Origin of the sequence: Nocardia rosealba, from assembly GCF_020216065.1 — a bacterium.
GTDB lineage: Bacteria > Actinomycetota > Actinomycetes > Mycobacteriales > Mycobacteriaceae > Nocardia > Nocardia rosealba.
Map to the genome: position 1 here is coordinate 1 of NZ_JAIWNA010000009.1, position 115,343 is coordinate 115,343.

Genomic DNA, 115,343 nt, shown 5'->3' on the forward strand with positions numbered 1-115,343 from the left:
TGTTACGGCGGTTATAGCGGTGGGGAAACGCCCGGTCCCATTCCGAACCCGGAAGCTAAGGCCACCTGCGCCGATGGTACTGCACTCGACAGGGTGTGGGAGAGTAGGACACCGCCGGACAATCATTCACGAAAGCCCTCTGACTACGGTCAGGGGGCTTTCGTCGTATTTGGACCAATTCAGCCGCCGGCAACGGCCGGAATAATCATCACCTCGGTCCCTTTCTGGACCGCAGTCTCCTGGCCGTCGAGAGTCCGGCATTCGTCACCGTCGACATAGAAGTTCACATACCGGCGCAGCACTCCGCGTTCATCGCGCAAGCGCCGCTCCAGCCCCGGATACTGCTCGCGCAGCACATCGAGCACCTGGCGGAGGTCCGCCCCGTCGATGTCGAGTTCCCTTGCGCCGTCGACGTACGTGCGAAGCACCGACGGCAGACAGACGCGCGCCACGGCCCTTATCCGATCACCGCGGCGCGCACACAGAGCACGTCCGGCAGCTTGTCGGCTACCAGCCGCCAGTGATCGCCTTCGTCCGCACTGCAGTACACCTCGCCGTTGCGAGTGCCGAAATAGATGCCGGCAGGGTCGGCATCGTCAGCGCACATGGCATCACGCATCACCGCCGCCCAGAACGGCACCTCCGGCAGCCCATCGCTGAGTGCCGACCAGGTCTGCCCACCGTCCTCGCTGCGGTAGACGGCGCACTTCGCATCGGGCGGAAATCGAAAGCGATCCATGTCCGCGACCAGCGGGAACGTGTAGATCACGCCGGGCTGGCGAGGATGCGCGACGATCGGGAACCCGAAGTTCGACGGCGGCAGTCCACCATCGATCGACTGCCAGCGCTCACCGGCATCGGTACTACGGAACACTCCGCCGTGGTTCTGCAGATACATCGTGTCGGGATCCGCAGCATCCAGCGTCACCTTGTGCACGCACTGCCCCCATTCCGGTAACTCGCCCGGCATGAAGTCCGCTGTGACCCCTTTGTTCGTGGGTCGCCACGATTCCCCACCATCGGTGGTCTGATACACCCCACCGGTCGACATCGCGACAGCCATTCGCCGGGTGTCCGCCGGGTGCGGAAGGATCGTGTGCAGTGCGAGTCCGCCGCCTCCCGGCTGCCACTGCGTGCGATGCGGGTGGTCCCAGAGTCCGCGGACCAACTCGAAACTGCGCCCACCGTCCTCGGAACGGAACAACGCAGACGGCTCGACTCCCGCATACACCACATCCGGCTCCGCCTCGGTCGCCGGCTTGATCTGCCAAACCCCTTGCAGCGCAGCATCTGTGTCGTCCGGAAACGCCAGCGGCGCGTCGTCCGGCTCACTCCACGTCTGCCCGAGATCGTCGCTGACCACCATCGTCGGACCGAAGTGACTGTTCAACACCCCCGCCAGCACTCGCGGCGTCTCCGATCGCGTGTCGATCGCCAACGCCTTCACATCGGCAACCGGAAACTGCGGCGGCGATACCTCCCAGGTCTTCCGCCTGTCCCGGCTCCGCGCCAGAAACAGCCCCTTACGAGTCCCTATCCCGAGCAACACGTCCATCGCAGACCTCCAGTGGTAACCGCAACGCCGACGTCCGTCACGCTACTCCGGACCACCGACAATCGGAATGTCATTCGGGTGGAAACGGGGGATGGCGAGGTTCTGCATAATATCTCCGGGTCCTGATCTCGACTCAGCGGAGGGGAGTATGAGAATGCGCGAGTTCGTCTATGCCGCAGGGTTATTCGCGGTGGCGACAATGCTGGGATGCGGGCGCTCGATCGAGGGAACTGCGACAGCAACAGACCCCGACGCCACAAATGCAAAGACGCTCGAGGGGACCTGGACCGGTTCCTACACCTGCGCGCAGGGCGCCACCGGCCTCACCCTGACCGTGCGATCGCCTGACCGCGCGGAGTTCGAATTCTATCCGCTGCCGGAAAACCCCACGGTCCCGAACGGCCGCTTCGCCATGCAGTGGCACACCGAGCCGACCCGTTTCGTCTTCCGCCAAACGTCGTGGATCGACAGACCGGGTTCCTACCGGATGGTCGACCTGATAGCCGACCGCACGGACAGCACCACAATCCTGACCGGAACAGTGACAGGTGAAGGCTGCACGACTTTCTGGCTGAGCCGCGACCTGACCTGAGCGAACAGCGCACTGAGTTTCACGGCACCGAGCGGCCGGGTGTGATTTCGGACATGGACATTTCACGGATCCGGCCTTCGAGCGGGGGAAACCGGCATCGGTGACAATTCCCCCGATTCGCGCACTGCGCTGGTCACCTGACAGGATCACGCGCGTACGCACGGAAAGGAACACAGGGGTTGACGACGGACGCGCGAGCTGAGCTGGCGAATTTCCTGCTCGGCGACCGATTCGCCTGTCTGGCGGGTCGCTCCGCCTGGCGTCAGGGCGGAATCACCCATTGCCACTACGACGTGCTCGGCGGCGCAGAAGCAGCTCGTCTGATGGCCGCTGATCTGGCGGAGTTCGTCGGCGCCGCCGACTGGAGCTCACGCAAGTTCACAAGCTTCATCGCCACCTTCGAGCAGCCTCGCGGCGTGGACGAGCTCCGCTTCGAAGAGCTCCTGTGGCAGCACCTACAGCTCCTCCACGAGGCCGACGCGGACCGCTTCGCCTGGGCGGAAGGTTGTTCCGCCGACCCCCGGTCCGAAGAATTCAAATACAGCGTCGCCGGCCACAAATTCTTCGTGATCGGCCTCCACGAAACCCACCGCCGCCTCGGCCGCCGCCCACCCTTCCCGATGCTCGCCTTCAACTCCCACGAACAATTCGCCCGCATCAAAGCCGACGGCATGTGGGACCGCCTCGCCGACAAGATCCGTAAACAGGACATCATGCTCCAGGGCGACATCAACCCGAACCTGATGGAGTACGAAACCCTATCCGAGGCCCGCCGCTACTCCGGCCGCCCCAAGCCCCTCGACTGGCAGTGCCCGTTCAGCGCCCGTCCTGCAGCGGAAGAATCCGGCCCGGCCGAGGTCCAGCGCGCCTATATCTGACGGAATAGTGTGGCGAGAGTGCCCACGACACTGCTGTTCTGCTGTGACCCACTGAGCCCGCGAAAGGTCGACGACCATTTCGCCGAGCAAGCGGCCACCGCCCGAGCCGCCGGCGCGGCTGTCGCGCTGCTGGACCATGACGCGCTGCTGGCCGGGCAGACCGCCGCGGCCGTCAGCCGCGTGGCCCGGGACAGCGGAGAGCTGTGGTACCGGGGCTGGATGATTCCGTCGCAACGATATCGCGAACTGGCCCAAGCGCTTTCATCGCGCGGCTGCAGCCTGGCGGTCGCGCCGGACCAGTACGCCTCAGCTCACGAATTGCCTGGCTGGTATCCCTCATTCGAGGAATTGACGCCGCGAACCGTGTGGTCGCCGTCAAGGCCTGGCGAGATCCCCAATGAATCGGCGCTCGCACAGTTGGTCACGCCCCTCGGTGACGGAGCGGGAATCGTCAAGGACTACGTGAAATCCCGAAAACACGAGTGGGACACCGCCTGCTACATCCCCGATCTGCGCGATTCCGCCAACCTGAGACGGGTGGTCGAAAATTTCGTCGAACTACAGGGCGAGTTCTTGGCAGGTGGTCTCGTGCTGCGGCAATTCGAAGACTTCACCGATACGGCAGACACCCCCGCATCGGAGGCCCGAGTCTGGTGGCTCGACGGCGAACCCATCCTCATCGGCCCGCATTCCGACAACCCGGCAGCCCACGTCGAACCGGACCTGACCACAATAGCGCCGGCGGTCTCCCGCCTCGGTTGCCGCTTCATCACCACTGACATCGCTCGTCGCGTCGACGGGGTATGGCGGGTGATCGAAGTCGGCGACGCCCAGGTCAGCGACCTGCCCTCAACCGTCGACCCCGCCGCGCTGATCGGTCCGCTCGTCAAACCCTGATCGAGGTGAGCCAGGACGGCAGCGGTTCGCGGGCGGCGAGCCAAGCCTGGGGTACTCCGTTCGCCGTGCCGATTCCGGTATACGCGGCGACGATCCCTCCGGTGATCGCGCAGGTGGTGTCGATGTCACCGTCCGCCTCGATGCACGCGGTGACAGCAGCCGGGTAGTCGTCCAAATATGTTGCGGCGGACCACAAGGCGAAGGGCACGGTGTCCTGTGCCATCACTCGCGATCCGTTGCCCAGTTCGTGTGCGGCTTCGGCAACAGTGGCGCCGAGCAGCTCACGCGCCCGGTAGATGCCATGCGTCGTCTCGCCCGGTTCGAGCCGTTCCAGGACGGCGGTGAGGAATCCTGTGGCGGTGGGCTGAGCTTGGATGCAGCGGACGTAAGCGGCCTGCCCGGCCGCAACGGCCACGGCGACCGCCCCGAGCACGCCGTCGGGGTGCATGTGCGTCACCTGGGCGGACCGTACTGCTTCGGTAACAGCTCGTCGCGGATCGTCCCAGTAGTAGGCGCCGAGGGGCGCGACCCGCATAGCCGCGCCGTTGCCGCAGGAACCACGACCTTCGAAGGTGGCTGCGGATGTCTCGCGCCAGGGCGCTCCGTTGCGGATCCGACGAAGCGTCGTGACCGTCGCATGCCCGTAGTCGCGTTCCGGGGAGAACCGGCGCGCGAACTCCGCGGCGAGGCGATCCTGGTCGACGTGCTGGTGACGCCGCAGTTCGGCGGCCAGCACGCACGCCGTCTCGGTGTCGTCGGTCCAGTCCCACGGAGCCTGTGGCGGCCTACCCGACCGAAGGTCCGGAAGTGACCTGCCCATGATGAAGAACTGGGCCCCCAGTGCATCGCCGACCGAGAGCCCCTCGAGCGAAGCGAGCATCGGTTCCACACGATCATCGGAAGTATTCGACCGCCATCTCCATCGCATCACCGGATCATCGTGTCAGGAGCCTCGTCCGATCCGGAAGCGGTCTGTTTTGCGTCTGTATAAGTGAAAGGACCTGGGGCGAAGCGGCTTCGGTGCAGATCGGTAAGGGGAAGACATGTCCAATCTCGATGAACGGATGAGGCTGGCGGTCGAATGGTTCGAGCGTTACCAATTCTCCGATGGGGCAGGTGGGGCCGGGTGGGGCTGGATTCACGACGTGCCACCGAATCCGCAGAACACGGCCGAGGTTGTGTGCGCGTTGGCCGCGGCGGGGATCCCGGTGCCGCGGGCCGACGAAGTGCTGCACCTGGTGCGCAGGCAACGCATCGTGCCGCCCACGGCAGGCGCGGGCGAATTCACCGGGCCGATCGACATCGCGTGGCAGTTGCGGGCGATGCATTGTCTCGGCGTGCCGGACACGGATCCCGATGTGGCCGAATGTATTCGGCGGCTCATCGAGGAGCAGGACGCGGAGTCGGGCGGGTACCGGATGTCGGGGTCGATCGGTCCGGTGTCGCTCACCGCGACGTCCGCCGCGATGCACGCCCTCGCGCCCTATGTGGCGGCGAACGAAGAGGTCGCCAGGGTCACGCTGCGTGGTGTCACGTTTCTGGCGTTGACGATGCTGTCCGACGACGTCCGCGCCGAACCGCTGTATACCGCTGCGCACATCGTGTCCGTCCTGGCCCGTTCGGAATTCGCGTCGGTCGGTGGTAAACGGGCGCGGAGAGCGTCGGAATTGGCGATCGAACGGATCCTCGACTCCCTGGCCGACGGTGTGAATTGCAATGGGGACGAGTACTTTCTGCGCGGCGACATCGCACATACGTGGCGTCATCTCGGCCTGCATTCGGCGGTAGGTGCCCTGCTCGGCGCGGACGGCAAGTTGATCTTTCATCCGGCGGTTCGTGCCGCACTGACTTCGCTGTTCGAATTGCAGGAGATGTCGGTGCGGCTCCCGAGTCGTGGTGGGTTCAGGACGTCGAGTGAGGGTTTCGTCACCGCTTACTCGACGACATCGGCATTCGAGGCGATGGTGCACGCCCGGGCCGCGGTCGGCGAAACAGCCAATCCCGGAAAGATTTTCGATCTGATCTGCCGAGCGGACGGTGCGCATCACAGCGACGGGCAGGTGCTGGCGAAATGGGGACGGCAGCGGTTGATCATGAACAGCTTTGCCGGCTTCGCGGTCTTCCTCTTGGCTATGACAGCAGGACTGACCATTGTGGCCCATGGTGCGGAGCTGAATGCAAGGTACGAAAATCCGGACTGGCCGGTGAAGCTGGCAGCAAGAGCGCTCGTGATCTGGGGGACGACGGTGATCGCTTTCGGCACGCTCACCTGGCTCACCAGTCGTTTTCCCGCGTCGTCGTCGCGGGTGGTTGCGGCGGCCGTCTTCGGCGGGTTCACTGCTGTGGTGCTGCCCATCGTGACCTATGCGATTTGACCGTAGCCCGGTCCTCCTACACCCGCGCGTCGCCGTGGATCATGCTCACGGCGACGCTGGTGTGGGGTGCCTCGAGCGCCGCGTTGGCAGCCGTTGAAGGCGCCCTGACCTCCTCGGCGCTGGTTGCCGCGGGCGGTGGCGCGACGTTGCTGCTCATCGCGGGAGTTCGTCGTCAAGGTCCGCTGCGAATCCTGATGGAATCGCCGGCTCTCTACCTGCGGCTCGGCGCGCTCGAAGCGGCCAACCTCATGCTCTTCGTCGCCGCTCTGAAATGTGGCCCGCTGCCCGTTGTCGTTGCGCTGCATCTCATTGCGCCGTTGCTATTACTCGCCACCGAGATCGTGCGGGGTAGACGCCTGCTCACGCCGCTGGTGGCGCTCGAGTTTCTATTGGTCGGTGCTGCGGTGGCGGTTGCGGTGCCGGGTAGTTCAGCTGAAATCCGAATGGACAGAGCGCTCTTGGGTTGCGTATTGGCGGTCGGCAGTGCGGTGTGCGTCGCGATGCTTGTCAGCCTGATCGCCCGCGAGTCGGCACAACGGCCGACGATCGCATCAGCGGGTTGGCAACTGGTCGTAGCCGGGTTCCTCGGCGCCGCACTGATATTCACCGATCCACCCGACCCGCGCACAGCCGGTTCACTCGTACTCGTCGGCGCCCTACTGCTCGCCCCGGGATTTGTGCTGTATTGGCGCGGGCTGCGCGGACTCGACGCCACGAAAGCCAGCATCATCGGCCTCAACGAAGCGGTCTTCGCCGCAGTGGTGAGCGCGATATTCACCGATACACCGATCACTCTCGGCGCGGTGGTCGGCGGCGGGCTCGTCCTCAGTGCTGTTGTGCTGGACGATAAGTCGAGGCAGCTTCCCTAGCGGCCTCGACGAACGCGACGCAGGCAGCCTCGGATTTGTCGCCTTCGGCGTCGTCGACTCCGGAGTTGACGTCGACACCGAAAGGTTTGACCGCGTCGATCGCCGCACGAACATTGTCCGGATCGAGCCCACCGGCCAGGACTACCCGCTTGCCCCGATCCTTTTGCGACTCGACGATTTTGTTGCTGATGCGCCAATCATGGGTTTGTCCTGTGCCGCCGAGGCGGTCCGGTGTCCGCGAATCGAGCAGGATCACGTCGCAGTAATCCGCGACTGCCTCCACATCGGCAAACGCGCCTTCATCGAGAACATGCACCGCCCGAATGATCTCGCGGCGTCCGTCGGTGCGCGCATACACCTTTCGCAGACTCTCCGTGCTCACCAAACCGTGAACCTGAATCGCGTCGACGCCGATGCGATCGGCGAGAGCCAGGATGTCATCGGCATCCTCGAGATGAGTCACCAGCACGCGCTTCACCGGCACCGTGAGCTCGGCCACCAGCGCGGACAGCTCCCCAGCCTCCTCCGCGCTGATCTCGTCCTCGCTTAAGGCAGTAACGCCGCAGATGAAGCCCACGGCATCAGGCTTGGCGCGTAGAGCCCGGCGCAGATCGCCTGCTGACCTGATACCACAGATCTTCACCTGAACGGACTCTGTCATGCCGCCCAGCCTAGTGACGTCGCAGGCTATCCAGCCACCTGGGAGGGCTGAATCTCGGATGCTGTTCGACACTATCCGCCGGTGCTGATTCGACCGCGGCTCGTCGATGAACCAGTGCGGCTGTCAGCGTCGTTCACTGGGCTGTTGGACCGCGATCCCCGCGAGAAGAAGGGCACGAACAATGGCTGGCCGGTCCGGTGGTTCGTCGCCTGGAGTCTCCGGGCGCAGCACGTCGACCAGCCGATCAGGGGTCAGGGACCGTGTCTCAGCATCGGACAGAATGCCCTCCGCGCCGAGCCTGCCCGCCGACTCCAGCAGACGCACAGACAGCTCGTCGAGCACTTGCTCCCTCTCGATGAACAGGCTCATCCCGCAGCTCAGACCGTCGTCTCGGAGATCCTCGGGATAGGGCGCACGGGCCCAGGCGCCATCCTCGAACCAGTAGACACAACCCAGCTCGTACCCGGCGATCCGCTCGCGCAGTTCATCGAACGGAAGCCAGTCCGGCCCACCCGCCAGCATGTCGATCGGCGGCTTGTGCCACTTCACCCCGCTCGATTCGTCCTCTCCATAGAGCACGAACCGCCCTTCGCCGACCCGCGACATGGCCCACCAGGTGCAACCACCGTCTTCGTAGTGAAGGCCATCGTGATCGACCCACATGCCAGTGCGATAGGTGCTTGCCTCGGCCTCGGTGGTTGCGTCGATCGCGGCCAATAATGCCCACCGAGCCCACAACACGTCAGCTGGCGGAATGTCCCCGGGCAGCCCCGGAGTGTGAATTGGCATCATGCACCTTGCAATTGGGTGAAATTCGACGGGCCGCATATTCGACGGCGGCCTTTCGTCAGACGGGCAGCCGGTAACTCGTGAATGCCTCACCGGCCTCCGTCGTCGTACCGACAGTCCCGCCCAGCGTCAGCGTGACGAAGCGCAGTAGCTGGTGCTCATCGATCCCGCTGGATCCCGCCCGGTTCACCGCGTTCAACAGCAGATGCGCGATCCGGTCCGGATCGTTGTCCCACTCATCTTTCTCATAGCCGAAGTCGACTGTGAGCCCATGCTTTCGGCGAAGTTCGCCGGCGATGTCGGCGATCGCGTCGAACCTGGTCGAGCCCGTCCGCAAGCAGTGCAGACCTGATCCTTCGGCGTACCACCGGCATCCCGGTGGCGGATTCTCGGAGATCGCGCGCACCTGCGCTTCATCGTTGCTCCAGTCGAAGAACAGCGTGAATGCGTGCACCCTCGCGCCGCTCGCATCTACGAGGACGAGGTCTTGGCCGATCTCGTACCAGCGTCCGGGGTCTACCAGCCGGGCAGCGTCGAATGCGGCGGAACGGAGGTCGTCGACAACCGCCTCGGCACCGCTGGGGACGCGGACGACCCATCCACTCTCCACGGGCGTGATCGTCACAATGTCTGGCACTGAACAATCCTTGCACGACGGGTGGGTTCGATGACCGCAGGACAGCCGCGGTCCCGCCCTCAATGCTCCCGACCTTCGGATCGCCCATGACCTGCCGAAATCGCTACCGGCTCAGCCTGTCGATTTGTAGCGCCGAGGACCTTCCAGACGATAGCGTTTCAAGGGCTGATGGTCAGGGCGAGGAGTGGCGGTGCGGGGCGTGGTGGACGATACGGATCTCGTAGATCGCGCGGCGCGGTTGTTCAGGTTCCTCGCTCGAGTGCAGGGCGTGGGGGTGACGAGGGTCCAAGATGCTGCCGACCTAGGCGTGATCGAGTGGCTCGGTGCAATACCGGACCATCCCTCTATCCGGTTCACGCCGAACAACGCCGACGCCCCATTTCTCTTGCTGGACAAGGTGCGTCGAACTCCGGCTGTCGACGCACCTGAGGTAGCAGTCCGGGCTTGGTTGGCACCTGGCCGATTGGACGACCCCGATGACGAGCCGTCTTTGCTTCAGCGTCGACTGGACGGTACAGGTACTCGGACGTTGCTGTTGAGCGACCATCCGAACGTTGTGGAGGAGTTCGACGCCTGGCTTGCTCGATGGCGGGAATGGGCGGCTGGGGCGCACATCGAGGAAGCAGCGCTGCGCCTGTACCGCACCGTCTACCAGATGTATTCGGACGTGAATGCCTCGGCGGAATCCAAGGAAGCGGTGCTCGCGCTCGGCTGCCTGGTCTGGCGCAGGCCAGGATGGGGAACTGCCCGCCGCCATGTGCTGACCTTGCCGGTCAAGCTTGATTTCGACACCGATTCGGGGCGGTTGACGGTACAGGTGGACCGTGATGGCGGCCGGGCCGCGGTGGAACTCACCGATTTCCTGGATCCGTCCGAGATCGCTGATCCGGGTCTGCTCCGAACGGCCGAACGTGAGCTCGTCGACGAAGGACTCGAACCGTTCGATCGAGCGACGATCGCCGGACTGATGCGCCGCCTGCTCCACAGCCTCGGTCCTTCGTCGAGCTTCCGAGACGAGGACGTGCCCGCCACGGCCACTGACGAGCCGGTCGGCTTCTATGCCCCCGCGCTGATCATGCGGTCGCGCGGCAAGCGGGGCCTGACCAGGGTTCTGGACTCGATTTCCGACCGGATCCAGGACCAGCGGGAGGTGCCGAGCGGGATTCGAAATCTGGTCGACCCCGCCTATGCGCCGACCATGGTCAGGTCCGAGGAGAGCGGCGCGATCGTTCGTGACGGGGACGATTGCTTCTTGCCGCTGCCGTTGAACAGCGTGCAGCTCCAGATCCTCGAGCACGTCGATTCGCATGCGCACACGATCGTGCAGGGACCGCCCGGCACGGGCAAGACGCACACCGCCGCCGCGCTGATCACCCACCTGCTCGCCCAGGGCAAACGCGTGCTTGTCACCGCCCACACCGATCGTGCGCTGGAAGAAGTTCGCGGCAAGTTGCGCGAAGAGATGCGTGGGCTGTGCGTCTCGGTGGCCGGTGCGTCACGCGACAATTTCGACGATCTGAAACGTGCCATGGAGCGCATAGCGCAGGAAGCCGACCGCCACAACCCGCATCGTGCCCAGACAACGGTGAAAGCTGCGCAAGCCCGCGTTGCCGACCTGCGCGCTGAGCGGGCGGATATCCGGAAACAACTGCTGCGGCTGCGCGAAGCCGAGGTGGTGCAGCACCAGTGCGGTAGATATCGGGGGACGCTTACCGAACTGGTGACGCGCCATCGGGACGAAGCCTCGCGTTTCGACTGGATCACCGCTCTGGATCCGGTCGAACCCGGCACCGCGCTGCCGGTCTCGGCGGCGGACGTCGCGCAGTGGCGGGCGCTGCTCCTGGATTGCGCGCTCGATGACTCCGAAGCAGGGGCACCGGACCTGATCACCACTCATGATGTTCCGCCGGTCGATCAGATTGCACTGTGGTCCGAACGACTGCTGCAGGCCGAGGCGCGCGTCAGGTCCTGCTCGGAACAGGGTGCGCCACAGTGGACAGAGCGCATTGCCGCGTTGAATCTGCCGACGCGTGCGGAATTGCTGGCGATGGTACGGCGGCTGGACCGGGAGTTGGGTGACCTCGCGGCGAGTCGAGACGCCTGGGTTCGAGAAGCCTTGGCCGACATCAGTCTTGGGCGCGCCGCCCTGTGGCAGGACCGGGCGATGCGCCTGGCCGGTCTCACCCAGCCGGCGCAGCAGTTGGTCGCACAGGTCGGAATATCGCAAGTGCGCGTGAACGGTGGCGATACCGCTGCCATGGTGTCGCTCGCCGAAGCTGTTCGCGCGCATATCGAGACGGCTGGTCCGCTCAAGGTCGGTGCGGACGGAATGCCGAAGGCCGGTTTCGCGTTCGGTAAGAGCCGGGTGCTCAAGGACGCGGCGCCGTTGTTCGAGCACGTCCGGGTCGACGGGCGGATCCCGACCACGGCCGAGCAACTCGATGTATTCCTGCGTTTCGAGGAGATCGAACGACTGCTCGGGCAGCTCGACGAGGTGTGGGTGGGAACTCCGGCCATGCCTGTCACCGGGAGTCCGACGATCCGGCTGACGTGGCATCGCGAACATGCCGAACAGTTGAGGCGGTTGCTGAGCTGTGGCGCCGAGCTGGCCGAGGCAGGCAGGCAACTGCGCACCTTCGGCCTCCCTGAACCGGACTGGGCCGACGCGAACGCGCGCAAGCCGATCTTCGCGTCGTTCGAGGCCGTCACCGCGATCGACGAAAGACGAGCAGTACAACATCTTTTCGATACGGTGTCGGTCAAGCTGAATGCTGTGCGATTCCAGCCGCACGCGACGGCGAATCTGCAAGAGCTGCATGCCGCGATAGAACGCGGCGATGTCGAAGCCTACCGTCGCGCCTATCAGCGCCTCGGTGAACTGAACACGGTGCGGCGCAGGTTCGTTCATCGACACGAGCTCGGGGCGCGAATGGCATCGTTGCCGCGCCTGCGGGACGCGATCGCGGCAACGGCTTCCGATCCCGCGTGGGACAACCGCCTCGCCGAGATCGAAAATGCCTGGGAATGGGCAGGTTTGGGCCGATGGCTCGCGGCGCACGAAGACGACACCGTCAACGAGCTGTTCGGTCGGCTCGACGACATCGAGGCGTCCTTGCGCAACGAGGCATCCGAGCTCGCGGTGACCAAGGCCTGGGACTACGCGGTCGGACCCGAGCGGCTCACCGCGAACACCAGGGTGGATCTGCGTCAGTACGCCCAGCTGGTCCGGCGCCTCGGCAAGGGCACCGGCGCGCACGCGGATCGCCGTCGTGCCGAGATCCGGGAGACCCTGGCTCGTTGCCGCTCCGCGGTACCGGTATGGATCATGCCGATCTACCGGGTGGTCGAGCAGCTCGACATCGAACAAGACATGTTCGACGTCGTCGTTGTCGACGAGGCCTCACAGGCGGGTGTGGAGGCGGTGTTTCTGCAGTACCTCGCGCCACGGATCGTGGTGATCGGCGACAACCGTCAGGTTTCGCCGTCCGGTGTGGGCGTGAAGATCGACACCGTGAACGGGCTCGGCGAGCAATTTCTGGCCGACAACCTGCACCGGGCCACGTGGACCGACCCCAAGCGGAGCCTGTTCGACGAGGCCGCGATGCGCTTTCCGTCGCGGCTCACCCTGCTCGAACACCGCCGCTGTGTGCCCGAGATCATCGGCTTCTCGAACAAGATCGCCTACGAAAAAGACGATGTGCGTTTGGTGCCCGTGCGGTTGTACGGTGTCGATCGGTTACCGCCGATCCGGACCGAATACGTCCCCGACGGCGTCAGCACGCCGGGCAATGTGAACGAGATCGAAGCCGATCGGATCGTCGCCCGCATCCTGGAGTGCTTGGCCGATTCGCGATACGACGGGAAGACCTTCGGGGTGATCTCCCTGCTCGGCACCGCGCAGGCGGAAGTCATCTGGAAGAAGATGCTGGTCAAGGTGTCTCCGGAGGAGATCGACCGGCGTCGGCTGCGCTGTGGCGACGCGGCCGACTTCCAGGGCGCCGAACGGGATGTGATGTTCCTGTCGATGGTGAAGTCGGCCGGACCGGAGACCAGGCTGGTGGCCCGAGCCGACGAATCGGCGACCCAGCGGTACAACGTCGCGGTGTCGCGTGCGGCCGATCAGCTGTGGTTGTTCCACTCGGTCACCGCCGAGCAATTGAAGAATCCGGCCGACCTGCGCTACCAACTGCTCGACTACTGCCGAACGATCGAGACCGCGCCGCCGGAGATCACCACCGGGGTTTCGGAGCCAGTCCCCGAGAACAGGCCGGTGGCACCTTTCCGTTCGTTGTTCGAGCAATGCGTTTTCAACCGGATCGTCGGTCGCGGCTACCGGGTGGTCGCACAGTACGACGTCGGCGGACACGGGCTCGACATGGTGATTGTCGGAGGCCATATCCGGGTCGCTGTGCAGTGTGACGGCGACAGGTGGGCGGGGCCGATCGAATACCAGCGGTCGATGGCGTGGCAGCGTGATCTGCAACGGTGTGGTTGGCCGTTCTTCCGAATTCGGCAGTCGCGCTTCGTGTCCGATCCGGAGTCGAGCCTCGAGCCACTGTGGCAACTGCTCGACGAGGTCGGCCTGACGCCGGTGTCGGCCGAGGACCTGGTGCAAGCCGATGCGGCACCGATCGCGTCGGCGACGAGTGTCGGAACCGCTGAGCCGGTGATACAGCAGCCTGTCGTGGATCCGCTGGCCGACTTCGATTGGCGCAAACCGGAACCCGATGCCGGGGCTGGCGAAAACGAGCAAGTCTGTCCAGTCGAGGAGAACGTCGACATCGACGTCCCGATCGAGCCTCCGAACGCCGCCCCCGCACCCTCTGTTGTCACGGAAGAAGCTGGTGAGCAAGAATATTCGGCGTTCAATGGATTGGTGTCACCGCTGTCTGCCGCGTCGCCGATCGAGACGGTCGTGAGTGATCTGCTGCGCGTTGTCGAGGTGGAGGGCCCCGTGACCGCCGGTCGTCTGCGTTCGGTGTTCTTTCGCAACGTGGCGGACGACGACGAGCGAGGTGGCAGGGCAGCGTTGGACCGTGCACTGTCGGTGGCTGTCGAGCGTGGCGAGCTGATCGTGGACGACTTTCTGGAACTACCTCAGCCGCAATGGTTCACCTACCGATCACCGAGCCAACCGGAGGTGCGACGGCGGACGCTGGGAGCCCGTTTCATCGAGGAGGTGCCGCCGCGCGAACTCGCCCGAATCCTGGCCGATGCTGCTGAGACGACCGGTTGGGGCGACCGGCGTGGACTGATGCAGACAGCCGCGAGCGAGCTGGGTCAGGCGCAGTTGACCGATCGGGCCATCTCGATGTTCGCCCTGGTGCTTTCGAGCGCGCGTACGGCGCCCGCCGGATGAGGTGAGATCAGAGCAGGCCCGAGGGTGTTCGCCCGCGGAGGAACGCGGCGATCTGGATGAGCCGGTGCGGCGGCACGGTGAGCGTACCGACCCGCGACATCACTGACCGCAATTCGCCCACCGGATCATCGGATCCGGCCGCCCATTGTGCGATCGCCGCTGCGGCCTGCTCACGTGTCGCCCTCGTGCCGCCCACGGCTGCCGACACGAGCAGCAGGTCCTCAGTGGGTTCGCCGAGTGAGCGGTAGGTCAGCAGCCCGGCGTCGGCCGCGGCTTGGACTTCGTCGAGCAGCTCACGAGGATCGGTGACCCCGATCAGGTCGCCCACTTCGTCTCCGGTGGCAACGAATTCGAGTTTGGTCAACTGGTCCAGCAGGTCGGCGTACTCGGGCACCGCCTCGGCCATGTCCTCGACAGAGTCATCGTCGTCGGGATCGTGCGTGTCGGCACCTTCGCTGTCTGCGTCGTCGTGCGCCACCAGATGAACCCCGGATGGCGCGGCCGCTCCGACCGCATGGTCTTCTGCCGCGACGGCAGCTGCCTGACCGGCCCATTCGGTCAGGAACTGCGTCAATCCGGCGACATCCGTGCGCACAGTGTTGTCTGCCAGTCGATGGGCAACCGACAGGAAGGAACCATCGACGCCGGCGGCCGGATCTTCGATGGATCCGACCACGTAGGCGATGACGATGACGTGGGGCCGGCCAGCATGGGCAGAAGTCACGACGCGACCCAGCCGCCGGATCATCTCGGTGCGGTCGTGGCTGCGGGCGAGGAACAACCCGAGTTCGGCGTGCGGCACGAGCACCGTTTCGTCGGGCACGCGTTGTTCGACGAGCACCCGCACCGACCGTTCACGCAGGCCGGCCGACAGCGCCGATCGCTGCTCGGGCCGCAGCGCGGGGCCCGAGATGGCGGCGGTAACTCCGGCGGAACTCAGAATCTGTACCACTGTCCCCGCCGCCACCGCTCGGCCGGCGAAAACCACGGTCTGGGTATCGCGGAGTACGTCGATCGGCAGCGAGCGGACGAGGTCCATCTTCGCCCGGCATTCCGCCAGCAATGTCGCCCGGTCGCCGAGCGCTTGCACATAGCGGTTGGCATGGTGGGCCCCGGAGCCACGGCCTTGCCGGAGCTGTTCGACGAAAACGTGGAATTCCTCGGAGCGATCCGGTGCGCCGTAGCTGCCGGTCAATGTGTCGATCTCGCGCTCGACCAGTGATTGTGCCTGATTGAGGCGGGCACGTTCTTTGGGCGTCAGCTCGACACCGACCTGCACGACCGTGACCGGCGCGAGATGGCCGTCCGCGCGGGCACGCGGGTGATCACAGCCGGCGATCACGGAGCCGAAGTAGGGGAGAAGCACCGAGTCGACGGTGCGATCCCCGGGCGGGAGGGCATCGGTGAAGCCGAGCCGGTGTGGGAAGCGCTCCGTCAATGCCGTCGGCCAAAAGCCCGCGCCGTATCGATGCAGGTCATCGACGATCAGCAGGGCCCTGTGGTGATCGAGGTCGGCGGTGCGCAGGCGCGCCACTGTGTTGGCGGTGAGCACCGCTACGTGCCAGGTTCGGCTCGGCATAGCGAGGCTGCCGATCCGGCACGACGGCATCGTCTCTTCCATCGTTGCGAGCCAGCGTTCACGGGCGGCGTCGTCGGGGACTACGGCAACGACCGGGCTGCCTGCCTCGACCGCTTCCGCCGCGGCTCGCACACCGAGCACGGTCTTGCCCGTACCCGCCACGGCCTCGACGATGCCTCTGCGGCCCTTACGGTTCCACTCGTCGTAGGCAGCCTGTTGCCACGGGCGCAGCACCCTCACACCCTCCTCGCCAGGCCCGAACGGGGCCTCCGCTGACGAGGGTAGCGGCTCGAAATCAGCAGCTTCGGTCTGCGCCCGGAAACTTCCGATCGGTGAGATGATGAGAATCGGTTGATGGAGGTTTGCCAGGCGCCCGAAATGGGTAGCAGGCGCGGTGTGGAGGGGGTGTGGCACGAATGGCCGAGTCGTTCGTGTGGGTCCAGGCCGGCGACGAAGAATTCGCTCGCGCCAGGCAGTTGGAGCGGGTGTCACTGTTCGTCGAGCTCAACTTGGACCACGACGAAATCGTCCGGACCCGCGACCTGTTCGGCCAGCTCATCCGGGATCACCGACGCACCCACGGTCTTGCCCGGTTGATCGACCGGTTTCCCGCGCTCACCCTGACCACCCTGATCGGGCATGCGGGTCTGTCCTATGAGCAGGGGAAATACTGGGAGAGTTTCTGGGCGGAACTGGCGATGGAGCGCGAGCAGGAGTTCGAGAACCTGCTGCGGACCAAGCTCACCTCGCTGCTGCGCAAGTTCAAGCTGCGCGAATTCCCGGAGATCAGCAACCAGCAGTACGTGCAGACCATGGCGGTGCATGCCGGAGTCCCGGTGCACTGCCTCAACGACCTGGTCGACGTTATCGAACAGCACATTTCGCTCGGACGTGAACCGAGTGGTGCTGCCGTGTTCGAGTGGCTCACCCAGCCCGGTCTCGAGTACCGGATGAACCACCTCGATGTTCCCGTCCGCAACTTCCTGCAGTTCGGTGGTGAGGCCGCTGTCGACATCGTCGACCGGATCATCGAGTTCGCCGAATACGCCCGCGAGCATCCGGAGGTCGCCAACGACCTCGATCTCGATACCTCGACCACCGGGCTGCCGAGTGTCATGCTCGAAGCGTTGATCGACCGGTTCGAGGAGCGGCCGTTCGGGTCGAGCACTGCCGAGTCCGGTCGGGTCGGTCGATCACGCCTACCGGTGATCGCCTATTCGCGATCCGATGACCAAGTCGTCGTCGAGGTTCCGTTTCCGGACCGGGGCTCCGAATTTCCGTGGTTGGTTTCTTTCGACGGCGACAGCACTGAGGTGTACGCCGAACGAGGTTGGGGCCTGAGTGAAGGCGAGGTGCACCCGCCGACTCAGGTTCGGGTCCCACATCGAGTGCGCGAAGTGGTCCTGCGCCATGACGCCTCCGAGGCGCATCATCGGATTTCCTTGGTGGACAAGGACAATCCGCTCTTGCTGTTCGATCACAACGGCAAACCGATCTCCCGGCATCTCGCCCTGCCGCGTGGCGAGGTGATCGGTGTCCATCCGGCGACCGCGTCGCTGGTCGACGGGCACAGTGGGGCGCCGGTGTCGTTCACAGCCGAAGCTGTCCCCGCGGGCTGGCGCGACTGGCGAGCACGGGTCTACGACCTGGCGGCGGTCGACTCGGTGCGGTTGCGTCGGGATCACCTTCTCGGCCCGGTGCAGCAGGTTCGCCGGGTCGGTGCCGCCCGACTCGATCTAGCCGACCCGGTCGAAGGGGTCTTCACCAGATCGGGCTTGCCGGTGTACAGCGAACGGCCCGCCGTAACGCTGCCCGTCGCAGGTGCCGAGCCGGTTGCCTGGCGCGTGCGGGTGCGCCAGTCGGGGACCACCGATTGGCTGGCCGACGACGAATGGGAATCGGATACCGAACTCACCGAGCTCGACCCGTTCGACGGTCTCGCGCCGGGCCTGCTCGGCATGTTCGACATCGTCATCAGTGGGCCACTGGGGCAAGACATTCGACACAGCATGTTCATGGTGGAAGGGCTCTCGGTCGAGCACGACAGCATCTTCCGCATACCGACCCCGGACGGATTGTCCCCGGCGGCGACCGTGCTCGAGATCGCGCCGCCGTTGGCCCTCGACCGTGCGTTCGTCGAGTTTCCCAGTGCGCAGCGTGATTCGGAGTTTCGGGTATCAGCAGGGCAGACGGTCGAACGCCTGGTCCTTCGTCCGCCACATATCGAGTTCCGGGTCGACGACATCGGCGCCGCCGCCCGCTGGCGCACGGTCGCGCCGGTGCTGACCGTCGACGATCTCACCGAGCACCTGATCGTGGCGGTTCGAGTCCCCGGCGATGTCGAAGTCGACATCGCACTGTCGGATTCGGTGGGCCGGATTCGGCAGACCGAGGAGCCACAGGTCAACCGCGACAATCTCTTCCAGGTGTCGAGCCGGACCTTTGCCGACACCGCGCGCTCGCTGCGCACCGCGACACTGCTGGCCCGGATAGATACCCCGGACGGTCGGACCACTCAGGTCACCGTGGCCCGTGTGCAGCCGCGCCTGCTGTGCTCAGGACTCCGGTTGGACGGCGGCGTGCTGGTGTTCGAGGGCACCGACAGCGACGACCTCGCCGCGTTCGTCTGGCCGGAGACCGCGCCGTGGCGGCCACCGACACAGGTTGAGATCGTCGAGGGAAAGGCGCGCCTGCCCGCCGAATTCGTCGATGCTGGACCGCTGACCGTGCAGGTTTTCGTCGATGATCCATGGGCGGTGATCACCGCCCCGAGCCGCCCTGACGATACGGCGTACCACGTTCCGCAGCACGGCTGGCTGCAGGATTCGGACCCGGCACGCACAGAGCTGGCGAAATTCCTGGCCGGGGCGGGGGGTCCGCCCGTCTCGGGCAGTGCGCTCGCCGAGGTGTGGTCCGCTTACGCGAACTGTTACTCCGACAGCTCGCTCAGCCCGCTGGTTCGCGGTGGACTGCTGCGAGTTCTCGCGGCCGATCCTCGAAGCTCACTCGAGGCGTTGGAACGCAGCGCTCTTCCGCAGGCCCAGCTTCCAGCACTGCTGATCCGTACCGGGCTGGTGGACAAGGATTTCAGTTCGTACTTCCGCCTGGGTAAGCACGCCAATCCATGGCTCGGCTGTCTGATCGATATCGCCGACCTTCCGAATGTCGTGTTGCAGTCGGCCGAGGAGAGTGCCGAAGCGCTTCGTGCCGACCTGGCCACGCAGGGCGGTCCAGCCCTGGTCGAGCTGCTGTCGGGGAAATTGCGGGAGGTCTACACCGGCTACTTCGAGCGAAACACCATCGGGATGCACCGCATGGCGCCGGAGCAGATCGCCGCGCTCAGGGACGCGTGTGAGATCGTGCCCGGGGCGTTGCTTGATCCGGATACCCGAAGGGCTGCGATGTTCGAGGCGTTCGCCCGGCGGCTCGACTGGCAGTCCGATCCGGCCTCGCATGCCATGACCACCCACTCGGCTGCGTTGACGACCCCCTTGCGACGGGCCTCGCCGTGGGTATACGACGTGGTCAAAGCGCGCAGTGATGCGCTGACAGGGGTAGACACCAGCGAATTCCCCTGGATGCTGATGTCGATGCAGTCGCTGCTGTTCGCTGTCGTCGCCCGGTTGCGGGCTCGCTCGCTGATGTCGCATCCGGCGTTCACCGCGCCCATGCGGCAGTGCTGGGCCAGGCTGGCCGAATTATGTCCAGGACTGGTCGCTGCCGACCTGCTGATCGCCGATGCGCTCGCGTCCTACGTTTTGCACCACGATGTCATCAACAAGATCGGAGACCATCGGTGACCGACAGGCTGGATCCCCTTGCCGCCAGTGCCGACATCGAAGCAGGCTACAAACGCTATCTGAAAACGTTGCTGGCGTCGCGTGATCCGGCGCTGGCGAGCGCGTTCGACCAGGCGGTGGACGAGACCTCGCTGCTCACGAAGGGGCCGATGCTCGAGCTGACGCCCCCGTACGCACCGGGTGCGTCGCTGCGGTCACTGATCTCCGAGGGCGTATTGCACCCCGGCTTCGCAGAGTTCGGCGCAACCATCGAGCTGGACCGGGCGCTGTATGCGCACCAGGAGACAGCCGTTCGCAAGGTGGCGAGTGGCCGCAACCTGGTCGTGAGCACCGGCACTGGTTCGGGTAAGACGGAGAGCTTCCTGCTTCCGATCCTGAACTCTCTCATCGCCGAGAAGTATGCGGGCACACTCGGGCCAGGTGTTCGCGCCTTGCTGCTGTATCCAATGAACGCGCTGGCCAATGACCAGCTCAAACGCTTGCGGGGACTGCTCGCAGCAACCCCGGAGATCACTTTCGGACGCTATACGGGCGAAACCAAACGGCACCGCGCCGCCGCCGAGGCCGGCTACCACGCGATGTTTTCCGGTGCCGAGCGCCTGCCGAACGAGTTGCTCAGCCGAGAGGAGATGCGCGACAGCCCGCCACACATCCTGCTCACCAATTACGCGATGCTGGAGTATCTGCTGCTGCGCCCGCGTGACTTGGAGCTTTTCGATGGAAAGCACCAGGACACTTGGCGATTCATAGCGCTCGACGAGGCTCACGTCTACGACGGCGCGCAGGGATGTGAAGTCGCGCTACTGCTGCGCAGACTCCGGGATCGGGTTGCCGGCGGGCGGTCGCTACAGTGCATCGCCACGTCGGCGTCGTTGTCCGGAACCACGCCCGAAGCCCAGGGGATCGAGGCGACGGCGTTTGCGCAGAAGTTGTTCGACGTCCCGTTCGAGTTCGTGGCCGACGACCCGAGTCGTCAGGATCTGGTGACCGCCACCCGGATGCCCAGCCGTCCACCGGCGACCTGGAAGATCGACGACGACAAGCTGCTGACCTTGGCCGCGCCGGGTGCCGACCTTACCTGGATCGGTACGAAGGTGCCCTCCGGTGACATCGTGGACGCACTGCACAGCGAACGCCGGATCGCCGACCTCGAAAGTTACGCGGCGGCCGGACCCCAAAGCGTCCGTGAGCTCGCCGCGAAGTTGTGGCCGGACGACGCCCAGGCCCCACAGAAGCTCGAAGCCCTCGTCGCACTGGGTTCGAAAATTACCGACGAGACGAAGAAGCCGGTGTTGTCTGCGCGCTACCACCTGTTCGTCCGGGCGACGGAGGGCGCCTTCGTCAGTTTCGACGACAACGGCCCCACTGTATTGCTCGGCCGTCACGAGGTTGATCCGAATACCGGACGCGCGGTTTTCGAATTCGGTACCTGTCAGCGGTGCGGTGCTGTGCATCTCGCCGGGCAGCGGGAGCTGGTCGACGGCCGCGAGTACTTCCGCCCAGCCAAGGGGGAGAGCAAGGTGAGCTGGTTGGTGGTGACCGACAGCGACACCGGCGACCTCATCGACGAGGATGACGAAACTCTCGACGAGCAGCAGAGCAGCGCCGCAGGCACCGGCACCGGCACGCTGTGCACCGGATGTGGTGCGCGCGGGAGTTGCGCGCCGAAGTGCCCAGGCGGCCGGGTATTGCGGGTCCGGGAGCATCGTGCCGCCGCACGGGTGATGAGCAAGTGCACCGAGTGCGGTGCGCGGTCACGGCAGGTGATCCGGCGGCTGCGGACCGACACGAATGCCGCGCCTGCGGTCATCACGACCGCGCTCTACCAGCATCTTCCGGAAGCTGCGGACGGTACGGCGGATTTCGTCGGCGGCGGGCGGAAACTGTTGATGTTCTCCGACTCGAGGCAGGCAGCGGCCTTCGCCGCTCCCTATCTCGAGCAGACTTATGGCCGGATGCTGGAACGGCGCTACCTCACCGAGGCGCTTGGCCAACCGAAGAATGCCGGTGAGGCCCTGTCACCTGATGACTTGGCTGCTGATGCGAAAGCCATGGCGGTGCGCGCGCAGCACTTCGAGGAACGCGCCACCCGCGCCACGATCATGCGCGCGGTCAACCCCTGGGTGATGGCAGAGCTGATGGCGATGGACCAGCGTCAGTCGCTGGAAGGCCTCGGGCTCATGGCGGTTTCATTGTTCCGGTCCCGAAATGCCGAGATCCCGAAGGGATTCCGCAACCTGGGGCTCAGCGATGACGAGGTATGGGCCTTGCTGAACGAGCTCGTGAAGTCCATCCGGCTGCAGGGCGCGATGAGTCTGCTTCCCGAAGTCGACATCACACTGCCGATCTTCGAGCCTCGTGCCAGCCGGATCCGAATCCGTTCGCGGGATTCGGATCGGGATCGTCGTATCATCAGCTGGCTTCCTGGCGGCAGGCCGGGCACTGCGAACAACCGTATCTTGTTCCTGCGCAAGGTCCTTGCCGAATTGGGCAGGTCGGAACCGGCCGAAAAGGTGCTCGACGCATGCTGGAACTTTCTACTGCAGAACAAGTATTTTCTCGAAGAGAGCGACCGCGTTGCCGGTGTGCTGTACCAGCTGGACCAAGACCAGCTGCGGATCCGTCGTGGTGCCGACTGTGAATGGTTCCAGTGCGGGGCATGCCGCCGGATCACCGTCCACAATGTGCGCGATCTGTGCCCCCAGGGCAATTGTGACGGGCGGCTCGCGCCCCACGCGATTCCGGACCGCGACGAGGACATCAATCACTATCGGACCGCGTACCGGTCGTTGGCCATGTTGCCGCTGTCGGCGCGTGAGCACACCGCGCAATGGGAGGCCACCGCGGCCGCCGACATCCAACGACGATTCATCTCCGGCGAAGTGAATGTCCTGTCGTGCTCCACGACATTCGAGCTCGGGGTCGATGTCGGCGATCTGCAATCGGTGATGTTGCGCAACATGCCGCCGAAAACGGCGAACTACGTGCAGCGGGCAGGTCGGGCCGGGCGTCGCGCCACGTCGGCCGCACTCGTGGTCACCTACGCCAAGCGCAGTTCACACGATCTGTCGAAGTTCCAGAAGCCGGAGTCGATGATCGCCGGAAAGATGCGAATTCCGTGGATTCCCATCGACAACGACCGAATCGGCCGTAGACACGCCCATTCTGTCGCGTTGGCCGCCTATTTTCGTGACTGCTATGACAAGGAGGGCCGCGAGTGGGCCACGGCCGGTGAGTTCTTCACGCCGGAGAATGATGAGACCGAGTCGGCGGCCGCTCGAGTACGCCATTTTCTGACTCCTGTCCCCGATGCTGTTCGAAGCTCCCTACGGGCTGCATTGCCTGCCCACGTGCAGCGTGAGATCGGGGTGGAAACCGACGCCTGGGTCGAACATCTGTGTGCCCAACTCGCCGATGCGGAACACGACATCCGCACGGACATCGCGACTTTCGAAGACCTGATCCAACAGGCCATCGACGCGAAGAACCTGGCGCTCGGCAGTCGTCTGCAGAAGACCCTGCACACTGTCCAAGGTCGCCAGCTGCTCGGATATCTCGCCAACAAGAACGTCCTGCCGAAGTACGGATTTCCCGTCGACACCGTGGAACTGCGCACTACCCATTGCGAAGGTACCGTCGGCGCCAAGCTCGAACTCGCCCGTGACCTCGGGCAGGCGATCTACGACTACGCACCGGGTAACCAGGTGGTCGCGGGCGGCAAGTTGTGGACTTCGCGCGGTCTGCACAAACTGCCGAAACGGGAGCTGGAAACGCTGCAGTACCGCGTATGCAAGGAATGCAATCACTTCGAGTCAGGGCATGTGCTCGACCCGTTGTCGACCTGTCCGAACTGCCGGGCAGAATTCGACGCGACGAAAACCTGTGTTCTGCCGGAGTTCGGCTTCGTCGCCGATCGAAAGCCCGAGGATGTGAAAGCTGAAGCGCCCCAACGAGCATGGTCGGGCGCCAGCTTTGTGGAGACGGTCGGCGAGGGTTCGGAACCGGTTGTCTGGCCATCGAAAGACGATATGCAAGTGTGGGCGCGGTCGGGTACGCGCGCCAAACTCGCTGTGATCGGCGAAGGAGCGGGCAACGGATTCCGGCTGTGTGCTTGGTGCGGCTGGGCCGAGCCGATCAGGTTCGATCGCGCGCCGAGCAAAACACATGAGCGTCCGGCGACCGGTAGTCCGTGTGGTGGACCGCTCGATCAGGTCAACCTGGCCCATCGTTACGAAACCGACGTCGCGGAGTTCACTTTTGCGGACTTCCATTACACAGAGTCGGAAGACAAGTGGTTGTCGGTGCTGTACGCCCTGCTCGAAGGTGCTTCGGAGGCGTTGGAGATCAGCCGCGACGACATCGACGGAACGCTGTCCTGGAGTGCCGACCACCGTCGAAGCATCGTGTTGTTCGACACCGTGCCTGCCGGCGCGGGGGCGTCGAAACAGATTGCCGCGGAACTAGATCGAGTGTTGCGGGTCGCCGCGCAACGGGTCGCCACGTGTGACTGCGGTATCGAGACCTCGTGCTATGGCTGCCTGCGGTCCTACCGCAACGCCAGGTTCCATGATCAGCTGACCAGAGCGGGCGCGCTGGAAGTGTTCCACCAGCTCGGACTGGCACCCGAAGTCACCGATCTGTCGGTCGACAAGGCACCGGAATCCTGGGACGAGGACCCGCTGTATTCCTCCCAGGCCGTCCGGGACCTGCTCGCGGAGCTGCAACAGGCCGGTGTTCCCAAGCCCGAGGTCGGGATCGAGGCCGGACGGGCCTACTGGATGGTCGACATCGCCTGGCCGGCGGAGAAGGTCGTGGTCGTCGAAGGCGTGGACGACGATCGCGATTCCGGCTTGGCGGCTGACGGCTTCCGGGTCGTGCGGGTGGATGAGGCCGACGTCGACGAGCTGGCTGCGATCTTGGCCGGCGTGTAATGCCGCCGGGGCAGCGGTTTACGCTGCCCCGGACGCTCTAGCGATTGAGCAGTTCCGACTGCTGCCCGCTCCAGGTGACAACCAGCTCGTCGCGCGCACGACTGGCCGCCACATACAACAGCGAACGTTCGCGCTGCTGCGCCTCGGCCTGTTCCTCCTCGGGAATTCCCCGCAGCTGCGCCTGCGACGGCACATGCTCACGATCGACCCCCGCGAGCACGACGCAACGAAACTCCATGCCCTTGGAACGGTGCATCGTGAGTACCTGCACGTGCTCGCCCCCGGCGGGCTCGGCATCGAGCACGGTGGCATCGACATCGCGCTCGACCAGCGCACGCACGATCAGGTTCCGTTCGCTCACGCCACGGGTGAGCACCGCGATGCTCGACGGCGGCACGTCGTCGGCGAGCCAGCCCTTGACCCGATCGGCAATCGTCTGCAACTCCTCCATCAGCGACCGGCATTCGATCAGCTCTGGGTTCGGACCGAGCCGAGCACTGGTGTATCCAGCGGTCGACTCCTGCCCTTCCTCCAGGTCGCGATAGTCGGCACCGGCGAGAATGCTCACCGCGAAATGCAGGTTCTGCGCGGTGGTTCGATAGTTGAGCGTGAGCTTGCTCGACCGGCCGCCGCGGATATTGATGCCGAGCCGGTTCAGCACCACCGGCTGGCCGTAGATGCGCTGATGCGAGTCCTCGGCGATGAACAGGTCGTTGGGTCCCTCGGCGACCAGTGCGCGCAGCAACGCCCAATGTGTCGCATGAAGGTCCTGCGCTTCGTCGACGATGACGTGGTCGGCCAATGTTTCACCGGTCGTCTGTGCGTGCCACTGCAAGTAGGCGGCGGCGACCGCGAGGATTTCGGGGAAGCTGATGCGTCCGCCGGCCCGCCCCTGTTTTCTGAACTGTTCGACGAGCTTCCACACCGCGGCGCGCTGCTGTCTGGTCAACCGCACACCGCGACCGGCTCGAGGAACTTTGAGGTATTCCTCGAGTATGGTGACCCGATTGCCGAGCACCACGCTGGTGTATTCGGTCGACAGGAAGCCCGCATGGAGCAGTCGAGGATCCAATGTGCTGCCCGCGACGACATCGGACCAGCCGACATCCGGATTGGTGCGCACTCCGATCCGAGTGGGCGTGCCAGGACCGAACACCGCGTCGAACGCGGCATCGAGGTCTTTGCGACGGCTGAGTATCGCTGACGCAAGACTATCGATGCCGGCTACATAGACGCCCGGATCGCCCGGCTTCGCCGCGATGGTGATGTTCGGATCGAGCGCGAGCAGGTCGTCCTGCATCGCCTTGGCCAGCGTCTTGTTGAAGGTGGTGACAACGATCCGGGCGCCGGGATTCCGGGCGGCGAGATGCCGCGCACGGTGCAGGGCGACCACCGTTTTCCCGGTACCGGCTCCGCCCGAGAGCCGGAACGCCCCGCGGTGATCTTTCTCGACGAACCGGCGCTGATTGGGATGCAAGAAGGTGCGCCAGGCTTTGAAATCGCCCTCTTCGATGACACGACGCAGCTCGTCGTTGTCGTCGACGAGGGTGAACTGCATCTTCGTCGCGGGATGCTCCAGGGCTGCGAGGATCTGCTCGTTCTCGTCGAGGGAGTGGTCTACCGGCTGCTCGGTGAAACCGAGTGCGTCGCGGATGTCGTCGATCGCCCGGCCGACGGCCAATTCGAGCACGGCGTTCTGCTGCCAGGCTACGTCGGTGGTCTGCGCGACCGCGAAGACCGCGTCCTGATCCGGGGCGGCCAGCACCTGGGCGGCGAGTTCGGCATCCAGGCCGAGGCGGTCGGTGAGTTCGGTGAGGGTGTAGCTGGCGTTGGCAAGGTATCCAGCCGTTGGTTCGGCCGCCAGCGCTGCCGCCAGCACCCCGCCCGGGTCGGGAATCACGGTCCGCTTCTTACGGTCGGCGTTGCCGTCGAGCTGGCCGACGATCCCCTCGAGAACGCCGTTGATCGGATTCACCCGCAGGGTGGACTTCTCGGCGAGCTTGTTTGCCACGTCGTGCTTCCACGTGCCGAGGTAGATGTAGGTCGCCTCACCGAACCGGTCGTCGATGCGGAACATGATGGCGCGGTAGTTGAGGTCGACCCGTCCGGTGCGTACCCGCGGGTCGACCGCGCCCTTCAACGGCTCGATGTGCAGGCCGGGTGCGGTGTCGTCCGCGCAGACCTTTTTGAAGTAGTCGTAGACCTTGGCCTTGATCGATCCGTCGAGCTTCGGCATCGACTTCGTGTTCTGAGCCAGCACAACATTGGCCATTACAGCGCCCCTTCGGTCAGCTGGTTGAACTCCTGAGCCGCACCGAAATCGGAGTCGTCGATGCCGATGAGCGCGTCGACGAATTCCTGCCCGATGGCCAGCGGCGCCGATGCTGCGAACGTCTGGTTGGTCAAGGTGACCGGCGGAGCGGTGAGCTGCTCGCGCGCGAGTAGCTGCTGAGCAGTCGCCTGAACCTTTTGCGCGACTTTGGATTGCCAGGCGGTGAGGGGCCTGGCGAATTCGATGGTGACGGTGATCAGCGATTCGGTGCCCGACTCACGCACGGTGATCTTGCTGCCGTTGCCGGTGACACCGGACTGCACTTCGACCGCCGACGCCGACCGCGTGCTCGGAGCAACCGGCCCTGACACTCCACGTGGCGGCACGACGGCTGGTGGCCCGGTGAGCGCATCGCCGGAGAGTTCATGAGCCTTTTGCGCGCGCAAGGACAGCGTGGCCGAAACAGCCGACGCAGTGAGCATCGCCCGGGCGGCGGTGACCCATCCGCGTGCGCCGAAATGGTCGATCGCGGGGAGGTACTTCTCGCTCATGGCAGGGGAGAGCTGCCCGACACGGTCACCGTCGATGCGCACCTCGACCACCCGTTTCGTCGAACGCGCGCTCGCCTGATCCACGGCGACCAGGCTGACGATGACAGGCCGTTCGCCACCATCGGTGTGGAAGCGGGTCAGGACATCGGTGTGCTCGCCGGTCCTGAGTACCTGTACCGCGCTGCCCTCGGGCAGCATTGTGTACGGCACGACCGGTGGGTCGTTGAGCGGAAACATCGTTTCCGGGCTCGCCACGTAGAGATGGACATCGGTGCTGAGCCGTCGTTGCTCGCGCCCGTGATCGTCCCACTCGGAGTACTCACGTGCCCATATCCGGCCCTGCGCGACGGGGATGTACCCGCGGTTCATCAACTCGAGCAACGGACGGTGGTAGCGGATGGCGTCCTCGCGCGGGAGGTAGCCGATCGTCTGGTTCGCGAAGCGAACCGCGACAGCGTTGCGGTCGTACGGGTTGTCCGGTTCCGGTACGAGCTCGACCGTGCGGCGGGTTTCGGTTCCGCGCGGATCGAAGTCGTCGCCGAGCATTCCGAGGAAATTCGGCAGATACGACTGGGTGCCGACGACGTCCTGCGCGGCCCAGCCACGACTGGTCGTCCACAGTGAGTAGGGCTGGCGAGGTGCCGCTGGGGGATTCATCTGTTGCTCCGGGTGTGCAGGTGGTATTCGACGATTCAGGTGTTCGCCAGCAGTTCCGAACGGCGTCCGTTCCATGTCACCACCAGCTGGTCGCGCGCGCGGCTAGCCGCCACATACAGCAGGGACCGCTCCCGTAGCTCGGCCTCGCCCCGTTCCTCTTCCGGTGCTTCGTTCAGCACAGATTTCGCGGGCACGTGCGCGTCGTCGACTCCGGCCAGGATCACCTTGGCGAACTCCATACCCTTGGACCGGTGCATGGTCAGCACCTGCACATGCCCAGGTCCGGCGGGGTTGTCGTCGAGCACCCGGGCTTCGATGCCGCGTTCCCCGAGGGCGCGCACGAACTGGCTCCGGTCGTTCTTTCCCCGGGTGAGCACAGCGATGTTCGAGGGCTCCTCGCCCCCGTCGAGCCACTGCCGAACCCGCCCGGCGACCTGCTCGAGCTCAGCTGCCAGCGAATCACAGGCCAGCAGCATCGGTTCGGGCCCGGTTCGAGCACTGCGATATCCGTGCGTGGACTCCACGGCCTCTTCGAGGTCGTGATACTCGCCGCCGGAGAGGATGTCGATGGCGAACCGCAAATTCTGTGCCGTCGTACGGTAATTCAACGTGAGCCGCCGTGAGCGGCCGACAATTTTCACCCCGAGCCGACCGAGCACCACCGGTTGCCCGAAGATCCGCTGATGGGAGTCCTCGGCGATGAAAAGGTCGTCCGGCCCCTCCGCGACAAGAGCGCGCAGCATCGCCCAGTGGGTGGCGTGCAGGTCTTGGGCTTCGTCGATGATGACGTGGTCGGCAATGAATTCACCTGCGGCGCTGCGCTGCCGCAGGTATTCGGCCGCCAACGCGAGCACTTCGGGAAAGCTGACGGTTCCATCCATCCGGCTGCGGCGGCGGAACGCCTCCATCAGTTTCCAGACGGCGATGCGCTGCGCACGGTTGAGCCGTACACCACGCCCGGCGCGCGCGACCTTCGCGTACTCGGCGACGGTGGTCACTTTGTTGGCGAGCACCACCGCGGTGTACTCGCTCTCCAGAAAACCGGGCGTTACCAGGCGTGAATCCAGATCTGTCTCAACAGTTCTGGTGATCTCGCGCCAGACCTTGCCGGTATCGGTGCGACGAGGCGGCAGCGACGTCGCGCTCCCGAGAACCGTCGCGGAGATCGGGGCGAGATCGCCTGCCCGCGCCAGTACATCGCTGGCCAGCTTGTCGACACCATCGATGTAGATGCCGACCTCGCCGGGCTTGCTCGCGATCCGCACGCCCGGATCCAGTGCCTCGAGATCGGCCTGTAGCTGGCGCGCGAGCGTCCGGTTGAAGGTGGTGAGGATGACGCGGGCATTCGGGTTGCGCCGCCAGAGATTGCGCGCGCGGTGCAACGCCACCACGGTCTTGCCGGTTCCCGCGCCGCCCGACAGCCGGAATGCGCCGTTGTACCGCTTTTCCGCGTACGCACGTTGTTCGGGATGCAGGAAGGTGCGCCATGCGGCGAAACTGCCGCCCTCGATCACGCGACGCAGTTCCTCGGTGTTGTCACCGATGTAGGCGAACCGGATCTTCGACGCCGGGTGCTCGAGCGCCTGCAGGATCTGCTCGTCCTCGCCGAGGGTCGGGTCGACCGGATTCTCCGTGAGTCGGAGCTTGGCGCGAATCTCGTCGATGCTTGTGCCACAGGCCAATTCGAGGACCGCGTCCCCCTGCCACCCATCGATCTCCGCGGCGATCTCGTTGATCACATGGTCGTCGGAAGCCGCAAGCACTCGTTCGGCGAGGTTCGCGTCCAAGCCGAGGTCGTCGGTGAGCTGGGTGGTGGTGAAGCCGACGTCGGCGAGGTACCCGGGCTTCACGGCCGGTTTCGGCTGCTGGGTCGGCGCAGGTTCTTCGGTGTCGGCGATGATGAGCTCGAGGACGCCGTTGACCGGGTTCACCTTCAGTCCCGCCCGGGGTGCGAGCTCGGCGGCGGTAGCGTCCGGCCACGCACCCATGTAGACGTAGGATCCCTCCCCACCCGCGGGCGCTACGTAGAACAGAATCGCACTGTGCCCCAGGCCGATTCGTCCGAGCCGCACGCGCTCGTCCGTGGCTCCGGGAACTTCCTCGATGAGCGTGGACGCGGCAGGTTCGTCGTCCTGCACGCTGTAGAGGAAATCGTGCGCGCGCCGTTTGATCGCACCTTCGAGCTCGTCCGCGGACCCGCTGGTCTTGGTCATGATGACGTGCGCCATCACATCACCCCGTTCGTTTGCAGTGCTCGGACGAGTTCCGCCGGATCGGCTGGGCAGATCGTCCAGCCTTGTTCGGTCATCGTATTGGCCGCCTCGGGCTCCGCGAGGAGAACTCCGAGGCGGACGTCGGGCCAGCCCATGTCGATCACGTCACCACGGTCGGTCTCCACACCGAGCACCGGCACCGGGACGCCTGCCGCGGCCAGAGCGAGGACGAGTTCGCGTTCGGCATCGGAAACGGTGTCGTCGTAGAGCACCTGCCAGTCGGGCGTGAGCTCGGCGCTGCCTGCGTCCGGTCCCCGCTCCGGGACGGTGGAGTTCGCCTGGAGCAGGGTTCGGGTGGTGATCACGTGGTCGGCAAGTCCGAACCAGTTGGCCAAGCGCAACCACTCTTTCCACGCGCGACCGCCGTCGAGTTCGAGCTTCTCGTCCCGGTCATCGAGCGCGAGCACCGCGTCCAGCGTCTTCATGCCCTTGTTCGTGGCGGCGGTGATGGTCAACGGGCCGTCGCTGTAGGACCAGCAGTTGTACTCGCCGTCCGCCGGAGTCGAAGCGGTCCCGTCGATGAGGTCGAGCGCCCAGCTCGCGATGGCGTCGGCGTCGCCCTGGTGGCGGCCGTTGAGGAGGAACATCAGCGGAAGCCATCGCCCCACTGCTTCCCATGGCTCGCGTTCAGGCTCGAGCATGTACTCGATCAGCTGGGTGATCGGGTCGGCATGCAGCAACTTGAACAGTTTCGGCTTCAAGTTGCCGTGTTTGCGGGTCGGGCCTTCCAGCTTTTCGGTGAACCAGGTCGGCTTTTCCGTCCGCGCGGCTCGAAAGCGCTCGAGATCATCGTGGGAGAACGACCAGACCACCACGCCGCCGGAGCGCAGGATCTCACGTTTGTGGGCGTCGTCGGCCACTCGGTTGTGCTCGGGTGTCGCGTGGTAGCGGCGACCGTCGGCGAATACGGCGATGAGCGGGATATCGGGATCGCTGGTGCGCAGCTGGAAGTCGGGTTGGCTGTTGCCCATCAGCACTTGTGGCTCGAGCTGCCAGGTCCGGATCTTGGTGCCGGGCAGTTTGATCGTTGCGGTCGGGCCGTAGGTGCCCGGTTTTTCGGTGACCGTGGCGCCCATGGTGGTGAGTCGCTCGGTGAACGCGCGGTAGAACTCGCGTTCCAACGGCGACTCGGCGCTGCCTTTCGGTACCGGGGTTTCTTCGGTGACCGAGTCCAGCCAGCTTTTCGCGTCCGGTTCGCCGTCGCGGCATGCGAGCAGATCATCGAGCACCTTGGCTGCCGTGATCCGGGAAACCTTGTCGAGTTCCCGTGGCGGTGCGAACGGCAGCAGGCATTTGTGGCAGGCGAGCCGGTCGGTGCAGTCGCAGTTCTTGACCACTGTGCGTGCCGCCGCAAGTACCTCCCACACTTGACGTGGGTTGGCGAAGTCGGCCAGATAGCCGGTGCCACCGGGCACGGTGTCGTGGATGAGCAGGGCCCGCTGGTTCGGGTTGTGGAGGGCGTCGGTGATCGCGGCGACATCGAGATGTTCCGGGGAGCCACCGATCACCTGTCGCAGGCCGAGCAGGATCGCAGCGCTGAGGCTCGGATGGGCGAACGAGTCGTATTCGAGCCAGCTCGGCAGGTGCAGCAGCACAGCCTGGGTGCGTAGTGTCCGAGCCAGCGCGATCTCGCGAACGTGCTTCTCGTCATCGGCTTTGCGATACCGGCACCAGCTGCGGTGCTCATGTGGCTCGTTCCTGCCCGCTACCTTGTCGAGCTGCCCGCAACCGGAACACACGCGGAACAGCGAACCTGTGGTCGTGTTGCCCGCAATGGTTCGCTTGCCGCCCTGCGAGTTTCGCCTGCCCATGTTCAGCCAGCGAATGTCCATGCGCCGCAAGTACTCCGCGCCGAAGTCCTGCTCGGCGACGAACCACCGTTTGGTGACGTTGTCGGGGTCGATATCGGCTGCGGCCAGGACCGTGAACGATTCCTTGCGCCGTTCGTCACGGATGTCGTTGATCGCCGCCTCGTCGCGTCGCACCTCGGCGGACACCTTGGCCATCTCTACCACTTGAAGCTGTTGGCTGACGTCCGCGATTGCGCTGGTGTGGCATCGAGGGCACTGATTCGGTGGGGGTGTCGGGTCTGCGGTGTGGGTGATGCCTGCCCAGCCGCAGGACGGGCACAGCCGCCAGATCTGAATCGCGGATTCGCCCGCGCCGAGATCGATCGCGTCGATTTCCACGGCCAGCCCCTGCGCGTAGAAGGTCGCGCCAGGAGCCAGCTCGGTGAGTGCGACCCGAGAGCCGCGCTGGTAACTCGCTGTGTCCTCGGCGTATTGATTGGTGTCGGGATCGATCCAGGTGATGCCGACATCCAGCAGCACCGCGTCGTCGAGCAGCGTGTAGTTGGGCAGCACGCCATAGCGTTCGAGAACGCCGACCCAATGTTCGGTTGTCAGCGCGCTGATCGACTTCGACAACAGACGCAACGTGCCTCGGGCCGTGCGCAAATCACGCTTGTCGTCGTCGGTGGCGGCAGGGGAGTTGGCACGCTGTTCGAAGTCGGGAATGGCCGCGTCCACTGCCGTTCGCCGGTGCCGCAACTCGTTCACATCTCGATTCCAGCGATGCACGGCGTCGCGCAGCAATGCACCGAGTCCGCTGTGCTCGCCGAGCCCGGGCGGGGTCGCCCAGTCGCGGAGGTTCGCTGCGGTTTCCGTCCGGAGCAGATCGCCGAACTGCCCGAGGAATTCGTCGACCAACAGGTCGGCGTCGTCGTCAGCGGTCTCGATGAGGGTGCCCATCCAGGTACCGGAGTCGAAACTCGACAGCACGTTGGTCGCGTTGCCGGGATCTTCGGCTCCCGCACGCCGCGCGAGCCGGTCGATGATGTGCGCGATGTACTGGCGCTGCAGGATTTCCTCCGCGGTGAGGAAGGTTGCCGGGGGACGCACCTCCCCTTGGATCACCGACGTCGGGTCACCGAGTTTCGGCAGGTGCTCGCCGCGTCCGCGGACGAAGGCGAGCGCGAGTGAGTTACCCGTGAGGCGTCCTGCGCGGCCGACTCGCTGGAGATACGACGACACCGTTCGCGGCATGGAGCCCAGCATCACCGTCGACAGGTCGCCGATGTCGATACCCATCTCCAAAGTCGGCGTCGCGACCAGCACGTTCGGTGCGGTGGGATCGCTGGCCGTGGCCTTGAATTTGTTCTCGTACTCGAGCCGTGTCGCGGTGGGAAGCAAGGAGGTGTGTTCACGCGCGACCACCCGCTTCATCTCCGAGTTGTCGTAGAGGTCGCGGTAGAAGTTGTTGTGTTTGGCGGCCCGTGCCAGCCTGCCCGGGCATCGGGTCAACAGGCAGGGAGCACCGTCGAGCTGGTCGACGACGGCCGCGCTGCCCGGCGTGGGCGTCTGGCAGACATCGCAGACGAGCAGGTACCGCATTCCGGTGAGCCCGGCCGGGTCGGGGATACCCACCAGGACCGAGTCGTGCGTCAAAAGATAAGCAGTCAGCGACTTCTCGGTGTTCTCGGTGATCACCACGCGTTCTTCGGCGAACACTTCGAACAGCGCGCGTGCCAGTGATCCACCCTCGATGGGCGAGACGTTCAGGCAGCGCGAAGCCCAGCGGGCGTACCACGAGGCGGAGACGGTGATCGGGTCGAAGCCGTCAGGGATGGTCCGGCCGCCGAGCGCCGGGAAGGCCGGTGCGGGGCGTCCCTTGGGGAAGGCGGGCATGCCCTGGCCTTTGGGGCGGCCACCCCACACCCAGCGTCGGTTCGCGTCGCGTTGAACGTATTTCGTCAACCAATCGTGGGCGATCGCGCCACGGGTGCGCATGCGTTCGGCGACACCACGAACCCACTGGGTCACCGCGGCCTCGTCGGGCTCGGAAAAGGCGAGCTGATGTTCTGTTCGCTTCAGCGCGTCGGCGCCCAGCTGCGCAACGCGCCGGGGAGAACCGAGATCCACCTCCGACACCACACTGCCGGTGAGCTCGAGCGTACGACCGAGGCGAGACTGCAGGCCGAACTCGAGGTCGATATCGAATTGCAGGCGCCGGGCAACAGTCCTGGCCGCCTTCCGTCGAGCCTGGGCGGTGCTGTCGGGGTCCCAGAACGTAGCGAACTCGTCACGCTCGACGATGTCGGGCGCGAGGAGGTGATAGCGCCGTCGCGCGTCCTCACCTGCCCGGTCGAGTACCGCATCGCAGAGCTCGGCGAGGGTGAGCATCTGCTCGCCACTCACCTTGTCGCCCAGGGCATTCCGCAGGGTCGAGCGGAGGCTGAGGGTGTGCGACCTGGCCTGGACGAAACCGGCACGGTGGGCGGCGTCTTGGACGCTGTCGGTGAAGACGAGGGCCTTCTTTTCGCCGTCGGCCAGTTTCGCGTCACCGAACAGGTTCGACAGCGCCACCGACAACTGGGTGGCGATCGCGCTGCCGAGGAAGCGGATGCCGTCGTCGGCACCACACGCCGGGCACACGTCCCTACGCGAATTCTCGTCCGCCTCAGGGCCGCTCAGGAACAAGACAGGCAGCACCCGCCCGTCGAGTACCTCATCGCTGTCGGCATCGGGTCGTTCGTCGACGATCTCCCGGTCGTCGACGCGGAACCAGCGCAATCCCTCGACCAGAGTGTCGATTTCGGCCTCGGCGGGCGCGGAGATCAGCGCTCGGAACCGTGGACCACCGGTCGCGTGGTAGCTGCGCACGTCTTCGTCACCGGCATCCAAGGTGTGGCCGGTCGGTCCCAGCCGAACACCCCAGCCCGACCGACCGCAATGCCGGCAGTAGAGCGAGGGATAGTAGTCGACGGTGGTTCCGTCGAGTTTTCCGTCGTCCGGCCAGCGGAACTGCGGGGTCACCGCGGCCGCACGATCGATCCGGGACAGCTCCCGAAGCCACAGGTGCACATCGACATTCAGTGCCGACCGGCCGACCTCGGCGCGCACGTGCGAGAGCGCTGCGAGCAGGTAGCCGACGTAGCGCTCGCGGTTCGCGAGGCCACGGGTGAGGTCGCGTTCGCCGGTCTGGGCGGGCAGAACGGTGGCGGCCAATTTCGCGGTCGAGATGGCGTCGACCGCATTACGCAGGACCCGCGCGAAGGTTCCGTGCCGTTTGATCAGATCGAGCATCTCGGATTCGTCGAGCTTGTGCAGGCTCGCGGTGATCCGCTCGTGGGTGTCGTCGATGTCGGAGGTGTGCCGGAACAGCGTGGCGAGTACCGCCGCAGTGAGTCGCTTGTTCGTCACGGTTTGTGCTGTGGTGCGGTCGAGTTCGGCAAGGGCCTGATCGATCACCGGCTCGACTGGTGAGAATGTGCGATCCAGGTCGCGACGGCGCTGCGCGAGCCAGTCCTCGGTATCGAGCCGCGTTTCGCCGATCAGGGTCTCGGGTGTGAACGTCTCACCGAAAACGGTTTTCGCGAAGTCGAGCATCGACGTCGGCGATCCTTTGGACCCCAATGTCGCGGAGGTGGCAACCGGCGTGATCTTCCCGAGGGGCCGCGCCCGATCTGCTTCTGTGACAGGGGAACCGGCGTTCCAGTGTGATTTGACGGTCAGACCGAGCCGTCGCAGCAGCATCGCCACATCCGTGCCCTGCGCACCGTCGTAGGTGTGGAACTCGTCGAGCACCACGTACTGCAGCGAGTCCGCCGACTGCCGCCACATCGCCGCCCGGTCCGGCCGCAGCAGCATGTGGTCGAGCATCTTGTAGTTGGTGAGCAAGATGTCGGGCGGCGAATCGTGCATCAGCCGGCGATCGGTGATCAGCCCCGCCTCCGACACCATCGTGCGGCCGCCGGAGGATTGCTCACCGGTGTAGAGACCGGCCGTAATACCGGACAACTCCGAATGCTCGGTGATCATCTTCGCCAGTCGTTGCTCCTGGTCGTTGGCCAGGGCATTCATCGGATAGATGATCAAAGCCTTCATCCCGACCACGCCTGCCTTCTTGGCCCGCAGCACGTGGTCGAGGATGGGAATGAGGAACGACTCGGTCTTACCGGACCCGGTGCCCGTGGTGACCAGAGTGGGCAGGGGTCGGCGTTGAAACTTCGTCGACAGCCGTTCGAACGCGGCGGCCTGATGACCGTATGGTTCGAAATACTTCGGCCACCAGTCCAGGTGCATGCCCCAGTTGCCGCGCGCCGGGGCGAAAGGCAGCCGCAAGCGCACATACGGACCCTTGAAAAGTCCGTCCGCGGGATCACCGATGAAGTCGGTCAGCGCACCCTGGGTATCCGGATCGGTCAGCGCGAAGGTGGTGGTCAGGTAGTCGGTCAACCCTTCCCTCAGCCGTTCGGCCTGCAGTGTCGGAAGCAGCGCCCCCACGTGTGTGCTCCTCATCGTGCGTGACCGGCATGCGGTTCGGTCGGGTGTCGACCTGTGTTCATCTGGAACTATCGGGTTCGGATGCTAGTTGATTACGGGATTCGGGATTTCTCGATCGCGGTCGGCCGGCTCGCTGACTGCGGATGATGATCTCGAACACCCGTTGCCGGTAAACGTACACCAACTATTTGTTGGTTGACAATGTTTTCCCTTCGGCTTACGGTTTCGTCGTATCTGCACCGCGGGTCTCCGGATCGGAGCCTGTGCGCCTCGAAGGGATCTGCCGAATGTCGTTCGACCACTACGATTTCGCCCCACCCCCACCGGCAGTCTTCGGTCAGCGACAGCTCATCGAATCGTACTTGGACGCAATCCTCGACTTACGCCGCAAGAACCTCCCCGGCAAGGATGATCGCCGCGCTCATTTCGAAGGACTGCAGCGGTTGTTCGAGGTGGACCTTCCAGCGGAGCGGCCGGGCATGGAGAGCCGAAATATGCTGCGCTACATGCTGTTCAGGGCGGTCGACTCCGTCCATTCGATCACCACACCGTGGAGCGGGATCCTCGAGGGCGGACTCATCATCCGACATCCCCATCCCGATCCGCTATCTCCCTGACTGACAGCGGGTTTCGTGGTCGCGGCCTCAGTGTCCGAAGGCCGGCCCGGGGCGTGGGATCGGAAGACTCCATTGGTCAGGAAGTCGTGGCAGCCGTGGTCCAGGCAAGGAACTGATCCGCAGTGAAAATCGGTTTGCCGAATTCGGTGGCCTTGCGGCCTTTGCCGGACGTTGTCCCGGCTTCGGCCGCGATCAGCGCGTCGCATCGCTTCTTCGTCACGCTCGGCACCGGGACGAGACCGCACCTGGCCGCCAGTTGTTCCATGTCGGTGCGACTCCACTGGGTACCGGCGTCATCGATCACCGAACCGGTGAAGCAGATTCGCGCGCCGGCCGTGAGGATGTCGGCTATCGACACGCTGTGACGGCGGGATTCGTCGCCGAGAATGGGGTGACCGAGAGCCTGACCGAGGTCGGCCAGTCGAGCGTATGTCTGCTCGTCGAGCTGAATGCGGGGAAGGTTGTGGCGGAGCAATTCGGCGAGCGCAGCTTCAGGCGTCGACGCGGCGGGCGTCATGCCACCCGGCTGGAAGCAGTCGGGCGTTCCTCCCCGTTCGAGCGTGTACCCGAATCCATCGTTCGGGGTGGTGAAAACCTCGCCCTCGGTGCGAATCGCTGACGCTACGCGAGTGACGAGCGCTCGTGTGGCCCGTGCACGGGCGACTGCGCTCGGAGCTTGGAGGCCGGCGATCTCGGACTCCGACAAGTCGGCCACATCGAGAGATATGCCCAGCGGCATCGGCACAACCACGCCCAGGCGCTTGAGCTCGTAGTCGAGGTTGCGTAACTGATTGTCGATGTCGAGTCCGACCGGGCATCGGCCGGACAGATCCGGAGCCAGTGCTGCCCAGGCTTGGTCGAGGGTGGGTGCCAGTGCGACGTCGCCGGCGGTGATTCCATATGTGAGGCGGGCGTCACCGAGGTCGCGGAGGGGATTGACCAGGGTGCTGAGTTCGATTCCGTCGTCCGTGACCAACGCGATCTCGATCGGGCGCGGCCGCCACATCCGCCCTTCGTCGCCGACAGTGCAGATCCCTAGATAGACATTTCCGCGTGAAGTGGACGTCGTGCGGCTGGCGGCGAGGAAACGGCGGATGCGGATATCGGTTTTCAAATCCTTGGGCAGGACATCGCGTTTGAGGACCAGCCCCTCCATCGACGTGCACCGGCTGAGTGCGACATAGAGCTGACCATCGGCGAAGGTGCCGCCGCTGAGATCGACGACGAGCCGGTCCAGGGTTTGTCCTTGGCTCTTGTGGATCGTGATCGACCAGGCCAGCTGGAACGGCAGCTGCCTATATGTGCCGACGACCTGATGCCGGAGGGCGCCGTCGACGACTTCTGGTCGCGTGATCTCCCACAGGTGCGGTCGTGTATCGACCCGACTGCCGTCGGGCAGGTCGATGGTCACGACCGGGGAGCCGTGCTCGGTGCGATAACCGGTGATCCGCCCGATGGTCCCGTTCACCCAGCGATCGGCTGGATCATTGGTCAGCAGCATGATCTGAGCGCCGACCTTGTAGGTGATCACCTCCGCGGCGGGTCGGTCGAAGCCGTCGATGTCGCCGGATGTGGTGGCGCGATGGGTGAGTTCTCGACCGGGAACACGTGCGAGCATCGCCCGGTTGCGCGTCTCGGCGATCCGGTTGGTCGTGGCCAGAGTCAGCCAGTATTCGTCCACCGGCGGTTCGAAGTCCGGATTGGTTCGATTGTTCAGCTCTGCTCGAGCAGTTCCCGACAGGGCGCCGTCTCGGACCTCGTTGAGGATTTCGACCAAACGGGTGTCCCCGACCTGCCGGAAGACGGTTCTCAGTTCGACGACTGGGAACTGCTCGTGAACGTAGTGGTCGGCTGAGAAGAAGTACGGCGAGGTGTAGCGCTGCGTGAAGTAGTCCTTCTCGCCTTCGCTGACCACAGGCGAAAGCTGGAACAGATCGCCTACCAACACCAATTGCACACCGCCGAAGGGCCTGCCCCGCTTGGGCCCGAATCGTTCGAGCGCAACGGCGAGGCAGTCGAACAGGTCGGCCCGGATCATTGATGCTTCGTCGAGAATCAGCGTGTCGAGTCTGGCCAGGGTTTTCGCGAAGCGGCCAGGGAAGTAGTCGCTCGAACGGACATCGTCGACGGTTGTGCCCGCCCAGAACGAGAACAACCGGTGGATGGTGTAGCCACCGACATTGAGCGCGGCGATTCCCGTTGGTGCCGCGACCACGACATTACGGTTCGTCGTAGCGAGGAACGCGCGGATCAGCGTCGATTTGCCGGTGCCCGCACGGCCGGTGAGGAACAGGTTTTCCCCACTTTCCAAGCGGTGAAGTCCTTCGGCGAACTCCGGCGTGATGGTGAGCGACGCCACGGTCGGCTGACTACTCATGGCACGGTCTCGGGTTTCACTCGCTCGGCGAAGTCCGCGGGAAAGTCGGCGATAGTCGGGCTGTTCAGGTCCGCCGGCATGATCCATGGTGTTTCCCGGCTTTTCGGAGAAGTCGTTCGGCGCACACGCTGCTCCTCGGTGAACAGCCAAGCCGACCACACTGCGCCGATGTAATCGGCGACCCACAGCGCGCGATAGTGCGGTTCGTCGCGCTCAGGTGTACCGATCTCGGGCACCGGGAGGAAACTGGGAACGACCAGTTTGGTGCGTTTGCGTCGAGAATAGTCCGTGATCGCCGCGCAGATCCGCTCCTGCTGGTCAGCGGTCTGTCGGATCAGATCGTCGAACGCTTCGATCCGGAGCGCGTGCGAGAATGCCAGCGGTGGGTCGGTACCTTCAGTGAGAACCACTGCACGACCCCACGTGAGTGAGCGGACCTTCTTGTCGTGGTCGGGGTCATCGTGCGGAATGATGACAGCGTTGGTATTGCGCACGAAATCGTCGGTAGTGCGATCGGTCAGCCATATCGCGGTGAACTCGTACGGCGGATGCCGATCGACTACGGCGAAACCCAACATCATTCTCCTTGCTACAGCTCTCGGGTCAATCGTTGACGGTGTCGGGCCAGCGTGTGATCCGGGCCGGACCGGGGCCGGCGTTCGTATCCGTAAACCGTTGGAGTGCAACGAGATACACACCGGGCATCCGGCCGGAGCGGGATGTCAGAATCCGTGCGCCCACCAGAAAACCGCCGTGTACCGGCGCATCTACCGCGAAGCCTGTCACCGTGTACACGCCGTAGGCAGGTTCCTGGAAATACCCGACCACCGGATCCCCGTGGGTCAGCTCGGCCAATGCGGACGCCAATCCTGTAGGTGGATCAGCGACGTCTGAGGCGTCGGCGATCAGCTCCAGCAGATCCGGCACCGGGTTGAGCGTCGACGAGGCCGTATCGAGGGCATGGCCACCGATCAGCAGGCCGCCGTTCGCGCCGGAACGAACCACCGCGCCGTGCACGCTGAAAGTCCCGTAGAGCTCGGACCGGAACGTCGCGGCGGCAGGCTTGCCGGGAGTCAGCGCCGACATGGCGGTCTTCAGCATCTGAAGGTTCCTGCGGCGTGGAGGAAGGGGCAACGATGGCGAGTTCAAGTGATGTGGCTTTCTTCATTCGGAAGCGGCGAGGTGTGGACCGAGTGAACGGCGTAGCGACGACAAGCGGGATCGTCTCGAACTGACAGCGAATCGGAGCTGCCGGCACGGCGAACAGTGTGGCAGCAGAAGGCTGAAATGTCTTGTGTTCTAGGCGATTCCGTGATGCAGCCACCGCCGGGGCGGGCTGTGGATCGAGTGGATCAGATGTCGTATTGCGGACAGTAGCTGGTGACCGCGGCGTCGAGGAAGGTGTACGGGTAGCGCACTGAGGCGCGGTTGATCTCCGCCAATTCGATGTGCTTGGACGCGCTGTGCCCATGAGTAGCCAGCCACTGGCAGTTGGACAACGCCAACCGGATTGCGGCGTCTTGGGTTCGGCACGGTTCGTCGTCGAAATCTGCACGCCGCAGGAACATTCGATCCGCGTTGCTGCGTGCTGCGCAGGTTTCCGACGAGCCGCTGGACGAGCCGCTCGCCGGCTTCGCCCCAACTTGCGGGGCGAGTGCGGTGACGGCGGTGACGGTGCCCGCAGCGAGCAGGGCGGAGATGACACGTGAGTGACGCATGGGTTCCCTCTGATAAGGCGATGGGGCGGCGCCGAGATGGCGACGGAAAGTGTTGGAGCTCTGGGGTTCTGGCTGATCCAGTAGCTACCTTGTGATGATGTCGTCCAAGCTACGGCAGACTGAAAGCTATGTCAATCAGAGGATGCCGTGAAACCTTGCCATCGCGTTAACGGCTCTCAATGCCAGATGAATGCAAGCCGATCCCGTGCGCGCGTGGCCGCGACGTAGGCAAGCGCCTTGGCACGCTGCTTCGCGTCCGCGGTTTCGTAGGGGGAGCCTTGCTGGTCGAGTGCGGCTATGGGCGGCCGGCTCGGGTCGACGCCGGCGACGATCACGTTCGTGTACTCGAGACCTTTGGCGCCGGACATCGTCCGGACTGCAACCGGCATCCGCGAATCGCCGCACTGGTCATTGTCGACCGGGCAATCCGCAGCCCTGAGGCGGGACCGGATCGTGCTAGCCGTACCGTTGTCGAAGGTGAGTACCGCGATTGTGGTCACCGATGTGCCCGACCGCTGCCATTCGCGCACCGTGTCGACGACGCATTTCAGCATCGTCCTCTCGTTGGTGCACGGCACGAGGCTCGGTTCGGGGCCGAGACGGGCAGATCGGTAGCCGGACCCCGGCTCGATCCGGTCTTCGAGGTCCCGGAACTCGCTGCCCAGCAGGAAGCCGAGGGCGAAATCGAGGTTCTCGGCTGTGGTCCGGTAGTTCAACGTCAGTCGACGTGATCGCCCGCTGAGCGCAATATTGTGATCCGACAGCGCAATTCGTTCGTTGAAGATGCGCTGGTGGGGGTCGTCGGCGATGAAGATGTCATCGGGACCTTCGTCGACGAGCGCGCGGACGAATCGCCAATGGACCGCGTGCAGGTCCTGGCCCTCATCCACCAGTACGTGGTCCGCGAGTGCGGCCTCACCTGCAGCGGCAGCATGCGTGAGGTGACGCCCAGCCACGGCCGCGACCTCTTGATAGCTGTACCAGTCGAACCTGGCGCAGAACGTCCGGTAAGCGTCGAAGATTTTCCAGAGCGCGACCCTCATTGCTCTGTCCAGCCGGATCCGGCGTCCGCGCCGTTCCACCGTGGCGTATTCGCGGACCGTTCGGATGCGTCGTGCAAGTACTACCGCGACGTATTCGTTCTCCAAGAACCACGGTGTGGTCAGATGCGGCGGCAGGTGATGGTCGACCTCGGCGGCGATCCGTGGCCAGACGTAACGGTCCGGTCGATGCCCTCGCCATTGGAACTTCCGGTGGCCCAGAACATCCTGTGACGCCACTTCGACTTCTGCTGAGCTTTGTTGCAAGACCTGGACGGCGAGGCTGTCGATGCCGCCGACATAGATTCCCGGTTGCCCGAGCTTCGTTGCGAAGGCGACATCCGGGTCGAGGACGCGCAGGTTCTGTTCGAGAATAGTCGCCAGTTCCTTGGTGAAAGTCGTCAGCACCACGCGCGCATCCGGGTTGCGACGGATGAGATTACGTGCCCGATGGACCAGAATCACCGACTTGCCGGTGCCGGACCCACCCGAGACGCGGAACGAGCCGGGATAGCTCTGCTCGGCATAGCGTCGTTGTTCCGGATGCAAGAACGTCCGCCACGCGTTGGCATCGCCGCTGTCGATCACACGGCGCAACTCGGCTGAATCGTCGGCATAGGTGAACAGCAGGCGGGAAGCGGGGCGGTCGAGGGCCGCGATGATCCGGTCATCCTCGTCCGCGGCTGTCTCGGGCGGCGTGTGCAGTTCCAGCTGCTCGCGGATCAGTTCCGGCGACGCCCCGTCGAGGAGCTGCAGCAACGCTTGGCCTTGCCACCCCAGCTTCGCGGTGACCTCCCCGGCGAACCGAAAGTATTCGGTGCGATCGGTGATGAGGTAGGCGCGTTCGATGACTGTGCGATCGAGTCCCAGATAGGCGGCGAGTTCGGCCGGCGAGTGCCCGGCACGTTCGAGTAGAGGGTGAGCGGGGGTTCTTGGTCGGTCGCTCACGAGCGGCAGTTGGCCGACCGTACCCTCCAGGGCGCCGGACACCGGATTCACCCGCAAGGTCGCTCTGGTCGCCTGTCGGCGGGCTTCGTTCGCTGCCCACGTGCCCATATAGATGTAGGTGGTCTCACCACCCTCTGGGTCGACGCGGAAAACCACAGCGCGATGCGTGCCGTCCACGTACGCAGTGCGCACCCGCGAATCCTTCGCGCCCGGCACCCGCTCGGTCCATGGTTCGTCGTGTAGATCGCCCTGGAACAGCGACAGCAGGTCGAACACCCGTCGCCTGAGTGCCGGGGCGTGTGATTGTGCCGCAGCGGTGGAGGTGAGGACGATCCTCGCCACTATCGCACCCGCCCGGTCACGCCGATGCCGGAGTCGGTCGCCCGCGCTGCTGTGCCTGGCGGATCAGATCGACGATCATCTTGGTCGGCTCGGGAAACTCGTTCGCCCACAAGGCAAGGAAGGCATGCGCGACGTCGTGCGCCGACAAGAATCCGAGGTCTTCGCCGATCTGTTGAAAGATCAGGTGTACGTCGCGGTTCGTGGTCCTGCGGGTGCGAATCACTGAGACGACCTGCTGCTGTCGATCCAACGGCAGTCGCAGCGACAGTGTCAGTTTGGCCGCGAGCTCATCCAGGTTGGAACAGATGTCGTCGAGAACGGTGCGTTCCGGATCCGAATTTCCCGGCAGGAGATGAATCTGTTTGTCCTCGTCGGCCAGCTCGCCTTGGTCGCCGTCCAGAAAGCAGAGCGCCGGCTGCCACGTCGTGGGAATCGAATTGTGGTGCAGGGTAGCGTTCTTCGCTACCGCGGCGCCGCTCATCGCATGGATCTCGATCATGTCCAGTTCCACGCCGCCGTCCCTGCGCAACGCGGTCGCCACCAGGTCCCGGGCGAACTGGTCCTCGACGAAGACCACCACGTCCGCTTCGACCTGCCCGGTAATGGCACGAAGCGATCGCACATCGAGCTTGCCTTGGATCACCCGATCACCGAGCGCAGCCCAGATGGCCTCCGGCGGTAGCGGAGCCAAGGCATCGTTGGAGTGGGTGGTGAACACCACCTGGCACTTGCGGCGGTGGGCGACATCGATCAGATATTCGACCATCCGTTGTGTTGCCACCGGATGCAGCCCGTTCTCGATCTCTTCGATCAGGATGAGGCTGTTCTCCTCTGCGGCTTCGACTTCCGCGATGATTCTGATGACGCTGGCCTCGCCGGCGCCGAAGTGGAACTCGGAATAGCCGTCGCCCTGCGCGGTGACGCCGGAGAAGATGCTCAGCCGATCGATGTCATCGAGGAAGAGCTGCCGGAAGCCGGCCAACGGTTTGGCGAGCACCTTCTCGGCTTGATCGATGACGTGATCAGGAAGGCAGGTCTCACGAACGGCTTCGAAGGCACTGCCAACGGCTCGCCGTAGGTTCTGCCGTTCACTGGCGGGGACCGTCCGCTCCACCCCGAAGATGAGGACCCTCCGGTCGACCGCGGTCCGATTCCACTTGAGGCGTTTGAAACTCGCCGTTCGCAGGACCGGAAGCTTCCGATTCAGCCCCTTCTCGATGAGCTGGTACTCGATCGACCAGTTCTGCATGCTGTCGTCGTACTTGCCGCTCTTGGCGAAGAACCGGCTCGGCGGCACCGAGCTGTAGGGAAGGCCGGCAGCGCCGAGGATGGTCGACTTGCCGCCACCGTTGGGCCCGACAACCGCGGTAACCGGGAAGTCGAAACTCACCTCGATGTTGCTGAAGCCACGAACCTTTGCGAGCGTGAGCTTGCGCAGATACTGCCCATAGCTCTCCTTGGCCACCTTGCCCGCGAGCTCCTGAATGGTCCCATGCCGGATCTCGCTGCGAAACCGGTTGCCTGCGTTGATCACCCGAACCACCCCCAGCTCGTCACCTGGACGCAGCCGCGCCCCGACCCCTGAGGATGATACCGCGATCACCACCGCCGTTGATCGACCGAATCTTCGGCAGACTCTCGAGGCGTCGAAAGATGTTGTCGGACAGCGACTCTAGCTGAGCGCAAGGAGGTGGACGAACGGCGTGCACCAGGGTTGCGGGTTACAGCGATGCTGCGTCACCGCACAGGTGGGCCTGAGCGTCGGCGTCGACATTGCAGTGGTCATACTGCTGTTCACCAGAGCTGGTATCCGCCGTCCTTCGGCGCGAGTGTCCGGTGGACAACCGGATGCTATCGTGTCGGCCAAGTACAACCTGTCTCTTGGGGGCGAATTGACAGAGATGTTGCAGGCGGATATCGCCGCGCTGAGTACGATGAGCACAGCGCTCGAGGCGCATGCGACCGCGATCGATGGAATAGATATTTCGCTCGAACTGATCATGCCGGGGTCTCCTATTGTTCAGGTCGAGGCTGCCGCCAAGCAGGCGGTGCTCGGTGCATACCGTGCTCTATCGTCGAATATCAGGCATATGGCTGAGGTCACGCATGTCGCCGCTAATTCATATGAGAATGTCGATGGGTGGTTTGCCGATCAAGTCCGTGCTCTCGAGAGCGGACAGTGATGGCGACGATTAGCCATGTTCGCGCCTGTCAGCCGCTCAGTATGGTGACTTATGGCTCGCACCTGGCTGCGCAGAACACGTTCTTCGCACAGGTTGCTGAGCAGGTTGAGCGCGATGTCGACTCGGCGATGGACGGATGGCAAGGTGACGCCGCTGCCGCGGCGTCTGGACGTGCTGTAGCGGACAAGCTGTCTGCCACTAACATCGATGAGGTAACCACGCGGCTGGTCGGCCACTATAAAAGCTTCGGCGGCAATATGGAAGGTATTCGTGCCGCGTTGCTCCGGATCGTCGACGATGAGGTTCCGCAGGCGGGGATGACGGTTTCCGACGACGGCACTGTCACCGCTCCGACGGTGCCGGGCAGTGCTACGGATACCACGACGTTAATCCTGCAGATGCGACTTGATGGCCAAGCCGCCGGATATCAGACGCGCATCAAGGAACTGCTTCACGACTTTGGCCTGGCCGAGTTGGGCGCCGTACAGGCGATCCAAATTGAGGTAAGCGCTCTGCAAGTGTTGGCAAAATCACCGGCAGCCCCTATCCCTGAACCACCGACGATAGTAGTGGATGGTCAGACGTACAAGATTGGGCTGCCTGAGACTCCACATCTATCGACCGACCAAGGGTTCGTTCCTGGCTCGGCAACGCCGGGGATCGGCGACTATATTTCAGCGGCCAAATGGAAAGCGATGTTGAATGGTGGGGAGTTGGGCCGCTCGGACTTGGATGACTCTACTGCAGCTTACCGCCACTACTGGGAAGGTGGCGGCACACCGTTCGAATTCGACTACGAGGAGGCATACCGTGAGGACCCGAACATCAAAGCGGCGGTAGACAGCGAGATCACTCGTGCTGCGATGGCAGCTGATGCTCTTGCGCGCGAGGGAAACACCAACTTTCAAATGACCGGCACTGCGGCAGACATCGGGGGCGCTGGGGGAGACTATCCGGCCACTGAGAATTGGCAGAAGACGATCGGGGCCTATCAGCAATGGAGTCATTCCAATGTGCGGGTGGAAGGCGACCGTGTGGTAATGGATGTAACGGTCGAAGCGATGGACTACTACAATTTCAATCAAGGTGCTGAGGACCTGGCGACCGGAGCATCCGATAATGAGAATGGTAGATTTGCAGAGCTGGGATGGGCTCACGATTTCGAGACCAATGGCAAGGTGACGAGGACCGTGTCATGGGAGCTTGGTCAACCTCCGTCGACTGCGACCGTGTCGGAAACATCCGTGACAGAGCGTAATCCGGGGCGAGAAGATCGAGTAGACAACCGTGACTCTAGTGGACCCCGAACGCCGGTCGAGAACAACGACGAATCGGGAAGGCCGCGGAAATGACTGCACGATACCTCATTCCGCTTCTGGCGGCGATGCTCTTGGCTGCAATGGGTTGTAGCTCACCGGCCTCGGAATCATCTGAGCCCTCCGCCGAGGTTCGTCATGACCAAGAGCCGCTGACGAAGCGGTTCCCGTTGATAGATGAACCCGTATCGGTCAGCTGGATCACTTGGAACAACGAGGAGGGTCGTGTGCCTGGCCCGACTACCTACTGGATCCAAGCTGTCGTAGAGTTGCGACCCGAGATTGCCGACGAGATGCGATCGAAGTTCAACCTCTCCTCCTCGCAACCGAAGCCGTTCGAGCCCGCGCTGGAACCGAGTGTGCCATCGGTGAGTTATGTGTCCGGCCCTGAAATAAATTCTGCATTCAGCGTGAATGGATGGAAGTCCAGCGTGTACTTACAAGCTGATGGGCAGACGCTCCTCATCGACACAGTGGACTGAAGGAGGAGCAATGAGTGTGCCAGGGAGCGAGGACCAACTCGGATTAAAGGTTCGCCGAGCCCAAGAGGTGTTGGCCGAGATTCGCGGCGTGGGCACCTCTGGGAAGGTTCGAGTTGTTGTCGACGCAAACAACAAACTTCTCGACGTGTTCGTTCCAGGGCTTGATCTGGACACCACCGATGCGATCATCGCTGCGTACGGCGCAGCCGTCGCGGACCAGCAACCGAGGATCGCAGAAGCGACCCGCGAGATCACGGCTGACCCCCAATTCGAATCGGTCTCGGCATTTGTGCGCGCGTACTCGAAAAGTCCTGAACCAACGTGGACCGAGGAAGACGAGGATCGTTACTTCGAGGAGCAAAACCGTCGTGGGTGGCGCTGATCGAGAGCGTAGGCACCTTGTGGCCTACACCTGGATATCACGTGCTACCAGCTGTCGATCTCAGCCGGAATATGCTGTGGACTACGGACCTTGAGCCAGTTGCCATCGGCCTGACGATCGAATCGGGAGGTCCCCACGTCTCCTGAATAGACCCATAGCTGCTCGGGCTCGCTCGAAATCCAGCCGACGACATAACGGTGATGCCGACTGGTGCTGTACTGGTCGGTGTCACGGAAGACGATCTGACCGGTTCCAGTGTCGGTGATGGACACGAACATCGAAAGTGGCTCGCTCGGGTTCACCTCAGCCTGGAACCGCCCACTCGGCGACACCGCGGGTTTGCCTGGCTGCGCAAAAATGCTGTGCAGAGGCGCCTCTGTCGTCGTCTCAACACCATTGGCCCGCGAATGATCCGGGCCTGCACACGCTGTCGCACTCACTGTGGCGAGCGCCAGCAAGGAGGCGACCAGTCGAAATCTACTCATTTCGGGTACCCGGTCTGGCTGATTACCCGTCCTGAAGCGTCCATGATCAGGGTCGTGTTGGCATTCCAATTGATGTGAATGTCGTACGGATCCGCCTGTCCGAGGCTGATCGCTTCTGCAACTCTGTTCTTGTCCTGGTCGGACTCGTACTGCTTGTTGGCATCGATCGTGTCGTTCCAGGTGTAGCTGTTGAACATCGTCACTTCATACGTGCCGTCGCCTCTGTCGCGGACGGTGGAATTCGGAACGAATGTGAAGCCGCCGACGTCGTCGTTGGTGCCATGGAGGTACTGGTATCCGATGATCTGCTCACCATTCTCGATCTCCATTTGGAGTCGTTGTGGTGTGCCGGCCTGGGATGCGTTGCCGTTCTGCAAATACCCTTGCACTGCTGCCGCTGCTGCTGTCGTGACCGGTTCTTCGAGCTGGTTGCGGAGCAGTTGGTTGTTCATCATGTATTCCGACCACTTGGGGTCGCTGTTGATGTACCAATCCCCGCCGCCGGTCAGGTATCGCGCCAGGATCGCGCGGCCTTGCTCATCGGACGTGGTATCCCAGATGTCCCGGTTTATCGACTGCGGTGCGCCGGTAGCAATGATCGGCGACGCGTCGGGAAGATTCGTGAACGCTGTGGTGATCGCCTCGGCGACAGCTGCTGCAGCCGAGTGTGCCTGTGTCAGTGCTTGTTTCACCGTGACTGTCGACGCATCCGCGTCCATCTGGAGTGCTCCGGCTGCGGTCGAGTACGACGCCGCGTCCGGCAACTGCGACAGCAACGTCTGGTGTGTACTGGCCGAGATCGTCACTGTGCCGTCGTCAGCGACCTCATAGCCGTTTGCCTCTGCGGTTTTCACCGCGTTCACGACGGCAGATTTGGCCGACTCCAAGCTGCTCGCACCCGACTGGGCCGCCGCCGCGCCGTCCTGTAGGGCCGCTATGAAGGTCCTGGCTGATGTGCGGATCTGATCGTGCTTGGTTCGCATTGCTTCTGCCGCGGTTCCGGTCCAGAAATCTCGTCCCGCATCGACAGCGCGATCTTGGTTGTCGTCGAAGGTGAGCAGCTTCGTCGCCTGGGCGGACCAGGCATCGGCCCGCGTGGTCAAAGTTGCGGTGTCCCACGCGAGCACCTGCGCAACCGTCAACCCGGTGGCCTCGGCGACTGCCTGCTGCTCGGTGGTGCCAAGTGTCGTCACGACAGCGCCGACTGTGCTGCTGCAATGTTGCCGGCGTTCTGGGTGTCCTTGCTCTGGAACTCCGTGACTGCTTTCGAGGTAGCTGTCGACAACGCCGCGTACTCAATGACCAACGACTGCGCTGCCTGTGCGATTTTGCCGAGCGCTGTGGTCGCCGCATCTGGGATCTTCGTGCCGGGAAACGTCAGCGCAGTATTCTCGGTCTCCCCGGCGAACACCGCCGTCACCTCGGACTCGGCCTTGGCAAGAGTTGTCGCGAGCTCCCGTGTTCGTACCGGATCGAGATCCAGACCTTTTGAATCAGACACGATCCCCCTTCGCACGTTCCCCGGTCAGCGGCTACGCTATCGGCTGCTCAACGCCGTTGCAACAGTTGACGGATCAGGCCGACAAACACGAACACTCAACTCGTGGTGATCATCTCAGCCCGCCACGCGTCGGTGCGGAAGCGGTAGGCTCAGCGGTGGAGTAGCTAGAGAAGGTTGCTGTATGGGGGATGTCGACCCGGTCTCGGGGCAGATCGAAAGGCTCCAACGCGCCCTCACCGATGCCCGCGGTACGGCGACCAGTGCCGACGGAACAGTGCGGGTGGAAGTCGGCGCGAACGGTACGCTGCACCGTATCGAATTGGGCGTTGGCGGAGAGGATCTCGAACCGCGGCGGTTGGTCGAGACGATCGTCGAACTACATCGACAAGCCACTGTCGACGCGTCGGCATCGGTGTGCGACGCTGTTGCTTCGCTGAGTAGCGACCCCCGTTTGCGGGAAGACCGTCAAGAGGTTGCCGATCAGCTGGCCCGGCCACCATCGCCGAATGAAGGCTCCAGCCACGCGGCGCCCTCCGCACCGGCTGTTCCACCGAACGATTGGGCAGAGGAGAACACCAGGTCTGCGTCACCGCGGCGGGTCTCCCTGCCCGGGCCGACGCAGGACAGAGGCTTTGACCGCGATCGCAAAGGCGGGCCCGGGTTGGTACGACCACCGTCCCCCTCGGCATCTCGCACCGCACCGGAATCGCGGCTACCAAGTCGCACTGGCACCTGGACGAGCTCGGTTTCCCCGTTCGACCCGGTCACATTCTTTCCGACGGCCAGTCGTCATGTGAAGAACTCCGAACCGCACGTAAGTGGCACCGACCGAAGCCCGCTCGTCGATTCGGAATTCACTGACGTCGCGGATCGGACTTCACCGGAAGTCGACCGGGTCATTGCCGCGCAGATGAGTGACCTAGGCCAGGCCGATCGTGACACTGCCGATTCGGAGCCCATGGACTCAATCGCCGCGTGGGGCGATCCGGCGGACGAGTCCGATGCCGCCTGGGCATCCTGGCCGCAGGACGACTATGTCCAGACTTCCTGGGAATGGTGGGCTTTGCCCTCCACTGACTGACGGCGGTCGCCGGTAGGCTCAGTCTTCGTCAGCTATTAGCGATCTGGAGATCGGCGTCCGGGCTCTGGTCGACGATCAGTCGCTGAGACTGAGGCGATTAGGTTTTCTGACCAGCTGGGTGATTCAGTCGCTCATTGGACTCTCCATGTGGTGCAACCGGTTACGCCTGCCAGAACTGCTCGAACGCTGTCTGATCCTGGTCTGGCGCTCACGCGTTGTCTCGTTCCCCCGCTCGACAGCGACGACGGCGCCGTTTCCGGCTTCGAGTCGACTCCTCACCAGCTCCCGCAACTGTTCTGCGGTAACTCCCACTGTGCCGGTCAGACCGTTCTTGACGAGTTCTATAAATTGAGTGTTGTTCAGGTATCGATCAACTTGTTTGTAGCCGAGCAACCGGCCGGCTATACCATCCTGGTGGGTGCGACCGCTGAGGGTCGACTCATGCGATAGCAGCAAACGAACATACGAGACCGGGAGATACATTCCTGGGACGAGTTCGTCTGCGGGGCATGGTGATGGCCCGATAGGCCAATGCGCCAGCTTCACGAAGCACGGGTCGTGGCTCAGGCGCCAGTCGTCGGGCTCCTGAGCGGTCCGACTGAGAGTGCGCACCTGTTCGAGCCGCGTCAACTGCTCCATGAGACGGTCGTCCACCGAAAGAGAACGGTCGGGGTCGAGACGCTTGTATTGCACGAGAACGAAGCTCGCGGTTTGCTCGTGATAGTAGATGAGGTCGGTGCCGAGGCGGGCTTCTACAGGGGTCGCATTGACATTGGCGATCTCTACCCGTCGGCCCGATGCATCGGCGAATACGTGGATGTCGCAGCGTGTCGAAGATGATTGGGTCCAGTCATGAAAAACGGCATTGCCGAAAAACACTCGGGAATCATGGTCGATCAAGCTGTGCTCGACAGGGGCTGGAATCAGGCCGGCGAGATAGGGCTCATCGTTCGACGCAGGACGTTGCCACCCCGCGAGTTCGGTCGGCTGGATGCCGGCAATGCGCGCCGTCATACCGAGTGCATCACGTTCTTCCTGCCACCGAGCATCAGCTTCATTGCGGCTGTCCAGAATCACAGGGTTTGCGACCGCCATCAACCAGCCCACGAGGACCTCGAGTCCTGCGCTTCGACGTGTTATTTCTGCACGTACGGCAGCCCACGTGTCATTGCCGATCACGCCTACACCACCGATCCTGCAGGCAGACTGAAACTCTCGCTGCTGCGCTGGAGCCGCGTCCTTCAGAATGCCGGCATGACCACTGACAGGAATATCATCGAAGACCTCGCGTAACGGGTCGATGGTGATCGTTCTGTCGAATCGTCCTGATGCTCCTTGCTGTGCGACCACCCCGAGCCAGGCCAGGTGACGGTTGCCGCTGTCGTCTTCGCGGAGAATCATGGCCAGCCGCGAGTAGTGCCGGGGTTCGGCCGTGTTTTTCGCGAAGGCCTTGGTCAGCCGCTGCGTCGTCCGCAACTGCGACAGCTCGGCCAAAAGCGCTCTGTCACTGAGTGTTACGACAAAGACCACACCGACAGGGTATTCCATGAGACGGCTGCCGCGGGGGAGGCTGGGCTGCGTCGTGCACCCGAACCGACTGGCGGTCGTGGTGTCGAAAGGCGTCGGGCACTGCGACAATGGCCGCACAGTCCCTCATTCGAAAGGAACCAAGGGGAGCTCTGCCGGTGTTGTACCGCTGCTCGGACGTGTCGCTGCCGCTGTGTCGGAGGCGATCGTCCGAGTCCGTCCTGAAGTGACGGATGCGGACCCGGTAGTGCGACGCTCCGACCGCGCTGATTTTCAGTCGAACGCCGCGTTACCGCTGGCCAAAAGGCTCGGTATGGCACCAGCTCAGCTCGGTAGTGTGATCGCTGCCGATGTCGAGCGGGCCGATAACGCGATTGCCGACGTGCAGGTCTCAGGTCCCGGATTTCTGAACATCACGCTGACTGACTCGGCGATCTGGGAATCGGTTGCTGCGCGGCTGGCCGACGATCGGCTCGGCGTACCGACCACAGAGGAAGGGCGTCGGGTGGTCATCGACTACTCGGCGCCGAACGTGGCCAAGGAAATGCACGTGGGACACCTGCGCACCACCATCATCGGGAACAGCCTGGCCCCGGTCTTCGGGTTCCTCGGTGCCGACGTAGTGCGCGCCAACCACCTCGGCGACTGGGGAACCCAGTTCGGGATGCTCATCCAGTACATAGATGAGCACCCCGAATCACCCTGGCACAAAGATGAACTCGATCCCAACACTAGCTCGGTGTCGGCACTGGACAGCCTGTACAAGGCCGCACGCGCGCAATTCGATGCCGACGAGGAATTCGCGGACCGGGCACGGACCAGGGTGGTTGCGCTTCAGGCGGGCGATCCAGCAACCGTTGCACGGTGGCGCGAGATCGTGGCCGAATCGGAGAAGGCGTTCGGCGCGATCTACAACCGACTCGGGGTCCTACTCACTCCTGACGACTACGTCGGCGAGTCGTTCTACAACGATCAGCTGGCCGACACGGTGACCGAATTGGTCGACAAAGGAGTGGCGATCCATAGTGACGGCGCGGTCATCGTCTTGTCCGAGCAGGTCAACGGCCCTGACGGCAAGCCGGCCGTCCTGATGGCCCGCAAACGGGACGGTGGCTACGGTTACGACAGCACAGACCTAGCCACCATCCGATACCGGATTTCCACGCTCCATGCGGATCGTCCGCTGTACGTCACTGACTCCCGCCAAGCACTGCACTTTCAGCTGATATTCGAGGTCGCACGTCGGGTCGGTTGGCTTACCGAGGCGATCCAGGTCGACCATGTTGCCTACGGCACGATCCTCGGGCCGGACGGTCGGCCGTTCAAAACCCGTGCGGGTGGGACAGTTCGGCTGATGGACCTGTTGGACGAGGCCGTTGCCCGCGTGCGCGCGGTGGTCGCGGAGAAGAACCCGGATTTGCCGTCGGCAGAACTCGACACCATTGCCGAACAAGCCGGCATCGGAGCGGTGAAGTACGCGGATCTGTCGACTTCGCGAGTCAAGGACTACACCTTCGACCCCGTGCGGATGACCTCGCTCAACGGCAACACCGGTGTCTACCTGCAGTACGCGCACGCGCGTGTCCGTTCGATTCTGCGCAAAGTCGGTTCGACAACCCTGCCTCAGATTGACACCGGCGTCGCGCTGGAACCGGCCGAGCGCGAACTTTCTCTGATGCTCGACGGATACACCGATGTAATCGCAGAAGTCGCTGGCTCCCTCGGGCCGCACCGCCTGGCGGGCTACCTCTACGAACTGGCACGCAGCTACACCGCGTTCTACGACGCGTGCCCCGTCGTCGCCGCGGAGGAGCCGACTCGCTCAAACCGAATCGCGTGTGCCAGTTGACTGCTCGGACGCTCGAACTCGGTCTGGGGCAACTGGGGATCGCGGCACCGCAACGTATGTGACCGAGCGGCCGGGCGCACATCACAGCAGTGGTGCGTCCGGCCGGACGGGCTGCTGCGCTGACCCGGAGCACGTGATCGAGTTCAAACGGAGAGATACGGCAAGAAGGTTCGCCGAGTAACGTCAATGGCAGGTCGCCAGAAATTTACCGCGGCCCACGTTGCGGCCGAGTCGACCCGGGGGCCGCAGTGACGTAGCGATTTGCCGATGACTCGAGCTGGCTTCTGCCAACCAAGTCCGCCTGGTCGGGATGGTAGAGGGTCGGATTGGGACCAGGCAGGACCGCCGAACCGTGAGGGACGCGGAAATATGCTCTTGCGTAGGTACTTTCGTCGTCAACAGTGACGACGTCGCAAACACTGACCAGGTTCGATGGAATCTCGGCACCCAGGTGCCCCACGTGCGGCGTGAATAGCGGAACTGAACGGCAACTGATGTTTGTCAGTGCCTTGGTCGATAGTTCCAGTCATGAACATCAGAGCTGACTGGCCGCTTGAACTTGTGCTGGAGCGTGCCGCGCACGAGTCCGCCTCCGTCGAGGTGAAGGACGCGATCGACGCGACCGTTCGACACCTCAACAGCGGAAAGGGGCGTCAGCGGCGTGGCGGCAAAGCATTGATCAGGTCGCTGGAAGTGGCGCGGCTTCGAGCCTGCGAGGAGTCCGAGTGGCACACCGTTCAGCTGGTCCAGGATGCTCACGACTACTGCACTGGAAGAACTCTCAGACCGGTACTCGAAGAGCGATTCCGATTGTTCCAGGACGCGGGTCGTAGGGAAATCAATCGTGGCTGGGTCGCTGGGATGTTCGCGGCCGTCGCACAGGGCGTAGAAAGTATGGGTCGTGCAGTGCTCGAGAAGGGCGAAGCGCACACAGCGGCAGAGTTCTTCGCTGCTCTTACATCAGCGCTGGAAGACGGAAAATTCGTCGACGCGCCTACAGGTCACCCCGGTCGCTATCGAATCGTCCGCGGGACAGCCGAAACCGCGTTGTGGCTGGAACGGGTCTTTCGCGACCGTATCGATGTCGAGGACGCCGCTGATGCCGCGCGCCGCATCGTTATGACGCCCGAGGCGCTGACACTTCTGGCGAATGAGGATGCCGGGTTGCATCTGTTCAAGGCCGTCGAGCTGAAGCGAAAGTCGCAGAGCCTTACCGCGATTCGCAGAGTCATCGACGACATCTCGGCAACAGAGACCGACCTTCAACGTCTCATACAAGCTCAGCCCTGGATGTTCGGTGGGAGTTTCCTGGCTGCATCCGTTCGCCGTCGGCTGGTGCCGGGCGACGAGATGGACATCCCATTGCTTCGGGGGGACGGCAGCCTTCATGTGGTGGAGCTGAAGCGAGCCATGAGCGCTCACATCCTCAAACGACATCGTGGCGCTTGGGTGCCGACCGCCGAGGTCCATGATGCGGCTGCGCAGGCGATCAACTACTTGGTCGGACTCGATGAGAACCGGGAGCGGATACGCACCGAGTTCGGTATCGAGACCCGGCGGTCCAGCGCGGTTGTCGTGATCGGCCACCCGGCGGCTCACCCGGACGTTTCCGAGGAGACCGTGGCTGATGTGCTGAGGACCTTCAATTCGCATATGTGTCGGGTCGATGTGATGACCTACAAGGAACTGATCGACAGCGCCGAGCGGGCACTCGGATACGACACTCGCACGATGGCATAGGCGTTCTATCCCTGCGCCCAAGCCATGAACTGCCCTGCGGTGAAAATCGGTTTGCCGTACTCGAGCGTTATGCGCCCTTTGCCTGACATCGTTCCGGTTTCGGCGGCGATCACCGCGTCGCGGTCAGCGACCCATTCCCAGGTCGCCGAGTCAGCAGTCCGCGGAACGCGGGTGTGCTACCGTTGTTCCCGGGTTAGGCCGAATCGGACACCATGCCGTGACGGACGCATACCGCAGAATCATTCCATGCGCAGCGCACGCGACCAGCTGGTTTGCTGTCGTGCCGACCGTGCACGCACGCCGGTTCGGTCGTGTGAGCACCCGCGCCGAAGCAGGAGATACGTGCCGAAATGATCACACGATTTATCGCATACACCACGCCGAACAAGGCGCACATCTACGCTGTGAATACCGCTGACACCCACAATGCGGATGCCGATCGGCTCGAGTTGGTCACCACCATCGCCACCGAACCCGTGGCCTACACCCTCGGCAACGGCGAGACAGAGCACATCGACGATCCTGCTGGGCAGGTTGTCGGCGCGTTGAACGCATGGTTGCGCGACCGTTCGCCGTACTGGTACCACCGCGAAATCGAACACGTGACAACCGATGCGAATTTCATTGCTATCGAACGATATTTGACTGATCCGACACGCGACTTCAGCACCAACCTCGGCCCGCGGGACCCGCTGGCAAGCTGTGGCGTGTACTGGGCAGATCACGATGACACGCAGGTGCCGTACTTGCTGATCTTTGCTGACGTTCACGAACTCGGTGTGCGCGCTGAGACCTTCATCGATGGCGACGGCTGGCCTGTGTGGCGTATCGAGCTGTTCAACGAGATCCCGGAATCCGCTGGGGAGTTCGAACGTACATGGACGCTGCCAGCTGGTGTTCAGTTGCTTCACGAACTGCACACGGACCCGAATCTGATGAACGTCGACGTCCAGGCCGACGGGTGCGCATGGTGGGACAAGTGGCCCGTTTCGTTGGTTGGCGAGGTTGACGAGGACGGCATCCGCGAACTCGGACAGCTGGTGTGGCCCAACGCTGTTCATGCCGTCGGCGAAGGAAAACGCGTCCGCATTCATAACTGTGACGACGGTGTCACTGGGGTCGCATACATCTTGGACGTGTTCGATTGCGAGCCACAGCCGCAGGGCGAAATGCCGGGCAGCGTGGACGCACCGTTGGGGGATGCTACTTTCACCTTTCCCGAGTAGACGGACTGTGCGGAACGGTTCCGTCCGAACCGTCAGGCAGACTAAGGTCGAGGTTCGAGTCCGATAGCCAATACGCCTGATGTCCGGAGGAAAGCCTATGCCTCGCAACCTTGATGGTTTGGCTGTCGGGCAAAAGTGGGCGTACCGCAAGCGGCAAGTTGACCAAGTTACCTGCGTCGAGATTCTGAAGATCGGTACCGCGAAGCCCGCGCGAGTACAGATCAAGTTCTTCGACGACGGGTATGAGGGCCGCCAGGAATGGGTTCCGCCCGCGCGGCTGAAAGTTCGCTGGGCAGATGTTGATGAGTGGCTGGCCAGGGAGAACCGGTGGGCCGCCGTTTACGCCGCATCGGATCTCGAGGTCTGGGAGGAACATGCGTGGTACATGGTTTTCGACAACCTCCGCACGGTGCCGTTGGTCGCGTCGCTCGACTACCACGGAACTGCGGGCGTGCTGAGTATTTCGGACGTGGATGCCCTTACCGCAGGGCTCGAACTCGAACGGGATGCATTGGATGCAGACCCAGTTTCCTTCGTCGATTCGGACGGAACGCTGGTCGTATCGTGGACCGCGGGGGAGGGTATCGTGCGTCGTTTGGCCGGAAAATACGCTGACGTGCTTCTCGCGAAGATGGACGAGGAGGAACGCACCAGACGAAACGAGAGCCGATTCGGCTATCAGAGCGGAAAGCAGTGGATCAGCGCCGAGACCTGCGCCAAGGTCGACGCCGAGATGGAGATGGAACTCAGGCCCGCTCGGGAGCTCGTGTTGCAGTGGTGCGGTGCAGAAACCGCCGACAGGCACGATGAGCTCCTCGCGCTCCGGGAGGAGGTGGTTCGGCTCGGTGCTCTCATAGAGCGTGCGGTCGCCGCGTTGCGCCGAGGAGACCGTAGCGAAGCGGATTCCATCGAGCGGGAACTCGGGGTTCCGGTAGGAACCTTGGGATCCAGACCGAAGCAGTAGGCGCAGAACGCAGGTCAGGGTCTGTATCGATTCATCCCCGGTGGCATATGAGGACGCAAGTCCTCCGAGGTCGGCTCGCGGAGCTGCGGTGCACGTGCCCCGCGCAGAACGGGGTCGATCCGGTCGGCGTAGCTACGGCACCATGCCAACCATTCGTCCCTGCGGACAATGTCCTCGTCTGCTGTAGGTACGGCCTCACACTCATCGCAAAAGAGCCGGATCTTCTCGGCCTTCTCCCAATCGCTGAGCTGGGAGTCGAGAGCGGCAACGCGCAAGTTCTCCTGGAATCGGCCACGGGCTCGGTCCACGGCAGTATCCCAGGCCTGTTGCTCCTGCCGCAGTCGGCGCTCTGATTCTGCTTTTCGGTCACGCTTGGCATGCACCCTCGACATGAGTTCGGCGAGTATTGCCGGCAGCTTGTCCTCGATGGTCCAAGCCCTACGGTCCGACCAATTGCGGCGATCCCAGCGCGAGCTGAACAAAGCGACCGCGAGCCGTCCGGTTGGCACTATACGGCCCTCGGCCTGGACGCGTTGCCAGGCATAGGTTTTCCGGGTCCCCAGCTCTTCCTGCGACGGAAGGACATCACGTTTCTCGGTAACTTCGGTGACAACCAGGCGATACTCCTGGTCATCGTCCGTGATGACGACACCAACGTTCTCTTCCCGTGACCAGCGCACTTGGTAACCGCGGGTTGTGCACTCGGTCAGCAGCACATGGAGAAATCTGCGAACCCGTGGGATCAATGGCGCCGAGACTTCCCAGCCAGCACCAGGATCTTTGAGCCCGGCCAGTAGAGGATGCCATTCTTCGATGGTGTTCGGCACGATGCTCGAGTTCGTTGCCCCGACCGGTGGCTTGGCGTTCGGGTGTATGCCCTCTACCAGCATGATCAGCAAGCCGTTGCGGCCATATCGAGTCTTTTCGACTCGGCAACCAACCGGGATCATCTTGTGGCGCTTGGCGAAGTCCACCACTTTCCGCCATTCAGCGAGCGCGGACTCGTCCAGATCGTGGACGATGAACTGCTTGTTCGCAGTCAGTTCATCGATCAGGCTGTGGGCTGCCGCGCGGCGCTCCTCCGCAATCCGAGCCGTGGCGTGGGGTGGCGGGCGGCGCTGTGTACCCGATGCCGGGTCATGTCCCACCTCCAGCTTGCTGGGAGTCACATTTCGGGCAACCGCAGATTTCGTTGGCAACCGCGTCGCTTGTGAACCAGGCTCTCGTTTTCGAGCGGGTTTTCGAGATGCCCAATGGTCGTCCGGATATTTGCGGTACTCGAGATAGTGCCTACACGCGTCGGTGACTTCGGCGCGCCACACGCCGCCGTGCTTGGTCAGTACCACCAGGCCGCGCCATTCGAGCGCTCTTGCACTCACCTTGTAGGCGCTGCCGGTCATCTCTCCGTCCGGACAGCCGGCATCCACCCAACGCAATACGTCGAACTGGGTTTGATTGATCGGATCGGTACGCGTCACCATCAACGAATAGCCTCGCACGACAACGTGCGGATCGCACAATAAGAAGGCAGCGAGGTCAGTCGAATCGGAAGCCGAACAATCCGCCGGTGTCGGTCTCGTCGGTGCGTCGTTGGTCAAGGGTGTAAGGCCCGGCGTCGAAAGCTCCGTCGCTCTGTGCTTCGACGCTGTCGGGGAAGTCGGAGTTGAGCGCCACGATGTACTGGAATCCGTGTGCGTCGGCGAGTCGGGCGCCGATGTTCAGGCACGACGCCACCTGCCGCGAGTCGATCGCATCGAATAGGTGACTGTCGTGGACGAGGATTCGGGGTCCGCGTCCGGCCTTGATCGCGGCGAGTGTGCAAACGAGATCCAGCATGAAGGTTTCGACGCTTCGTACGCCGGTGCTCGCATCACCAGAGATCCGTGGCTCGACCTTGAGAATTCCCTTCGTGGAGGGGCCGATATGCAGCGAAGCCTCACGGTCGGAATAGATCTCGGCGCCGAGCTCGTTGAATAGCGAAATCGATTCGTCGAGTTGGTATGCGCGCTAGTGGGTTTCGGCACGTACGGCGGCGACCAGCTCAGCGGTCTTGATCTTGATGGTGTCGTTGATCGAGCTGATCGATTGGGCCGCGACGAGTCGGCGTTCGATGTCGGCGACGTCTGCTTCCAGTGCCGCGAGATCACGTTGGGCGCTGAGAAAGGTATCCAACGCGACAGTGTCGCGAAGTAGACGGAGGATCTGGGCGCGACGTCGATCAGCGATCTGCCGTTCGGAATCGATGGAAACCTGGCCGCCGGACGATTATGTCCCGACTTCCTGGGAGTGGTGGGTCGCACCCTCCACTGACTGACGACGGTCGCTGATCGAGCTAGGCGCGCTATGCGAGTTGACTGCTCGGACACTCGAACTGGGTTTGGGGTAATTGGGAATCGCCGCACCACAACGTATGTGACCGAGCCGCCGGGCGCCCGTCGCGACAGCTGGGTGTCCGGCCGATAGGTCTACGGACTGCCCTGTCAGGGAGTTTCAAGGCTCCGAATCAAACGTAGCCAATAGCGGCCTCACTAGGTCGAGATCGGATTTCAGTTTGGAGATGTCGGGGTCAGATTTTGAGTGTACGTACGCGTCTCTCCGGAGCCGTAAATATTGCATAGCATGAAAGGAGTCTTCACTGATAACGCCACTGCTTCTAGCTATTATTATGACCGACGAAGTGGCCAATGATTGTGACTCGGAAACTCGAGACTTTAGTTTCTGTACGAGTTCATTCCATCGCTGGATGAACTCAATATACATTTCGCCGACATTATTCGGTTGCTCCTGGAGAGAATCTTGCACGGCCAGTAGCCGACGCACGGCGCGAGGATCGTTGTCTATCACGGCTTCGATGATTTGATCTGAAAGCGTTCTCTTTTCAAGGCCGACACTCAGATTTTCGAGATAGGGTGACAGGCCTTGAGGAGTGGCGAGGTCCAATTCTTGTAGGAAAGCGTGGAGTTTATCTACTCTGCCGATTTCTGGTGATACCACGTTCGCGCCTTGCTTATCTTCGATATAGCCGATGATATGACTCGCGAGATCGTAGTGCGTTCGGAATTCCCGCCCAGCATGACTTGTTCGCCGAATTCCTGCCTCCTGCAGTTGTTCGAGAGCAATTTCGCCGGCATGCACCAGTCCATTCAGTTGATCAAGGAGAGCTAATTCCGCGCTGGACAAGCTACCTTGCACCGGCTTATATGCCAGATCATGTCCCACTTCTGACCATGCATGCATTAGTACGGATGCGACTTGAATTTCAACGCGTGTATGCGAGAGCGTGGCATCGTGGTCGCGCAGGTTAGCTTCACGGAGTTTGACTCGGTAATGAGTTGCAGAGTAACCGAAAAAGCGGTTCCTTGATGCATCGGGGACGCCTTGCGGAAACTCTTTGCGGTTCTCAAGCAGTTCAAAACAGCGTGTTATTATTCTATCTGCTCGGTCCCGTTCGGCTGGAAAATATAGCGCAACGCGAACTCCTGCAAGGTCTACGATATCAGCGAAAACCTCATCGACTGACGCGTATGGATTCTCTGCGTTTCGTCGAATGCACTTGTTTCGGAGGCTTTCTTCCTGCTTTACGCGGTGGCTGACTATGCAACGCACGCCAACTTCATTGAGCTCATCTCGAAGTTGCTCTCCGACGACCTCGGCGGCCCTCTCGAACGAGAGCTTCTCTCGACGGAATCTTTCGATGAAGTCATCGACTATTCCAACGCTCGCAACCCTCATCTCGACCGATTACCGATGATCATCTTCATGCGGATCAAACGCTCGACATCTTACGCCAGCAACGTCTCTCCAGGCAGCTGAAGCGCGCAAGTGGCTCAATCGGAAGTGGCTATGGCCCAACGACATCCAGCTCAGGTGGTCAATCCAAAGATCGAAACAGGTAGGGATCGGCCGGTCCGACACCGCCCGCCACGGCAGGGATTGATCGCGCTGGACCCCGGGTACCTGAGTGGCTGGGGCGGGCTCGATTCAGCCGTGGCTCTGAAAGACAGATTCGTCAGGAAGGCTGTGGGCGGTGCCGATGATCCCACCGACAACGCAGTTACACTCCTGGATCAGCGCATCGCCATTGCGCGCGACCAGCGCGACACTTTTCTGGCGGCCATCGGCAGACTGCAAGCCGTTGATCGGGCTAATGCGGGCGCGATCGGGACGGCAGGCGACGACATCTAAGTTCTGTCTCGAAGTGTTGAGACCAGGCCTGTGGCTCGTGCTCAACTGGGTCACAGCCACTGGTTGATGACCGCGATACGGATGGATGGATCCCCTGCGGACATGCCGGGCGGACTCAGTCTCCGCGTGGGTTCTCGGCGTAACAACTTGCTCAGAACTGCCAGCCTTCACGCAAGGCCAGCTCGATCGGCGGAATGCACTCCACCCCGAAGTCTTTCGCCACGTTAGGGATCTTGAGATTCTTCTCGGCGACGTTCAGACCCTTGGCTTTCTCGTCGGTGACCACGACGCCACTGTGCCGGTGTGCGTGCGCGATCACCCACGGGTCAGCGCCGTTCTGATCTCCCTGCACCCATCCTGGGTAGCGAGCGGCGATCTGCTGGACGACACTCACGTCCGGCAGTTGAGCTTCCTCGATGAACCCGCTAAATGACTTGCACCACAGAGCAAGTCCGTCACCAACCTGCTTGTCGAGTTCCTCGAGCACCTCGCGGGGCATGAAGGCGCGGCCATCGGCGATCAGAGCTTCCCACGCCGACCATACAGAGGGGAATACCGACCGTGGCGTGTATCTGTTCAGCAACACAATGACATTGGTGTCGATGATGTATGTCAACCGATCGCTCTCCGCGCCAGTTCCTGCTCGATTCGATCGATTGTGGGCAGCTTCGTTTCCAAGTAGTAGGTGGCATCAACGAGGGAGATCCGGCCGTCGTTCATGGCGTCGAGAACGGTGGAGACATACATTCCGCCGAGGTTGCGCAGCTTCAGAATGTGTGGTGGTGCGAATCCGGAGGGGTCCTCGTCGGAGCGCTTCCGCTGGGCCACCTCGCGGGCTATGGCCAACTGACCCGCCAGCTGGCTGCCATCGATGTATCCGAGTGTCTTCAGGCGGACAGCGACTGCGGACTGACTCACGCGGAACCGCCTGGACAGCCGGTCGAGACTTCCGATCGGGTCGTCGGTTTCGAGCTCGGCTGCGATAGCTTCTCTGGGTAGTAAGAAGGCAGAGGCGAAGCTGTTACACAGCGCCTCATTTCCTTCTGCCGTGAAAACGTCACATAAGCCACTTGTTCGACGGAGGAGATGGCCGAGTTCGTGGAACAACGTAAATATCCGGCGGTCGGGAGAGTCAGCGCCGTTCAACAGGATGATGGGCGCGGAGGGTTCGAAGATCGAGAGCCCGAGGAACTCGCTGGTAGGGATTCTGCTGGCTTGGAAAACCAAGACACCCATCCGCTCGAGAGCGTGCACCCATTCTCTGAGCGCCGCACCGACATCAGCAAATCGTCGCTGCTGGTCGATGCTCACGCCCGTGCGTTCGCGGACAGTTGAGGCGACGGCCTCGACTGTGGCCGCAGAAAGCTCGACCGTCGGCAGCTGTGGCAACTGCGGGTCGAGATCGAGCAACCGGGAACGTCGTTTGCGTACCTGCCGAATCTCCTTGTTGACCGATTCGCTGATCGCGTGATCGTGCTCGCGCCGGAAGTCGGGCATCTGGCGAACCACGCTGTCGACCGCGATCGGGTGCGGTGACATCAGGGCCGCCATGGTGGTGCCGAGGATCGAAGCGACGTGACGCAACTGGGTGAGAGTCGGTGGTATCTGCTCGCTCTCCCAACCGCTGACCTTGTCGGCTGAAACTTGGAGCCGGGCCGCAGCCCGCTCCAAGCTGAGCCCGGCATTCTCGCGGGCGGCAGTGAGGTTTCGGCCGTTGATCGGTACTCGAACGGGTGTACTCACGCCACGCCCCCTCTCTGGTCATCAAATGCGGAACCGCCGCGAAGTTCGACGATATCCGAGTCGCGGTCTAAGGGACAATCACCTGGCTGAGCTGCAAGTTCTCTTATTTCATAAGCGGCTGTGTTGGCTACCGGGGAGGTGTCCACGATGGTAGCCGCATCACCGATGCTGTGACGTCGAGCCAGGGGCAGCAGATGTCCCCGACGGGGTGTGCCGGAGATTTGAGGGAGGGGCGGTGGGTTCTGCAGAGCCGTGGCCGCCCGGTCGATCGAATAGGTTCTCGAGAACTGTAGGTCCCAATTCAGGCCGCTGTGGGTCGCGAACCGAACCCGGCCGTACTGCATGACCGGCAGCATCCTGTTGTTCTTGAATCGTCGATCTGGGCCGCCTTTCACATTGGCGAACTGCCAGGTGGTGTCGACCCGGATACCGTCGAGCGGCACGGGGCCGGATTCGATGAATCGGTGCACGGAGGTCTGCACCCAGAGGTTTGTGTAGCTGACATCGCTGTACCGCTTCCCGGTGCCGACGAGAAGCCGGTCGGGAAGAAAATACAGCCTGTCGTTCCCACATGTGATGGTGGGAACAGCCACATTCGTGACCAGACCGTGTGGGTTGTCGAATCCGACTGTGACAGGGGCGCGGCCGAGCACCGTCGATGCGTTGCCGTGGGTCTTGCGCTGATGAACCGTGGCCAGCCCCCCCTGCGCATTGACTCGCCATTTGCCCTGTGACGCGGCAAATTCCGAGGTTGCCTCGGTCAGCGTCGCGAACCACACGGCCGGTTGGTCGGTCACGTCGTAGAAGACCACGACGTTTTGCCTGGCCTGGTCGAAGAGTGACAGCCACCAGACCACCGGCACCGCGATAACGAGAATGAGCAAGCCGAGCGGAAACGTCACCAGGACGAGGATCCCGAATACGGCGGCGGCCCACGGCGCGGTCCGCGCCGTGGCGGCCGCGGAATTCAGCTGCTCGATCAGGTCGCCCGGACCGGTGGGTAGGAGCTGGATGGCGTCTGCGCCTGTGAGGTCGGCCATCGGGATGGGGTTCCCGGGTGGCTGGCGCGTGGTATTGATCTGGCGCGGCGGCAGGGTGCGCGCGCCACCGAGCGAAGCTCGGTAATACACCCCGTGCGCGCCCGCGTGCACATAGTTTCCTCGGGGCCCGCTGCCGATCCGAAACCCGGGGACTCCGGCGCTGACGCCGATGCCCGAGTTCGATAGATTGAACCGAAACGGACCGGCCTTCAGCGACTGCCGGACATAGATCCCCACCGCGTTCTCCTGTTCTCGAATTGAGCTCCGCAAGTCCTTCGGGGGTTCACTGGGCAGCCGCGCGGATGTCTTCCGGGTTCCAGACCTTTTTCGCGATGTCGCGGTATAGGCGTCCACGTTCAACGAGGTCGGCCGCGTGGAATTTCTCGTGTGGCTGGAACGGCAGGCCGCTGCGCGTCCGGAAGGCGCGAAAACCAGGGTTGTTCTCGTAGCAGAGTGGGTTCAGGCTGGCGGCCAAGAGGTTCTGGCCGAAGTAGTGGGGCAGCTTCTTCTGATAGGGAGCGTCCTTGTAACTGGCGTTGAACTGTTTGGGGAGAAGCAATAGTCCACCGACGCGGTTGCGGTGGCGGCTGAAGTCGGCCTCGTGGGGGAACTCGTCAGTGTGACGTTCGGGCCGGTTGGCCCAGATGTGCTCGATCTCGTAGCGGACTTCGCCGCCGGTGATGAGTTCGAGGTAGTTCGACGCCCTGCCCGACTCGACCGTGATGTGATCGGTGATCCTGGCCAGGACCCGATGCAAATGCGCGCGGTTCTGCTGATGGACATGCAACTCGTCGTTGGTGTCGAAGGTTTCTCGGATGTTGGTGAGCTGCCTGTATAGACTCTCGGCGAGGTCGTGCACGCTCAATCCGCGAATATCCCGCATGACATTGAACATTGCGTATTGCAGGGTCGAGTAGGCGGTCGAACGGAAGTTCCAGATGCGCCAGGTCAGCATGATGTCGATGTAGCGGCCGACGATCTCGAGTTTGCGGTCGATGGTGTCGGCGTCGTCACCCACCTCCAGGGGCGCGAGCAGCAGCTGATTCTGAAGCGTGAAGCCATGGTCGGCGTTGTAGCGGATGAACCGTAGACCGCTCGCTGGATCGAACACGTCAGATGATGCTCGGAGGATGCGCTGGTATTGGAGACTGTAGAGATCGAAGTCGCGGACGATGAAGGTGTAGTAGTCCTGTTCGGTGGCGAGGCCGACGCGTTCGTGGTCGTTGCGGAGCCAGCGGTGGAACTCGGTACCGATTCGGTCCCAGTCCTCGGCTCGCGCGCCTTTGCGCCGTTCGCGGATCTTGGTCGAGTACTGGCTGCGCAACCACGTCTTGAGGAAGTCCGAGCCACCGTCTTCGGCGTGGCCGTCGAGGTCGCGTAGACGCTGCCGCCAGATATCGTTGGCCTTGGTGCGAGACTCGCCGTCACGCATGTTCGCCAGCAGATAACCCTTGAGCATGTCCGCCGGGGTGAGTTTCAGGCCGCGGTCGTTCATGGTCTCAAAGATGGCGTAGGCGTCGTCGTCGGTGTACGCGGTGATCTGGACGAGTTGGACGCGATCCTTGAGCCAGTCGATGAAGAATGGAAGTGCTCGCTCGCGCAATTCGTCCGGGAAGATGCTGGTCAGCTCTTCGTATCTGCTGACCAAGGTGTGGACGGATTCAACAGCACCGCTCGGCGGTTCGTAGGCACCGTTATCGAACAGGGCCTCCATGCATTCGGCACGGTCGGGGACGTCGAGGTTGAAGGACTTCTCGCCGAACTTCTCCGAGAAGATCAGGTTGTCGATGTCGACCTGGTCGGGACGGCCCTGTTGGAGCCGACGGAGGAAGGTCAGCAGCAGTGTCAGGCTGGTGAGGCGTTGCTGCCCGTCGACGATGAAAGGCTGGCTACCCTTCTGCGACATGATGATTGAGCCAAGGAAGTAGCCAGGGTAGGTCGCTATGTCCTTCCGGACATGGCTTTCGTCATACAGGTCGGAGAATCTCGTGGTGAGGTCGGCGACGAGCTCGGCGAGTTGTTTGGACTCCCACTTGTATTCACGCTGGTAGTAGTCGATGGAGTACTTTTTCTTCTCCAGTACTTCGGCGACAGTCTTCGCGACACCGTCGATGCTGCGGTCATTCTCGATCACGTCATGCTCCCTCTATCGGTGTTTGCTGATCGCCGCTTGTTTTGCTGCGGTGAACTCCGCGTCGGTTAGTAGTCCCTGTGCATGGAGGTTCGCGAGTTGCTGAATCTCCTCGGCCAGGAAAGAACCTGCTGGGGAGGAAGATTGGGAGACTGGCGGCCTCTTCGACGCGGAGATCTTCGATTGGAGGGTGTTGAGTTGGGGTAGTGCTTGGTCGTAGAGCGGCCTTGGTACGGGAATAGTGTTCGAGAGCGCGCGTGGGTTGTTGTCTGTGTTGTTGGGGTTCTTGAGGGAGGATTTCCAGTAGTCGTGGTTCCGGGAGCCTTGATAGCTCGGGGTGAGCACCTCTAGAACACCCATCAGCAGTCCGCTGTTGTATTCGATGTTGGTGATTTCGGGGTAGTGGAAGGTTGTGATTCGGCCTCCGCCGAGGGAACCGGCCATCATGCTGGCGTTGAATCCGACCTTTGCGATGATCAGTCGGTCCTCGAAAGCGGCGAGTAGGCCGTCCGCGTCGCAGCTGAGGATGAACCAGGGGATCTCGTCGGGTCCGCTGTGGTCGTCGATGGCGCGCCAGTGCACGTCTTTGAGAGCCGCACCGATGACGATTATCTCGTTGCGGCGAGACTCTTTGACCTGTCGTTGGTGGCTGTGCATCCAGCCGCCGCGTGGGGCGTTACCCGGGTTGTCACTGGCCGCGTTGGTGATGGCCTCGCGGATCGCGGGGGGAAAGCCGGCCTTCTGTAGACAGTCGACGAAGTACGCCACGAACTTGTTGTCCTCCTCGTTTCCGAGGAGCGGGAACTTCACCACCTGCCGGTCCCGCTTCGTCACTGTCAGCACCGAGCCGGTGAACTTCTTCTCGATCCCGAACGCGGCGATCGTGTCGGCGTCGACTTGGAACGCTGGGTCACCACCCGCGCGGAGTTCGTGTTTGGCGAATCCGATCACCCTGGCGTTGGTGATGGCTAAGCCGTCCATGATCGGCTTGAGCCCATTGAGTCGTGCCAGCGCCCAGACTACCTCGCCTGGATATAGGTAGGGCGCCAAAGCTTCCATCCACTGGGCGGCGGTTTTCTCTTTGACCTTGGGTGCAAGCTGGGGGGTCATGCGAGTCCCTCCGCCAATTGGGTGAAGTGGATGTGAGCTTGGCGCATGTCTTGTTCCCGGTCTACCGGGGTGAAAGGCTCGGTGTAGGTGATGCCGTCGACAGTGAGATCGGCGGAGGAAAGCTTCCCCTTTTTGCGGTATTCGGAGGCTAGTTTGGTGGGGAGTTGGCGGCCGGTGGCGTCGTAGAGGGCTTCGCGTTCGTATTTTTGGAGGACTGGGAATTGGGTGCGGTAGATGGTTAGGAGTTCTTCGGCGGTGATGTTGAGCATTACGGCTACGATGGCGTCGATTTCGATTAGGGCTTGGCGGCGGTCGGCGTCGGTGCGGAGGGGGGTGTGCCAGGCCCAGTCGGGGGTGATTGCACCGAGGCCTGGCTTGCTGTCATGGTCTGGTGTGAGCCCGGGGACCCAGGAATCTTGCTGCCATGCGGGGTTGTAGAGCTCGGACCATAGTGGGGCATACTGAACGACAAGGCAATTGAGTCTCAAGGTACGCAATATGAGTGCGTCTTCTAGTACGTGGCCACGCACGTGGGGTAGTCGCCGCATCAACCCGTGCTTCAGTTCGGTTGCGCCACAGGCCTTGATGAGGAAGTCGGCCGGTACGGATGACCAGATCCCGGAGGCGACGACAAGATCTGTCGATGTCGGGAGCAGCGCAGTCAAGACTGTTCCGACGAAGGCCGGCCCTGGGGGGACGATAGCCGAATGCAAGGTGCGAACGGTGGCGGAGTCGGCCATCCGGCGCCAGGCCAAGCGGAAGTAGGACGAGCTTGGTTCGTTGTTCCACTTCGGGTAGGCGGCTTGGTATTCGGGGAGGGGGCGGGCGATCTGGTAGTTGGTTCGTGGGATGAAGTTGTCGGAGATCGAGGTGAGGTCGATGGGGGTGTAGTCGACGTTGCTTCGCATTGTCGGGTTGCCCTGTTGGTAGATCGGGCACGCGACGGTGAGGTGGGGGCCTTGGAGGATGGTTTCGTCCAGAGTGGCGGGGACGGCGGAGCGGGATTCAAAGTAGCCGAGTTTGCGGTCGCGGTCTTCTTCCCATCCTCGAGTCCACTGAAATTCGATGTCACCCAGGCGTGGTGCTGCGGCGATTTTATCGAGGACGGCCGCGCTCGCGCGGTTCACCGGGTACAGCATGCGGGCTTCGGCGGCGGGGGTGCCGGGTTCGTCGATAAGCGTGGCCCAGCCTGCAAGGTCAGCTTCGGTGATGTCGATGATGCGTTCAGGGTGGGGGCGGACGTCCCATTTGCCGTCAGGGTCTTTCACGCCAGGGACGATGGTGGAGCTGTTGTTGCCGGAGCGGCGGGCCTGGAGTGAGCGGGCGGGGACGTCGGGGTGATAGAGCGCTGCGCCCTGTAGGAAGTTGACGTCGGAGTCGGCGCCGTAGACGTGGACCCCGTACTGGCGGGTGTTGTTGATCTCGGAGAAGAGCTTGTGTTCGTTGCGGAATTGCCAGTGTCGCTTGAGCCTTCGGTAGCAGGCTCGTCGAAGTCCTTGGGCCCTGGCTTCGGTGAAGTGGCTTTCCGGGTGGATCAAGGATGTGATGCCCCGGGCGGAGGAGGATCGCCAGGTTCGTTCCATGAAGCAGCGGTACAGGTCGGGCTGGAGGCCGGAGAGGACGGGGCGGTCGATGCCTGATCCGACGTGCTGGTTTTGGCCTGCTTGTGCTGCTCGTTCATCGAGCAATGTCGAACGAACCTCGGGAATGGCAAGCGCACGTGCGGCTTTGGCATTCTTCTCGGCTTCCGGGGGTTTGTGGGCCAACTGCCACCACGGGTCGAACTCAGCCAGTACGCCCGCTTCATCCCAGTCGGGTCGTACCCAGGGGGGATTACCCACCTGCAAGTCGACCCCGCCACGCGCGAACAGCGGTGCGAAATCGAGCTCCCAATGGTGGAACCCTTGCGTGTGGGCGATCCCGGAAGCGATGTTCAGCCAAGGGAATTCAGCGGCTGCGGCTTCGGCGGACTTGGCTTGGGCGAAGACACGATCGTTGTCCTCGGCGATGTCGAGTTCGGACCAGTCCAAGTCGGAAGCGAAGCTGGTTTGGCCGTATTTCTCGAACTTGCCAGCCTTGGCGGTGGTGCCGAGGACCGCTTCGAGGCCGCCGACCCACTGGTCCCAGTCCGGTGCCGCGATGACGCCGGTGACCGGCCACGACCAGAGGGCACACCAGGCGTCCATCGCGCGACGCAACCGCTGGTAGGAGCCGTTCTCGTCGTTCAGTACCGCTTCGATCTGTTCCCGGGTGACCGCAGGAACATGGTCGATGGGTTCGCTGCGCCATAGGTGCAGGTCACGGCGGATTTCGGATTCGGCGATGGTCAGGCGGCGGAGGGTCAACTCCCATAGGGTCTCTACGCGTTGGGCGAGGGAGGCTAGGCGTTTGGTGATGTCTTTGGAGGGGGACTTGCGGATTTCGTTGCGCCACAGGCGGAGTTCTTCGCGCTGGTCGGGGGCGTAGGTTTTGGCTTCGGCGGTGTCGACTATCGCGCCCCAACCTTCGGCGGGGAGGAGGAAATGGTGGATGCCTGTGCCGATTTCGGTGCCGAGGGGGACGTCCTTGGGGACGGTTTTGAGCCAGGCTCTTTTCGTGAGGTCGGTGGGAGTGTAGACCGCTCGGCGGGCGCCGATCAGGGAGTTGCCTCGGCGGAGGTGGAGGCCGAACCAGGGGGCTTGTAGGCCTGCGACCATTGTGTCTAGCCAGAGGGAGATTTCGGCTAGTTCGACGGCTGTTGCGTTGAGGTCTACGCCGTAGACCTGGTGAATGGCGATGTGGGCCTTCACCTTTTGGAGTTCGATCGTGTACTGGTCGGCGTCGATCAGTTCGCCCAGGTCTTCTTGCTTGCGCTTCAAGTACTCGGCGGCGAGTTGGCGGACTGCTTCGATAGCGAAGGCACCGGACCCGAGGGCTGGTTCGCAGATGGTGAGGGAGAGGATTTCTTCGGGGGTGGTGCGGTGGCCGTCTTGGTCGAGGAGTTCCTCGAGGGCCTGGGAGACGACGAATTTCGTCAGGACTTCGGGGGTGTAGTACGACGCGGACTGTTGGCGTTCGCGGCCTGCGAGGCGGAAGACGAAGGTGCCCTTGGGATGGAGGACGGGCTTGAGTTCGCCGGTAATGGGGTCTTCGGTGCGGACGAAGTCGGATTCGGAAAGGTGGTCGGCGCGGTCGACGGGGACGACCCAGGAGCCCTTTTCGGGATTGCCGTCCTTGGCCACCTCATAGAGGTCTTCCTCGGCGAAGAAGCCGGTGTAGGACATCAGGCCCTCGTAGACCGCGCCGAGCTGGTTGATGCCGAGCTCGGCGTAGCTGATGAAGCCGCGGTCGCCGCCCTTGCGGGTCTTGCTCTCCTTGGTGAGAAGGAGGTGCGCCAAGACCTGCTGGGTTGCTTCGTTGCCGAGGCCGACCTCATCGATCAGAGCAGTTGCCCTGGGGGAGAACAGGTCTGCACGCAGCGGGTTGAACTCGAGGCCGGGAGCTGGGTCGTCTGTGACGTTCTCCCGTACCTCGGGCTTGTGGCCCTGGTCGACGAGGTCGAAGAGCTTCTTCAACGAGTCGTACAGATGTGTGCCGGTGCGGGCGTGGTGGGAGACCAGTTCGGTGAGGGTGAGTTCGCGGAGTCGGTCCAGGCCGTAGCCCTCCTCGTACTCGGCGGCGCCGGTGGGCAGCACCTGCATTTCCGGTGACGCCTCGGCGTAGAGCAGGAACAGGATGCGGTACAGGAAGCGCAGGGAGTGTTTGGCGAGGTCGTTGCCGTCGATGCTGTCCATCGGGAGATCGCGAGCGCGGCGGCGGCGCACGACCTCGTTGGCGATGATTTCGATGGACAGGCGAATGCCTTCGCGCAGGTCCTTGGAGACGCCGACGGTGTGTTTCACCGAGTCTTCGAGGACGCCGGTCCACCAGATGTTGCCGTCGGCGTCGGGGCGCAGGGACTGGTGGCCGAAGATGGCTGCGGCGCGGTCGATTTCGCCACCGCGGGCCTCGTGGCGGCGTTCGACGACCACCAGCAGGTCCATGGCGAGGTAGCGGCCTTCGGCCCAGCGTTCGGCTTCGGCGAGCAGGAGCCAGCGGCCCGCCTGGACGACGACGAAGGCTGGTGGGGTGTCGGAGCGGAAGGCGGCCGAGACCGTTTTCGAGGCCGATTCGAGGGGTTTGCCGTCTTCAGTGGCTTCGGCGATCAGGGTGCCGGTGCCGAGGAAGTCTTCGATCGACTCGACGGGGTTCGCCTGCAAGAACAGCACATTCGGCGTGCCGGCGAGTTGGGCGTCGGGGATCAGCAGTTCCGAACCGGCGCGTTCGGCGGCGAAGGGGGTGAGTTCGCCGTCGAAACCGAAAGCGGCGCGCACCTGGGCGTGTGCCTTCGGGGCGGAATCGGGGTTCTCGGCGAGCGCGCCCAATGCTGTGTGCAGTTCGCCCGCGCTGGCCAGGAGGGAACTGCGCACAGTTTTGCGGCCCTCTTTGGCCTCGGCGTCCCACCCCTTGCGCAGCTCCATCACCTTGCCGTGGAACGACTCCTTCACCGAATCGGTGGTGAAGTAGTGTTCGCTGATCCAATCCTCGCCGACGACGATGGAATCGAAAGAGGCCATGATCACTGGTCCTTGTCTGCGACGATCACCAACAGCGGGCGCACCAGCTGCTGGGTGGGGGCGAGCGATTCGGCGAGGCGCTGTTCCTCGGCGATGCGGCGGGCGTAGGTGTCGACCTTCTTTTTCTGGCTGCCGAACAGTTCGAGTTGTTCGGCGCCGGAATACCAGCGGTCGGCGCGTTGGCGCCATTGGGCCAGACGCTCGTTGGCGGAGCGTTCCTGCTGGTCGAGGACGAGTTTCATCGACTGGGTGGCCTTGTCGACGGCGACCGGGATCAGGTGCTGGAAGCGGTCCGGCTCGGGAATCGGGCCGGGGTTGGCGGTGTTCGGCTTCAAACCGGTCTCGGTGAGCAAGAAGTCGAGGCTCTCCAGCGGGCTGGCGATCGCGAAGTTCGGTCGGGCCGGGTCGGGGAACTCGACGGTGGAGAACACACGGGACACGAGCTGGCCGCGGCGGTTCATCAGAGTGCCCATGAGCACGACGGTGACGGCGTCGACCTTGCCGCGGATGGCGAAGATCTGATTGCGGCCGAGGGCCGATAGGGCGCGGTCGCTTGCCCAGTCGAGCACGGGGTGCAGCGGGCCGAGGTAGTGAGCCTCCGGCCAGGTGGTGTCGTTGATGCCTTTACCCTGGCGGGCGGCGCGCAGTTGGGCGTCACCGACCTGGGTGGAGGTGGCGAGCTTGAGGCGCTTGTCGATCTGGCCCTTCTCGCGGTAGTTCTGCGGGAGCTGCGACAGACGCTGGCGAAGGTCCTTGGGGGGAATCAGTTCGGCGATACCGTGATTGGCGTGCACGGTCCAGCCGACGCCGCCCTTGCCGGGTTCGGCCTGGGGGACATCGTCGAACGCGGCGCGCAGTGCCTCGTCGAGGTAGCTCACGTCGTCGGGGTAGAGGCTCTGGCGGGGGAGCTCGGGGAGGGTCGGGGTGAAGTCGGTCTCGAGCTGGGCGAAGAAGGAATCGAAATCGTCGCCGTCGAGGACGTCGTCGATGGTTCGGACCTGCGCGTCGAGTTCGGCCTTGCCCGCGAGGACGTCCCGGATCGCCGATTCCTCCTCGGTCACACTGTGTTTGCCCATCAGCGAGGCCACGTCGCCGAGGGTGGTGTGGGCCTGGTTCTCGCGTTCCAGCAGGCGTGACAGCACCCGCAGGTCGCCGGAGAACTCCGGGTCCGACGGTTCGAGGATGAGGGACGAGATCACCGGCGGGAACTTCTGGCCGTAGCGGTCGACACGGCCGTTGCGCTGTTCGATGCGGATCAGCGACCACGGGATGTCGTAGTGGATCAGGTGATGGCACTGGGCATGCAGGTTCACGCCCTCGGAAGCAACATCGCCGGTGACCAGCACGCGGATCGGGGAGGTCTCGAGTTTGAAGCTCTCGACGATCTCCTGCTGCTCCACATCGGACAGGCCGCCGTGCAGCATCGCGATGTTCTCGGGCTTCAAACCCAATGCGGCGGGCAGGGATTCGGTGAGCCATTTCAGCGTGGCGACACGCTCGGCGAACACTACCGCCCGCATCGCGGACTTCGGGCCGACGCCGATCTCACGCAGCCGATCCACCAAGGCCGCTTGCTTGCCTGCTGATTCAGTGAATGCCTTGTCGTTGAGGTCGGCGAGGGTGTTCAGCGCTTCCAATTCGATGCGCTGCTCCGGGGTGCCGTCGCGCAGTTTGGCGCGGCGCTGGTCGATCGATTCGCGCAGGGCGGCGGGGGAGGACAGGAAGGCTTTGGCCAGCGTCCACGGGAACAGGCCCTTGGTCTCACCGGAGTACGGGCTGCCGTTCTCGGGGTGCAGCCAGACCTGCGAAAGTTCCCGGGCGACAGCGTCTTCGGCGGGCGAGGGGGTGACGAGTTTGTGGACCGGTTCTGCGCGTTCGGCCCAGTCGCTACCGACCTCGGCGGCGACCTCGTCGTGGTGACGGTGGCGGCGGATCAGCAGGTTCTGCACATCGTCTTTGGTGAACGAACCATCGGCGGCCACGGCGGTGGGGTCGAGCAGGCGAAGCAGTTCGGCGAAGGACTCCTCGCGACCGTTGTGCGGGGTCGCCGAGGCGAGGATGAGTGCCTCGGTATTGGGGGCGAGCACGCGAGCCAGCTCGTTGTTCTGGGTGCCGACATTGGTGAGGTTGTGCGACTCGTCGATCACCACCGCGTCCCAGTGCTGGCGAGCCAGGTGGGCCTTGTAGCGGGGGCTTTTGAGGGTGTCGATCGAGATGATCGCCCGCTTGTAATAGGTGAACGGGTTGCGGGTGGCGGGCAGCTTCTGGCGGACCTTCTGGATGCCCGTCGAATCGAGGCGCACGAACGGCAGGGCGAATCGGCACCACAGTTCGTGCTGCATCTGCTCGAGTACGTGCTTGGGAGTGACGATCAGGATGCGCTCACCACGGCCGCGGCGCACGAGCTCGGACAGGATCATGCCGATCTCGAGGGTCTTGCCGAGACCGACCGCGTCGGCGAGCAGGATACGTGGCCGAATATGTTGGGGGTCAAGGGCTTTGGCTACCGCGGCGCGCTGGTAGCCCAGGGAATCGGCGAGCATGCGCGTCGAGACCGTCAGGGTTTGGTCGCCGTAAGGGAAGGGGGTCTTGCGCAGCAGCGCTTCGAGCCAGAGGCGGGAATCCCGGTATCCCGAGGACCCGTCGGCGATCACTCGTGCTTGGGCTGGATCGAGAACTTCGATCTCGTCGAGGCTGTCGTAGAACGTCGCCGTGGTGTCGGCGACGAGTTCGGACAGGCCGCGCACGCGCAGCAGCCAACCATCGGAGCCCTGTTCCGCTGAGGTGACCAGCCACTCCTCGTCACGGACCACGACGATCGAGCCGGGGGCGACGTTGAGCGGGCGCGGCTCGACGGCGTTGGTCATCAGGGGTACTCCTGGTTGGTCGACGGTAGAACGGTCCAATTTAGTACCCATTCGGGAGTAATTCGCCGTTCTGCATGTTTAGGTTCGCGTTGTGTGGGATCTGGCTGGTGGAAGGTTCGCCGACGGCCACGCTACGTGGAAGTGAAAACTATGTCAATCGCAAACGTGGCAAAGTATTCGCATTCACCCGATGACGTCGGCGCCCGCCAGACGCACCTGGCGCTGCTACCGTTATGCGTCCAGAGGAAGGTGAGCGATCGGTGGTTAGAGACTCGGCCAGCGCGCCGACCGAGCCGGGCGACAACTCCTATGTCGCTCGTCGCGCCGATGTTGTTGCGTTCTCCCTGCCATCGGTACCCGAGCTCGAGATCCGCCCTCGTGTGCTGCCGGCAGTGACGATCGGTGAACTCGTCGGTGCGGGCACAGTGGAGGTACTCGAATCACCGCCCACACTCCTCCCCGTCGACACCGGAAGTCCGATGTTGAGCGCCAAGGATATTCGGGTCGGCAGGTCGCCGTCCACATCGGGCGACCCCAGCGTTCCCGGTGCGGTCACCACCCGACCCGGCGACGTCCTTGTGGTTACCGGCAGTGGCCCGACAATCGTTCGGGCATGCGCGGTTTCAGCCCTGCTTGCGCCGCGAGTGGCGCTCGTGCGGGCCAACCCGGCAGTGATCGACCACCGATTCCTCGCCGGTGTACTACAGGCCGCGGCGGACAATGACGACGGCAAGCTGCCGGATCTGTTCGCCGTGGGCTTTCCCCGCATGCCGCTCGCCGAGCAACGCCTGACAGGCGACAGCGTTGTCGAGCTGATGGCGCTCGACGACGCGTGGCGGCGTCAGTGGTCCGCGGTCGAGCGGCTGGTTCGCGAGGGAATCGCCGGGCTCGCTGGAGGTCGGCTGTCACCGGGGCCGACAACATGACGCCGCGCATCGTCGCTGGGCGATACGAACTGATCGAAATCATCGGTCGAGGTGGGATGGGGCAGGTCTATCGAGGGTTCGACCGGCAGCTCAAACGACGGATCGCGGTGAAGTTCATCCATCCCGGTCTGGCCGACAGCGAAGAGTGGGAGCGGCGCTTCGTCAGGGAAGCCGAACTGATGGCGCGAATGAGCCATCCCGGGATGCCAACCGTCTTCGACGCGGGCATCGACGCCGGTCCCCCCGAACAGCCGTTCCTGATCATGGAATACATCGACGGGATTACGCTCGACAGCGTTCTGGCCAAGCGGGGGAGCCTGTCCACCGGGGCGGTCGCATCGATTGCCGCGCAAACCGCCGCGGTGCTTGCGGAAGCTCACAGCCACAGCATCTTCCATCGCGATCTCAAGCCGTCGAATCTGATGCTCTGTCCCGATGGGACGGTGAAGGTGCTGGACTTCGGAATCGCCGTCGCGATGGACGCGAACCAGACCCGGCTGACCAGAACCGGATCGGGGATCGGGACGCCCGAGTACATGGCGCCCGAGCAGGTGCGAGGGAAAACCGTTGTGCCGCAGACTGATCTGTATTCGCTCGGGCTGGTCATGTACGAGCTGCTCACCGGGGTGCGAGCCATGCTCGGTGCTTCGGAGATCGACACCATGATCAACCAGATCAATGCGGACCCGCCGGTGGTCCACCACGCGCGCGGTGACGTACCCGAGGAGCTGAGCGTGCTGATCACGAGCATGCTCGCCAAAGATCACACGCACCGTCCGGCCGATGCGACCGCCGTGTACTCGGTGGTGATGCGTTATGTGGGCGCCTTGGACGGGCTGCATGAAAACCCCGATCCGACCAGTCCTACTCGGTTGTACGCGACAGCGGTCGGCGCTTCGGCAGCGACGAGGACGGCAGCTACCCACCATCGTCGTGCCCCGAAGTCCCCGGCAGAGTCGGACTTCACTCGTGGCGACCTCGAGCGCGCCGTTCGGCAGGCGCGCGATCTCGCCGACGAATCACGGTATGTGCCGGCCATCGGTCAGCTGAACACTGTGCTCGAAGTTGCAGTGCCGCAACTCGGTGCGCGGGATGCCGACGTTGTCGACGCTCGGGTGCGGTTGGCTGATCTGTGCATGGAGGCAGGGGATTACAAGCAGGCCATCGCTCACTACAGCGAACTGATAGACGACCTCACCGCCGAACGGGGACCGTACGACGACCAAGTGATGTTCTGCCAGCGGCAAATGGCGAACTGTCAGGTGCACAGCGGGCAGGTGCGTGCGGCGTTGACTCGATTGCGGCGGTTGCATGAGCAGTTGGCTGCTTGGCATGGGGAGGATGATCCGAGGGTGGGGCAGTTGGCTGAGATGATCGCTCAGATCCGAGCTGGGAGTCGGTGACCGGTGAAAAGGGGTGATTACGCTGCTTCCAGCTCTTTTCCATTCCAGGTGAACCGGGCCGTGGTGACGGCGTCGTTGCCATCTCCTGTGACGATCTGATGAATAGCGATTCCGGGGAGTTCGGCGTACATCCCCCATTCGTGGTCCGACGTGAGTACGAGGTCGAGGTCGAGGGCGCTGAGCAACGCGAAGATCTGGCCACGATTCACCGTGTCCACGCCGACGAATACTTCATCGAGCATGATCAGCCGTGGTGCGGTCGGGGTCGCTTCGTAATGTGCGGCAACGGCGGCGAACAGCGGCAGATGGAGTGCGATGGCCTTCTCTCCGCCGGAGAGCGCGCCGTGTAGCCGTTTGGTGAGTTCCTGGAAGTCCTCTCCCTTACCGCGATCGATCTCGACGACAAACTGGTGCCAGCTCGTGTAGTCGAAGACGCGTGACAGTTGCTGTTCCCAGGTATTCGCACTGTCGTCGGCCTTGGCTTCGTCGATGCGTTCACGCAGGAACCGGTGCAGCGCTTCGCGTTCCGCCTCGTCGATGCGGACCGGATCCTTCAGTAGCAGCTCGCGGGCGGCCTTCGTGCCCGCGGGTAGGTCCTTGCCGACTCGCCACACCAATCGCACCGCGACCTCCGACGCGGTGCGAACCTGGCCCAACCGATCGTTCATCGTCTTGACCAGCTCGTTGGCCTGGCGGATGCGCGCGGCGAGGTGCCTGCGGGTGTCGCCGGTGAGTGTTTTGTCGAACAGGGTGCGCTCGTGCTCGGTGATGTCGTTGCGGCTCTGCTCGGCTTCGGTGTGCAGGATCCGTTTCAGTTCCGCGGCGCCGACACGAACTCCGTCGATCACGGCCGTGAACACCTGGACCTCTCCGGTGTTTTCGAGTTCCAGGTCGGCCCGAGCGCTGAGCACCGCGCGGCACTCGTGGACCGAGCTGGACAGTCGGTTGAACGCATTTCCGACGCTTGTGGGGGTATGCGGAACTGTCGGCCATGCCGCGGTGAGCATCCTGGCCGCGTCGAGCGCGGCTCGCACACCATCGGACCCATCGAGGGTTTCGCGGAACTGATCGAGGTCGGTGAGTTCGGTGTCAGCGGGAAGCGTGGTGCTCGCCAAAGCTCTGAAGCGTTGTGCTGCCGTATCTCTGTTCTCGATCGCGGCGAGGTGGGCCCGACGGTCGTTGGCCGTTCGGGCCTCCCACTTGCCGACTTCGGTTCGCAAATCCCCAGAACGCGCCCTGGCCTTTTCGAGCTCGTCGTCGGTTCGGATGAGTTCCTCTCTCGATGCTGCGATCTCGGTGAGCACCACGCGGTACTCGCGACCGACCGCGTCTTCGATCGCCTGCAGCTGGCCGGTGAGGTCGACCAGTTCCGCCAGTGCGCGGCTCGCCGCGTCTCGGGAGCGCGCTGCTGCGGCATCAGCCCGATCAGCGGCCTCGGCAGCGGACCGCTCGGTCTGGCGCGCGTGCTCGAGATCGCGGACGTGGTCCAGCCAAGTGGCAGCCTGACCGTCGAACGCGCGCAGGGCCGAGCGCACAACATCGATGTTGTGCTGATCGCTCGGGAGCCCGGCGGTGGCGCTGAACGCGATGAGCGATTGCAGCGCGGACCGCACCGCCGACTCGGCCGTACGCAACCGGTCGGTGGTGTTGTGCACGGCACGATCGGCGGCGGTGACCGCGACCTGTGCGGCCAGCACTGCTGAATCCGCCTGTGCCAGTGAGCTTCTGTCGGGGCGCGTGTCGAATTCCTCGTCGATTCTGGCGCGCCGACGCGCCAGTTCCCGGATATGCTCCTCGAGTCCGTCGAGCACGGCGTCGAGCTCGCCGATCCGGCGGTCGAGGTCTGCCAGTGTTTGTGCTCGCTTGCGCGCCTGGATCTCGGCGCCGATGAATTCGGGCTCCTGCTTCGTCCAGCTGCCGACCATATTCGCGACCCGCCACCGCCCGTCGGCACCAACCGCGACCATCCCCGATTCGGGAACGGACTCGCCGAACGCGATGGACGCCAGCAGTCGATTCACCCGGCCCGTCGGCACCGCGGTCCCGTCGACCGCGACCAGCACGTCCGCCAGCGACGGTCCTGAAATCGGTTCGAGCGCGTCGGGCACGGCGAAAACATCGTGGCCGAGGACCTCGCCTCGTGGGCCGATCCAGGCATCCAGCAACCCCGCCGACTGGAGCGCTGCTTCCACCCCCACCGCTGTAGCGATGGAGATTCCGTCGGCGAAGTCGACCAGCCGCCACAGCGGGGCGCCCGCCAACGCTGATCTGTCCGTGCTTCGCCATGCGGGCGCGGCAGGTGCGATATCAGGTTGGGCCGCGACACGAGCGCGTTCGTCCTCGAGGTCTTTTCGCGCGGCTGTGGCATTCGTGTGCTCACGTCGACAATCCGACGCGGCCGACGTTACCGATTCGACAGCCGCGGTGACTGCCTGGCTCACTCGCGCGGCGAATCGTGGTTCGTTGTCGGCGGCGGCGACAAGTGTGTCGGGATCGAGCGCCAGTTCATGGCAGCCGCTCGCCCAGCGTCTGATCTCTGCGCGCAAGTCGTCGAGCGCAACTTCTCTACGCTCGGTCGAGCTGATCAGCGCTGCATCAGCCGAGCTGAAGTCGTGCCGAGCCGCCTCCACGGCGGCTTCGGCGGAAGCCCGGGCCGAGCACGCCTGTTGATGAGCTTGTATCTCGGCTTCCATCCGGCGCAGCTGGTCTTCTCTGGCTTGCACAGAATTCCGAATCACCGTGCGCGCCTTGCCGGATGTGGGATCGGTGGCGACCTCGTCCAGCACCGCGATCATCCCGCAGCGCTGTGCGCACTGCCGAGCTTCCTCCGCACTCCGATCGGTGAGTTGTATCCGGGATCGCACGGCATCAGCGGCGGTCGATCGGGCAGACGCGGCCGCCGATGCGACCTGATCATCATGCGCAGCCGCAGCTGTTGCGGCATCGGCTCGACGCTGCGCGCCGCGGCGGGTATTCCGCAGTTCGTCGAGAGTCGAGCCGACCTTGTAGGCCTCAGACTTCATCAGGCCCTCGCGGTGGGAGGTCAGCCGAGCCGACTCCCGGCGCAGGTCGAGAATCGTCTGGTCGGTGCGCGCGAGCAGATCCCTGGTTTCCACGAGCTGGGTGGCGGATCGTTTTTCCGCTTCCGAACAGCTCGACAGGTCCGTCGTCGCGCTCACGAGCTCACCGGCTTGCGCACGCATTACCTGCTGCGCGTAGGTGCGCTGCTGGCGGGCGAGTTTGCCGACCGCGGCCGCTTCGATCGCCAGCCGCTCGAGCCGCTCCCGTTGAGCATCGAGTCGCTCGAAACCCTCTGCCAGGTCGGCGATCTCGTCCTGCCCGAGCGGAGGAAGTGCCTTGGAGAGCAGGCCGGAGAGCAATCCGGGGTCGAGTCGTTGCGACAACTTCGGCATCCGAAGCTGCAACAGGGCCGTGATCAATGCGTCGTAGCGCTGTTCGGACAGGCCGGGAAACAGTGTTGTTCGCACGGCATCTCGGTAATCACCGCCGGTGTCGTGGACCGTCCCCGCGGACCCGATACGGGTATCGAGCTCCTTACGGGTGATCGGGCGGTCGGCTTCCGTCAGTACCAGCACGCCCTCTTCGCCTGCGGCGCCGATACGCTGGGTTGTGGTGAAGTAGTCCGCCTGCACACTCGGCGTTCGTGATGTCGCTTGTAGCCGCGCACCACAGGTCAGCCACTCTGCCGCCGGACCGCCACGCTGGAATTCCAGCCAGACGTAGCCGACCCGGGTCACGCCCGTTGTGCCTTCTCCCATCATGTTCCAATGCATCGTCCGCTCGCTGGTCCCGAAGGTCGACAAGCGATTGGCGCGCAGGCTGGCGTCGAAGAGGAAGGGCAACAGCAGTTCCAACGCCTTCGATTTCCCGCTACCGTTCGCGCCCCGCAGGAGCAGCCGACCGTTGTGGAATTCGAGGATCTCGTCGTAATAGCGCCACACATTGAGAATCCCCGCGCGGCTCGGCATCCAGCGCTCGACAGGCTCGACCATCAGAACTCCTCGTCGTCGGTGGTGGTTCGGACTCCGCGCACGCGGTAGCGGGCGGCAGCGGGCAGGGGGATGACCAAACCGGCGGTGGTGGTGCGGATCAGCTGGAATTCGGTGAGTGCGATGAGTGCGTCGGTGACCAATCGCGCGGGGCCGTCGGCTGCCTGGTAGGTCTTCGCCCAGCGCGGAAATCGCTCCAGCAGATTCATCGCGCGGCGACGCAACTGTTCGACGGTGGTCGGGCCGACCATCTCGTCGAGCAGCAGCAGTCCGGCGAGTTTGGCGGTGCTCGCGTCGTCGGGGAATCTCGTGTCTGTCGCGATCGCGTCCGGATCGATGAACAGGACGCCCTCGGCACGTTCCTCGAGGACGAATCCACCGAGCTCCGCGGCTTCGCGCAGGAATCTGCGGCCGGTGATCGACGTCAGGTAGCCCAGCTCGTCCGCATCGAGATCATCGAAATACAGGACTGGATCATCGACGACCCGCCGAAACACACTGTGCCGCAACCACAGATTGCGTTGCGTACTCGATACCGCATCCGCGTGTCGGCCGAGCGGCCCAGCCGCGTCACCGTACCGGGATTCCCGCGTGAGTTCACCCAGCATGGTCGGGAGCCGAAGAGCGACCTCGGCGACCGGCACGTTCAGTTGTGAAGGGCCGACCGTGATGGCGAACATCCGCAGTAGCCGCGTGACATCCACGCGGAATAGCACTTTCGCCTGCTCGGAGTCGACGTAGGCATCGGCCGTCCCGTCCACCGGGTCGAGCACGCCATACGATTCGAGAAGCCGCAGCGCGTCGACGAAAGCCCGCCGCTCCGCGCGGTTGGCGGTATCGAATCCGACGAGCACCGGATCGTTTACGGTGGCGGCGTGGACCTTGCCCGCGAGCAGACCGATCGTCGTGACGGGCGTCGTGCAGAGTTCGGCCGCGACGACACACAGCAGAACGTACCGACGCCGATCGAACGCGGTGCGTTGCGTTCGCACCCGTTTTGCGGGTCGCGTCGCGTCGGGGGCCGTGCGTACCTTGGTCAATCGGGCATAGCCGAGCCGTGGTTCGACCACCACCGCCCAACCACAGTAGTAGTCGAACCACTTGGTGATCGGATCACGGCGACGCCTGACCACATCGAAACGGTCCGGCGCGGCCGCCTCCGTGAGCATCGGCTGCGCCAGCAGATACCGAATGCCCCGACCGACATCCTCTCGTTCGGCGATCGCCAGCTGGTTGGTCAATTCGCTCATGACCGCCTCGATCCCACCGTACGGATCCGGACCCGATAATCGGGACCGCGGAAAACTCCTCGGGGTGTGCGCAATTCGGCGATCGCACCCGGATCGCCGGCGGACAGCGATATCTCGACCCGGCCGTCTGATGTCATCGATCGGCGCACACCGGCCGAATCGGGGGCGGCACCGAGCGCCCGACCGAGCAGGTCGAGTAGTCGTTCGAACATCGCGTGATCGAGGTCGACGAACTGTCCCAATGTACGTGTCTGCCCGCCGGTGTCGAGCAGGTCCCACGCTGCCAGCAGCTCCGCCCGCTCGGCAGCGGCCTTGACCGCCCGCTCCTTTCGGAGCGCGGACACATCGGGCACGGACCCCGTGCGCCCCATTCGTTCCGTTCGCCCGGCGCTGCGTAGCAGGGGAGACACTTCGACCGGCGGTGCGCTTGCCCAGGACGCGGAGTAGCTGACCAGCTCGGGATCGGGGTGGGTCAGATGGGCATGCCGAGCCGAGCCGAGGCCGAATGCCGTCGACCACAACCGGTGCAGGTCGTCTTCCTCGGGCAGCACCGTGAACCAACGGGCCAGCTCACGAAAGTCGGCCACCGCGCTGCTGGCGCGGCGACGAGACTCGGTAAGCCGGTCGAGAACCTGAAGCAAGGTGATGATCGCGCGCCGCCCGACCTGACGCAGTTGGTCGATTCGGGGTGGAGAATCATCGATCGGCAGAAACCACGCCCGCAGTCCCTCCCACCGGGCTCGGCGCTGTTCGAGCCAGGCCGGGGCGGGATCGGTCCCGCCGAGGGTCGGCAGTTCCGCGCCACGCAGTGCACGCTGGTGCATGCGGGAAACCCCGAAGTCCTCGACGGCCTGGATGCGGTTCGCGATGACATGACTGCGACGATCGATGTCGTTGAGAAACTCCTGCAGGTAGGCGACTGTAGCCGCTTTCACCTCATGGAAAACCGCCAAGTCGACGCCTTCTGCACGCAACAGCCGCTGCAACTCACCATTGAACTGCTTGGTATTGGTTCGCAGCCCTTCCAGATGCGATTCGAGTTCGAACGCGACGGTGAAAATTCGTTTGTCCGAACCGCTGTCGAGTTCGCGTACGAGGTCGGCCAACCGGTCACCGATGGCGTCGAGCACTGCGGTCTGCAACGCACCGGAAGAGGTCAGCACCGAAATCGCGTGCACGACACCGGCAAAGGCGGCCTCGCCCTGTTTGGTCAGCGAATAGAGCAGGTTGCGGCGTTCGTAATCCAGTGCGGTCCGATAATTCTCGGAATGGTTCTGAACGACATCGATCAGGTTCCATTGACGCATCCGCTCGAGCGAAGCGGCCAGGTCGTCGTCGGCGATCGCCTCCACAAAGCCGACCGCGTCGAGCCGCCGACGCAGGTCGTCGAGGCTGAGAGCGGTCTCCAAACGTTCGTTGGCCTCGCCGAATGCCTGGAGGACTGCCATGTAGAGCCCGGAGCGGTCGACAGTCGTGAATCGGAACATGTCCGCCGGTACACGAATCGGGTCCATCACGTTGCCTCTCCTGCAGTTGCCGGCAACGATAGACGCGGCCACCGACAACTACGGTACGAGATCGGCGAGCAACGTTTCGATGACGCGTTCCTCCGGAACCGATACGCCGAGGCGATTCATCTCGACCGCCAGCGCGTCGTCCCATGGCACTCCGGTGACCCGCCCGACGCCAGGCCCATCGGTCACCGCGGCGAGATAGTCCCGGCAGCTCATCCGCCACGGCCGTGCACCGACACGGGCCACGACGTGCGCCGCGATCCGCAGCCCTTCGCCATCGAAATCCCCGTGATAGTTCAGTCGGGCGCCCGACTGACTCAGCAGGTCGAGCAACCTGATTCCGGCGCTGTTCGGCCAGCCGGCGGTGCACACCATCGGGGGACAGGCACGGCCGAACCGCCGCACCGCGACTGCCAGCACACTCGGGTTCTCCACAACCGCCACCATCGGCGGCGCATCATCGAGGGAGGCCACCGTGCGCAGTTGCTGCAACGTCACCGACGCCGCCAGCGCGCCTTCGGCGCACACCTGCAACATCTTCCCGAGGGTTCCGCCCCGGTCCAGGCCGCCCATACCGGCGACGAGCACTGTGGAGGACAATTCGTCATCGGCTACGCCGGCCGACATCCACAGTTGGCGTAGCTCGCCGGAATCGGCGGGAACAGGGCGGCCGTGCATCACCGCCAGGGCCCGAATCACCATTCCCTGCAGGCGAGTTCCGTCATCGAGGGCGTGTGGGTCGTCCAGCGTTTGGTCGGCGAAGACCGGCAACGGCTGCCCCTGTGCGGGGATCGCGCGCAGGACGCGCAACGCCTGTTCCAGCATCGTTCGCGTCCGCGTGACCGACTGCTCGATGACCCCCGCTCGCTCCATCGCCGCCGCCCAGTCCGCCAGCACCGGCTGTGCCTCGATGACCGGATGCCGCGCGAGCCACCCCCACAGTTCCTGTCGTTCCAGCGCCCTGGCCGTCCGCACTGCCGACCGGTTCTCGATCGGCCCGACTGTCTGCTCGACCACCTCGCGCCCGGACAGACCCGTCAGGTCGACCAGCACGGCGTCGAGCTGTGCGCAACTGACGGTATGTGTTTCACCCGGCAGCGCAGCCATCCCGAACAGGTCGGCCAGTGCCGTCCGCTGAGCTACGGACATTCCGCAGACTTTGACCGAGGCCACCGGTCGCCCAGTGCCGAGACGGTGGTGCAGCGCCCGCCACAAGGGCAGTAGGTCTTCGGACAACGCCGCAACCGCAATCCTCATCGAGCCCATCGCGGTAACGATAGCGATCGTTCGCACGAGGTGGCAGAACTGCTGGGCACACGTGCTCGTGTGATCCCCCGGAGTGTGAGAGTTCTCTGCAATGGTTGGGTCCCGTGGTCGGGAGATCCGGCCGATCGGTCACCGAGACCATTGTGATGTGCTTGTCCTACAAGCTAATTCGGTGACTCTCGAGGTGGCTGAGGATGGATTGGTTGGCTTCCCAACCGTCGGGGAATTTGACCGGGACGCCCAGGTGGACCAGTTCTGTGGAGGGGTAGGCGTCGAGTAGCTCGGCGATGCCGGCTCGGGCGACGACGATGCAGGCGTGGCGGTGACGGGACGTGAGGACACACAACCGCCCGGCTTCGAGGTGGAAGGAGCTGGCGTCGCGGCGGCCCGACAATGGGTGGAGGACGATGGTGATGTCGTATTCGCGGCCCTGGAGGCGGTTGGCAGTGTCGACGGTGACCGGTTCGGCGAGGGTGCCTCGGAGGGCTAGGCGGATGGCTTCGGCCTGGTCTCGGTGGGCGGTGCCGATGGCTAGGCGGTCGGCGGTGACGGGGTGGGTGCCCTGTTCGGAGGTGGCGGTGGCGCCTCGTTCGAGGATGCGAACGGCCAGAGAGGCTATGGCGGATACCGCTTCTCGGTCGGTGCGGAGGGTGTTGCGGGCGGGGAGTTCGTAGAGGGCCCAGCCGTGGTCGGCTGCTTCGTCGAGGCAGCGGTCCAGGGGGGTGCGCAGGCCGTGGGTGACGTAGGAGAGTTGGCGGGTGCCGGGGGCGGTGCCTGCGGTGAAGGGGGTGAAGGGGTAGAAGGCGGCGGAGATGACGTCGGCGGCGCTGGTGGGGAGGCGCCAAGAGACGGGGAGGCGGTGGATGGGGATGTGGCGGTCGCGGTTGTTGGCGAGCATGACGGGGACGGCGCTGCGGGTGGGGTCCCAGTCCAGGCCTGCCCAGCGGTCGGATTCGACGGTGGCGAAGGGGTCGAGTTGGCCGGGGTCGCCGACGAAGAGGCCGCGGTCGAAGCGGCCTGCGATGCGGAGGAGCATTTCGGAGCGCATCTGGTAGGCCTCGTCGACGATGGCGTGTTCCCAGGTGCCCTCGGTGAGGGTGGCCCATTTGGCGGCGGTGCCGATGAGGATCGTGCGGTCGGCGAGGTCGTCGACTTTGGCGGCGGCGCGGACGTTCGGGAGGTCGATGCGGTCGCTGGGGCGGTAGTCCTGGGCGGAGAGGCGGCCGATGGGGAGGTCGGGGTGGGCGGCTGCCAGGCGGGCGATGAGGTCGTCGACCTGTTCGTTGGTTTGGGCGACGATCATGCGCTGGGTGCCGTCTTGGGCGAGCTGACCGGCGGCCTTCACGACGAGGGTGGATTTGCCCGCGCCGGGGGGTGAGTCGACGACGATCGCCTTGTGGGAGGTGTCGGCCAGGTCGGTGAGGATGTTGCTGACGGTGGTATCAGCGGCGTGTGCGGCGGACATCAGTTCTCCTCATCGGTTTCCGGTGGGCCGCCGTGGGTCCAGGGAGTTTCCTCCGGGGGCGGGAGGGTGGCGGCGCGGAAATTGCCGTTGGGGCCGAAGCGGGCCAAGACGATGCGGTCACCTTCGACGTTCACCGTTCCTTCGGCGGGAGCCTTTGCGCTGCGGCCCATTCCGCCGCTGAGTTCGAGCACGATCACGTCGTCGTCGACCTCGATAACCTTGGCTTGCTGGTTCTTGACGGCGGCGTTGTGCAGTGATTCGCCGGCAATAGGTGTGAAGGGGTCTGTCGTTGTCACGCGGAGCAAGGGGCGCAGCACGCTTTTGCCCTTGTCGCTCAGCGTGGTTCGGGTGGGCTCGGAGTCGATGACAGTGGCCAGACAGGCCTCGCCTGCCAGTCGGCGCTCGAGCATGACGTAGGGATCGTCGTAAGCCATTGCGGCGGTTAGTCGTTCGAGTGCCTGTTCACGGGCGAGCAGTCGCCGGACGGCGGAGGTGGGGGAATCACGCCGGGACTGGGCCTGGGTTTCGGCGATTTCGGTGAAGTAGGAGAAGGAGCGCACATCCTCGGCCCAGCGGGCAGCCACACTGGCTCCTTCGGGCAGCGTGCGCAAGAGCGAAATGCCTTGCCACATCAGCTCCCACGTCGGTTCCAGCTGTGTTCGCAGGGCCTGTTCGAGGCGCTGGACGGCACGGGTGCGGGCGATGTCGTCGGCAGCCGCGTCGTAGGCGTTGATGAGTGGGGCGAGGACGACATTGTCGAAGCCGGGATCGGTGGCCGGACCGGCCGGCGGGCAGATGGTCGGGTCCTCGGCGCGGGCCGCGGCTTCGGGGCCGGTCAGGTTGTCGGGCGGTGCGATCCAGCCGAGGAGAGCGGTGAGGTTGGCGTCCTCGAGAGCGGATTGCCCGGTGATCCAGTGCGTGGACAGGTGTGACGTGAGGGGTGCGAGGGCGGTCGAACCAGGATGTTCGGCGCGGTCGCAGTACCAGGTGAGCCACCGGCCGACGAGCGGGATGGCGGGGGAGACGGCGTCGTCGCCTTCGGTGCGGCGGAAGCGCAGGGACCGTCCGAGGAGTTTCAAGAAGGTGACGGCGGCCTGGTTGGGCACCCAGATCTGCGGGGCGTCGACACAGCGGTCGATGGTCTCGTTGGTCTTCTTGTCGATCACGACCGGTTCGGTGTCGTCGGCGTGGCGGTCGATGTGGGGGAGCAGGATCGCCGCCAGTTCCTCGGCGAACCGCAGGCGCAGGACGCGGTCGCGGGGCTGCGGGACGATGAGAAGCCTCGCCTCGTCATGGTGGGCGCCGACCAGCACTGCCAGCGGTGCCGCCGCCTCGCCCGCGAGATGCAGTGGGATGAGGACGAGGGGCTGCTCGGCGAGGTGACAGTGGCGGACGGTCGCGGTCGGCACGGCGCGGCCGGCGTCGACCGCCTCTACTTTCGCCAGTGCGGACAGCACACTCACGCGATCTCCTGACGCAGACGGTGCGCGGTACGGAGCAGTTCGGCGATGTCGACCTGGTCTTCCGTGGGAGTGCGCGAACCACGGGCCAGAGTGAGGACGTCGTCGATATTGTGCAGTCCGCCGAGCTCGTCGCGAACGCCGCGACCGAGGGCGTCGACGGAGCCGCAGGCACGGGCTTCGGAGCGGCAGAGGAAGCCGAGTTCGCACGTGGAGATGCATTCGGGGGCGAAGCGGGCGGGGATCGCGGAGATCACCTCGTCCAGTTGCGGGCCGGGTTCGAAAGTCGCCCCGGGCGGGACCAGTTCGACGAGTGACTCGATCGACGTCAGCCGGGACAACTGGCGCGAGACGACGGACAGTTGATTGCGCAGGTCGACGAACGTCGCGGTGGGACGGTTCGAGAAGTCCTTCGTGCACACCAGGATCGCGTTGTGGGACACGAGCTTTTCGGGGTCAGCACCCAAATCCTCGAGCAGGCGCCGCAACGCGATCACGTACACCGCGGACTGGCGCGCCGCGGCCGCGACCTGTGCGGGGTCGGCCTGGCCGTCGATCATGGGGAACGACTTGATCTCGACGATGTGGAACTTGCCCTCGATCTGCAGGGCGACTAGATCCGGCTCGAGGTAGGCGAGCGCACCGGCGATGTCCAGGCGCAGCATCGGGTGGTCGAACAGGGTGCCTTCACCGGTGTCGAGCGCCTGCCCGAGCAGTTGGCGCGTGCGCTGATACCGCACCGCGTTGCCGGCGTTCTCGCCGACCGCGTCGAGGTTGTGATAGGCCACTTCGGGGATGGTCAGGCCGAGGACGTCACGCAGGAGTGCGAGCAGGTCGGCGCAACCGTTCGCCTTCACCATCGACTCGAAGGCGTTGCCGCGCGTAATGGCGAACGACGACTGGCCGTACTGCGGCGGATAGCCGAGTTCCCGTGCGACAACGGCCTTGTCGACAGCCGCGGCATCGAGCAGTGCGCGGCGGGCGCAGCCGGGGTTCGCGGTGAGCGCGGCGATGGTCCGGGCGTTGTGACGGATCGAGGGGGCTTCGCCGCGCAGCTCCTGCAGGCGGGCCGAAAGCTCTTTCATCCCATCTCTTTTCGTGTGGCGGCCAGGCTCAGCCGGGTGCCGAACAGTTGGGCGGGCTGATCGAGCTGCTGTGCCGCCCTGGTCGCGGCCTGTTGCCGCTGGAATGCGTCGTCTTCTTCATGGACCGCGAGTTCGCGTTGCGCGGCGGTCTTCACGTCCTCGGCATCGATGGAATCGGGGGTGCCTGTTACGCCGGGGATGGAGTTTGCCAGGCGCCACATCAGGCGGATGCCGTCCGGTGAAATGTCCGGCTGGCCTCTGACGTGGTCGGCTAGTCGGATCGCCGAGGTCAGCAGGTTCACTCGGGGACTGAGGGGCCCGATCATGCGTTGGGGGAGTGTCCAGCTGCTCAGGGCGAGGAGTCCGCGTGCCGGAGCGAGGAGGTCGGTGGTGAGTGCTGCGCAGATGTAGTACGGGCGCGCGAAAGGTGCGGCGCGGAAGGAACGTTCCTCGTCGCGGCGCAAGCTCGTCAGCCGTGCGGGGGCCAGGTCGCCGGAGAAGAAGGCGGTGTGGACCTGCATCACCAATTTCGGTGCCGACGGTGCGCCGAGCAGGGTGAGTGCGCGGTGAACATGCTCGCGCACCGGAACATTCGGGTCCGGGGTCGGTGCTTCGCCGGGGCCGAGAACTGCTTCGTCCCACTCGGTTTCGACCGCGCGCAGCTCATTGCGCAACTGGCGGGCAGCCAGGCGGTCGCCGGCGGAGACGGCGCGTCTGACGGCTGCGCGTAGTTCGTTGATGCGGGCTTCCAGCAGCTCCGCAGCTTCTGACATGGGGCCGAGGGTAAGTGGAAGTTCCAGTGGTGTCCAGTATTTTCCAGTAACTATCGGTCAGTTGCTCGGGATCGATTGCTTGACAGCGCCGATCGAGGCCATGCAGCGGCTTATGATTCACGTATCAGCCTTGTGCGCTGCGCAAAGGCACAGAAGCGAGGGGAACGCTTTGGCGGGGACAGCTGCACCGGCACCGTTGGTGGACAGAATCGATGAGCTCGCGATGTTACTGAACACTGTCGATCGCTCGGTCGAGGAACGCCAGCTGAGCGTCATCGTCCTGCGCGGTGAGGCCGGGGTGGGGAAGACGAGTTTGTTGACTCGCTTCGCACACGAAGCGGCAGCCCGGCACCAGGACGCACACCTGCTCACCGGTTACGGCCAGGCAATGCTGAATTCACTGGCCTCGGACTCGTTCCAGGCGGTGCGTGAGTGCCTGAGATCGATGGCGTCCTCGGCGCAACGATCCGGATCGCCCACCCGCTGGCAACGAATCACCCAGTCGTTCAAGGAGAATGCGCCCGATTGGATCGAATCGGTGCCGGTGGTCGGACAGGTGCTTGCCGCGGGCGTGCGAACGGGGCAGTCCTATGCGGCGAGCGGCGGCGGGGAGCGCACGGAGATGGACAGCCGTCTTGACCAACTGCTGCTGCTCATCGAGGACATCGTCACGGATGCTCCGCTGCTGATGGTCCTCGACGACCTCCATTGGGCGGATACGGCCACCATCGACCTTCTGACGACGATCGCGCTGAGAGTCAAGGGCCCACTCGTCCTCGTCTTGGCGTATCGCTCCGATCAATTGAAATCGGCCGACGAAACACATCCCTTGCAACGCACAGTCTTTCGCTTGTGCCGATATCTGCCTGATACCCAGGTCATCGACTTGCCGCGTTTGTCGCCCGAGGACACCGAGGAACTGGTCCGGCGAACGGTGGCAGGTCCGCGGATCGCGCCACACGCGGTGTCGAGGATCGTCCGGATGAGTGCGGGTAATCCATTGTTCGCGGAGTCGTTGGCGCGTGTGGATCACCGTAGCGGGCATCAACCGCCGCGACAGATCACAGCGGTTATCGAGGACCGCCTTTCCTACCTCACTGCCGAGGATCAGCGGCTGCTCGAAACGGCAGCGTTGATCGGCTACAACTTCGAAGTCGACTACCTCGCCGAACTGGCCCGGCTCGATGTGGACGATGTGTTCGAGCGGTTGCACGTGTTGTTCGACGAGCACGATCTGGTCCGTCCCGCGGATGTGCGAAACGACTACGACCGGTACCGGATTCATCATCCGCTGTTCGCGCAGGTGCTGCGTGAGCGTGGCGTGGCGAACGGACCTCGGTGGCGGCGCCACCACGCCAAACTGCTGCAGATTCTCGAGGCCGAGCAAGACTGGGACGACGAGATGTGGGTGCGTGCGACAGCCGTCGCCGTCGAAGCGCGCAACCGTGCGAAGGCCGGATCGTTGGCGTTGCAGGCGGCTCGACGTCAGTTCGCGCTCGGAGCAGTCTCCAAGGCGCGTGACCTCGCCCGAATCGCGGTCGAGCACACGCCGAGCTTCGATGCCCACGCCTTGCTCGCCGAATGCCTGTCCGCCGGTGGCGATCACGTGGCAGGAGTCGATGCTTGTGTAGCGGCTCTCGACCTCGCCGAATCAACGACAGTAGATGCGTCGACCTTGGCACACGTGCGACTGCTGTGGGCGCGCAATCTCCGAATGACCTGCCGCTGGACACAGGCCGTCGAAGTACTCGACCAGTTGGCTGCCGCGTACCCGGAACCCAGCGAGTTCCTCGCGGAGACGTTGAATCTCTATGCCGAGGTCGCGCTGTGCGGTCCGGTTCAGGACAGTGCGCGATGCATCGAGCTCTGCGACCAGGTGGCGGTGATGTCCGCGGACCCCGAGGTGCAGTCTCGGGCGTTCGGCCATCGAGGGCTGGCGCACCTGACCGCGTATCAGCCGATGGAAGCCGAACAATGGTTGCAGAAGGCGATCGATGTCGCGGTTGCCGCCGATCACCCCTACGCCGAATACGAGGCGGTGCACTGGCTCAGCAAGAAGACGATGGCGTGCATGGAACTCGAGCGGTCCGCTCAGCTACTCGCTCAATTGCGCGAGATGTCGCAGACGTCCGGGGTTGCCAGCGAGAACCCGCCACACGTCCGCGACCTCAGCCGTGTGCTGGGGCTGATGGGAGAGTTCCCCAATGCTGCGAACGCTTTCGCGGTGTTCACCGATCTCAGCCAGGTGTCCGCGGCGGGGCGTGTATCGACGACATTGGCATGTCAGCTGTCCGAGATCGAGTGGCTGCACGGTTCGGGTGCGGCAGCTGTCTTTCTCGACGAGTTGTGCAGAGCGGCCGATGAAGACTTCCTGATGGTGGAATCGCGAGAACTGCTGCGCCGTTTGGTGGATGAACTCCGGGAGCGGCCGGCGATCTGGGATCCCGTGCACTATGCGATCAGCGAGTTGGGGGTGTCCGACGACCATGCACGAGCCGCCGACGCCATCTTCCGGTTCGATGTTCCGAGCTTGGCTCAACTGCGCGCGGGGCTGCAATGAAACCCGCTGCGGCAGCTGAGTTCCCACTGGCTGCCAGGCTTACGCAGTTCAATCACGCTTCGTACGGGCTCAGCTCCTTGCGCGTGATCGAACAGGGAGAACGGCTTCGGCGTCGGATCGAATCCGACCCGACTGTGCACTTGGGGTCCGAGTTGACCGATCGGCTCCTGGCGCAGACCACGAAGGTGGCTCGGACCGAGGGATTGGCCGAAGAACGAATGACGCTGTGCACCAATGCAACGTCGGGCGCTGCTGCGATCATCGATTCGGTTCCGCTGTCTGCGAACAGTACGGTAGTCGTCCTCGATGTCGAGTACTCGTCGATACGCCGTGCCTGGGAGATCGCCTGTTCGAAAGCCGGGGCAGCTTTCGTGCCGGTGCCGGTGCCGGTGCCATTCGAATCCGCTGCTGACCTATTGTCGGCACTCGATGCACGCACCCCGGAGCGAGTCGACTACCTGCAGGTCAGCGCGATCACTTCCTCGACCGCGATACATCTGCCGGTCGCGGAACTCGGTGATTGGGTGGTGCAGCGTGGTGGCCGCCTCATCGTGGATGCGGCACACTGCCCCGGACACATTCCGGTGGAACCAGACAATTGGAAGGCCTCGGCGGTCTTCGGCACCCTGCACAAGTGGTATCCGACCCTCAGGCCGGTTGGCTTCCTATGGCTCACACCAGAATTCGACGCTCTCATCCGACCGGCCGAGGTGTCGCTGACATGGGATTCCACGAACCTCGTCGAGCGCTTCTCCTGGCCTGGCACATTCGATCCGGTTCCACGGCTCTGCGTCGACATCGCCTTCGAGCAGTGGCGTGAATGGCGAACTGAGGGCCTGCTCGAACAGTGCCGGACATTGGCGGACTCAGCGGAGAATTCGCTGGCAGGGGTCGGCGCCAGATGTACGGCATCACCAGAATTTCAGCCGCCCCGGCTGCGTGCTTTCGTTCTGGACGGAGCCGACCCAGCCGAGGTGAAGAACTCGCTGATGGGCGACGAGGTCCGGGCATGGGTCGGGCAAGGAGCGCAGGGAGAATGCCTGTTGCGTTTGGCAACGCATATCTACAACGACGAGAACGACGTCGACCGTGTCACCCACCGAATCAAGGAGGTGCTGTCTCGATGAACGTCCCGACAATCCCCGAACGGCTGGAAGCGGCGATCATCTTCCTGCGCGGAGAGGAGGACGGACGTGCCTGGCTCGGTGCGTTGCCCGACCAGCTCGGTGACTACGCGGCGCGGTGGGGACTCGAGCTGCACACCATCGCCGAGAACGGCGCGATGTCGTGCTGTGTCTTCTGTACGGAGGTGGAGACCGGTCGTGCCGCCGTGCTCAAGATTCCCGTCGATCTGGAGGCCGGCAACACCGAAACGCGGATGATCGAGCGGTGGGCCGTCGGCGGTGCCGCACCCACCGTTCTGCAGCACGACACCGAGACCGGGGTCTTCCTGATGACCCGGATCGTCCCTGGCACCGTCGCTTGGCCAGGTGCTGATCCGGCCGAATCGGACAAGTTCGCCACGCTGCTCAGCAGGCTCAACGCTCCCGACCTGCCGGAGCCGCCGGTGCTGAAGGACATCGCCGATATCGCGGAGATGCGAATGGGCTGGGCCAGAGAACGATTCGATGATCCGAAGTTCGCGGACTCGATCGAACGTATCGACGGCAAACGGCACCTTGCGTCCGCGCAGCGCGTGCTCGAAAAGTTGTTGAGTACTACGGGACGACGGCATGTGCTCCATGCCGATCTGCAGGCCAAGAACATCTTGCAAGGCCCTGACCTCTGGTACACGATCGACCCGTTGGGGGCAGTCGGAGATGTCAACGCTGAAGCCGCGTTGTGGGTGGCAATTCAGGACGGGCCGCGCACTATCTCCGAGCGGCTCGATGATCTCGCTCACCATCCACTACTGACGCCGAGCCGCTTGCAAGCGTGGACCTATGTCTTCGCGGTCGCGGAGTATCGACCCTACTTGCCTGCTTCAGGGGAACGAATCGAGCGATTCATCGCTCTCGGAGCTCCGGCAATTGACACCGTCTGACCTGCGAATACTGGGCAGTGGAGGATGGGCAGCTACGTGAGTAGGGCGCTGGCACGGACGGAAGACCCAGACGTGCCACCGTTCGCCCGGTAGGTCCTGCGCATGTAAAGAAACTTCGCATCTTGTTATGATGTGTAAAAAAATCAGAGAAAACTTTACATATCCCTGTGCTGATGTGGCATGTTTAGACAGTGAACAAGTGGCAGCCCGAGATTCCCTACAACGATCTTCCGCCTGTTCCGTCCGGCGAGCAGCTCGAGACGCGCGACGTGCTCAAGGCTGCGATCTGGGCGAACAGGGCGCTTGCCCAGTTGGATCAGGCTGCGCTCGCGATGCCCAACCCTACGGTACTGATCAACACGATTCCGTTGCTGGAAGCTCAGGCCAGCTCGGCGATCGAGAACATCGTCACTACGACGGACGCGCTGTTCCGGCATGTGGACGATGACGCCCATGCGGACGCGGCAACGCGGGAGACCCTGAGATATCGGCATGCGTTGCGGATCGGCTATGAGCACACAGTCGAGCGGGGTCTTACCACGTCGACCGCGATCGAGGTGTGCAGCACGATCAAAGGTCGCCAGATGCGATTGCGGGACCTACCTGGCACGCGGATCGGGAACCCGACGACAAACGAGGTTGTGTACAGCCCGCCGGAAGGCCCGGATGTCATCGCGGGCAAGCTCGCGGAGTGGGAACGCTTCGTCCATTCGGAGGATGGTGTCGACCCGTTGATCGTGATGGCCGCCGCCCACTATCAGTTCGAGGCGATCCACCCGTTCGCGGACGGTAACGGGCGGACTGGTCGCATTCTCAACGTTCTCATGCTCGTGGAAGCCGGTTTGCTACGTCTGCCGGTGCTGTACTTGTCGCGCTACATCATCGACACGAAGCATCAGTACTACCGTCGGCTGCGAGCGGTGACCGCCGAATCTGCATGGGAGTCATGGTTGCTGTATGTCCTGGCGGGAGTGGCGCAGACTTCAGAAGCCACTGTTGCCAAGATCAACAAGATCCGTTTGCTGCAGGAAGATTTCGCGCAGCGGGCTCGGACGGTGTGCAAGGGGGGATCACATTCCGAGTTTCAGGCTGTCCTGTTCGAACAGCCGTACTGCCGGATCGCGACAGTGATGGAAAGGTGCGATGTATCGCGTCCCACAGCCACCGGCTGGCTGAGTGGGCTGGCTGGCGCTGGGATGCTGAGGGACGTGAAGATCGGGCGTGACAGGGTGTTTATCAACGCCGAGTTCCTGCAGTTGTTGACAGCGCCGTGACTTCTTCGACGCTTCGCTCCGACAACCAGGCGGGAAGCAGATGCCGCGGCTGCTGCCGATCTCGACGGGGAGATCGGCAGTCTGCCGTTGGTGATGGTCGCCGGGTCAGGGGCGGTCGACGTCGGGGAGGACTACCTCGGGCTTGAAGATGACCTTGTAGTGGTAGCGGTCTACCTCGGCGGGCTCGAGTTGTTCCACGAAATAGCTGACGTTGTCGGACAGGCCGAGGAAGTGTTTCTTGTACTGGTCGTCGCCGGTTTTGCAGGTGACCTCGAGTTGTTTGTTCTCGTCCTTGATCGAGCACTTGCCCTCTACCGAGAGCAGGTACTTGTCGGTGATTCCGTTGAAGAAGACCACGCGGCGGTTGATCTTGAACTGGTCGGATTCCTTGGACAGGTTCTCCGAGACCACGTCGGCATCGGACGAGCAGCCGGTGAGTGTGATGGCGGACAGTGCCGCGATGGCGACGATGAGCGTGGTTTTCATTCCCTACCCCTACCTCGGTGTATCCCCCGGAGAATGACTCCTGGATGACCGATTTTAGCTGGGTGCGGTTGGATTACCAGGCGATATTTGCTGGGGCACAAAGGCGTTGACTCGCCCATCGGCCAGAGAGTGAGGCGCTACCGATCGGCGGGTGAGGGTTCAGCGGTAGCCGATGATGTCGAGGGTGGCGTCGCCGATTTCCTCGTTGTTCTGGCAAACGACCAAGATCGATGCGGGGACAGGGAGGAGTGTCGGCTGAGTCGCTTTGGGGCGGCAGGTGGCCTCGATGGGGACGGCGGTGGGGGAAGTCGGATTTCGGCGGGGCCAGCGCGAAAGCCGTAGTGAGGTGTCGTATTCCAGCGCGATGATCTCCTCGGCGAGGACATGGACAGCACCGCTGTTCGGGCTACTCGGCGACATCTCGGGAACTCGGGTGCGCGAGGTGCCGTCGTAGGTGGCCAGGTCGACATGGCTCTGGCGGGTCGTCGGGTCGAAGAGCCCGACGAGAAGGTCCGATCCGTCGGCGGCTGCGGCGAAGGGTGAACCCGAGGTCCGGAGTGGGGAGGTGGCGAGCTGGTCCGGTTTTTCGACGAGCATGTATGCGGGGTTGTCGGGAGTCCAGAAGTCGATGAGCGTCATGTTCTGTAGCAGCGTCAATGTGGGCTTGTTCGAGGGCGAGGCGGGGTAGTCGCGGTGGCCGATCACACCTCCCGTTGCGGTGTCGATCGCGATAACGCGCCATATCGAGCCGCCGCAGCGGAGCACTCGATAGACGGCATCGGCGGTGACGCGGGTACCGACATCGCTGGAGCGGCAACCGGATTCGGCTACGGGTGTCACCCATCGGCGGGCTGCGGTGCGGGCGTCGTATCCCTTGACGGCGGTGTCGGTTTCCACGATCAAGGTGTCCGAGGCGGGGGCCTCGAGGAGGCGCGCTGGGCTGTCGTGGTCGTCCGAGGTGAAATCCGTGTGGTCGTCCGAGGTCCACAGGATCTGGCCCGTGACGGCGTCGAAAGTGATGCGTCGGGTGCCGCTTCGACCCGTCCAGCGGGTCGTAACGATGGCACCGTCGGCGGCCGTGATGGCCGATCCGCGGTCGTATATCAATGTGCGGGTTCCGGATTGGGGTCTGCGCAGGTAGTGCCAGCGTGGTTCGCCGGTTGCGCCGTCGAAGGCCCGGAGGCCGTCGACGCCGATGACGAGGAAACCGGTGCCCGCCGCGATGACTTCACGTCCGGTCGCCTCGGGCCGGTTGTTCAGTGGCGGAAGCTGCAGTCGAAATGCTTCGGTGCCGAATCTGTCGGCTGCCGCCGGCACCGGGGTGGGGGCGGCGGTGCTGTGGTCGACGTTGAGCCTGTCGTCGCCGGCACGCACGGCGACCACGCTCACCGCAGCGGCGATCGCCAGCCCCGTCGCCATGGCCGCCGTCGAGGTGCCCCGGCGAAGTGTTCTTGCTACACCCATGTGAAAGGCGAGAGGCAGCACCAGGATTGAGCCGATCGCGACCAGTGCGAGCGCGCCGACCGAGGTGGTGAGTTGCTCGAAATACGGCATCTCGGTTCGCAGGGTGGTGTAGCTGCTCGGTAGGTGCTCGTTCCAGGACATCACGCCAAGGAAGCCGAGTACCAGTGCGACGGTTGCGGTGGCGCCGAGTTCCCATCGGTGATGAGTGCTCCACAAGTCGGCCTGTCGTGAGCGGCCGGCGAACCATGCCGCGACGGCGATGGCCAGTACCAGCCCACCGGCCACGGCGGCGGCTCCTGCGACGTGGCCGGCTTGCGCGTACGTGTCCCTCACCGCGACCGGCGCCGTGCCGAATCGGCTGAAGAGGCCGAGAGCAGTTCCGCCGGTCAGGAGGCCGGCACCGACAGCTCCCACCAGCGCTTTGTACCGTGCCGAGCGTCCTAGGTCGCGCGTAAGAGTCGGCAACGACGGGGACGGCCCCGTGCTCACTGCTGTTTCCGTGTCCCCCACGAAACCCCTCCTGACCGGCGCACTGGTGGCAGCTCGGCCTCGTTCAGCATATTCGGCGCGTCTATTGCCCGCCCGACAGCAGGTCGGCGAACTCGTTCTGCCCGCATTCTTCCGCCTGCACCGCGAGCAGCTGCCGCAACCGGACCGGAAGCTCGGTTCGTATCTCGCACAAGCCTTTCCACACCGACGAGTCCGTCGGAGTGAACGTGGCGACGAGGGCTTCGATGTCGCCGAACTCGTCGAGGAGGGTGAGGGACCGTGAGCGGGACGCGACGTCTTGGCGCAGGGCGATCTTCACCAAGGTTGTGGTGCAGTCGGCGGCCGGGGCGGCGGCCATCGCGGCGACGAAGCTGTCGTCGGGAAGGGTGCTGATCGCCGTGGCGAGAGTGTCGTGGGTGGATTCCGGGAGGATGTCGAGCAGCGGAAGGGCTTCGGGCCACAGGTTGTGGGTGGCGGCGGTCGCGACGGCGGTGGTGAGGGTGTCGGGCTGGTGCACGACAGGCAGCGAGGCGAAGCGTTGGCGTCCCTCGGGCTCGAGGGCGAGGGCTACGGGGAAGAGGGTTTCCCAGTGGTCGCGGGCCTGTTCGATGAGGGTGGTGAGGACATCGTCGGGTTCGGTGGAAATCCGGGCGGCGACGGGCTGGAGTTGCGTGGGGGCGAGGTGTTCGGCGAGGGGGAGGAGGTCGAGCCAGAGGTTGTGGGTGAGGGCCAGGTCGGCGATCTTCGTGAGGACGGTGGGGTCCTGCATCAGCGGACGGGCGGCCAGTCGTTGCAGGCCGGCGGTTTTCATTCCCGCGGCGACGGGGAGGAGGGTGTCCCAGGCATCCAGGGCGGTGACGGCGGCGAGGAGGCCGTCGAGGATTTCGACGTCCTGAGCGGCGACTTCGTCGGCCAGGTGCGAGCGTTGGGTGGGGCCGAGGGTGTCGAGCAGGGCGATGGCCTCGGGCCAGTGGCCCTCGGCGTTGGTGGCGTGGATGAGGCCGGGGAGGCGGTCGGTGATGAGCGACAGGAGGCGGTCGGCGGCGCTGGGGTCTTCGAGGTGGTAGCCGACGTGCAGGAGATCGATGTCGGCGGCGTGGGGCAGGGCTACGCGCAGGACGTCGTCGGGGACCGAGGTGGCCAGGCGGCCCATGGTGAGATAGTCGCGGCGGCTGAGCAGTTCGCGGGCGACGTCGGCGGCCATGCGGTCGGGGATCTCGGCGATCACCTCGGCGGCGCGGCGGGGGTCGAGCGTGACGGCGACGTCGGCGAGGAATGTGGGCGACAGGGCACTGGCGATGGCGACGGCGCGGGCCGGGTCGACGGAACCGGCGATGGCGGCGGCGAGGACCGGGCCGAACGCGGCTTCGGTGATCTTGGCGGCGAGGGTCGGCGGCACCAATTTGGCTGCGGCGGCCGTCTTTTGCATGCGACGGGCCTCGCGGGCCGAGACCTGGTCACTGATCTGTTCGCGGAAGGCGCGCAGGGCAGACGGGGGGAGCGCGGCGAGGAATTCGAGGTCGGCGGCGGGGCGGTCGAGCGCTGCGGACAGGCGGGCGATCTCGGCGGCGGTGTGGTGGGACGCGGTCATAGTCCGAGCACCTTCTTCACGGCGGGGCGGGCCAGGCGGGGGATGAGACGCATGCCGGAGTCGAGAGCGTCGTCGAGGGCGGCTTTGCGCTGGTCGAGGGCGGCCTGGACATAGGTGTTCAGGGTGGCGAACTCGTCGGGCGTGAGGGTGGCGAACTCGGATGGGGGTGGGGTGCCGAGCGTGGTGGTGAGCTGGTGCAGGGCGTCCGGCACAGGCCGTCTCCATTCGATGCGGTACGGATGTCGGTGCGGGTGACGATACTGGGGGTGGGAACAGATCGGCATTTGTGAAAGATTCGAAAATGATTCGCGCAGTGTGAAATTCGGCTGATCTTCAGTGGAGGATGTGCGACTGCTTGCCTCGGAGACCGATTGCGCGGTCACGGAGGATGCGGATCGAGCTGGACGGACAAGGCTGTCGGCATGACTGGGCCGGGGAGTCGCAGCGGCCTCTCGCGGCACGGAACCGGTGCAACGGTGATGTGCCGACAAGTCCTCCGATCGAGATCGCAGCGTGATGGTTGCGCGATCGTCCGGCATGCGGGATGCTTTTCCGACCGCACGTCATGCGTGCGGCGTGACATTTCCGCGACCATTTCGTAATGTAGCGGTGACCTTGTCCTCTACGAGTAGCTGGTGATCGACATCGTGCGTGGTCAACATCGCAAACCGGCGCCGCCGCGTGGGCGCGCTCAGCTTGCCGTGTGGAGTGTCGCTGCGACAGTCCCGGCCATGCTGTGGATGACGATCCGGCCGGGACCTGCGGTCCAGGAGGCTGCCGCGGTCGAACCGCAGACCACCTCGACGGTCGACCCCGATCCGATCGCCGCCGCAGCCGCATTCGTGGAACCCGAGCCGGCACCGGTGTCCGCCCATGACGAATCGGCGACGCTGTCGCTGATCCATGCCACCACCCCGTGTGACACCGAGTGGAAGGGCGTGCAGCCGCACGTGGCGCAGGTGAGCCACCTGCTGCAGAAGATGTTCGGTATCAGCGATATCGGCGGGGCGCACGGCCGCTACGACGGTGACCACGGAGCCGGGCTCGCGCTCGACGTGATGACCAGCGGCGGCGTCGGCGACGCGATCGCCGAATTCGTGCTGGCCAACAAGGAGCGCTTCGGCGTCACCTACGTGATCTGGAAGCAGCGCTACAACGACGGCGGCGGCTGGTCGTTCATGGAAGACCGTGGCAGCCCCACCCAGAATCACTACGACCACGTGCACATCTCGTTCGAATCTTCGGGCGCCACGAATATTTCCTGCTGAAATCTGTTGCTACCAGCGGTTTCGCGGATTTCCATCGCCGTGGAATCGTGCCGTATCGGCCGAACCGGGCGACAGGGGCGTGCTGAATCGACCATGATCGATAGATGGCCCCCAACAGCGCGAAATTCTTGTTCAGCAACGGCACCGACGACCGGGTGTCGCTTTTCGACGACGGGCGTGTGAAGGTCTGGTCGACCACTCATCTCTGGTCCGAAATGGGCCGCGAACGGCACAATGCGCTGGGCGAGACGGTACTGCTCGGAATCGGGCGCACACTCGACGTACCGGGACCGGTGGACCGGCGCCAGACCTGTGATGCCGAATTCGCCCTGACACCCGAGCTCGGACACACGGTCGCCGCGACCGTGGCGGCCGACAACGGCACGTTCGTACAGTTCTTTCATGACGGGACCATCGCGGTCGGCAACGACGGGCGCGATGTGGCGACGGTGTTCAACGCGGGCCGTGAAGCGACCTCCGAGCGAGGCGTGAACGGGGTCGGCGGGTCGGTGATGGTGACCTTCGGTGGCAGCTATCGGCCGAAGACGGTGCGTGAGAGCGACTACCAGGTCGAGCTCAGCGAAGCGACGGCTCCCCGGCCGAACCGGCTGTACAAGGACGAGTTCCTCGTGAAATAGCCCCGAATCGCCCCTGCGCTCGTACGGTGTAAACGGCAGGGGTTCGGCAGAAGGATTCGTGGCATGGGACGGTTGACAGGCAAGGTCGCGGTGATCAGCGGCGGTGCGCGGGGCATGGGCGCCGCGCACGCGCGCCGGTTCGTCGACGAGGGCGCGTCGGTGGTGATCGGCGACGTGCTCGACGACGAAGGTGCCGCTCTCGCAAGCGAACTCGGTGTGCGGTATCAGCACCTCGATGTCCGCGAGCCGGAGCAGTGGCAGGCGGTGGTGCGCACGGCGGTCGAAGAGTTCGGCGGGCTGCATGTGCTGGTGAACAACGCCGGGATCGTCAACGGCAACCTGCTCGTCGACTTCGCGCTCGAGGAATGGCAGCGCATCATCGACATCAACCTCACCGGCACGTTCCTCGGCATGCAGGCGGCGGTCCCCGCGATGACCGGCGGCGGGTCGATCGTCAATATTTCCTCGGTCGAGGGGATGCGGGGAAGCCCTGGGCTGCACGGGTATACGGCGACGAAGTTCGCGGTCCGTGGACTCACCAAGTCGGCGGCGCTGGAACTCGCGCCGCAGGGGATCCGCGTCAACTCAGTCCATCCGGGTCTCATCAGCACCCCGATGACCGAGGGAATTCCGGCCGACTTCCTGCAGATTCCGCTGGCTCGCGCGGCCCAGCCCGACGAGGTGTCGGCGCTGGTCGCCTACCTGGCCTCCGACGAGTCCTCGTATTCGACGGGCGCGGAGTTCGTGGTCGACGGCGGACTCACCGTCGGCGTGCCGCACAAGAGCTTCTGACATCGGATCGCCGGGCGCCTCGGCGAGAGCTCTGCGCGGTTGCCTCGAGGGGTGCCGTCGGTGGCGACGGCACCCCGGGGGATCAGCCGTAGTGGCAGATGTAGTGCATGGTGTCGACGACCTCGATGTCGAACGAGCTGTCGCCGGGGACCTTGAACGACTCGCCCGCACGGTAGGTGATCGGGGTGGAGTCGCCGGCCAGGGTCACCTTCGCCTCGCCCGCGACCAGTTCCATGATCTCCGGGGCGCTGGTGGTGAAGGTCAGGCTGGACGGCTGGATGACACCCACCGACTTCGAGGTGCCGTCGGGCAGCTCGAGGCTGTAGCTGACACACTTGCCGTCGAAGTACACATTGGCCTTCTTGCTGACGGAGACGTTCTCGAACTTCGACATGGGTCCTTCCGGGGGATGAGGGGACCCTTAGTCTAGGTCAGCTGCCGTAGCGGGCCAGGACCGAGCTGGCTTCCTGGGAGGCGGTGCCTTCCTGGGCGAGGTGGGCCATGGCTTCGGGGATTTCGCGGCCGTGGTGGGTCATGGCCTGGGCGTAGAGGCGGCCGGCTCGGTAGGAGGAGCGGACGAGGGGGCCTGCCATGACGCCTGCGAAGCCGAGTTGTTCGGCGACCTTGGAGTGTTCGACGAATTCCTCGGGCTTCACCCAGCGGTCCACCGGGTGGTGGCGCGGGGACGGGCGAAGGTACTGGGTGATGGTGAGGATGTCGCAGCCTGCTTCGTGCAGGTCGCGCATGGCCTCGGTGACCTCGTCAGGGGTCTCGCCCATGCCGAGGATGAGGTTGGACTTGGTGACCAGGCCTGCCTCGCGGGCCGCGGTGATCACCGAGAGGGAACGCTCGTAGCGGAAAGCGGGGCGGATGCGCTTGAAGATGCGCGGCACCGTTTCCAGGTTGTGGGCGAGCACCTCGGGACGGGTGGAGAACACCTCGGCGAGCTGGTCGGGGTCGGCGTTGAAGTCGGGGATGAGCAGCTCGACACCGGTGCCGGGGTTGAGGGCCTTGATGGCGCGCACGGTTTCGGCGTAGAGCCAGGCGCCGCCGTCGTCGAGGTCGTCGCGGGCCACACCGGTGATGGTGGAGTAGCGCAGGCCCATGGCCTGCACGCTTTCGGCGACGCGGCGGGGTTCGTCGCGGTCGAGGGCGGCGGGCTTGCCGGTGTCGATCTGGCAGAAGTCGCAGCGGCGGGTGCACTGTTCGCCGCCGATGAGGAAGGTGGCCTCACGGTCTTCCCAGCATTCGAAGATGTTGGGGCAGCCCGCTTCCTCGCAGACGGTGTGCAGGCCTTCGCGTTTCACCAGGCCCTTGAGTTCGCTGTACTCGGGGCCCATGGTGGCGCGGGTGCGAATCCACTTGGGTTTGCGTTCGATCGGCGTTTCCGCGTTGCGCGCCTCGATGCGCAGCAGCTTGCGTCCGGCGGGGGCAGAGGCGTCTACGGAGCTCACTGCACCGACTCTACGCTCGGGGCCCGCTCGGGCGCGGGGGCGGTGGTGCGATCGATGTCATGCGGGCGGACGGGAATTTCTCCGTCGAGCGCGGCAACAATCGCAGTGGCGACGAGCGGCTTCAGTTCGGCGACGGTGACCTCGCGGCTCAGCTCTCGGGTGAGGGTGGTGACACCCGCGTCCTTGATGCCGCAGGGCACGATGGCCTGGAAACCGTCGAGGGCGGAGTTGCAGTTGAGCGAGATGCCGTGCAGGGCGACGCCGCGTTGCACGCGGACCCCGATCGCGGCGATCTTGCGTTCGGCGAAGTAGTCGGTGGCGGGCAACCACACTCCCGACCGGCCCTCGACCCGTCCGCAGGTGATGCCGAGACCCGAGATCACGTCGATCAGTGCCTCTTCGAGACGACGCACGTACTGCACCACATCGACCGGTTCGGCCAGCCGGATGATCGGGTAGCCGACGAGCTGCCCCGGTCCGTGCCAGGTGATCTTGCCGCCCCGGTCGACCTGCACCACCGGGCTGCCGTCGATGGGCAGATCGTCGGCCTCGGTGCGGCGGCCCGCGGTGTAGACCGACGGGTGCTCCAGCAGTAGCAACCGGTCGGAGCCCTCGCCTGCGGCGCGTTCGTCGGCGATCTGCCGTTGCAGCTCCCAGGCGGCGTGGTAATCGATGAGTCCGAGATCCTCGACCACGATCGGGGTCGTATCGAATCGGGCGGACGCGGAGGGGCGCGTGTCGTTCACGAACCTGACGTTACGCCCGGGGACCGACGACGCCAACGGACGGTCGGGCCGCCGTGTCGCACGGTTGCCGAGAGGACGCGGGGTCACATGCCCGCGACGTCGACCAGCGGTGCGGGATAGGTGGAGCCGGGCAGGTCCACGCGCCACGGGCGGTGGATGGTGCCGCCCGGCAGGTGGGCGAGTTCGGGGAGGTGGCGGCGGACGTAGGTGCCGTCGGGGTCGTGACGGTCGGCCTGGCGGAGGGGGTTGAGGACGCGGTTGGGGCGCGTGTCGGTACCGGTGCCTGCGGCCCACTGCCAGTTGAGCTGGTTGTTGGCCAGATCAGCGTCGACCAGCCAGTGCAGGAAATGGGCGGCGCCGATCCGCCAGTCCAGGCGCAGGGTCTTCGTGAAGAACGACGCCGTGATGAGGCGGGCGCGGCCGGGCATCCAGCCGTCGGTGACGAGCTGACGCATCGCCGCGTCGATGATCGGGTAACCGGTGCGGCCCTCCTTCCAGGCGGTGACCGCCTGGGGGTCTCGGCGCACGGCGAACGGGCCGGGGCGAAGGCTGGTGGACGCCGTGTCAGGGCGGGCGGCGAGCAGCTGATGGTGGAAGTCGCGCCACGCGAGCTGCCGGGCGAAGGCATGACCGCCGTCGGTGGACAGGTCTGTGCGGTGCACGACCTCTACCGGGGACAGGCAGCCGAAGTGCAGGTACGGCGACAGGTGCGAGGTGGCGTCGGCGGCGAGGTCGTCGTTGCAGTCGGCGTAGTCGTCGATCGGGCCCGCCAGCCACTTGTTCAAGAGCGCGCGGGCGGTGGTCTCACCGCCGGTCGGGCAGTTCGGGGAGGGTTGGTCGGGGGACAGCTCGGCGACGGAAGGTATTGCCGCACTGGCGACGTCGGGTACGGCGAGCTCGCGGGGGCTGTCTAGTGGACGGCGTCGATGGGTGTCTACCCAGCGGCGGAAGTATGGGGTGAACACGGCGTAGTAGTCGCGGCCGGTGGCCGGTGCCAGGGCCGACGGGTCGACGGCGGTGATCACGGCCGAGTGTGGGTGCACGGTGCAGTTCGACAGCGCGGCGCGCAGGGCGTCTTCGCGTCGGGTAGCGAAGGCGCTGACGTCCTGGGCGATGTGCACCGACTTCGCGCCGGTTTCCGCGACAACCCGCGCGACCTCGGTGGCGACGTGACCACGGCGCACGACGAGGCGGCCACCGATGTCGCGCAAGCCCGCGTCGAGTTCGGTCAGTGCGCTCGCGAGGAAAGCCGCCCGGTTGGGTGGACAGCGGGCGGGCACGATTTCGTCGTCGACGACGAACAGTGGCACGACGGTGTCGGCCGACCGGCGGGCGGCGTCGAGGACGGGGTTGTCGGCCAGGCGCAGGTCGCGTGTGAACAGGGCGATCGAGACGGTCATCGGGTGCACAGCGGGGCGATGTCGTCGCGCCCGCCGGTGGTCGGAGTGGTCAAGTACAGGCAGGTGTTCTGGCCTGCCGCCTCGATCGCGGTGTGGATGTCGTCCCAGGCGGCGGCGTCGAGGGTGGGTGTGCGGGACAGGACGAAACCGGACAGGCGGCTCGGCGAGGTGACCAGCGCCCACGAGTACTCCGGGCCGAGCGCGGTGACGATGTAGTTGGTTTGTCCGTCCTGGCCGGGTACGCCGGGGAAGGAGACGTTCAGCTGGGCGTTCGTGGCGGGGTCGGTGACGGTGGCGGTGCCACGGATCTCGTCGATGCCGCCCGACCAGGTGTGGCAGCGGTTGTGCACAGCGACATCGCCTTGCTCGTCCAGCGAGTAGGTGGCGGTCGTGTCACGCGCGCACGCGAGGTTGAACGGCTGGGGTACGGCGGCCAGTTGGTGCCAGACGCCGAGGTACCGGTCCAGATCGAGGGACGGAACGGGAGTCGGGGGCGCCGCGGCCGCCGTGGCCGAGGACAAGGCGGTGACCGCAAGGGCGACGAAGGCGGTCGCCGCCGAACGGCGGAACGCGGACGTTAGGGCGATACGCACAATGACTCCTCGAAATCGTCGGTACCGACAGCGTACCAAGAAACGATGCATAAATGATTCATCGAGCCGAGGCGGGTTGCGTCAACAGTCGGACGACTTCGGCCGTATCGACGCCCGTCGATGCCGCTTTTCTGGGTGCGTGCGAGAGGTTTGCTGGCAGCGAAAGAGGGCGCGCGTTCAGTGAGCGACGGCTTCGCAGGACGGCGTCGTGCCACGTCGGTAAGGCGGGATGATCGGGTTATCGGCAAGAATGGAGCGATGTCCGCCGGTTCAGCCCCTGTCTCCGATGCGGCCGGTTACACGGTGCGCGCCGTGGCGGACCGGCTCGGGATTCCGACTGCCACCCTGCGCAGCTGGAATCGGCGCTACGACATCGGTCCCGCACAGGATCGCCCGGGCAAGCACCGCCTCTACACCGAAGCCGACATCGCCGCCCTCGAACGCATGCTCGCGCTGATTCGTGACGGCGCGAGCCCGGCCGGTGCCGCCGCCGCCGTGCGCGGCATCGCTGTACTGCCCGGCGATCGCATGCCGCTGCTCGAGGCGGCCTTCGCGCTCGACTCGGGTCGGGTGGTCGCTCTGCTCGAGGCGCATGTCCGCGCGGTAGGCATCGTGGAAACCTGGGACGGGTTGTGCCGGCCCGCCTTCGCCGATGTCGTGGCGCGTCAGAGCAGCGGAGAAGGCTGCATCGACGTCGAACACCTGCTGTCGTGGTGCATCACGTCGGTCATGCAGCGCACCCAGGCCCCGCACGCCCGCACCGACCACACCATCCTGCTGGCCTGCACAGGTGGCGAAACCCATTCGCTCCCTCTCGAAGTGCTGCGTGCCGCTTTGGCGGAACAGGGAGTAGGCGCGCGCATGCTCGGGGCGGACGTACCGACCGTCGCCCTGGCCGACGCACTGGCCAGGCCGAGCGGACCGACCTTGGTCCTGCTCTGGTCACAACGGGAATCCACCGCATTGACGTCGGCAGTCGTTGCGGGCGTAGCCGCCGGGGCGCGGGTGTTCGTCGGCGGGCCGGGTTGGCAGGAGGTGCTGCTGCCGACCGAGGTGCAGCGCGTCGACGGGCTGGCCGAGGCGGTCGCCCTGCTCGGTGCCGACCCTCTCGACTCGCCGACACCGAAGCCGCTGCAATTCAACGACAATGACGCCCGGTCGGCTATCTACAGACCACGCGAATAACGGACGGAGGCGGCCGCTGCCTCCATGTCGATGAGCAGGCCCGGGTCCCGTTCCATGGCTTCACGGAATTCGAGCATCGCGTCATCGACCGCGCTGCGTCGCGCCAGCGCGATCAGCTCCCGACGCGCGTAATCGCTCAGCGGCATCCCCGCTGCGGCCGCGCGACCGGTGAAAACACTCCAGGCTTCCGCCGGGAGATCGTAGACATCAAGCAATGCCATTGCGCCGGAATCGATCTCCGGCCCCGGATGCCCCGGCCGCTCCTCCGCCAGGAAGTCCACCACGGCGTCCAGCGGCACACGACGCCCCGCCAGCGCGATCAGCTCTCGACGCACATACTCCAGCACCGGTAAGCCGGCAGCGCGAGCTCGCCGACGAAAGACAGCATTAGTTGCCGCGGGCAAGTCCTCGAGCTCGATCAGCGCCATACCAGACACCGTAAGCGCGGCAACCGCCCACGAGCAATGGGTCGACATCAGCCGGCCCCACCCGAACCACCTCAGCTTGCCGTCGAGATTCACGAACGAAACGGCCGACGTCGCAACATGATCTGATGGACCGATGTCTCGGGTGGGAAGACATATGAACAAGCCGATGCTGTCCGTCGTCGTTCGGATCAGCGCGGAGCGAGTGGTGTTGCGGAAGGCTCACGACGCTTGCCACGGAGTCGGCCAACGAGCGCTCGCTCAAACTTGCGGCCCGCCTCGGGTTCCGGCGGGTCACCACCTTCGAATGGTTCGACGTCGAGCAGAGTCTTTGCCTGTCCGGACTGCACTCGTTCAGGGCTTGAACTGCCGGCGGGTGCCTCTGGGTCAGCGGCCGAGGAGGTGGCGGAGGGTTTGTTCGAGGTCGGGGGTGCGGAAGGGGTGGGTGGCGGCGGTCAGGCGGGTGGGGGTGACTCGTTGGCCGGCTTCGGCGAGTTCGCGGGCGCCCTGGCGGCCGAGGAGTAGGGCGGGGCCGAAGGAGGGGACGGGTAGGAGGGCGGGGCGATGCAGTACGTGGGCGAGGGTTTGGGTGTAGTCGGTATTGCGGACGGGGTTGGGGGCGACGGCGTTGACCGGTCCGACGAGTGCGGTGTCCCAGAGTGCGCGGTGGTAGATGTCGAGGAGGTCATCGATGCCGATCCAGGACTGCCACTGGGTGCCGGGGCCGATGCGGCCGCCGAGGCCGGCCGTGAAGAGGGGGCGCAGCAGGCGCAGGGTGCCGCCTGCGGGGGATTGGACGATACCGGTGCGGATGCGGACCACGCGGACACCGGCGTGTGCGGCGGGTTCGGTTGCCGCCTCCCAGGCCGCGACCACGTCGGCGAGGAAACCGTCTCCGCGGGTGGAGTTCTCGGTGAGGACCTCGTCGCCGCGGTCGTAGCCGTAGTAGCCGATGGCGGAGGCGGAGACGAAGGTGGGGACGCCGCAGCGGGCGGCGGTTTCGGCGAGGGCGCGGGTGGGGCCGATGCGGCTGTCGGCGATCGCGTGGCGGTGTTCGTCGGTGAAGCGGCCGGCGATTCCGGCGCCTGCCAAGTGGACGACCGCGTCGACGCCATTCAGCAGGTCCGGTGCGGGATCGTCGGGATTCCAGTGGCGTTCGGCGGGGTCGTTGGTCGGGCGGCGGACCAGGCGGATCACCCGGTGCCCACCCGTGGACAGGAACGCGCACAAGGCGGTGCCGACCAACCCGGACGCTCCGGTGACCGCGATCGTCCGCGCGGCGAAACCTGTTGCGGCGGCACGTTGGTGAGCCGCGAGATCACCGGCGAGCTGGCGATAGCGATAGTCGAACATCGGCTGTAGCAAGCGGGTGGGGATCGGGGTGTCGACGCGGTCGATCACCGCGGTGTGCTCGGCGTCGACCTCGGCGAATTCGTGGGTGTGCCGCCACGGCAGCAGGCGGCCGAGCGGCGCCGAGGCCAGACCGTCGACGGCCACCTCGTCGGCGAAAGACACGGGCGGATCGTAGGCCGCGGGGTCGTGCCGGGCGATCCAGCGCAAGCCACCGGGAAGACCGAGGACTGCGGCGCCACGGGCAAGGTCGGAGGATTCCGCCAGCAGCCGCACCGGCTGCCACGGCGGCGCCAATCGGGTGAACGCGCCGGGCCGCTCGAACCAGCGGAACACCTCGGCACGGGGTGCGGTGACAACGCTCGAACAGTCGATGCCCATAACCCGACTGTAGCCGTCCCCGGAGAGACGATGAAGCGTTCAAGCATCGTTTCGCGACTCCGGGCCTGCCGGAGTTCCGGGCCCGCCGGTGAAAGGCTGGGGAATGTCAGCGCGGTTCGAGAGGGAACAACCTCTGCATGAGCGTGAGATCCATCCAGCGACCGAATTTATGACCCACCTCGGGCAATTCGCCGACGACCCGGAACCCGAACTGTTCGTGGAGGACGATCGATGCGGCGTTGCCGGACTCGATGGCGGCGATCATCGCATGCACGCGTCCGGAATCCGTTGCGCGAGCAATCAACTCGGTGAGCAGCGCGGTGGCGACACCGCGACGCTGGAAACGCTCACCGACATAGACGGAGTTCTCGACGGAATACCGGTAGCCGGTTTTGGGCCGCCACTGCCCGTAGGACGCGTAACCGGCCACCTCACCGTCGATCTCGGCGACCAGCACCGGCATCCCCGCCGCGGTGCGGTCGGCGAACCAGGTGAGCCGGTCGTCGAGATCCACCTGATCGGTGTCCCAGATCGCGGTCGACTCGGCGATATTGGCGTTGTGGATCTCCAGCACGGTCGGCAGGTCGGCTTTGTCGGCGTCGCGAATCAGCATGGGCGCCTTCATGATCGGCCGACGGTAGCGGCGAGCGCGGCGCCGATGGTCGGATGCTGGAAGGTGTAACCCGCCTTTTCCAGTGCGGCGGGAATGGCCCGTGGGCCGGTGAGCAGCGCCTCGTCCGCGAGCTCACCGACCGCCGTCCGCAACGCGAACGCGGGCACGATGAGTGGGGCGGGACGATGCAGGGCGCGACCCAGCGCGCGGGTGAATTCGGCATTGGTGACCGGAGCCGGGCCGACGGCATTGATCGGCCCGTACAGGTCGGGATGGGTGAGCGCGAAGACGATCGCGCCCACCTCGTCGTCCAGAGAGATCCACGGCGTGTACTGGCGCCCGCTGCCCAAACGGCCACCGAGTCCGAGCCAGTACAGCGGATGCAACATGCTCAGCATGCCGCCGTTGCGGGCGAGCACCACCGCACTGCGCACCAGCACCGTGCGCACTCCCGCGTCGGTGGCGGGCGCGGTGGCTGCTTCCCAGTCCCGACACAGCGTTGCGAGGAAACCTGTTCCGCTGGAAGCGGTTTCGTCGACGATCGAGTCGCCGGTCGTGCCGCCGTAGTACTGCGCGCCGCTGGCGTTCACCAACGTCGGCACGCCCGCGGCGGCGACCGCCGTGGCGAGGACATCGGTGGGGGTGATCCGGCTGTCCCGCAGCAATTGCTTGTAGCTGCCGTTCCAGCGGCGCGCACCGATACTCGCGCCGCACAGATTCACCACCGCGTCGGCCCCGCGCAACGCCCGCTCGTCGAGCTGGGCGCGCGCGGGATCCCACGCGAATTCGTCCGGTGCCGCGGGAGCGCGGCGCACCAGCCGGGAGACCTCGTGCCCGTCGCGGCGCAGAGCCGCGACGAGCGCCGTCCCGATCAGCCCGGACGAACCGGCGATGACCACCTTCATCGAAATGACCTGCTACAGCCCGAGATCGGCCTCGAACGCCGCCTCTTCCAACCGGTGCTTGATGGTGGTGAGGAAGCGGCCCGCGTCGGCACCGTCGATGAGCCGGTGATCGTAGGTGAGCGGCAGGTACACCATCGAACGCACACCGATGGACTCGCCACCGGTCTCGTCGGTGACGACCACCGGACGCTTCACGATCGCGCCGGTACCAAGCATGCCCGCCTGCGGCGGAACCAGGATCGGGGTGTCGAACAGCGCACCCTCGGAGCCGATGTTGGTGATGGTGAAGGTGCCACCCGACAGCTCGTCGGGCTTGAGACCACCGTTGCGGGCGCGGTTGGCGATGTCGGCGATCGCGCGGGCCAGCCCGGCCAGCGACAGGTCGCTGGCGTTGTGGATGACCGGCGAGAGCAGACCCTGCTCGGTGTCGACCGCGATACCGAGGTGCACCGACGCGTGGTAGGTGATCTCCTTGGTGTCCTCGTTGTAGGAGGCGTTCACGTTCGGGTGCACACCGAGGGCCTCGACGACGGCCTTGGCGAAGAACGGCAGGTACGTCAGGTTGACGCCCTCACGGTTCTTGAACGAGGCCTTCGCGAGCTGCCGCAGATGCGCGATCTTGGTGACGTCGGCCTCGTGGACCTGGGTCAGCTGCGCGGTGGTCTGCAGCGATTCGCGCGTCTTGGTCGCGGTGATCTGCCGGATGCGGCTCGCCTTCTGGGTGGAACCCACGAGACCGGCCAGCTTCGGAGCCGCCGTCTGCTTGGCCGGGGCCGCGGCGGGGGCCGGGGCGGCGGCGGGCGCGGGCTCCGGTGCCTTCTTGGCTTCGGCGGCGGCGAGCACGTCCTGCTTGCGGATGCGTCCGCCCACACCGGAACCGGTGAGGCTCGACAGGTCGACGCCGTTCTCCTCGGCCAGCTTGCGCACCAGCGGAGTCACGTACGGGGTGCTCCCGTTACCTGCCGACGCGGCCTGCGCTGGCGCGGGCGCGGCGGCGGGCGCGGGCTTCGGCGCGGGGGCGGGCTCCGGCTTGGGCTCGGGCTTCGGAGCCGGTGCCGCTTCCTGCTTCGGCTCGGGCTTCGGAGCCGGCGCGGCTTCGGGCTTGGGCTCGGGCTTCGGCTCCGGCGCGGAGGCGGCGGCGGGCTTGCCGCTGCCGATCACACCGAGCTGTCCGCCGACGGCGACGACGTCGTCCTCCTGCGCGGAGATCTCGAGCAGCGTGCCCGCGACCGGCGAGGGGATCTCGGTGTCGACCTTGTCGGTGGAGACCTCGAGCAGCGGCTCGTCGACGGCGACCTCGTCACCGACGGCCTTGAGCCAGCGGGTGACGGTGCCCTCGGTGACGGACTCGCCCAGCTCGGGCATCTTCACGGGGGTGCCGGACGACGCGTCGGCCTGAGCGGGCGCGGCGGCGGGCTCGGGGGCCGGTGCCTGCGCGGCGGGCTCGGGCTCGGGCTCGGGTTCGGGTTCCGGGGCGGGCGCGGATTCCTCGGCGGGCGCGGGGGCGGAAGCGGGGGCTTCGCCGGCATCGCTGATCACGCCGAGCTCACCGCCGACCTCGACGACATCGTCTTCCTGGGCGACGATCTTCGACAGCACACCGGCGGTGGGCGACGGGATCTCGGTGTCGACTTTGTCGGTGGAGACTTCGAGCAGCGGTTCGTCGACCTCGACCGTGTCTCCTTCCTGCTTCAGCCACCTGGTCACCGTTCCCTCGGTGACGCTCTCACCAAGAGCCGGCATCTGGACGGAGAAGGCCATGTCCTCTGACTCCTCTGACTGTTCGACGGGTAATACAACAGTGCTTCGACCCCGGCGGGCATTGCGCCGCGGGTCGCGGCGTGTGTCCACCCCGACCGTGTGGCGGGACTCCCGGGAATCGTTGGTTCTTGTTCCGGCAACCATCCTTGCACTCGCCCGTCGCGTCTGTGGCGCTGGGCGGCAATCCGTGCGGAGCTGGCACCATGGAATGTACGGCGGTGAGCAGAATTCCGTCGGAAAGCAGAAGGGCTGAGCCGGTGGGTTTGCTGGATCGTTTCCGCGGGGTGCGGGGCCGGAGCAGGTCAGTCGCGCGCGAGAACGCCTCGGAGGTGCGCGCGCTCGCGCAGTGGGCGCGGGCGCGCCA

Annotated in this window: 86 protein-coding genes and 1 rRNA gene (1 of these 87 running past the window's edge); 32 read left to right on the top strand and 55 right to left on the bottom strand. The window is 64.5% G+C overall.

Translation table 11 applies throughout. The features are described from left to right. Positions 1 to 3 precede the first annotated feature (3 nt). Positions 4 to 120, top strand: a 5S ribosomal RNA gene (gene rrf, locus LDL21_RS26000). Between the two features lie 59 nt (positions 121 to 179). Here the strand turns inward: rrf and LDL21_RS26005 are convergent. Continuing rightward, positions 180 to 452 (bottom strand): MoaD/ThiS family protein, encoded by a 273-nt coding sequence (locus LDL21_RS26005; RefSeq protein ID WP_174550364.1) that lies wholly within the window; start codon positions 450 to 452, stop codon positions 180 to 182. Positions 453 to 457: 5 nt separating this feature from the next. Further along, entirely contained in the window at positions 458 to 1,555 is a 1,098-nt protein-coding gene (locus LDL21_RS26010; RefSeq protein ID WP_225282129.1) for a WD40/YVTN/BNR-like repeat-containing protein, read from the bottom strand. Positions 1,556 to 1,709: 154 nt separating this feature from the next. On the opposite strand from LDL21_RS26010, the gene LDL21_RS26015 reads away from it, so the two are divergent. The 3 genes from LDL21_RS26015 to LDL21_RS26025 all read left to right on the top strand — a co-directional run bounded on the left by LDL21_RS26015 (position 1,710) and on the right by LDL21_RS26025 (position 3,922). Then, positions 1,710 to 2,147, top strand: coding sequence for a hypothetical protein (locus LDL21_RS26015; RefSeq protein ID WP_067643231.1), 438 nt, complete (start codon positions 1,710 to 1,712; stop codon positions 2,145 to 2,147). Positions 2,148 to 2,326: 179 nt separating this feature from the next. Further along, complete coding sequence (gene gntA / locus LDL21_RS26020; protein WP_225282130.1) at positions 2,327 to 3,025, top strand: guanitoxin biosynthesis heme-dependent pre-guanitoxin N-hydroxylase GntA; 699 nt, start codon at positions 2,327 to 2,329, stop codon at positions 3,023 to 3,025. An 18-nt stretch (positions 3,026 to 3,043) separates the two neighbouring features. Then, complete coding sequence (locus LDL21_RS26025) at positions 3,044 to 3,922, top strand: ATP-grasp domain-containing protein (protein ID WP_225282131.1); 879 nt, start codon at positions 3,044 to 3,046, stop codon at positions 3,920 to 3,922. On the opposite strand, the gene LDL21_RS26030 is transcribed toward LDL21_RS26025, so the two are convergent. Continuing rightward, entirely contained in the window at positions 3,912 to 4,802 is an 891-nt protein-coding gene (locus LDL21_RS26030) for an ADP-ribosylglycohydrolase family protein (protein WP_225282132.1), read from the bottom strand. The genes LDL21_RS26025 and LDL21_RS26030 overlap by 11 nt on opposite strands. Before the next feature lie 163 nt (positions 4,803 to 4,965). Between LDL21_RS26030 and LDL21_RS26035 the strand changes: the two genes are divergently transcribed. Then, positions 4,966 to 6,297 (top strand): hypothetical protein, encoded by a 1,332-nt coding sequence (locus LDL21_RS26035; RefSeq protein ID WP_225282133.1) that lies wholly within the window; start codon positions 4,966 to 4,968, stop codon positions 6,295 to 6,297. 16 nt (positions 6,298 to 6,313) lie between these two features. On the opposite strand, the gene LDL21_RS26040 is transcribed toward LDL21_RS26035, so the two are convergent. Further along, positions 6,314 to 6,454, bottom strand: coding sequence for a hypothetical protein (locus tag LDL21_RS26040; protein ID WP_225282134.1), 141 nt, complete (start codon positions 6,452 to 6,454; stop codon positions 6,314 to 6,316). On the opposite strand from LDL21_RS26040, the gene LDL21_RS26045 reads away from it, so the two are divergent. Beyond that, positions 6,444 to 7,166 (top strand): EamA family transporter, encoded by a 723-nt coding sequence (locus tag LDL21_RS26045; protein WP_225282135.1) that lies wholly within the window; start codon positions 6,444 to 6,446, stop codon positions 7,164 to 7,166. The genes LDL21_RS26040 and LDL21_RS26045 overlap by 11 nt on opposite strands. Here LDL21_RS26045 and LDL21_RS26050 read toward each other — a convergent pair. The 3 genes from LDL21_RS26050 to LDL21_RS26060 form a co-directional block, all read right to left on the bottom strand. After that, entirely contained in the window at positions 7,123 to 7,827 is a 705-nt protein-coding gene (locus tag LDL21_RS26050) for a phosphoribosylanthranilate isomerase (protein ID WP_225282136.1), read from the bottom strand. The two genes, LDL21_RS26045 and LDL21_RS26050, sit on opposite strands and share 44 nt — an antisense overlap. A gap of 123 nt (positions 7,828 to 7,950) precedes the next feature. Further along, entirely contained in the window at positions 7,951 to 8,544 is a 594-nt protein-coding gene (locus LDL21_RS26055; RefSeq protein WP_225282137.1) for a hypothetical protein, read from the bottom strand. Positions 8,545 to 8,674: 130 nt separating this feature from the next. Beyond that, positions 8,675 to 9,253, bottom strand: a complete 579-nt coding sequence (locus tag LDL21_RS26060) for a hypothetical protein (protein ID WP_225282138.1) — start codon at positions 9,251 to 9,253, stop codon at positions 8,675 to 8,677. Positions 9,254 to 9,788: 535 nt separating this feature from the next. Between LDL21_RS26060 and LDL21_RS26065 the strand changes: the two genes are divergently transcribed. Beyond that, positions 9,789 to 14,612 (top strand): PDDEXK-like endonuclease domain-containing protein, encoded by a 4,824-nt coding sequence (locus LDL21_RS26065; protein WP_225282139.1) that lies wholly within the window; start codon positions 9,789 to 9,791, stop codon positions 14,610 to 14,612. 7 nt (positions 14,613 to 14,619) lie between these two features. On the opposite strand, the gene LDL21_RS26070 is transcribed toward LDL21_RS26065, so the two are convergent. Continuing rightward, entirely contained in the window at positions 14,620 to 16,683 is a 2,064-nt protein-coding gene (locus LDL21_RS26070; protein ID WP_308017171.1) for a DEAD/DEAH box helicase, read from the bottom strand. Here LDL21_RS26070 and LDL21_RS26075 point away from each other — a divergent pair. Both LDL21_RS26075 and LDL21_RS26080 read left to right on the top strand, forming a co-directional pair. Further along, the gene (locus LDL21_RS26075) at positions 16,608 to 19,991 is read left to right on the top strand and encodes a hypothetical protein (protein WP_225282140.1); all 3,384 of its coding nucleotides are present in this window, start codon (positions 16,608 to 16,610) and stop codon (positions 19,989 to 19,991) included. The genes LDL21_RS26070 and LDL21_RS26075 overlap by 76 nt on opposite strands. Continuing rightward, positions 19,892 to 24,922 (top strand): DEAD/DEAH box helicase, encoded by a 5,031-nt coding sequence (locus LDL21_RS26080; protein WP_255675562.1) that lies wholly within the window; start codon positions 19,892 to 19,894, stop codon positions 24,920 to 24,922. The genes LDL21_RS26075 and LDL21_RS26080 overlap by 100 nt, the downstream gene beginning before the upstream one ends. 37 nt (positions 24,923 to 24,959) lie before the next feature. On the opposite strand, the gene LDL21_RS26085 is transcribed toward LDL21_RS26080, so the two are convergent. From LDL21_RS26085 to LDL21_RS26100, 4 genes are read right to left on the bottom strand one after another with little or no spacing between them, the layout of a single operon-like run. After that, positions 24,960 to 27,194 carry a 3'-5' exonuclease gene (locus LDL21_RS26085; RefSeq protein ID WP_225282141.1) on the bottom strand — a complete coding sequence of 745 codons (2,235 nt, stop codon included), beginning with the start codon at positions 27,192 to 27,194 and terminating at the stop codon, positions 24,960 to 24,962. Continuing rightward, positions 27,194 to 28,402, bottom strand: a complete 1,209-nt coding sequence (locus tag LDL21_RS26090) for an HIRAN domain-containing protein (RefSeq protein ID WP_225282142.1) — start codon at positions 28,400 to 28,402, stop codon at positions 27,194 to 27,196. The genes LDL21_RS26085 and LDL21_RS26090 overlap by 1 nt, the downstream gene beginning before the upstream one ends. Positions 28,403 to 28,437: 35 nt before the next feature. Next, positions 28,438 to 30,630, bottom strand: coding sequence for a 3'-5' exonuclease (locus tag LDL21_RS26095; protein WP_225282143.1), 2,193 nt, complete (start codon positions 30,628 to 30,630; stop codon positions 28,438 to 28,440). Next, positions 30,630 to 36,959 carry a DEAD/DEAH box helicase gene (locus LDL21_RS26100; RefSeq protein WP_225282144.1) on the bottom strand — a complete coding sequence of 2,110 codons (6,330 nt, stop codon included), beginning with the start codon at positions 36,957 to 36,959 and terminating at the stop codon, positions 30,630 to 30,632. Before LDL21_RS26100 ends, LDL21_RS26095 begins: the two co-directional genes overlap by 1 nt. 287 nt (positions 36,960 to 37,246) lie before the next feature. Here LDL21_RS26100 and LDL21_RS26105 point away from each other — a divergent pair, with 287 nt between their 5' ends. Continuing rightward, positions 37,247 to 37,576, top strand: a complete 330-nt coding sequence (locus LDL21_RS26105) for a hypothetical protein (RefSeq protein ID WP_225282145.1) — start codon at positions 37,247 to 37,249, stop codon at positions 37,574 to 37,576. A 76-nt stretch (positions 37,577 to 37,652) separates the two neighbouring features. Here the strand turns inward: LDL21_RS26105 and LDL21_RS26110 are convergent, their stop codons facing one another. The 6 genes from LDL21_RS26110 to LDL21_RS26135 all read right to left on the bottom strand — a co-directional run bounded on the left by LDL21_RS26110 (position 37,653) and on the right by LDL21_RS26135 (position 45,607). Beyond that, positions 37,653 to 39,953 carry an AAA family ATPase gene (locus LDL21_RS26110; RefSeq protein WP_225282146.1) on the bottom strand — a complete coding sequence of 767 codons (2,301 nt, stop codon included), beginning with the start codon at positions 39,951 to 39,953 and terminating at the stop codon, positions 37,653 to 37,655. Further along, positions 39,950 to 40,531, bottom strand: coding sequence for a hypothetical protein (locus LDL21_RS26115; RefSeq protein ID WP_225282147.1), 582 nt, complete (start codon positions 40,529 to 40,531; stop codon positions 39,950 to 39,952). Before LDL21_RS26115 ends, LDL21_RS26110 begins: the two co-directional genes overlap by 4 nt. Positions 40,532 to 40,556: 25 nt before the next feature. Continuing rightward, on the bottom strand, positions 40,557 to 41,054 hold the full coding sequence (locus tag LDL21_RS26120; protein WP_225282148.1) for a hypothetical protein: 498 nt from the start codon (positions 41,052 to 41,054) through the stop codon (positions 40,557 to 40,559). 251 nt (positions 41,055 to 41,305) lie between these two features. Continuing rightward, the gene (locus LDL21_RS26125; protein ID WP_225282149.1) at positions 41,306 to 41,671 is read right to left on the bottom strand and encodes a DUF732 domain-containing protein; all 366 of its coding nucleotides are present in this window, start codon (positions 41,669 to 41,671) and stop codon (positions 41,306 to 41,308) included. A gap of 176 nt (positions 41,672 to 41,847) precedes the next feature. Further along, complete coding sequence (locus tag LDL21_RS26130; RefSeq protein ID WP_225282150.1) at positions 41,848 to 43,935, bottom strand: UvrD-helicase domain-containing protein; 2,088 nt, start codon at positions 43,933 to 43,935, stop codon at positions 41,848 to 41,850. Positions 43,936 to 44,017: 82 nt separating this feature from the next. After that, complete coding sequence (locus LDL21_RS26135; RefSeq protein ID WP_225282151.1) at positions 44,018 to 45,607, bottom strand: ATP-dependent nuclease; 1,590 nt, start codon at positions 45,605 to 45,607, stop codon at positions 44,018 to 44,020. Between the two features lie 250 nt (positions 45,608 to 45,857). Here LDL21_RS26135 and LDL21_RS26140 point away from each other — a divergent pair, with 250 nt between their 5' ends. Genes LDL21_RS26140 through LDL21_RS26155 form a run of 4 tightly spaced genes read left to right on the top strand, consistent with a single transcriptional unit; the run spans position 45,858 to position 48,364 of the window. After that, the gene (locus tag LDL21_RS26140) at positions 45,858 to 46,184 is read left to right on the top strand and encodes a hypothetical protein (protein ID WP_225282152.1); all 327 of its coding nucleotides are present in this window, start codon (positions 45,858 to 45,860) and stop codon (positions 46,182 to 46,184) included. Then, positions 46,184 to 47,536 (top strand): hypothetical protein, encoded by a 1,353-nt coding sequence (locus tag LDL21_RS26145; RefSeq protein WP_225282153.1) that lies wholly within the window; start codon positions 46,184 to 46,186, stop codon positions 47,534 to 47,536. Before LDL21_RS26140 ends, LDL21_RS26145 begins: the two co-directional genes overlap by 1 nt. Further along, positions 47,533 to 47,982 carry a hypothetical protein gene (locus tag LDL21_RS26150; RefSeq protein WP_157105112.1) on the top strand — a complete coding sequence of 150 codons (450 nt, stop codon included), beginning with the start codon at positions 47,533 to 47,535 and terminating at the stop codon, positions 47,980 to 47,982. Before LDL21_RS26145 ends, LDL21_RS26150 begins: the two co-directional genes overlap by 4 nt. Positions 47,983 to 47,992: 10 nt before the next feature. Then, the gene (locus LDL21_RS26155; RefSeq protein ID WP_225282154.1) at positions 47,993 to 48,364 is read left to right on the top strand and encodes a YbaB/EbfC family nucleoid-associated protein; all 372 of its coding nucleotides are present in this window, start codon (positions 47,993 to 47,995) and stop codon (positions 48,362 to 48,364) included. A 44-nt stretch (positions 48,365 to 48,408) separates the two neighbouring features. Here LDL21_RS26155 and LDL21_RS26160 read toward each other — a convergent pair whose 3' ends face one another. From LDL21_RS26160 to LDL21_RS26170, 3 genes are read right to left on the bottom strand one after another with little or no spacing between them, the layout of a single operon-like run. Continuing rightward, positions 48,409 to 48,849: a hypothetical protein gene (locus LDL21_RS26160; protein ID WP_157105111.1), complete on the bottom strand. Its 441-nt coding sequence runs from the start codon at positions 48,847 to 48,849 to the stop codon at positions 48,409 to 48,411. Then, positions 48,846 to 50,042 carry a hypothetical protein gene (locus tag LDL21_RS26165; RefSeq protein WP_225282155.1) on the bottom strand — a complete coding sequence of 399 codons (1,197 nt, stop codon included), beginning with the start codon at positions 50,040 to 50,042 and terminating at the stop codon, positions 48,846 to 48,848. The genes LDL21_RS26160 and LDL21_RS26165 overlap by 4 nt, the downstream gene beginning before the upstream one ends. Further along, the gene (locus tag LDL21_RS26170) at positions 50,039 to 50,350 is read right to left on the bottom strand and encodes a hypothetical protein (protein ID WP_157105110.1); all 312 of its coding nucleotides are present in this window, start codon (positions 50,348 to 50,350) and stop codon (positions 50,039 to 50,041) included. Before LDL21_RS26170 ends, LDL21_RS26165 begins: the two co-directional genes overlap by 4 nt. 181 nt (positions 50,351 to 50,531) lie before the next feature. On the opposite strand from LDL21_RS26170, the gene LDL21_RS26175 reads away from it, so the two are divergent. Further along, positions 50,532 to 51,431 (top strand): YbaB/EbfC family nucleoid-associated protein, encoded by a 900-nt coding sequence (locus LDL21_RS26175; RefSeq protein ID WP_225282156.1) that lies wholly within the window; start codon positions 50,532 to 50,534, stop codon positions 51,429 to 51,431. A gap of 123 nt (positions 51,432 to 51,554) precedes the next feature. On the opposite strand, the gene LDL21_RS26180 is transcribed toward LDL21_RS26175, so the two are convergent. After that, positions 51,555 to 52,961, bottom strand: coding sequence for a hypothetical protein (locus tag LDL21_RS26180; RefSeq protein ID WP_225282157.1), 1,407 nt, complete (start codon positions 52,959 to 52,961; stop codon positions 51,555 to 51,557). 190 nt (positions 52,962 to 53,151) lie between these two features. Between LDL21_RS26180 and argS the strand changes: the two genes are divergently transcribed. From argS to LDL21_RS26200, 4 genes are all read left to right on the top strand, one after another. After that, a complete protein-coding gene (gene argS / locus LDL21_RS26185; protein WP_308017172.1) occupies positions 53,152 to 54,807 on the top strand; it encodes an arginine--tRNA ligase in 1,656 nt (551 codons plus the stop codon). A gap of 528 nt (positions 54,808 to 55,335) precedes the next feature. After that, positions 55,336 to 56,547 (top strand): Shedu anti-phage system protein SduA domain-containing protein, encoded by a 1,212-nt coding sequence (locus tag LDL21_RS26190; RefSeq protein WP_225282159.1) that lies wholly within the window; start codon positions 55,336 to 55,338, stop codon positions 56,545 to 56,547. A gap of 350 nt (positions 56,548 to 56,897) precedes the next feature. Next, positions 56,898 to 57,773 carry a hypothetical protein gene (locus LDL21_RS26195; protein WP_225282160.1) on the top strand — a complete coding sequence of 292 codons (876 nt, stop codon included), beginning with the start codon at positions 56,898 to 56,900 and terminating at the stop codon, positions 57,771 to 57,773. A 97-nt stretch (positions 57,774 to 57,870) separates the two neighbouring features. Further along, positions 57,871 to 58,737: a hypothetical protein gene (locus LDL21_RS26200; RefSeq protein WP_225282161.1), complete on the top strand. Its 867-nt coding sequence runs from the start codon at positions 57,871 to 57,873 to the stop codon at positions 58,735 to 58,737. Positions 58,738 to 58,751: 14 nt separating this feature from the next. On the opposite strand, the gene LDL21_RS26205 is transcribed toward LDL21_RS26200, so the two are convergent. The 4 genes from LDL21_RS26205 to LDL21_RS26220 form a co-directional block, all read right to left on the bottom strand. Continuing rightward, positions 58,752 to 60,218, bottom strand: coding sequence for a hypothetical protein (locus tag LDL21_RS26205; RefSeq protein WP_225282162.1), 1,467 nt, complete (start codon positions 60,216 to 60,218; stop codon positions 58,752 to 58,754). Positions 60,219 to 60,273: 55 nt separating this feature from the next. Beyond that, positions 60,274 to 60,720, bottom strand: coding sequence for a DUF2326 domain-containing protein (locus LDL21_RS26210; protein WP_225282309.1), 447 nt, complete (start codon positions 60,718 to 60,720; stop codon positions 60,274 to 60,276). A 24-nt stretch (positions 60,721 to 60,744) separates the two neighbouring features. Next, entirely contained in the window at positions 60,745 to 60,909 is a 165-nt protein-coding gene (locus LDL21_RS26215; RefSeq protein WP_225282163.1) for a hypothetical protein, read from the bottom strand. Between the two features lie 318 nt (positions 60,910 to 61,227). Further along, complete coding sequence (locus LDL21_RS26220; RefSeq protein ID WP_225282164.1) at positions 61,228 to 62,469, bottom strand: GTP pyrophosphokinase; 1,242 nt, start codon at positions 62,467 to 62,469, stop codon at positions 61,228 to 61,230. Positions 62,470 to 62,724: 255 nt separating this feature from the next. On the opposite strand from LDL21_RS26220, the gene LDL21_RS26225 reads away from it, so the two are divergent. Then, positions 62,725 to 62,922: a hypothetical protein gene (locus LDL21_RS26225; RefSeq protein ID WP_225282165.1), complete on the top strand. Its 198-nt coding sequence runs from the start codon at positions 62,725 to 62,727 to the stop codon at positions 62,920 to 62,922. A 151-nt stretch (positions 62,923 to 63,073) separates the two neighbouring features. Here the strand turns inward: LDL21_RS26225 and LDL21_RS26230 are convergent, their stop codons facing one another. From LDL21_RS26230 to LDL21_RS26255, 6 genes are read right to left on the bottom strand one after another with little or no spacing between them, the layout of a single operon-like run. Continuing rightward, on the bottom strand, positions 63,074 to 63,538 hold the full coding sequence (locus tag LDL21_RS26230; protein ID WP_225282166.1) for a DUF4411 family protein: 465 nt from the start codon (positions 63,536 to 63,538) through the stop codon (positions 63,074 to 63,076). After that, a complete protein-coding gene (locus tag LDL21_RS30105) occupies positions 63,535 to 64,665 on the bottom strand; it encodes a helix-turn-helix domain-containing protein (protein ID WP_225282167.1) in 1,131 nt (376 codons plus the stop codon). Before LDL21_RS30105 ends, LDL21_RS26230 begins: the two co-directional genes overlap by 4 nt. Continuing rightward, positions 64,662 to 65,942: a DUF4236 domain-containing protein gene (locus tag LDL21_RS26240; protein WP_225282168.1), complete on the bottom strand. Its 1,281-nt coding sequence runs from the start codon at positions 65,940 to 65,942 to the stop codon at positions 64,662 to 64,664. Before LDL21_RS26240 ends, LDL21_RS30105 begins: the two co-directional genes overlap by 4 nt. Before the next feature lie 46 nt (positions 65,943 to 65,988). Further along, positions 65,989 to 67,839, bottom strand: a complete 1,851-nt coding sequence (locus LDL21_RS26245) for a DUF262 domain-containing protein (RefSeq protein WP_225282169.1) — start codon at positions 67,837 to 67,839, stop codon at positions 65,989 to 65,991. A 12-nt stretch (positions 67,840 to 67,851) separates the two neighbouring features. Beyond that, positions 67,852 to 68,946, bottom strand: coding sequence for an SHOCT domain-containing protein (locus LDL21_RS26250; protein ID WP_225282170.1), 1,095 nt, complete (start codon positions 68,944 to 68,946; stop codon positions 67,852 to 67,854). Next, positions 68,943 to 73,193: an Eco57I restriction-modification methylase domain-containing protein gene (locus LDL21_RS26255; RefSeq protein WP_225282171.1), complete on the bottom strand. Its 4,251-nt coding sequence runs from the start codon at positions 73,191 to 73,193 to the stop codon at positions 68,943 to 68,945. Before LDL21_RS26255 ends, LDL21_RS26250 begins: the two co-directional genes overlap by 4 nt. Before the next feature lie 70 nt (positions 73,194 to 73,263). On the opposite strand from LDL21_RS26255, the gene LDL21_RS30110 reads away from it, so the two are divergent. Then, positions 73,264 to 73,491 (top strand): hypothetical protein, encoded by a 228-nt coding sequence (locus LDL21_RS30110; RefSeq protein WP_225282172.1) that lies wholly within the window; start codon positions 73,264 to 73,266, stop codon positions 73,489 to 73,491. 52 nt (positions 73,492 to 73,543) lie between these two features. Here the strand turns inward: LDL21_RS30110 and LDL21_RS26265 are convergent, their stop codons facing one another. Continuing rightward, positions 73,544 to 76,408 carry a helicase-related protein gene (locus LDL21_RS26265; protein ID WP_225282173.1) on the bottom strand — a complete coding sequence of 955 codons (2,865 nt, stop codon included), beginning with the start codon at positions 76,406 to 76,408 and terminating at the stop codon, positions 73,544 to 73,546. Between the two features lie 260 nt (positions 76,409 to 76,668). On the opposite strand from LDL21_RS26265, the gene LDL21_RS26270 reads away from it, so the two are divergent. Together LDL21_RS26270 and LDL21_RS26275 are read left to right on the top strand one after the other, a co-directional pair. Continuing rightward, the gene (locus LDL21_RS26270; RefSeq protein ID WP_225282174.1) at positions 76,669 to 77,334 is read left to right on the top strand and encodes a hypothetical protein; all 666 of its coding nucleotides are present in this window, start codon (positions 76,669 to 76,671) and stop codon (positions 77,332 to 77,334) included. Beyond that, positions 77,331 to 78,737 carry a serine/threonine-protein kinase gene (locus LDL21_RS26275; RefSeq protein WP_225282175.1) on the top strand — a complete coding sequence of 469 codons (1,407 nt, stop codon included), beginning with the start codon at positions 77,331 to 77,333 and terminating at the stop codon, positions 78,735 to 78,737. Before LDL21_RS26270 ends, LDL21_RS26275 begins: the two co-directional genes overlap by 4 nt. Positions 78,738 to 78,754: 17 nt before the next feature. On the opposite strand, the gene LDL21_RS26280 is transcribed toward LDL21_RS26275, so the two are convergent. From LDL21_RS26280 to LDL21_RS26315, 8 genes are all read right to left on the bottom strand, one after another. Continuing rightward, positions 78,755 to 82,750, bottom strand: coding sequence for a TIGR02680 family protein (locus LDL21_RS26280; RefSeq protein WP_225282176.1), 3,996 nt, complete (start codon positions 82,748 to 82,750; stop codon positions 78,755 to 78,757). Then, the gene (locus tag LDL21_RS26285) at positions 82,750 to 83,997 is read right to left on the bottom strand and encodes a TIGR02678 family protein (RefSeq protein WP_225282177.1); all 1,248 of its coding nucleotides are present in this window, start codon (positions 83,995 to 83,997) and stop codon (positions 82,750 to 82,752) included. The genes LDL21_RS26280 and LDL21_RS26285 overlap by 1 nt, the downstream gene beginning before the upstream one ends. Beyond that, positions 83,994 to 85,511 carry a TIGR02677 family protein gene (locus LDL21_RS26290; RefSeq protein ID WP_225282178.1) on the bottom strand — a complete coding sequence of 506 codons (1,518 nt, stop codon included), beginning with the start codon at positions 85,509 to 85,511 and terminating at the stop codon, positions 83,994 to 83,996. Before LDL21_RS26290 ends, LDL21_RS26285 begins: the two co-directional genes overlap by 4 nt. 51 nt (positions 85,512 to 85,562) lie before the next feature. Continuing rightward, positions 85,563 to 86,777: a TIGR02679 family protein gene (locus LDL21_RS26295; protein ID WP_308017173.1), complete on the bottom strand. Its 1,215-nt coding sequence runs from the start codon at positions 86,775 to 86,777 to the stop codon at positions 85,563 to 85,565. Between the two features lie 157 nt (positions 86,778 to 86,934). Beyond that, the gene (locus LDL21_RS26300; protein ID WP_225282179.1) at positions 86,935 to 88,242 is read right to left on the bottom strand and encodes an AAA domain-containing protein; all 1,308 of its coding nucleotides are present in this window, start codon (positions 88,240 to 88,242) and stop codon (positions 86,935 to 86,937) included. Continuing rightward, positions 88,242 to 89,705, bottom strand: a complete 1,464-nt coding sequence (locus LDL21_RS26305; protein ID WP_225282180.1) for a hypothetical protein — start codon at positions 89,703 to 89,705, stop codon at positions 88,242 to 88,244. Before LDL21_RS26305 ends, LDL21_RS26300 begins: the two co-directional genes overlap by 1 nt. Further along, entirely contained in the window at positions 89,702 to 90,787 is a 1,086-nt protein-coding gene (locus LDL21_RS26310; protein ID WP_225282181.1) for a hypothetical protein, read from the bottom strand. Before LDL21_RS26310 ends, LDL21_RS26305 begins: the two co-directional genes overlap by 4 nt. After that, positions 90,784 to 91,560: a hypothetical protein gene (locus LDL21_RS26315; protein WP_225282182.1), complete on the bottom strand. Its 777-nt coding sequence runs from the start codon at positions 91,558 to 91,560 to the stop codon at positions 90,784 to 90,786. Before LDL21_RS26315 ends, LDL21_RS26310 begins: the two co-directional genes overlap by 4 nt. A 79-nt stretch (positions 91,561 to 91,639) precedes the next feature. Between LDL21_RS26315 and LDL21_RS26320 the strand changes: the two genes are divergently transcribed. The 4 genes from LDL21_RS26320 to LDL21_RS30115 all read left to right on the top strand — a co-directional run bounded on the left by LDL21_RS26320 (position 91,640) and on the right by LDL21_RS30115 (position 97,438). Next, a complete protein-coding gene (locus LDL21_RS26320; RefSeq protein ID WP_225282183.1) occupies positions 91,640 to 94,120 on the top strand; it encodes an ATP-binding protein in 2,481 nt (826 codons plus the stop codon). Between the two features lie 83 nt (positions 94,121 to 94,203). Then, positions 94,204 to 95,247 (top strand): aminotransferase class V-fold PLP-dependent enzyme, encoded by a 1,044-nt coding sequence (locus LDL21_RS26325; protein ID WP_225282184.1) that lies wholly within the window; start codon positions 94,204 to 94,206, stop codon positions 95,245 to 95,247. After that, positions 95,244 to 96,164: an aminoglycoside phosphotransferase family protein gene (locus tag LDL21_RS26330; RefSeq protein ID WP_225282185.1), complete on the top strand. Its 921-nt coding sequence runs from the start codon at positions 95,244 to 95,246 to the stop codon at positions 96,162 to 96,164. Before LDL21_RS26325 ends, LDL21_RS26330 begins: the two co-directional genes overlap by 4 nt. A 191-nt stretch (positions 96,165 to 96,355) precedes the next feature. Next, positions 96,356 to 97,438, top strand: coding sequence for a Fic family protein (locus LDL21_RS30115; protein WP_225282186.1), 1,083 nt, complete (start codon positions 96,356 to 96,358; stop codon positions 97,436 to 97,438). A 105-nt stretch (positions 97,439 to 97,543) separates the two neighbouring features. Here LDL21_RS30115 and LDL21_RS26340 read toward each other — a convergent pair whose 3' ends face one another. The 4 genes from LDL21_RS26340 to LDL21_RS26355 form a co-directional block, all read right to left on the bottom strand. After that, positions 97,544 to 97,924 (bottom strand): beta-sandwich lipoprotein, encoded by a 381-nt coding sequence (locus LDL21_RS26340; protein WP_225282187.1) that lies wholly within the window; start codon positions 97,922 to 97,924, stop codon positions 97,544 to 97,546. A gap of 159 nt (positions 97,925 to 98,083) precedes the next feature. Further along, positions 98,084 to 99,802, bottom strand: a complete 1,719-nt coding sequence (locus LDL21_RS26345; protein ID WP_225282188.1) for a PQQ-binding-like beta-propeller repeat protein — start codon at positions 99,800 to 99,802, stop codon at positions 98,084 to 98,086. A gap of 157 nt (positions 99,803 to 99,959) precedes the next feature. Then, positions 99,960 to 101,468, bottom strand: a complete 1,509-nt coding sequence (locus LDL21_RS26350) for a hypothetical protein (RefSeq protein WP_225282189.1) — start codon at positions 101,466 to 101,468, stop codon at positions 99,960 to 99,962. Further along, positions 101,465 to 101,680 carry a hypothetical protein gene (locus LDL21_RS26355; protein WP_225282190.1) on the bottom strand — a complete coding sequence of 72 codons (216 nt, stop codon included), beginning with the start codon at positions 101,678 to 101,680 and terminating at the stop codon, positions 101,465 to 101,467. Before LDL21_RS26355 ends, LDL21_RS26350 begins: the two co-directional genes overlap by 4 nt. Before the next feature lie 519 nt (positions 101,681 to 102,199). Between LDL21_RS26355 and LDL21_RS26360 the strand changes: the two genes are divergently transcribed. The 3 genes from LDL21_RS26360 to LDL21_RS26370 all read left to right on the top strand — a co-directional run bounded on the left by LDL21_RS26360 (position 102,200) and on the right by LDL21_RS26370 (position 104,166). Continuing rightward, positions 102,200 to 102,736, top strand: coding sequence for a VldE C-terminal domain-containing protein (locus tag LDL21_RS26360; protein ID WP_181699378.1), 537 nt, complete (start codon positions 102,200 to 102,202; stop codon positions 102,734 to 102,736). Positions 102,737 to 102,840: 104 nt separating this feature from the next. Then, a complete protein-coding gene (locus tag LDL21_RS26365; protein WP_225282191.1) occupies positions 102,841 to 103,374 on the top strand; it encodes a hypothetical protein in 534 nt (177 codons plus the stop codon). A gap of 63 nt (positions 103,375 to 103,437) precedes the next feature. Further along, positions 103,438 to 104,166, top strand: coding sequence for an SDR family oxidoreductase (locus tag LDL21_RS26370; protein WP_225282192.1), 729 nt, complete (start codon positions 103,438 to 103,440; stop codon positions 104,164 to 104,166). 82 nt (positions 104,167 to 104,248) lie between these two features. Here the strand turns inward: LDL21_RS26370 and ppnP are convergent, their stop codons facing one another. The 5 genes from ppnP to LDL21_RS26395 all read right to left on the bottom strand — a co-directional run bounded on the left by ppnP (position 104,249) and on the right by LDL21_RS26395 (position 108,359). After that, positions 104,249 to 104,560, bottom strand: coding sequence for a pyrimidine/purine nucleoside phosphorylase (gene ppnP, locus LDL21_RS26375; RefSeq protein WP_067496065.1), 312 nt, complete (start codon positions 104,558 to 104,560; stop codon positions 104,249 to 104,251). Positions 104,561 to 104,597: 37 nt separating this feature from the next. Continuing rightward, positions 104,598 to 105,620: a lipoyl synthase gene (gene lipA, locus LDL21_RS26380; RefSeq protein WP_225282193.1), complete on the bottom strand. Its 1,023-nt coding sequence runs from the start codon at positions 105,618 to 105,620 to the stop codon at positions 104,598 to 104,600. Beyond that, the gene (gene lipB, locus LDL21_RS26385; protein WP_225282194.1) at positions 105,617 to 106,366 is read right to left on the bottom strand and encodes a lipoyl(octanoyl) transferase LipB; all 750 of its coding nucleotides are present in this window, start codon (positions 106,364 to 106,366) and stop codon (positions 105,617 to 105,619) included. The genes lipA and lipB overlap by 4 nt, the downstream gene beginning before the upstream one ends. A gap of 83 nt (positions 106,367 to 106,449) precedes the next feature. Continuing rightward, positions 106,450 to 107,766 carry a cryptochrome/photolyase family protein gene (locus LDL21_RS26390; protein ID WP_225282195.1) on the bottom strand — a complete coding sequence of 439 codons (1,317 nt, stop codon included), beginning with the start codon at positions 107,764 to 107,766 and terminating at the stop codon, positions 106,450 to 106,452. Continuing rightward, positions 107,763 to 108,359 (bottom strand): lipocalin family protein, encoded by a 597-nt coding sequence (locus LDL21_RS26395; protein WP_225282196.1) that lies wholly within the window; start codon positions 108,357 to 108,359, stop codon positions 107,763 to 107,765. The genes LDL21_RS26390 and LDL21_RS26395 overlap by 4 nt, the downstream gene beginning before the upstream one ends. Positions 108,360 to 108,617: 258 nt before the next feature. Here LDL21_RS26395 and LDL21_RS26400 point away from each other — a divergent pair, with 258 nt between their 5' ends. After that, positions 108,618 to 109,544: a MerR family transcriptional regulator gene (locus tag LDL21_RS26400; RefSeq protein WP_225282197.1), complete on the top strand. Its 927-nt coding sequence runs from the start codon at positions 108,618 to 108,620 to the stop codon at positions 109,542 to 109,544. Here LDL21_RS26400 and LDL21_RS26405 read toward each other — a convergent pair. The 5 genes from LDL21_RS26405 to sucB all read right to left on the bottom strand — a co-directional run bounded on the left by LDL21_RS26405 (position 109,526) and on the right by sucB (position 114,979). Further along, the gene (locus LDL21_RS26405) at positions 109,526 to 109,972 is read right to left on the bottom strand and encodes a hypothetical protein (RefSeq protein ID WP_225282198.1); all 447 of its coding nucleotides are present in this window, start codon (positions 109,970 to 109,972) and stop codon (positions 109,526 to 109,528) included. The genes LDL21_RS26400 and LDL21_RS26405 overlap by 19 nt on opposite strands. A gap of 384 nt (positions 109,973 to 110,356) precedes the next feature. Continuing rightward, the gene (locus LDL21_RS26410) at positions 110,357 to 111,700 is read right to left on the bottom strand and encodes a TIGR01777 family oxidoreductase (protein ID WP_225282199.1); all 1,344 of its coding nucleotides are present in this window, start codon (positions 111,698 to 111,700) and stop codon (positions 110,357 to 110,359) included. A 106-nt stretch (positions 111,701 to 111,806) separates the two neighbouring features. Next, entirely contained in the window at positions 111,807 to 112,313 is a 507-nt protein-coding gene (locus tag LDL21_RS26415; protein WP_305082693.1) for a GNAT family N-acetyltransferase, read from the bottom strand. A gap of 8 nt (positions 112,314 to 112,321) precedes the next feature. Then, the gene (locus LDL21_RS26420; protein WP_225282201.1) at positions 112,322 to 113,218 is read right to left on the bottom strand and encodes a TIGR01777 family oxidoreductase; all 897 of its coding nucleotides are present in this window, start codon (positions 113,216 to 113,218) and stop codon (positions 112,322 to 112,324) included. 12 nt (positions 113,219 to 113,230) lie between these two features. After that, positions 113,231 to 114,979: a 2-oxoglutarate dehydrogenase, E2 component, dihydrolipoamide succinyltransferase gene (gene sucB, locus LDL21_RS26425; protein ID WP_225282202.1), complete on the bottom strand. Its 1,749-nt coding sequence runs from the start codon at positions 114,977 to 114,979 to the stop codon at positions 113,231 to 113,233. A 257-nt stretch (positions 114,980 to 115,236) separates the two neighbouring features. Here sucB and LDL21_RS26430 point away from each other — a divergent pair, with 257 nt between their 5' ends. Next, on the top strand, positions 115,237 to 115,343 hold the start of the coding sequence (locus tag LDL21_RS26430) for an oxidoreductase (protein WP_225282203.1). It continues 244 nt past the right edge of the window; the window shows 107 of its 351 coding nt (coding positions 1-107); the start codon lies at positions 115,237 to 115,239; the stop codon falls past the right edge of the window.

What these genes read in the sequence shown, in the direction of transcription:
- LDL21_RS26010 (WP_225282129.1), bottom strand. Translation starts at nt 1,555, where the DNA reads ATGGACGTGTTGCTCGGGATAGGGACTCGTAAGGGGCTGTTTCTGGCG.
- LDL21_RS26015 (WP_067643231.1), top strand. Translation starts at nt 1,710, where the DNA reads ATGCGCGAGTTCGTCTATGCCGCAGGGTTATTCGCGGTGGCGACAATG.
- LDL21_RS26030 (WP_225282132.1), bottom strand. Translation starts at nt 4,802, where the DNA reads ATGCTCGCTTCGCTCGAGGGGCTCTCGGTCGGCGATGCACTGGGGGCC.
- LDL21_RS26035 (WP_225282133.1), top strand. Translation starts at nt 4,966, where the DNA reads ATGTCCAATCTCGATGAACGGATGAGGCTGGCGGTCGAATGGTTCGAG.
- LDL21_RS26040 (WP_225282134.1), bottom strand. Translation starts at nt 6,454, where the DNA reads ATGAGCAGCAACGTCGCGCCACCGCCCGCGGCAACCAGCGCCGAGGAG.
- LDL21_RS26050 (WP_225282136.1), bottom strand. Translation starts at nt 7,827, where the DNA reads ATGACAGAGTCCGTTCAGGTGAAGATCTGTGGTATCAGGTCAGCAGGC.
- LDL21_RS26075 (WP_225282140.1), top strand. Translation starts at nt 16,608, where the DNA reads ATGGCCGAGTCGTTCGTGTGGGTCCAGGCCGGCGACGAAGAATTCGCT.
- LDL21_RS26080 (WP_255675562.1), top strand. Translation starts at nt 19,892, where the DNA reads ATGTCCAGGACTGGTCGCTGCCGACCTGCTGATCGCCGATGCGCTCGC.
- LDL21_RS26085 (WP_225282141.1), bottom strand. Translation starts at nt 27,194, where the DNA reads ATGGCCAATGTTGTGCTGGCTCAGAACACGAAGTCGATGCCGAAGCTC.
- LDL21_RS26090 (WP_225282142.1), bottom strand. Translation starts at nt 28,402, where the DNA reads ATGAATCCCCCAGCGGCACCTCGCCAGCCCTACTCACTGTGGACGACC.
- LDL21_RS26095 (WP_225282143.1), bottom strand. Translation starts at nt 30,630, where the DNA reads ATGGCGCACGTCATCATGACCAAGACCAGCGGGTCCGCGGACGAGCTC.
- LDL21_RS26105 (WP_225282145.1), top strand. Translation starts at nt 37,247, where the DNA reads ATGTCGTTCGACCACTACGATTTCGCCCCACCCCCACCGGCAGTCTTC.
- LDL21_RS26110 (WP_225282146.1), bottom strand. Translation starts at nt 39,953, where the DNA reads ATGAGTAGTCAGCCGACCGTGGCGTCGCTCACCATCACGCCGGAGTTC.
- LDL21_RS26115 (WP_225282147.1), bottom strand. Translation starts at nt 40,531, where the DNA reads ATGTTGGGTTTCGCCGTAGTCGATCGGCATCCGCCGTACGAGTTCACC.
- LDL21_RS26120 (WP_225282148.1), bottom strand. Translation starts at nt 41,054, where the DNA reads ATGCTGAAGACCGCCATGTCGGCGCTGACTCCCGGCAAGCCTGCCGCC.
- LDL21_RS26125 (WP_225282149.1), bottom strand. Translation starts at nt 41,671, where the DNA reads ATGCGTCACTCACGTGTCATCTCCGCCCTGCTCGCTGCGGGCACCGTC.
- LDL21_RS26145 (WP_225282153.1), top strand. Translation starts at nt 46,184, where the DNA reads ATGGCGACGATTAGCCATGTTCGCGCCTGTCAGCCGCTCAGTATGGTG.
- LDL21_RS26150 (WP_157105112.1), top strand. Translation starts at nt 47,533, where the DNA reads ATGACTGCACGATACCTCATTCCGCTTCTGGCGGCGATGCTCTTGGCT.
- LDL21_RS26155 (WP_225282154.1), top strand. Translation starts at nt 47,993, where the DNA reads ATGAGTGTGCCAGGGAGCGAGGACCAACTCGGATTAAAGGTTCGCCGA.
- LDL21_RS26160 (WP_157105111.1), bottom strand. Translation starts at nt 48,849, where the DNA reads ATGAGTAGATTTCGACTGGTCGCCTCCTTGCTGGCGCTCGCCACAGTG.
- LDL21_RS26175 (WP_225282156.1), top strand. Translation starts at nt 50,532, where the DNA reads ATGGGGGATGTCGACCCGGTCTCGGGGCAGATCGAAAGGCTCCAACGC.
- LDL21_RS26190 (WP_225282159.1), top strand. Translation starts at nt 55,336, where the DNA reads ATGAACATCAGAGCTGACTGGCCGCTTGAACTTGTGCTGGAGCGTGCC.
- LDL21_RS26195 (WP_225282160.1), top strand. Translation starts at nt 56,898, where the DNA reads ATGATCACACGATTTATCGCATACACCACGCCGAACAAGGCGCACATC.
- LDL21_RS26200 (WP_225282161.1), top strand. Translation starts at nt 57,871, where the DNA reads ATGCCTCGCAACCTTGATGGTTTGGCTGTCGGGCAAAAGTGGGCGTAC.
- LDL21_RS26205 (WP_225282162.1), bottom strand. Translation starts at nt 60,218, where the DNA reads ATGGTGACGCGTACCGATCCGATCAATCAAACCCAGTTCGACGTATTG.
- LDL21_RS26220 (WP_225282164.1), bottom strand. Translation starts at nt 62,469, where the DNA reads ATGAGGGTTGCGAGCGTTGGAATAGTCGATGACTTCATCGAAAGATTC.
- LDL21_RS26250 (WP_225282170.1), bottom strand. Translation starts at nt 68,946, where the DNA reads ATGACCCCCCAGCTTGCACCCAAGGTCAAAGAGAAAACCGCCGCCCAG.
- LDL21_RS26265 (WP_225282173.1), bottom strand. Translation starts at nt 76,408, where the DNA reads ATGACCAACGCCGTCGAGCCGCGCCCGCTCAACGTCGCCCCCGGCTCG.
- LDL21_RS26275 (WP_225282175.1), top strand. Translation starts at nt 77,331, where the DNA reads ATGACGCCGCGCATCGTCGCTGGGCGATACGAACTGATCGAAATCATC.
- LDL21_RS26280 (WP_225282176.1), bottom strand. Translation starts at nt 82,750, where the DNA reads ATGGTCGAGCCTGTCGAGCGCTGGATGCCGAGCCGCGCGGGGATTCTC.
- LDL21_RS26285 (WP_225282177.1), bottom strand. Translation starts at nt 83,997, where the DNA reads ATGAGCGAATTGACCAACCAGCTGGCGATCGCCGAACGAGAGGATGTC.
- LDL21_RS26290 (WP_225282178.1), bottom strand. Translation starts at nt 85,511, where the DNA reads ATGGACCCGATTCGTGTACCGGCGGACATGTTCCGATTCACGACTGTC.
- LDL21_RS26295 (WP_308017173.1), bottom strand. Translation starts at nt 86,777, where the DNA reads ATGGGCTCGATGAGGATTGCGGTTGCGGCGTTGTCCGAAGACCTACTG.
- LDL21_RS26300 (WP_225282179.1), bottom strand. Translation starts at nt 88,242, where the DNA reads ATGTCCGCCGCACACGCCGCTGATACCACCGTCAGCAACATCCTCACC.
- LDL21_RS26310 (WP_225282181.1), bottom strand. Translation starts at nt 90,787, where the DNA reads ATGAAAGAGCTTTCGGCCCGCCTGCAGGAGCTGCGCGGCGAAGCCCCC.
- LDL21_RS26315 (WP_225282182.1), bottom strand. Translation starts at nt 91,560, where the DNA reads ATGTCAGAAGCTGCGGAGCTGCTGGAAGCCCGCATCAACGAACTACGC.
- LDL21_RS26330 (WP_225282185.1), top strand. Translation starts at nt 95,244, where the DNA reads ATGAACGTCCCGACAATCCCCGAACGGCTGGAAGCGGCGATCATCTTC.
- LDL21_RS26340 (WP_225282187.1), bottom strand. Translation starts at nt 97,924, where the DNA reads ATGAAAACCACGCTCATCGTCGCCATCGCGGCACTGTCCGCCATCACA.
- LDL21_RS26350 (WP_225282189.1), bottom strand. Translation starts at nt 101,468, where the DNA reads ATGACCGCGTCCCACCACACCGCCGCCGAGATCGCCCGCCTGTCCGCA.
- LDL21_RS26360 (WP_181699378.1), top strand. Translation starts at nt 102,200, where the DNA reads ATGCTGTGGATGACGATCCGGCCGGGACCTGCGGTCCAGGAGGCTGCC.
- LDL21_RS26365 (WP_225282191.1), top strand. Translation starts at nt 102,841, where the DNA reads ATGGCCCCCAACAGCGCGAAATTCTTGTTCAGCAACGGCACCGACGAC.
- LDL21_RS26370 (WP_225282192.1), top strand. Translation starts at nt 103,438, where the DNA reads ATGGGACGGTTGACAGGCAAGGTCGCGGTGATCAGCGGCGGTGCGCGG.
- ppnP (WP_067496065.1), bottom strand. Translation starts at nt 104,560, where the DNA reads ATGTCGAAGTTCGAGAACGTCTCCGTCAGCAAGAAGGCCAATGTGTAC.
- LDL21_RS26390 (WP_225282195.1), bottom strand. Translation starts at nt 107,766, where the DNA reads ATGACCGTCTCGATCGCCCTGTTCACACGCGACCTGCGCCTGGCCGAC.
- LDL21_RS26400 (WP_225282197.1), top strand. Translation starts at nt 108,618, where the DNA reads ATGTCCGCCGGTTCAGCCCCTGTCTCCGATGCGGCCGGTTACACGGTG.
- LDL21_RS26405 (WP_225282198.1), bottom strand. Translation starts at nt 109,972, where the DNA reads ATGGCGCTGATCGAGCTCGAGGACTTGCCCGCGGCAACTAATGCTGTC.
- LDL21_RS26410 (WP_225282199.1), bottom strand. Translation starts at nt 111,700, where the DNA reads ATGGGCATCGACTGTTCGAGCGTTGTCACCGCACCCCGTGCCGAGGTG.
- LDL21_RS26415 (WP_305082693.1), bottom strand. Translation starts at nt 112,313, where the DNA reads ATGCTGATTCGCGACGCCGACAAAGCCGACCTGCCGACCGTGCTGGAG.
- LDL21_RS26420 (WP_225282201.1), bottom strand. Translation starts at nt 113,218, where the DNA reads ATGAAGGTGGTCATCGCCGGTTCGTCCGGGCTGATCGGGACGGCGCTC.
- sucB (WP_225282202.1), bottom strand. Translation starts at nt 114,979, where the DNA reads ATGGCCTTCTCCGTCCAGATGCCGGCTCTTGGTGAGAGCGTCACCGAG.